Origin of the sequence: Actinomadura sp. NBRC 104412 (assembly GCF_030269515.1) — a bacterium.
GTDB lineage: Bacteria > Actinomycetota > Actinomycetes > Streptosporangiales > Streptosporangiaceae > Spirillospora.
On the sequence record NZ_BSTM01000010.1, the window covers coordinates 1 to 114957 of the forward strand.

Consider the following 114957-nt stretch of genomic DNA (forward strand, 5'->3'; position numbering starts at 1 on the left):
CCCCCGACTGGCTGTCGTTCTTCATGTTCACCTACTTCACCGACCGGGACGGCAAGTACCAGCTCGGCACGCTCAAGGAGTCGGCGTTCGACCCGCTGTCACGCACGTGCGAGTTCATGCTCAAGGAGGAGTCGCATCACATGTTCGTCGGCACCACCGGCGTCGACAGGGTGGTGCAGCGGACGGTCGAGCTGATGCGCGAGCACGACACCGACGACGTCATCGGGCACGGCGGCATCCCCCTCGACGTGATCCAGAAGTACCTCAACTTCCACTACTCGGTGTCGCTGGACCTGTTCGGCGGCGAGACCTCCACCAACGTGGCCAACTACTACACCGCGGGCCTGAAGGGGCGGTGGGCCGAGGAGCGGCGCAAGGACGACCACCGGCTCACCGACGACTCGATCATGGTCGACGCGATCGTGGACGGAAAGGTCGGGCAGGCCGAGGTCCCCGCGCTGGTCGGGCTGAACACCGACCTGCGCCGTGAGTACATCGGCGACTGCCAGAACGGCGTGAACCGGTGGAACCGGATCCTGGAGGAGGCGGGCCTGCCGCAGCGGTTCCGGCTGCCCAGCGTCGCGTTCAACCGGAAGGTGGGCGCGTTCGCCGGGATCGAGGCCACGCCCGACGGCGAGATCCTCTCGTCCGAGGAGTGGGAGCGGCGCAAGGGCGCATGGCTGCCCACCGAGGTCGACAAGACGCACGTCCGATCCCTGATGCAGCCGGTGTACGAGCGCGGCAAGATCGCCGCCTGGATCGCGCCGCCGCGCCAGGGAATCAACGGCAAGCCGTTCGACTACGACTACGTCCACCTCGCCTGAAGCGGAACCGCCTCCAGATGATCGAAACCTTCAATGCCAGCACCTACCTGCTCGACCGCCACATCGACGGTGGCGACGGCGACCGCTTGGCACTGACCGGCCCGTCCGGGGACCTCACCTACGCACAACTGCACGACGATGTCCGGAGGACCGCGACCGGACTGCGCGACATCGGCCTGCTGCCCGAGCAGCGCCTGCTGATGTTCATGGCCGACTCGCCGGAGTTCGTCACGGTGTTCCTGGCGGCGTTGCGGATCGGCGCCATCCCGGTGCCGGTGTCGACGATGCTGCGCGCCGACGGGCTGGCCGAGTTGCTGCGCGACTCGGGCGCGCGGCTGCTGGCGGTGTCGGCGGACTTCGCCGACGTCGCGCTGCGGGCCATCGCCGACGCGCCGGATCTGACCGGCGTGCTCACCGCCGAGGGGGCGGACGTCCCGGCGGCGATCCCGGTGCATCGGCTCGCGGACCTGGCCCGTGCCGAGCCGGACGGCGGACCGCGGCCCACCACCGCGGACACGCCGGCGTTCTGGCTCTACACCTCCGGGACGACCGGCACCCCCAAGGCGGCCATGCACCGGCACGGCTCGATCCGTGTGGTCTGTGAGACCTACGGCAGGCAGGTCCTGGGCATTCGCCCCGACGACCGGTGCCTGTCGGCGGCCAAGGCGTTCTTCGCCTACGGACTGGGCAACACGGTGCTGTTCCCGCTGGCGGTGGGCGCGGCGGCGATCCTGGAACCGGCGCCGTCGCGACCCGAGGTGCTGGCCGAGCGGGCCCGGACCCACCGGGCGACCCTCTTCTTCGCCGGTCCGACGTTCTTCGCGAACATGCTGCGGGCCGGGCTGCCCCCGGACGCGCTCGGCGGGGTGCGGCTGTCGGCGTCGGCGGGAGAGCCGCTGCCCGCGTCCCTGTACCACCGCTGGACCGAGCACTTCGGGGTGGACATCCTCGACGGCATCGGGATGACCGAGATGCTGCACATCTTCCTGTCCAACCGGGAGGGGGACGTGCGGCCCGGGACGACCGGTGTGGTCGTTCCCGGCTATGAACTGCGCATCCTTGATGAGGAGGGCAATCCGGTCGCCCCCGGTACGCCCGGAACGCTGTACGTGCGGGGCGAGTCGACGGCGACCGGCTACTGGTCGAGGTACGCCGCGTCCCGGCAGGTGTTCCAGGGAGAGTGGCTGTGCACCGGCGACACCTATGTCCAGGACGCCGACGGCTACTACACCTGCTTGGGACGTACCGGCGACATGCTCAAGGCCGGCGGCATCTGGGTCTCGCCCGCCGAGGTGGAGGCCCGGTTGCTGGCGCATCCGGGCGTCGAGGAGGCGGTCGTGGTGGGAGCGGCCGACGCCGACGGGCTGGAGAAGCCGGTCGCCTACGTGGTGACGGCCACCGGAGCGGCACCGACCGAGGCGGAGCTGATCGAGTTCTGCCGTGAGGGGCTTCCGTCCTTCAAACGGCCACGGCGGGTGGTGTTCGTGGACGCCATGCCCACCACCGCCACCGGGAAGGTCCGCCGGGTGGAGCTGCGCGCTCATGCGGCGGGCGTCCTGTCCGACCGGCACGGGGAGGTCGTCGCGTCGTGACCGTCATCGAACGCGATCTGCTCATCGTCGGCGCGGGCCCGGTCGGGTTGTACGCGGCCTACTACGCCGGGTTCCGGGGACTGTCGACCACGATCGTCGATTCGCTGCCGGAGCCCGGCGGTCAGGTGACGGCGATGTACCCGGAGAAGCCGATCTACGACATCGCGGGCTTTCCCGCCGTCAAGGGCCGTGACCTGGTCGCCGGTCTGATGGAGCAGGCCGCCCGCTTCGATCCCACCTTCGTCCTGGGCGAGGCGGCCCGGACCCTGCGACGCGACGACGACGGCGCCATCTCCGTCACCACGTCGGCCGGGACGCGGATCGGCTGCCGCGCCGTGGTGATCAGCGGCGGCATCGGCACCTTCACCCCGCGCCCGCTGCCGGTGGGCGGCGAGTGGCTGGGCCGCGGCCTGTCCTATTTCGTCCCGTCCCTGGAGGCGCACGCGGGACAGGACGTGGTCGTGGTCGGCGGCGGCGACAGCGCCTGCGACTGGGCGCTGAGCCTGGAACCCATCGCCCGGTCGGTCACGCTGGTGCACCGCCGTTCCGCGTTCCGCGCGCACGCCCACAGCGTGGCCCGGCTCATGGCGTCCACCGTCGAGGTCGTCACCGAGGCGCAGGTGACGGGCGTCCACGGCGGCGAGCGGGTCGAGCGGGTGGAGATCACGGGGCCGGAGGGCAGCGCCGTCCGGCCCGCGCAGGCGGTCATCGCGGCCCTCGGGTTCACCGCCAACCTCGGCCCGATCCGCCAATGGGGGATCGACGTGGCCGGCAACCGGTACCTGCCGGTCGACACCACCATGGCCACCAACCTGCCCGGCGTGTTCGCCGCCGGGGACATCACCGACTACCCGGGCAAGGTCCGGCTGATCTCGGTCGGCTTCGGCGAGGCGGCCACCGCCGTCAACAACGCCGCCGTCCTGATCGACCCGCAGGAGCAGCTGTTCCCCGGCCACTCCTCGGACGCCATGCCCGCCCTGGCCTGACCGCTCGTCCACCGCGACGTCCCGGCGCCCGGCCTAGTGAATTGTGAGGAGGACGACTTCATGCCGTACGTCATCGCCGCGGCATGCATCGATGTGATGGACCGCTCCTGCGTCGAGGAGTGCCCTGTCGACTGCATCTACGAGGGCGAACGCAAGCTCTACATCAACCCCGGCGAATGCATCGACTGCGGCGCCTGCGAGCCGGCGTGCCCGGTGTCGGCGATCGTTCAGGACCGGCGGGTGCCCCCCGACCAGAGCGACTTCGTCGCCGACAACGCCCGCTTCTTCGACATGCCGTTGCCCGGCCGGGACGCGCCGCTCGGCATGGCCGGGGGAGCGGGAGCCGTCGGCCCGCTCGGTGTCGACACCGAACTCGTCGCCTCCTACCAGGCCGGCTGATGCTGGACGGCATGCCGCTGATCGACGTGCACCTGCACGCCCCCCGGCTCACCACTCTCAAACCGGCGTGCAGACAGTGGGCGCACGACTTCGGTGACAACGCGGTGCTGGAGCGCGTCTACGACGACTCCGGCGCCATCGTCCCGGAGCGGTTCGATGAGTACCTGGCCGGCGAGGGCGTGGACGTGGCGTTGCTGCTGTCGGGCGTCCCCGGCATCGCCCGCAACGCCCGCGCCGTCGCCGCCCTGTGCCCGGACGAGCGGGCCGCCACGCTGGTGCCGGCGGGTAACGCCACCCACGTCCACAACCCGAAGCCGGAGGTCTGATGGCGATCTACGCGCTCGGCGACCTGGTGCCGCGGATCCATCCGGACGCGTTCGTCCATCCGGACGCCACGGTGATCGGCTCGGTGAGGATCGGAGCCCGATCGTCGGTGTGGCCGGCGGCGGTGCTGCGCGGCGACTACGGCCGCATCGAGATCGGCGAGGCGACATCCGTCCAGGACGGCACCGTGCTGCACACCACCGAGGAATGGCCGACGCTCATCGGCGACCGCTGCGTGATCGGCCACAACGCCCATCTCGAAGGCTGTGTGATCGGCGACGACTGCCTCATCGGCTCCGGTTCCATCGTGCTGAACCGCGCCGTCGTCGCCTCCGGTGGCGCGGTCGGCGCCGCCGCCCTGGTCCCCGAGGACGGCCGTGTCCCGGCCGGGCATGTCGCCCTGGGCGTCCCCGCCAAGCCGAGACCGGCGCCCGACCTGGCCGAATGGACCGCCGAAGCGGTCGGCCTGTATGTGGACATGGCCGCCCGCCACCGCACCGGACTGCGCCGCATCGGCTGAAAGGACACCATGCACCAGACCGTCGCCATCGTCGGCGCGGGCACCATGGGAGCCGGCATCGCCCAGGTCGCCGCGCTCGCCGGACACCCCGTCCTGCTTCTGGACGCGGAACCCGGCGCCGCCGGCCGCGCGGCCGCCGGTATCCGCGACCGGGTCAAGGCACTGGTGGCGCGCGGGAAGACCGACGCCGATCCCGACGCCCTGGACCTGACCACGGCACCGTCCCTGGAATCGCTCGCGCCCGCGCGGATCGTCATCGAGGCGATCGTGGAGGACCTGACCGCCAAGCGCGCCCTGTTCAACGACCTGGAGCGCGTCGTCGCTCCCGACTGCATCCTGGCCAGCAACACCTCCTCGCTGTCGCCCACCGCGATCGCGGCCGGCGCCGCCCATCCCGAGCGCATCCTCGGCTTGCACTTCTTCAACCCCGTGCCGCGCATGCGCCTGGTCGAGGTGATCTCCGGCACCGGCACCGCGGCCGACGTCGCGGACCGGGCCGCGGACCTGGTCACCGGATGGGGCAAGACCGTTGTCCGCGCCGCGCCCACCCCGGGATTCATCGTCAACCGCGTCGCCCGGCCCTTCTACGCCGAGGCGTGGCGGCTGCTGACGGAACGGGCCGCCCCACCTGAGACCATCGACGCCGTTCTGACCGGCGCGGCCGGCTTTCCGATGGGCCCGTTCGCGCTCATGGACCTGATCGGCCACGATGTGAACGAGGCGGTCACGCGCTCGGTGTGGACGGCCTTCGCCCAGGACCCGCGCTTCGAGCCCTCCCGGGCGCAACGCGACCTGGTGGAGGCGGGACGCCTTGGACGCAAGACCGGACACGGCGTCTACCGCTACGGTGCCGACGCCGGCCCCTCGGCCGCCGCCACCGCACCACCGTGCTCCGCACCGCCGAAGGTGATCGACCACAGCGCAGCCGACCTCCGTGCCCTCATGGCGCGCACAGGCGTCCCCGTTCTGGAGGGATGCCGCGACACGGGTGTGATGGAGTTGCCCGGCGGCGCGCTCCTGGTTCGCAGCACCGGCGTCACCGCGACCGAACTGGCCGCCCGGCACGACGCCCCGGTGATCGTCGTGGACCGGACCCTGGACGACACCACCGCCACCGCGATCGCCATCGCCGCCAGTGACGGCTGCCCCGGCGACGCCCTCCGCGAGGCGACCGGCCTGCTCCAAGCAGCGGGCCTGGCCGTCCACGTCATCGACGACGCGCCCGGCCTCATCGTCACCCGCACGGTCGCCATGCTCGTCAACCTCGCCGCCGACGCTCTGCACCAGGGCGTCGCCGACGCGGCGGACATCGACACCGCGATGCGCCTGGGGGCGGGCCACCCACTCGGCCCGCTCACTTGGGGCGACCGCTGGGGCGCCGACACCGTCCACGCCATCGTCACCAACCTTCACCACGGCTACGGCGATCCGCGCTACCGCCCGAGCCCGCTGCTGCGCCGCCGCGCCCTGTCCGGAGGACGACTCGCATGACGCTGACCCGGGTGCGCCGCGAGGACCACATCTGGTGGATCGGCCTGGACCGGCCGTCCAAACACAACGCCCTGGACCAGGCCATGGTCGACGAACTGGACGCGGTGCTGGCCGAAGCCCGCCACCACCCGTGCGTCCTGATCGTCCACTCGACCACCCCCGGTGTCTTCGCCGCCGGGGCCGACATCACCGAACTGCGCGACCGCGACGCCGACGCGGCGCTGCTGGCCATCAACGCCGGGCTCTTCGAACGGCTGGAAGCCCACCGCTGGCCCACCATCGCGCTGATCGACGGGCCCGCTCTCGGCGGCGGCTGTGAACTCGCCCTGGCCTGCGACTTCCGCATCGCCTCACAGAACGCGGTGTTCGCGCAGCCGGAACTGTCCCTCGGCATCATCGCCGGTGCCGGAGCGAACTGGCGCCTGCCGCAACTGGCCGGCCTGGCCACCGCCCGCCGCATGCTCTACGCCGGAGCCCGGATCGACGCTCGCGAAGCGCTCGCCGCCGGCCTGGTCGACGAGGTCGTCGACCAAGCCGGGCTTCTGCCCGAACGCGGCAAGGCCCTGGCCGGCACCATCGCCAAGCGCTCATGGCGAGCCCTGGAGCTGACCAAGCTCGCCCTGCGCAGCAGACGCCCCGCCACCACGACCTTCGACATCGCCGCACAAGCCCTGCTGTTCGACAGCGAGGACAAGCACACCCGCATGACGGCCTTCCTGGAGCGGAGAAACCGATGACGCCCGTACTGCGCAGCTACACCCAGGACACCTGGCAGGACGGCGGCGGCCCGGCCAAACCCCTGCTGGACGCCGCCACCGGCGAGACCGTCGCCCTCCTGCCGGCCACCGGCCCCGACCCGGCCGCCATGCTGGCGTACGCACGCCGGGTCGGCGGCCCGGCCCTGCGCGCCCTCACCTTCCGCCGGCGCGCGGCCGTCCTCAAGGACCTGGCCAAGCACCTGCGCGGTCACCTGGAGGAGTTCGCCGAGCTCAGCACCCGTACCGGCGCCACCCGCCGCGATACCGCCGTCGACGTCGACGGCGGTATCGGCACCCTCGCCGTCTACGCCGGCAAGGGCGTCCGCGAGCTCCCGGACGCGACCGTCCTGCCCGACGGGGACACCGAACCGCTCGGCCGCGGCGGCACCTTCGCCGGACGCCATGTCCTCGGCCCCCGCCTGGGCGCGGCGGTGCAGATCAACGCGTTCAACTTCCCCGTCTGGGGCATGCTGGAGAAGTTCGCACCGGCGTTCCTGGCCGGGATGCCCTCGGTCGTCAAACCCGCCGGGCAGACCGCCTACCTCACCGAACTCGTCGTCCGGCGCATCATCGAGTCCGGAATCCTTCCCGAAGGCGCGCTCTCGCTGCTGTGCGCCGGGCCCGCCGGGCTCCTCGACGCCCTCACCGCCCAGGACACCCTCGGCTTCACCGGCTCGGCCGCCACCGCCCTCGCCCTGCGCACCCACCCCGTCGTCGCGGGCCGGTCCGTGCCGTTCAACGCCGAGGCCGACTCGCTCAACTGCTCCGTCCTCGGACCCGACGTCACCCCCGACGACCCGGAGTTCGCGCTGTTCGTCGACCAGCTCGTCACCGAGATGACCGTCAAGGCCGGCCAGAAGTGCACGGCGATCCGCCGCGCCCTCGTTCCCTCCGCCTCCGCGGACGCCGTCGCCGACGCGGTCATGGAACGCCTGCGCGGAACGGTCGTCGGCCATCCGGCCGGCGAGGACGTGGACATGGGGCCGGTGGTCAGCCTCGCCCAGCGCGACGAGGTGCGCGACGCCGTCGCCCGCCTCTCGGCCGATGCCAAGGTCGTCTTCGGTGATCCGGCGCGCGTCGACGTCACCGGCGCCGACGCCGAACGCGGCGCCTTCCTCTCACCGATCCTGCTGCGCTGCGACGACCCCGCCGCCCCCGCCCCGCACGAGGTCGAGGCGTTCGGCCCCGTCAGCACGCTGCTGCCGTACAGCGGGCTCGACGAGGCCGCCGAGATCGCCGCCCGGGGAGGAGGCAGCCTCGCGGGATCGATCGTCACCGCCGACGACCAGGTCGCACGGACGCTCATCACGGCACTCGCCCCCTGGCACGGCCGGTTGCTCGTCCTCAACCGGCACGACGCCGCCGAATCGACGGGCCACGGCGTCGCCATGCCCCAGCTGATCCACGGCGGGCCAGGCCGGGCCGGTGGGGGAGAGGAACTGGGCGGTCTGCGAGCGCTCCGCCCCTACCTGCGCCGCACCGCGGTCCAGGCGCACCCCGGTCTCCTGGCGGACCTCGCATGACCGGCTCCGACGGTCCCCGCCGCCGAGGACGCGGCGGGGACCGTCTGCCCCTGCGGTGTGTTACACCCAACTGGGCGCCCTGCCGGGCCCTTGTAATCTAGACAGCGGCCCTGTCCATGCCGTCCATAGCTGCCGTCCATAGCTGCCGTCCATAGCTCAGGGGTAACTCGCCGACCGTGTCACATGATGAAGAGGACACCCGCGTCCCACCCGTAAGCCTCCGCCGGCAGAGGGGTGCGGGGGGCGCCAAGGCCCTGCTGCTGACGGTGTTCGGCGAGTTCGTGCTGCCGCACAGCGCGCCGGTGTGGACCTCGACACTGCTGCACGTCCTGGCAGGGCTCGACGTGGAGGAGAAGTCGGCCCGCCAGGCCCTGACCCGGCTGGCGGCCGACCGATGGATCGTGTCCGAGCGCGTGGGGCGTCGGGTCCGCTGGGCCTTGACCGATCACGGCCGCGCGCTGCTGACCGAGGGCGCCGAGCGGATCTATTCCTTCGGCCGGGATCGCGAGTCCTGGGACGGACGCTGGCTGGTGCTCCTGGCCAGCGTCCCCGAGACCAAGCGCGACCTGCGTCACCGCCTGCGCAACGGCCTGACCTGGGCGGGGATGGGCAGCCCGGCGCCAGGAGTATGGATCAGCCCGCACGTCTCCCGCGAGCCCGAGGCCAAGCAGGTGGTGGAGAGCCTGGGACTGGACGCCGAGGTGCTGTCGTTCTGCGGCCCGTTCGGCGGGATCGGCTCGGAGTCGGAGATGGTCGAACAGGCTTGGCATCTGGGCGAGCTCGCCGCCTCCTACGAGGACTTCGTACGGGAGTTCGCGGGCATGCGGCCGGCGCCCGGTGATGAAGTGCTGCTCGACCAGACCCGTCTCGTCCACGCCTGGCGGCGGTTCCCCAGGCTGGATCCGCAGCTGCCCTTGGACCTGCTGCCGCCGCACTGGATCGGCGTGCGTGCCGCGAACGTCTTCAAGGACCTGCATCGGCAGTGGCACGACTCCGCCCAAGCACGCTGGGCGGAGCTGGCCGCGAACGGGTGACCCTGGGAGTTCGCGAGACTGCGGGGCTCGTCCGGAGCCCGGCGCCGCCGGCAGCCCGTCGGTGAGGTGAACGGCATCGCGCGCCTCGTCCGCGAGTCGTAGGTGCGAACGCAAACCTTCATGGTGACGTGTCTCTCAGAGATTCGTCAACATTGGCATGCCGATACGGAGCACTTGTGTCGCGTGTTCCGCCCGTTGTTCGAGGTTGAGGCGGTGATGCTGCGGCCTCCGATTGATTACAGAGTCTTGACGTGACGTGCGAAATCTGTAGATTTTGAGCGCACCAGTGGGGCGTGTCACACCACCCCATGATTTGGAGGAGCTGCCATGGGCGTCCTATCCGCCATTGCCCGCACGTTGCGTCCGGCCCCAGCGGTCGCCGCGCTGACGGCGGGCGCCCTCGCGCTGTCCGCATGTGGAGGCTCAAGCCTCGACCAGTCTGGAGGTGGAGAGTCCGGCGGCCCGGTGAAGATCGGTCTGCTCATCCCGTTGTCCGGCGTCTACGCGCCCCTGGGGCAGGACATGCGCGACGGCTTCACGCTCTACCTCGACCAGCACGGCGGCAAGCTCGGCGGCCGCGAGGCCGAGGTGGTCAGCGCCGACGAGGGGGAGGGGCCGCAGACGGGCGTGCCCGCCGCGCAGAAGCTGGTGTCCCAGGACCGGACGACCGCCGTGGTCGGAGTGGTCAACTCCGCCACCGCGCTCGGCCTGCGGGACTTCTTCACCGAGTCCAAGCAGCCGCTGCTGGTGGCCAACGCGGGCGCCGACGCCATCACGGCCGGCCGCAAGTCCGACTACGTGTGGCGCACCAGCTTCGCCAACGGCAAGGTCGGAGCCGCGCTCGGCCCGGCCGTCGCCAAGGAGGCCGAGGGCGGCGTCTACCTCATCGCCGCCGACTACGCCGCCGGACGCGAGATGGTGGCCGGGTTCCGCAAGGCGTTCGAGGCGGCGGGCGGCAAGGTCGCCGGGGAGAAGTACACCCCGTTCGGCAAGACCCAGGACTACCAGCCGTACCTGTCGGCGATCCGTAGCTCCGGCGCCAAGGCCGTGTACGCCTTCTACGCCGGCGCGGAGGCGGTGAGCTTCGTCAAGCAGTACAAGCAGTTCGGCCTGTCCGGCGAGATCCCCCTGTACGGAACCGGCTTCCTGACCGAGGGCGACGTGCTCAAGGCCCAGGGGCAGGCCGCGGTCGGGACCAAGACGTCCCTGCACTACTCGGCCGAGCTGGACACCCCCCGCAACAAGGAGTTCGTGGCGGCCTACCAGAAGGCGTTCAACGAGCCGCCCACCGTCTACAGCGTGCAGGCGTACGACGCGGCGGCGGCCCTCGACAAGGCGTTGGCCAAGACCAAGGGCGCCGGTGGGCAGAAACTCGCCGAGGCGCTACGCGAGGTCGGTCCCATCGACAGCCCCCGCGGGCCGTGGAGCTTCGACGCCGCCCACGACGCCCAGCAGAAGTACTACCTGCGCGAGGTCCGCTCCAGCGGCGGTGCCATGGTCAACGCGGTCGTCGGCGAGCTGAGCTGAGCCCGGCTGTCATGGACACCTATCTGGTGAGCGTTCTGAACGGGCTGTCGATGGGGTCGCTGCTGTTCGCGATCGCCCTTGGCCTGTCGCTGGTGTTCGGGATGATGGACGTGCTCAACCTCGCCCACGGCGCGGTCTACCTGGCGGGCGCGTACGTCGCCGTCGCGCTCGCCGGGGACGGGACCGGCCTGATGGCCTTCGTCCTGGCCGTGCTGGCGGCCGCCGTGGTCGGGGCGCTGCTCGGCGGCGCCCTGGCCGGGCTGACCCGCACCACCAGGCGGCACCTCGACCAGGCGTTGCTGACCCTCGGTGTGGCCCTGGTGGTGGCCGAACTGCTGTCGCTGGCCTTCGGCGACGACGTGCGCTCCATCGCCGCGCCCGCGCCCGTGGACGACGGCGTGAAGATCTTCGGCGCGACCTACCCCGTCTACCGGCTGCTGGTGATCGGGTTCGGGATCGCGCTGGCCGTCGCGGTCTACGTGCTGATCGAGCGCAGCGCGCTCGGCTCGGTCATCCGCGCCACGGTCAGCGACCGCGCGATGGTGGCGGCGCTGGGCATCGACACCGGCCGCGTCCTGGTCGGGGTGTTCGCCGCCGGTGCCGCGCTGGCGGCGGCCGGCGGCGTGCTGGCCGGTCCGATCCTCGGTGCCCAGCCGGGACTGGACGAGAAGGTGCTGCTGCTCGCGCTCGTCGTGGTGGTGATCGGGGGCCTGGGCTCGGTACGCGGCGCCCTGCTCGGCGCCGTCCTGATCGGTCAGGTGCAGGCGGTGGGCACCACGCTGCTGCCCGAGTTCGCCTCGTTCCTGATCTTCGCGGCGATGGCCCTGGTACTCCTGCTGCGCCCCTCCGGCCTGCTGCCGGCCCGATCGGCGGTGCACGCATGAAGGCGGTCGACGCTCCGGCCGAACCGGACACCTCACGCGGGACCGCGACGGGACCGGGCGAGCCCGCCGGTATCCGCCCGCACCGCGCGCGGATACCGGTCGTCCTCGCGGTCCTGGCCGTACTGGCCGCCGCCCCGCTCGTGCTCGGCCCCTTCCCGATCACGACGATGACCCGGATCCTGGCGTTCGCCGTCCTCGTGCTCGCCGTGGACCTGCTGACCGGCATCACCGGGCTGCCCACGCTTGGCCAGGCCGCCTACTTCGGCGTCGGCGCGTACACGGCCGTGCTGGTGGGCCTGCACATCACCTCCGACGCGCTGGTCCAGGTCGTGGCCGGGCTGGCGATGGGACTGGCCGCCGCCGGGCTGACCGGATGGGTGGCCGTGCGTGCCCGCGGCATCGTCTTCCTGATGCTCACGCTCGCGATCGGCGAGTCGGTGCACCAGCTCGCCGACACCTGGTCGGCGGTCGGCGGCAGCAACGGGCTGAGCGGGATGCCACCGATCACCCTCTTCGGAGGCTCCCCGCTGCTGGCGCCGGGGCTCGTCTACTGGTGGGTCCTGGCGGTCGCGGTCGCCGTGTTCGCGGGCGTCGCGCTGATCGCCAGGTCCCCGTACGGCCGCACGCTGCGTGGCGTGCGGGACAACGAATCCCGGATGCGCGCGCTGGGCTACCGTCCCGCGCTCGCCCGCTACGGCGTGTTCTGCCTGGCGGGCGCCGTCGCGGGCACCGGGGGCGCGCTGTGGGCGGCGCAGGCCAGGTTCGTCTCGCCCGGTGACATGGGGTTCGACGTGGCGGCGCTCGCCTTGCTCAGCGTGGTCATCGGCGGGGCGGGCAGCCTGTGGGGCCCGTGCCTGGGGGCCGCGCTGGTCCTGCTCGTCCGCGACAACCTCTCCGGCTACATCGGGGGACACGGACCCCTGGTGCTCGGCCTGCTGTTCGTGATCGTCGTCTTCGTGCTGCCCCGCGGTGTCGCCGGTGTCACCGGCCTCCGGAGGGCGGGCGTCCGCAGCGAGAAGGGTGACCGATGACCGCCGTTCTGGCACTGCGGGGACTGACCCGCTCCTACAGTTCGCTCACGGCCGTGGACCAGGTGGATCTGACGGTCCGGGCCGGTGAACGTCATGCGCTCATCGGCCCCAACGGAGCGGGCAAGTCGACGCTGTTCGCGACGGTGGCCGGAACTCTCCGGGCCACTTCGGGCAGCGTGCTGTTCGCCGGCGAGGACGTCACGTCCCTGTCCGAGTCCGACCGGGCGCGGCGCGGCCTGCTGCGCACCTTCCAGCACTCCAGCCTGTTCCTGGACTGTTCCGTCCAAGACAACGTGGCCCTCGCGGTCCAGCGCGTGCATGGCGTCGCACACCGTTTCCACCGAGCGGCGTGGCGCTTCAGGCGCACAGAGGCCGAGGCGCGCCATCGGCTGGAAACGGTCGGGCTGGCCGGACGCGCGCACCACAAGGTCGCCGCCCTGTCCCATGGCGAACGGCGGCAGCTCGAAGTGGCGATGGTGCTCGCCGCCCAGCCCTCTCTGGTCATGTTCGACGAGCCCACCGCGGGCATGTCCGCCGCCGAGACGGAGCGGTTCGTGGAACTGCTCCAGCGGCTGCCCCGGAACCTCACCGTCCTGATCGTCGAACACGACCTGGACGTGGTGTTCCGCCTGGCCGACCGCGTCACCGTCCTGCATCTGGGCAAGGTGCTCGCCACCGGCACCCCCGAACGGATCCGCGCGGACGAGGACGTCCAGCGGGCCTACCTCGGCGCGGCGAGGACCGATGATCTGTTCACCGATTCCGGAGCGTCGCGATGACGGACCTGCTCACCGTACGTGGACTGAGCGCGGGCTATGACGGCACCACCGTGCTCGACGGCGTCGACCTCACGGTGCCCGCCGGGGGAGTGGTGGCGTTGCTCGGCCGCAACGGCGTCGGCAAGACCACCTTCGTCCACACGGTCATGGGCATGATCAAGCCGTACTCGGGCAGCATCCTCATCGGCGACCGTGAACTGGCCGGAGCCTCCGCCCACGTCGTCGCGCGCAACGGCGTCGCCATCGTCCCTCAGGGACGCCGCGTGTTCGCGCCGCTCACCGTGGAGGAGAACCTTCGCATCGCCGCGGGCAGGAAACCGGGTCCGTGGACGCCTGAGCGGATCTACGACCTGATGCCCCGCCTGGCCGAGCGCCGCACCAATCGGGGTGACCAGTTGTCGGGAGGCGAGCAGCAGATGCTGGCGATCGGCCGCGCGCTCCTGCGCAACCCGCGCCTGCTCCTGCTGGACGAGCCCTCGGACGGTCTGGCACCGGCGATCATCGACCAGGTCGCCGAACTACTGGAAGGGCTGCGCGGCGAGGGCATCTCCGCGGTCCTGGTGGAGCAGGACCTGCACCTGGCCTTCTGCCTCGCCGACGACGTGGCGGTGATGCAGAAGGGACGCATCGTCCACCGAGGCCCCCTCGCCGAGTTCCGAGCCGACCGCGACCGAGCCCACAAGCTCCTCGGCGTGGGCTGATGGAACAACGGTCCGGACGGCACTACCGAACGAGAACCCCAGCCCGTCGTCCATGGCCTGGGGTTCGGGGGGTGGGCGATACTGGGATTGAACCAGTGACCTCTACCGTGTCAAGGTAGCGCTCTCCCACTGAGCTAATCGCCCTGGGTGGATGAGGTGGAGACGGGATTTGAACCCGTGTACACGGCTTTGCAGGCCGTTGCCTCGCCTCTCGGCCACTCCACCGAGCGAGGCCCTCGGCTTCGCCTGGTGTCAAGGCCCCCTCAGAGCGGACGACGGGATTCGAACCCGCGACCCTCACCTTGGCAAGGTGATGCTCTACCAACTGAGCCACGTCCGCGCGCCTTGGGGGTCGCCCCCCTCGGCCGTTGGGTCAACTCTAGCGGAAGGACGGCGTGGATGCGTACTCGTCGTGGGTGCCGGACAGGGCGGCCTCGGCGTGCAGGGAGTTCCAGAAGGCCAGTTCCTCGTCCTCTTCGAGGTGGGCGATGCGGCCCCAGAACTCGCGGTCTTCGGCTTGGTGGGCGGCGGCCAGGGAGAGGGCGGGCATCACGGTGGTGCCGGCGTCGGCGGCGTCGAGGTCGGCGGGTGTGAGGTCGGCGGGGAGCTGGACGGGGGTGCGGTGGTGCTTGCCGCGCTTGCGGACGCGGATGGGGGAGTGGGTGGGCGCCATGGAGGCGGCGGCGCGCCCTACGGCGAGGGCGACGGTGCCGCAGAGGACGATGGCCAGGGCGCCGGAGAGCAGGATCTCCTGGGTGGGGCCGTCGGGGAGCGGGGTCCCCGGCGAGCCGTGGGTCGTTTCGGCGATCTTGGCGTCGGAGGCGGGGCCGGTGAGGGCCTCGACCTTGGGCGCGGGGGCGGCGTGCTTGGGGACGTACTTGTCGACCTTGACCTTGCCGGGGTAGCCGAAGCCGACGACGGAGTCCATGTCGCGCGTCTTGCGCATGAGCTTGTAGCCGTCGGCGTTGGCCTCGATCGTGTGCAGGGTCCTGCCGTCGACCTTCTCGACGAGCCCGACGTGGTCGATCCGGTCGATGTCGCGGGAGCCGCTCCAGTCGTAGAAGACGAGGGCGCCGGGGACGGGCTTGGTGCCCCACGCGTCGTGTTTCCTGAACCATTTGGCGTGCTGGACGGTGGCGGCGAACTGCCCGGCCTGGTCGGCGACCCCGGCCTTCTCGGCGGCCCAGGCGAGGAACATGTCGCACCAGGGCGCGGTCTTGAAGTACGGGTTGTGGTCGGAGTCCATCTTCTTGGCCCACCAGTCGCCGAACTTGGTGTAGCCGTCGCTCTTCTCGGTGTAGCCGAGGTTGTCCTTGGCGATGTCGAGCAGCTTCTTGCCGACGGGGTCCATGACGCCTCCCTCCGTGGTGCGGGCGGCGCCCGACCCGGCCGGATGCCCTGTCGTATCAAGGTCACGTTCCGGTATCGAAGGAATGTAGCGAGGATAAAGACGGGTCGGCAACCCGTTCCATGAATTCGGTCAATGAGGACTATTCAGGAGTAGCCACGCGGGAGAACGGTGACCGGGCAGGGGGTGGCACGCAGCACTTTCAGGGCTACTTCGCCCAGAAAGACCCGGTGCGCGGTGGCGTCCTCGCTGCTGGCGCAGACCAGGATCTCCCCGTCGAGCCAGGCGGTGCGCTCGACGGCGTCGGCGATGTCGTCGCCCTGGGCCAGCGTGGTCTCGGTCTCCACCTTGCCGTCCCCGGCGAGGCGGGTCGCGAGGGCCAGGTCGTCGCGCAGCCCCTCGGTGGGCTCGTCGCCGATGGCGAACGTGAGCAGGCGCAGGCCGGCTCCCAGCCGCGCGGCGGCGTCGGCGGCACGGGTGACGGCCTCGTCGCACTGGGGGCGGCGCACGTACGCGACGGTGATGCGGCTCAGGCCCTCGGGCGGGACATGGCCGGACGGGACGATCATCACCGCCTCCGGAGCGGAGTGCAGCAGGTTGTCGGCGGTGGAGCCGAGCGCGAGCCGGCCGCGCGCGCCGCCCTCGGAGGAGCCGACCACGATGAGGTCCGCGCCGATCCTGCTGGCCAGCACGGACAGGCCGCGTCCCACGCCCCGGCCCTCCTGGACGGCGAGCTCGGCCTCGGGCGCCAGCTCGGCCGCCTGGTCGAGGAGGGTCCGCGCCTCGCCCGCGGCGGCGGGACGTCCGGGCGGGTGGACGTGGGCGACGGTGAGCCGCCCGCCGGTCAGGGAGGCGATCCCGCGGCCCAGGGCGACGGCCTCCCGGGCGCCCTGGGCGCCGGTGTACCCGGCCAGGACATGCTCTCCGATCATGTACCGATCGTTCCCCATGGCGGACCGCGCGACGTCCGCTTTGGAGTTGTTCGGGTACATTCTGGACGGCCTGAGCGATTCAACTGGGGGGAGAAGCGCATTGGACACCGCGGTGCCGGGCCTGGTCCCCGGTCGCTGGACGATCGACACGGCGCACTCGGAGATCGCCTTCACGATCCGGCATCTGATGACCACGGTCCGCGGCTCGTTCACCGAGTTCGAGGGCGAGCTGCACATCGCGGACGACCCGCTGGGGTCCTGGGCCCGCGCCGAGATCGCGATGGCCTCGATCGACACGCGCAACGAGGAGCGGGACGCGCACGTGCGGTCGCCGGAGATCCTGGACGTGGCGCGCTTCCCGACGATGACCTTCCTCGGGACGCATGTGGAACGTGCCACGATCGGCCGGAGGGCGCGCACCCCCCGGTACCACCTGGACGGCGACCTCACGATCTGGGACGTGACCCGGCCGGTGCGGCTCCTGGTGGAGTTCCACGGCGTGGACGGCGATCCCGCCCTCGGCACCCGCGCGGGCTTCACCGCGACGACCTCGCTGAGCCGCGCGGACTTCGGGATCGAGTTCAACATCCCGATGCAGGGCGACAAGCTGCTGCTGGGCGACACGATCGCGATCGAGCTGGAGATCCAGGCGGTGCTGGACGAGCCCACCGGCGCCCTCGGCCGCCCCGCCGCCGACCGGTCCGCCGGCGACGACTCCTGACCGCGAGGCTCAGGGCGCCGGTCGCGAACGTGACCGGCGGATCAGCGCCAGCAGGTCCCGGGCGGGTCCGCTGGGACGGCGGCCCGCGGGCCACACGGCGCGCAGCGGACGGCTCAGGTCGAGGTCATCGACGGGAACCGTGACCAGCCGCCCGCCGGAAAGCTCCCCGAAGACCGCGAGTTCGCTCACCACAGCCGGACCCGTGCCCGACACCGCCGCCGCCTTGAGTTCTGCGGTGGACGCCGGCTCGACCAACGGCCGCGCCGTCCCTCCGAAAGAGGCGAGAGCCCGATCGAGCACCGCACGCGTCCCGTCCGCGCGCAAGATAAGGGAGACCGCGGCCAGTTCCTCGGCGCTCACTCCGCTGCGGCGCCGCGCCCAGGGGTGCCCGGAGGCGACCACCACGACCAGCCGGTCCGAGCCCACGACCGTACCGCTGAGCCCCGCCAGATTGCGGGCGCCCTCCACGAACCCCAGATCCGCCTTGCCGAGCCTCACCTGTTCCGCCACGGTCGTGGAACCGGCGGTACGCAGCGTGATGGACGCATCGGGATACGTCGTGTCCAACGCGACCAGCCATCCGGGCAGCAGGTGTTCGGCCACGGTAGGGCTGGCCATGATGCGCAGCCCGCGCCTCTGGGGCAGGGCCGCGAGTCCCGCGTCCATCTCATGGGCCGCGTCCAGAACGCGCTGAGCCCACGTGGCCACCAGCGCGCCGGCCTCGGTGGGACGTGAACCGCGTGGCGACCGTTCGAGCAGCTCCACGCCCATCTGCCGTTCCATCGAGCGGATCCGGGCGCTGGCGGCGGGCTGGCTGACGCCGAGCTCGGCCGCCGCCCGGCCGACGCTGCCCAGCCGGATCACGGCGAGCAGCAACTCCAGGGCGCCGAGGTCGGGCACGCGGTGCGGGACGGCCACCGCTCCATCCTAAGCAGCACTCATAAGCCCGTCTTATGTCTCGCCGGTTTCAGGGGCCTGCCCCGCCTACGCGCCCGTGCGGCCGTCGATGAGCTCCCGCGCGGCGTCCAGATGGCCCAGGTGCCGCGCGTACTCCTGGAGCAGGTGGAACAGGATCCAGATCAGCGAGGTCGGGCGGTCGTCGGAGAAGCGGGGGCCGGGCGGCGCGACGCTGTCCAGCGGGGCGCCGGCGACGATCTCCCTGGACCGCTCGCAGGTCGCCAGGAACTCGGCCCGGATGTCCTCGAAGCCTTCGTCCTCGGGCACGTGCCAGGGCTCGTCCCGGGTGCGCTCTCCGGGTCCGCGATCGCCCCACGGCCGCTCCACCGGCTCGCCTGCGAATCCCCACTGGAGCCAGCGGATCTCCACATAGGTCAGGTGCTTGAACAGCTCCAGTGGCGTCCAGCCGGACGGCAGGGTCGCGGTGCGGAGCTGCTCGTCCGAGAGGCCGTCGAGTTTGCGCAGCAGGGCCTTCCGGTAGTAGTCGAGATAGCCGTTCAGCAGGTCGCGCGGGTCGGTGAGGTGGCCCGGAGGCTCGGCGGCCGGGGTCGCGTCGGTCATGGCGCAGGAGCCTATCCCGTCAGGAATAGGCGACCGCGTCTCCCGGTTCCTGTAGTCTAGTTGAAACTTCTACTATTCGAGGGGGTCCGGCGTGCAGTTCGGAGTCTTCACCGTCGGCGACGTGACCACCGACCCGACGAACGGCCGCACGCCGACCGAGGCGGAGCGGATCAAGGCGATGGTGGCCATCGCGCTCAAGGCCGAGGAGGTCGGCCTGGACGTCTTCGCCACCGGAGAGCACCACAACCCGCCGTTCGTGCCGTCGTCCCCGACCACCATGCTCGGCTACGTCGCGGCCCGTACCGAGCGGCTGATCCTGTCCACGGCGACCACGCTGATCACCACCAACGACCCGGTCAAGATCGCCGAGGACTACGCGATGCTCCAGCACCTGGCCGACGGCCGGGTCGACCTGATGATGGGACGCGGCAACACCGGGCCGGTCTACCCCTGGTTCGGCAAGGACATCCGCGACGGCATCCCGCTGGCCATCGAGAACTACCACCTGCTGCACCGGTTGTGGCGGGAGGACGTGGTCGACTGGGAGGGCAGGTACCGCACGCCGCTCCAGTCCTTCACCTCCACCCCGCGCCCGCTGGACGGCGTCCCGCCGTTCGTGTGGCACGGCTCGATCCGCAGCCCGCAGATCGCCGAGCAGGCCGCCTACTACGGCGACGGCTTCTTCGCCAACAACATCTTCTGGCCCAAGGAGCACTTCCAGCGGCTGATCGAGCTGTACCGGCGGCGGTTCGAGCACTACGGGCACGGCCGGGCCGACCAGGCGTACGTGGGCCTGGGCGGGCAGGTGTTCATGCGGAAGAACTCCCAGGACGCGGTCAGGGAGTTTCGGCCCTACTTCGACAACGCCCCGGTCTACGGCCACGGACCCTCCCTTGAGGAGTTCACCGCGGAGACCCCGCTGACCGTGGGCAGCCCGCAGCAGGTGATCGACCGGACGCTGGGCTTCCGTGAAGCGTTCGGCGACTACCAGCGGCAGCTGTTCCTGATGGACCACGCCGGGCTGCCGCTGAAGACCGTCCTGGAACAGCTCGACATCTTGGGCGAGGAGGTCGTGCCGGTGCTGCGCCGCGAGTTCGAGTCGCTGCGTCCCGCGCACGTCCCGGCCCATGCGCCCACCCACGCCGAACTGGCCGCGGCGATGGCCGGCCGGGCGCCCGTGGTCCGCGCGGACCCGTACGCCGACGTGGCGCCGTCCGAGGAGCTGCTGAACGGCGGTGCGTGAGCCCACGGCGACCCCGCGCCGCCGTTCCGGCAACCCCTTGGATGAAATGGTGTCCATGGACGAACGATCGCCGGAGATCGCCGACGTGCTCGCCGGGGTCGGCCCGCGGTTGCGCGACCTGCGGACCAGGCGGGGGGTCACTCTGGCCGACCTCTCCGAGAGCACCGGCATCTCCAAGAGCACGCTGTCCCGCCTGGAGTCCGGGCGCCGGCGCGCCACGCTGGAGCTGCTGCTGCCGATCGCCCGGGCGCACCGCGTACCGCTGGACGAGCTGGTCGGCGCGCCCGAGACCGGCGATCCGCGGGTGCGGATCCCGCCGCGCGTGCTGCCCGGCCGGACCGTGATCCCGCTGACCCGGCAGCCCGGCGCCCTCCAGGCGTACAAGATGGTGATCGAGCCGAGCCACGGTACGCCCGACCCGCAGACGCACGAGGGCTACGAGTGGATGTACGTGCTGGCGGGACGGCTCCGGCTGGTCCTGGCCGAGCACGACCTGGTGCTGAAGGCGGGCGAGGCGGCCGAGTTCGACACCCGTGTCCCGCACTGGTTCGGCGCCGCGGGGGACGAGCCCGTGGAGATCCTGAGCCTGTTCGGCCGCCAGGGCGAGCGCATGCACGTCCGGGCCAGGCCACGGCGCGCGGCCGGGAAGGGCTGAGCCCGGGGCGCGGCGATCAGGCGTTGGTGGCGTCGAGGCGCTCGGTCAGCTTGAGCAGCATGCCGCGCAGGTCGCGCAGCTCGTCCGTGCCGAGGCCCGACGCCTCCATGACGCGGGGCGGCACGGCGGCGGCCCTCTCCCTGAGCGCGGCGCCCTCGGCGGTCAGGTGCACCGACACCGAGCGCTCGTCCTGGCGGCCGCGCCGCCGCTCCACCAGGCCCGCCGACTCCAGCCGTTTGACCAGCGGTGACAGCGTGCCCGAATCGAGGCGCAGGCGGGCGCCCAGATCCTTGACGGTGAGCCCGTCCGACTCCCAGAGCGTGAGCATCACCAGGTACTGCGGATAGGTCAGGCCCAGGTCGCGCAGCAGCGACCGGTACAGGGCGTCGAAGGCCCGCGAGGTGGCGTGCAGCGCGAAGCACACCTGGTTGTCGAGCCTCAGCATCTCCTCCGCCGGGAGTGCCGGGAGGTCGGGTGCGCGGGCGTTCATGCCAGCGAGTCTACGGCCTCCGGGCGGTTACCTGGACGTCCATTCAATTGCCCGCAACCGGGATGTCCGGGTCTGCGGCGGGACAGGGCAATCTGACTGTCCGTCATCGATCGACTGCCGTACGTTGCACGGGAGACGTCGAGTGAGAGGCGGGTCAAACGATGCGGCCGTTCGAGCTTCCGGACTTCTACCTCGTCCACCCCGCGCGCCTCAACCCGCACGTGGAGGGCGCCCGCGCGCACAGCACGCTGTGGGCCCGGCAGATGGGCATGCTGGACGACACCCGCGACCCGAGCACCCCGGAGATCTGGGACGCGGACGAGCTTGCCGCGATGGACTACGCGCTGCTGTGCGCCTACACCCACCCCGACTGCGTCCCTGCGGAACTCGACCTGATCACCGACTGGTACGTCTGGGTGTTCTATTTCGACGACCACTTCCTCGAGGTCTACAAAAAGCCCCGTGACCGGGAGGGGGCCGGGGCCTACCTCGACCGCCTCTGCTCGTTCATGGGGCCCGAGCCGCCCGAGCCCGAGAACGCGGCCGAGCGCGGCCTCGCCGATCTGTGGGCGCGCACCGTCCCGGCGATGTCGGAGCATTGGCGGGCGCGGTTCGTGGAGAGTACGCAGAACCTTCTGCGCGAATCGCTGTGGGAACTGGCCAACATCTCCGAGGCCCGGGTGCCCAACCCCGTCGAGTACATCGAGAAGCGGCGCGCGGTCGGCGGTGCCCCCTGGTCCGCCTGCCTGGTCGAGCACACCGTGGGCGCCGAGGTACCGCCCGGCATGGCGGGCAGCCGCCCGCTGCGCGTGCTGAGGGACGCCTTCTCCGACGGCGTGCACCTGCGCAACGACATCTTCTCCTACCAGCGCGAGACCGAGACCGAAGGCGAGGTCAACAACGCCGTGCTGGTGGTCGAGCGGTTCCTCGGCGTCGGGCCGCGCCGCGCCGCGGAGATCGTCAACGACCTGCTGACCTCGCGGCTGCGCCAGTTCGAGAACACCGCGCTGACCGAGGTCCCGCCGCTGTTCGAGGACCACGCGGCGACTCCGGCCGAGCGGGCCGCGGTGGCGGCCTATGTGAAGGGGCTCCAGGACTGGCAGTCCGGCGGGCACGAGTGGCATCTGCGCTCCAGCCGCTACATGAACGAGGGCGCGGGCGGCGGCGCGCCGCTCGGGCTGGGCATGGCCCTGTCGCGCGCCGCCGCGGTGCTGGAGGCCGCCACGCCGAGCCCGCTGATCGTTCCGTACCGGAAGGTCGGGCCGGTGCGGATGCCCGAGTTCACGATGCCGTACCGGGCGCGGGTCAACCCGCACATCGAACGTGCCTGCCGCAACGTGATCGACTGGTGCGGGGCGATGGGGATGTACGGGCCGGTCGCGCGGCACCCCGAGCCGCTGTGGACGCCCGCCCTGCTGTCCGGCTTCGACCTCGCGACCTGTGCCGCCTCGCTCGCCCCGGACGCCACCGCCGACCACCTGGACCTGGGCACCCAGTGGCTGGCCTGGGGCACCTATGGCGACGACTACTTCCCCAAGACGTTCCTCCGCGACCGCGACCTGCCCGGCGCCCGGATGTTCGTGGCCCGGATCCCGTTGTTCATGCCGCCGGACCTCGGCCCCACGCCGCCGCCGCTGTCACCCGTCGAGACCGGGCTGGCCGACCTGTGGCGCCGTACCGCCGCCTCGATGCCGCCGGGCGGCCGGGAGCGGTTCCGCTCCGCCGTCGAGCGGATGGTCCGGAGCTGGCTGTGGGAGCTTCACCACCACCTCCAGGACCGCGTCCCCGACCCTGTCGACCACCTGGAGATGCGGCGGTTCACCTTCGGCCCCGACCTGACCCTGGGCCTGGCCCGGATCGGCACGGAGGACCGCCTTCCGCCCGAGATCTCCGGCGCCGCGGCCATGCGGGCCGTCGAGAACGCGGCGATGGACTACGGCACGCTGGTCAACGACGTGTTCTCCTACCAGAAGGAGATCGAGTTCGAGGGGGAGCGGACCAACGCGGTCCTCGCCGTCGAGCATCTGCTCGGCTGCGGACGGGACGAGGCCGTCGCCATCGTCGCCGACCTGACGACCTCGCGGCTGCGCCAGTTCGAGCGCGCGGTCGCGGGCGACCTTCCGGCGCTCGCCGAGGAGTACCGGCTGGACGGGGAGGCGCGCCAGGCCCTCGACGGCTACGTGACCAGGCTGTGGGACTGGATGGCGGGCATCCTGAAGTGGCACCGCGAGACGCGGCGCTACCCCGAACCCGACCTTCTGGCGCGCTACCCGCATCACCACGGGGAACGGCTCGTCCTGCCCGGCCCCAACGGGCTGGGGACGTCCGCCACCCGGGTCCGCCTGACGCATCCCGTGTGAGGCGGCGCGCCCGGCGCCGCCCGGCACCCGCTCCCGCGATTCTGGAATGCCGTTCAGTAACCTGGAGGCGGAAGCGACCCGGGGAGCGGCGGGTGGCGCGGGGAGAGACGGGCATGGGCAGCTGATGGCACGCAAGGCGAGCGGCCGGGCGGGGGAGGGCTCCTGGCGGTGGGGCCGCACGGCCGAGACCCGCCGGGGGATGCTGGAGGCGGCCTGCGAGGTCTTCGTCGAGCAGGGCTTCGCCGAGGCGAGCGTGGCCGAGATCGTGGAACGCGCCGGGTCCAGCGTCGGCAGCCTCTACCACCACTTCGGCGGCAAGAGCGAGCTGTTCCTGGCGCTGTTCGAGGACCACCAGGACGAGCAGGACGCGCTGGCGTCGGGGGCCGTGGCCAAGGCGCGGGCGGCCGGCGAGGAGGACCCGCTGGAGCTGTTCGTCCACGGCGCGCGGGCGTACCTGCGCGGCTGCTGGGAGCGGCGCGACCTCGTCCGGCTGTTCATGGACGGCGACGCGCCGCCCGGGTTCGAGCTGGTCCGCCGCACCAGGACGCGGGAGTGGGTCCGGCGGAACGCCATCCTCCTGCGCGCCGGGACGGAGCCCGAGGACCGCGTCGTCGTGGCCGTCCTCACCACCGTGATCGGCGAGGCGGGCCGGGAGGTCGCCGGGTGCGAGTCGCCGGCCGAGGCGTCCAGGGTCATCGGTACCGCGCTGGAGCTGATCCGCCGCCTCGACCCTCTCGCCGCGCCCCGCGTCCCCGACGCCTGACGCGACCCCCCGGCTCCGGCTCACCGGTACGGGCGGCGGCAGGTTTCGCGCGCCCCCGCAGGGTAGGGCGGCGGACGGTCAGTCCTCTGGTCCGCCGGGCGCGGGCCCGACCGCGGGAGGTCCGAGCATGAAGGCGCTCACCTGGCACGGCAGGCGCGACGTGCGCGTGGAGTCGGTGCCGGATCCGGAGCTCAAGGAGCCCACCGACGCGATCATCCGTGTCACCAGCACCGCGATCTGCGGGTCCGACCTGCATCTGTACGAGGTGCTGGGGCCGTTCATGGGCGAGGGCGACATCCTCGGCCACGAGCCGATGGGGATCGTGGAGGAGGTCGGCTCGGCGGTCGCGGACCTCCGACCGGGGGACCGGGTGGTGATCCCCTTCAACATCGCCTGCGGCCACTGCCACATGTGCGATCGGAAGCTGTACGCGCAGTGCGAGACCACGCAGGTGCGCGAGCACGGGATGGGCGCGGCCCTGTTCGGCTACACCAAGCTTTACGGCCAGGTCCCGGGCGGGCAGGCCGAGTACCTGCGGGTGCCGCAGGCCCAGTTCGGGCCGATCAAGGTGCCCGAGGGGCCGCCCGACGACCGGTTCCTGTACCTGTCGGACGTGCTTCCCACGGCCTGGCAGGGCGTGGAGTTCGCGGACGTCCCGGACGGCGGCAGCGTCGCGGTGCTGGGGCTGGGACCGGTAGGCCAGATGTGCGCGCGTATCGCCCGGCACCGCGGCCACACCGTGATCGGCGTGGACCGGGTGCCCGAGCGGCTCGACCTGGCCGGCGCGCACGGCATCGAGGTGATCGACGAGTCCGACGCCGACGACCTGGGGGACGCGGTGCGGGAGCTCACCGGGGGCCGCGGCACCGACGCGGTGGTCGAGGCGGTCGGCATGGAGGCGCACGGCTCCCCCGCCGCCAAGGCCGCGCACACCCTCATCGGGCTGATGCCGGACCGGGCGGCGGCGCCGATGATGACACGGGTCGGCATGGACCGGAGGGCCGCGCTGCTCCAGGCGATCGAGGTCGTCCGCCGCGGCGGCACGGTCTCGATCCTCGGCGTGTACGGCGGGATGACCGATCCGCTGCCCATGATGCGGATCTTCGACAAGGGCGTCACGCTGCGGATGGGGCAGGCCCATGTCAGGCGGTGGGTGGACGACCTGATGCCGCTGGTGGCCGACGACTCCGACCCGCTGGGCGTGGAGGGGCTGGCCACCCACCACCTGCCGTTGGACGAGGGACCGCACGGATACGAGATCTTCCAGAAGAAGCAGGACGGCGCCGTGAAGGTCGTCCTGAACCCCTGACCGTTCCCGGCGGTGGAAACCCGGCCCGGATGAAACGGTGCCCATGGGGTACCGGTGGTCCATGCGTTCCGCGATCCTGGACATCGGCTCCAACTCCGCCCATCTGAAGACCGTCGACCTGGAACCGGGAGAGCCTGTCCGGACGGTGCGCTCGGCCAAGCGGCCGACCAGGCTGGCCGAGTCGATCACGCCGGACGGCCGGATCGGTGTCGAGGCGGTCGGCCGGCTGGGCTGGGCGGTGGCGGCCGCGCTCGACCTGGCCCGCTGGGACGGCGCGGACGAGCTGATCGCCTTCGCCACCTCGGCGCTGCGGGACGCGACCGACCGCGAGGAGATCATGGCCCTGCTGGAGGACCGCACCGGGCTGGCGCCGGCGTTCCTCTCCGGGGAGGACGAGGCGCGGCTGACGTTCCTGGCGGTCCGCTCCTGGTACGGCTGGTCGGCGGGCCCGCTGCTGCTGGCCGACATCGGGGGCGGCTCGCTGGAGATCGCCGCCGGGGACGGCGCCGAGCCCGGGTACGCGGTCTCGCTGCCGCTGGGCGCCGGGCGGCTCACCCGCGAGCACCTGCCCGGAGACCCGCCGTGCCGCGAGGACGTCGAGCGGCTGCGCCTGCTCGTGCGCGAACGGCTGGCGGCCTTCCTGCCGCCCGACCCCGGCGACCTGTGGACGGGGCGTTCCGGCAAGGGCCGGGGCGGAGGACGGGCGATCGCCACGTCCAGGACCTTCACGCAGCTCGCGAAGCTGACCGGCGGCCGTGACGCGGAGGGCCGCCGCGTCCTGCGGCTCAAGGCGGTCCGGGACCAGATCCCGCGCCTCGCCGCGCTGGACGCCGCCGGCCGGGCGAGGCTGAAGGGCGTGTCGGCGTCCCGCGCCCGGCAGATCCTCGCGGGCGCCGTGATCGCCGAGGCGACCATGCGGCACCTGGGCGTGCGCCGCCTGGAGATCTGCCCGTGGGCGCTGCGCGAGGGCATCGCCATCCGCCGCCTCCAGCAGCTCGGCGGCCGGGGTCCGTGCCGTGACGACATCGCCCATCTGCTGTTTCCGCTGCCCGAGGAACGCGCCCGGCTGGAGGCCGTGGGCAGCGCCCGCTAGCGCGCCGGGAACGGGACGCGGCTTTACAGCCGGGGCGTTCGCGCGCTAACGTACAACCAAATGGTTGTACGAGAACCGGACGGCGAGGTCGTGGACCGGTGGTTCCACGCGCTCGCCGACGCCACCCGCCGCGACATCCTGCGCCGGTGCATCGAGGACCGGCCGTCGGTGTCACGGCTGGCCGAGCTCTACCCGATGAGCTTCGCCGCCGTGCAGAAGCACGTCGCGGTCCTGGAGCGAGCCGGTCTGGTCACCAAGGAGCGCCGCGGAAGGGAGCAGCTCGTGCGCACCGACCCTGATGCGGTACGCCGGGCGCGGCAGGTCCTCGACGGGCTGGAGGCGACCTGGCGTGCGCGGGTGGACCAGATGTCCGGCCTGCTCGCCCAGGACCCCGACGCACCGGAGCACGACACGGAGAGAGGAACGGATAGATGAGCATCACGAGCCTGGACAAGGACCTCGATGCGCTGACCCTGAGGCTGACCGCCGAGTTCGACGCACCCGTCGAGCGGGTGTGGCGGCTGTGGTCGGATCCGCGGCGGCTCGAGCGCTGGTGGGGGCCGCCGACCTACCCCGCCACCGTGGAGGAGCACGACCTGACGCCCGGCGGCGAGGTCACCTACTACATGACCGGACCGGACGGCGATAAGGCCCATGGCTACTGGCGGATCACCGCGGTCGAGCCGCCCCGCTCCCTGGAGTTCGTCGACGGCTTCGCCGACCAGGACGGCAGGCCCGCCGAGGACATGCCCACCAACACGACCCGGGTGCGGCTCACCGGCCGCGGCGACGGCGGCACCCGGATGGAGCTCCAGTCGGTGTTCGACTCCCGTGACCATATGGAACAGCTGATGAAGATGGGCATGGCCGAGGGCCTGCGGGCGGCGGTCGGCCAGATCGACGGCCTGCTCGCCGCCTGAGGATCCGCCGCCCTCACACGTGGGTGTCGCAGGCCGCCAGGTAGCCGGCCAGGTACGCCTCGGCGACCCGGCCGATGAGGAAGTCGCCGGGCAGGAACCGGCTGTCGTGCAACCCGGGCGCGTCGGGCGCGGTGGTGGACGCCGTGCCGACGAACAGCATCAGGCTGCGCGTGACCCCGCCGTAGTAGGAGAAGTCGTCGGCGCCGAACGACCGGAACACGGTGTCGACGGGGATGCCCATCCCGCCCAGCCGCCGCGCGGCCTGCGCGGCCAGCGGCGGATCGTTGACGAGCGGCGGCTCGACCTCCTCCACCTTCACCCGCCCGATACAGCCGTGCGCGGAGGCGGTGTGCTCGACGATCTCCTGGAGGAGCCGCGCCATGACCGGCCGGTCCGCGTTGCCCATCACCCGGACGGTGCCGCGCGCCGAGGCGGTCCGCGGGATCACGTTCGGCGCGCTGCCCGCCTTGACCTGGCCGACCGAGCAGACCGCGCCGTGGACGGGATCGAAGCGGCGGCTCACGATCTGCTGGAGCGATACCACGGACTGGCACAGCGCGAGCACCGGGTCCCGGGCGGTGTGCGGGTAGCCCGCGTGCCCGCCCCGCCCCTCGATGGTGATCTCGAACTCGTCCGCCGCCGCGTTGACCGGGCCCGGCGCCGCCGACACCACGCACTCGGGAAGGCGGGGCTGCACATGCGCCCCGATCACGGCGACGGCGCCGTCCAGCGCCCCCTCCCGTACGACGTCGGCGGCGCCTGACGGCGCGGTCTCCTCGCGCGGTTGCAGCAGGGCGGTGATCGGTGTCTCCACACCGATCCTGGACGCGGCCCGGCACACGGCGACCAGGGCGGCCAGGTGGACGTCGTGCCCGCAGGCGTGCATCGCGCTCGTGCGGGAGGCGTAGGGCGCCCCGGTACGCTCGACGATCGGCAGGGCGTCCAGCTCGGCGCGCAGCACGACCGCGGGACCGTCGCCGCCGATCCGCAGGACGCGCCCCGTTCCGGCGACGTGCGCCGCCGGTCCCGCGTCCAGCGCCCGCACCACGTCGTCGGCGGTGTCCGACTCGTCGCCGGAGACGCGCGGATCGGCGTGCAGGCGGTGACGCAGGGTCGTCGCGGCGGGCAGCTCGTCGGCGATGGCGGTACGGAACTTCTCCACCATCTCCACCATGGAGACCTCCCCCCGAGGGGCTTCATGATCACGTGCCGGCGAAGGTACCCGCCGCGAAGGCGGTCATCCCTGCGTCGAGCCGCATGCCCGGATCGCCGTGCTGGTGAGCACTGTCCGTTGACATGCGGGAACCGCCAGGTTCTCCGGGCGGAGCGGACTTGTGCGTTCCCGCAGCTCACGCCGCCGCATCGAGGCTAATTCCGCGTTGAGGAATTTGCATGGTGAGGTGTTGCACAGGGTGGAAGCCGCGCATAGGTTCACAGCACCCGGTTCACGCGGTCGTAACACGGCCGCGGGGGCCGTCCATTCCGAGGAGCACCAGGTTACGAGGGGAGGCTCCGTGTCCCATGTCGCCTGGCGCCGGCTACCGGCCGGCCGTGGCACCGATCTGGGCCTGAAGGCGGCGGGCGTGGTGGCCGTGCTCGTGCTGGCCGAACTGTGCACACGCGGCGGGATGCTGCCGCAACGCTGGTTCCCGCCCGCGAGCGAGATCTACGCCGAGTTCTTCAAACTGGCCGGCGGCCGCCCGCTGTGGGTGGAGATCGGCCGGACCCTGCTCGGCTGGGCCGCCGGGCTCGGCCTGGGCGCGGTGCTCGCCGTGCCCGCGGGTCTGGCCCTGGGGTCCAGCCGCACCGCGTTCCGGCTGGCCCGGGTGGTCATCGAGTTCTGCCGCCCGGTGCCGCCGGTCGCGCTGATCCCGCTGGCCGTGCTGGTGTACGGCACCGGCACGCAGACCAAGGTCTTCCTGGTCGCGTTCGCGGTGTTCTGGCCGCTGCTGTTCCAGACCATCTACGGCGTCCAGGACGTCGATCCGGTCGCCAAGGACACCGCCCGCTCGTACGGGCTGGGCACGGCGGCCGGGTTCCGGACGGTGGTGCTGCCCAGCGCCACCCCGTACATCGCCACCGGCCTGCGCATCGCGTCGTCGATCGCGCTGATCCTCACCGTCACCGAGGAGCTGGTCGTGGGCACGCCCGGCCTGGGACGGGCGATCATCGTGGCGCAGTCGGCGGACAACGCCACCCGGATGTACGCGCTGATCATCGTGACCGGGCTGCTCGGCTGGGCGCTGAACTCGGCGTTCCACGCGGGCGAGCGGCGGGTCCTGCGGTGGCATCCGTCGCAGAGAAGAGAGGTGGCGTCGTGACCGAGCGAAGCGAGGGCACGAGTGCGGCCCTTGCCGGCGGGCGCGGGGGACCGGCCCCCCGCGAGCAGCGGGTGACCGCGACCGCGACCAGGCGGGGCGGCGGGCCGGCCGTCGCGCGGCGGCTGCTGGGGATCGCGCTGCAATTGGTGGTCCCCGCCGCGATCCTGCTGGGCTTCTGGGCCTGGTCGGAACGGGCGGAGAGCTTCTTCTTCCCGCCCGCGTCCGAGATCGCCGGATTCTTCGGCGAGCTGTGGCTGTTCGACCGGGTGCCCACGGACGTCCTGCCCAGCCTGGGGCGGATGTTCGCCGGGTACGCCATCGCGGCGGCGCTGGGCATCGCCGTGGGCACGGCCCTGGGCATGTCCAGGATGCTGCGCACCGCGGTCGACCCGATCGTGCAGTTCCTGCGGGCGCTGCCGCCGCCCGCGCTGATCCCCTTCGCGCTGCTGCTGTTCGGCGCGGGGGACGCCTCCAAGGTGTTCATCATCGCGCTCGGGACGCTGTGGCCGATCCTGCTGAACACCATCGACGGCGTCCGCGGGGTGGAGTCGCAGCAGCTTGAGGCGGCACGCTCGTACCAGATCCCGGCGCGCGCCCGGCTCACCCGGATCGTGCTGCCGGCCGCGTCCCCGCGGATCTTCGCGGGGCTGCGCACCAGTCTGTCCATCGGGATCATCCTCATGGTGGTCTCGGAGATGGTCGCCAGCGACAACGGCGTCGGCTACTTCGTGCTGGAGTCGCAGCGATCCTTCGCCATCCCGGAGATGTGGACCGGGATCGTCCTGCTCGGGGTGCTCGGCTTCGTGCTCAACTGGCTGTTCCTGCTGGTGGAGTCGCGGATGCTGTTCTGGCACCGAGGTTTGAAGGGGAACGACGATGCTTGAGGTGTCCGGCCTGCGCAAGGTCTACGGACCCGATCCGGCCTCCCGGCCGGCGGTGGCGGACCTGTCGTTCGAGGTCGGGGAGCGCGAGTTCGTGTGCATCCTGGGCTCGTCCGGATGCGGCAAGACGACCATGCTGCGGATGCTGGCGGGCCTGGAGCCGTCCACCGCGGGTCAGGTGCGGCTGCGCGACGCGACGGTGACCGGGCCGCCCCGCGAGATGGCGTTCGTGTTCCAGGACTACAGCCGGTCGCTGTTCCCATGGATGACGGTGGAGAAGAACGTGTCCTTCCCCCTGCGCTACAAGGGCGTGGGGAAGAAGGAGGCGCGGGACGCCACCGAGGAGGCCCTGGAGGCGGTCGGCCTGGGCGGCAGGGGCAGGCAGTACCCCTGGCAGATGTCGGGCGGCATGCAGCAGCGGGTGGCGATCGCGCGTGCGCTGGCGTACCGGCCGAAGATCCTGCTGATGGACGAGCCGTTCGCCTCGGTCGACGCGCAGACCCGCGCCGAGCTGGAGGACCTGTTGCTGTCCATCTGGCAGCGGTACGAGACGACGGTGCTGTTCGTGACGCACGACATCGACGAGGCGGTGTACCTGGCCGACCGGGTCCTGGTGCTGAGGGCGCCCGCCCATGTCGGGCTGACCGTGGACGTGGACCTGCCCCGTCCCCGCGACCAGCTCACCACCAAGGCCCACCCCGATTTCGCCAAGCTGCGCAGCGAGCTGTTCGCCGCTCTGCAAGGGGCATCATGACCGAGCGGAACAAGGGCATGACGGCGAGCCTTATGAGAAGGCTGAGCGCGCTGCTGCTCGCGCTGGTGGTGCTGGTGGGCGCCGCGGCGTGCAGCGACTACCCGGGCGACCTGTCGGGCGGCTCGGGCTCCGGCGGCTCCGGCGCCGCCGGGGAGGGCGGGCTCCGCAAGGTCAGGGCGTCCGACACGGCGGGCATGCCGTCGGCGTTCCTGAAGTACGGCGTGCAGCGCGGCTTCTTCCGGGCGCAGGGCCTGGACGTGGAGGTGCAGACCTCGGCGGGCGGCGCGGCGGTGATCCCCGCGCTGATCAACGGGGGCCTGGACGTGGCCGGCTCCAACGTGGTGTCGGCGGTGACCGCCATGAACCGCGGCCTGCCGCTCGCGATGGTCGGGTCGGGCACCAGCACCTCCACCGATCCCGGGCAGGACTTCTCCGGGATCCTCGTGCCGGCGGACAGCCCGATCCGCTCGGCCCGCGATCTGGCGGGCAAGCGGATCGCGGTGAACACGCTGCGGAACATCAACGAGATCGTGATCGACGCGTCCACCCGCAAGGTGGGCGGCTCGCTGTCGGGCGCGAAGCTGGTGGAGATGGGCTTCCCCGACATGGGCCCGGCCGTGGAGCGCGGCGACGTGGACGCGGCCCTGATGATCGAGCCGTTCCTGTCGTCGGGCAAGGCCGCGGGGATGCGGGAGATCGCGCGCCCGTACACCGACACCAGGCCGGGGCTCCAGATCGGCACCTACCTGATGGCGATGAAGAAGGCGCGGGAGGACCGCGAGCTGGTCACCGCCTTCCAGGCGGGGGTGCGGCGGACGGCCGAGGAGATCGAGCGCGACCCGGCCGCGTTCCGGGCCGCGCTGCCGAAGATCGCCGGCTTCTCGCCCAAGGTGGCCTCCGGCATCCACCTGCCGAGCTGGAAGGGCACCACCGACAGGGCGTCGATCCAGTTGATCGCGGGGTCGATGCGGCGGCTCGGTTTGACCGACAAGCCGTTCGACTACGAGAAGCACGTCCTCAAGTAGCGGGGACCTTCTCGGAGGGGGTGCCGGATGAGGTGTGGGAGGCGGGCTGGAGCCGGGCCCGCAGCAACCCCTGGACGGTCTTGACGGCCCGCTCCAGCAGCGGGACGAGATCGGTGCGCACGTCGGCCTTCGCAGTGCGGGCGGCGGGCAGCACCACCGCGATCGAGGCGAGGGGGGCGTCGGTCAGGTCGCGCACGGCCACCGCGACCGCGCAGATGCCCTCCTCGCCTTCCTCCTCGTTCAGCGCGTACCCGTGCCGCCTGATCAGGCGCAGCTCGGCCTCCAGCCGCTCCCAGGCGGTGATGGAGTGGGGGGTGCGCCCGGTCAGGCTGTGGTCGCGGTAGCGGCGCTCCAGCTCGAACGGCGGCAGCGCGGCCAGGATCGCCTTGCCCGCGGCGGTGCAGTGCGCGGGCATGACCACCCCCGTGCGGTCGCCGACCCGCACGCTGCGGGGGCTCTCCACACAGTCGACGAACCGGACGTCGCGTCCCTCCAGCAGCGTGAGGCTGACCGTCTCCTGCGTCTGCTCGCTGAGCTCCCGCAGGACGGGATGGGCCACGGACCTGAGGTCGATGCGCCCGATGGCGGCCAGACCTATCTCGTTGAGCACCGGGCCGGGCCGGTAGACGCCGTTGGGCTTGTCCTGGAGCACGAATCCGCGCCCGCGCAGGGCGCTGAGCAGGCGGTGCGCGGTGGACGGCGCGACGCCGAGCAGCGCCGCCGCCTCGGAGACCCGCAGGGTCTGCTGCTCGCCGATCAGTTCCAGCAGGCGCAGCGCGTTGTCGACCGAGCTGGGGACGCTCCCCGCTCCCGGCTGCCGCCTCCATGCTGAGTTCGACATAGCGGAACTTTAGCACCAAATCTTTCGTCCAGGCGGAATACATGTCAGCGTTGGCCTCATGACGCGTAGCGAGACTTCCAACCTCCGGGGGACCGACCGGCCGGTGATCGTGGTCGGTGCCGGTCCGGTCGGCATGACGGCGGCGGCGCGGCTGGCCGCCGCCGGCACCCCCGTGGTGCTGGTGGAGGCCAACGCGGTCCCGCTCACCGACTGGCGGGCCTCGACCTTCCACGCCGCCACCCTGGAACTGCTGGACGGCATCGACATCACGTCCCGGATGCACGCCGAGGGCCTGGTCGTGCCGCTGTACCACTTCAGGGACAGACGGGACGGGCTGATCGCCGAGTTCGACTTCCGGCTGCTGGCCGACGAGACGCCCTACCCGTACCGGCTCCAGCTCAACCAGCAGCACCTGGTGCGGTTCCTCTACGAGCGGCTGCGCGAGGACGACAACGTCGAGTTGCTCTTCGGCTCCCGGGTCGTCGACACCGCCACCACCGCGGACGGGGTGGCGGCCGTCGTCGAGACCCCGGACGGCACCCGCACCGTCACCGGCACCCATCTGATCGGCGCGGACGGCCCGCGCAGCACGGTGCGCCGCACCCAGGGCATCGGCTTCCCCGGCTTCACCTACCCCGAGCGGTTCCTGATCGTCAGCACCACTGTGGAACTGCGCGACCTCATCCCGGACCTGGCCCACGTCAACTACATCGCCGACCCCGTGCAGTGGCTCTTCGTCCTGCGCACGCCCGAGTCGTGGCGCGTGGTGCTGCCGGTCTCCCCGGACGAGCCGATCGAGAAGGCCACCGCCCCCGACCGGCTCCAGGAGACGCTGCAGGGCGTGGCGCCCTACCCGGACGGGTACCCGATCGTGGACCACCAGGCGTACAACGTGCACCAGCGGGTCGCCTCGACCTTCCGCAGCGGCAACATCGTGATCGCCGGGGACGCCGCGCACATCAACAGCCCCATCGGCGGCGTCGGCCTCAACAGCGGCATCCACGACGTGATGGACGCGACCGAGCGCATTCTGCGGATCCGCGCCGGCGACGCCGACCCCGACGCCGAGCTCGACGCCTACGACGCGGTACGGCGGCGCATCGCGATCGAGTACGTCCAGGCCGACACCCAGCGCAACACCGAGCGGCTCAAGGAGACCGACGAGTCCGCGCGCCGCGCCACCCACGAGGAGATGCGCGCGACCGCGGCGGACCCCGAACGGGCACGCGCCTACATGCGGCGGGTGTCGCTGCTGGAGAGCGTGCGCCGGTTCGGCGTCGGCCGTCCTCCCGAGGCGATCGAGGATCTGGACCTCGCTCGCCGGCAGAACGAAGAGTGGAACCAGACGCACACCGAGTCGCAGAACGAGGAGGCACGGACATGACGGTCGAACGTCAGGACGCTCCGGCCGCGGCGCTCGACACCCTGTACGCCCGGCTGGACGAGGCGGCCCTGCGGCCCCTCTGGACGATCACCGAGCAGTTGCTCACGCCCGAGCCGCGTCCCAAGGCCGTCCCGTGGCTGTGGCCCGCGGAGACGATGCGGCCGCTCGCGGAGGAGGCGATCCGTCTCGTCCCGGTGGAGCGGGGCGGCGAGCGCCGCGTGCTGTCGCTGGCCAACCCCGGTCTCGGCGGACGTCCGTACGCGGTGGGGACGCTGTGGGGTGCGCTCCAGGCCCTCGGCCCGCGCGAGTCGGCGCCCGCCCACCGGCACTCGCCCGGCGCCATCCGCTTCGTCCTCGAAGGCGAGGGCGTGTGGACGACCGTGGACGGGGACGCCTGCGACATGGGCCCGGGGGACCTGATCCTCACCCCCGGCTGGGCCTGGCACGACCACACCAACGCCGGCGACGCCCCCATGTTCTGGTTCGACGGCCTCGACCTGCCGATGATCGAGGCCCTGGACGGCGTCTTCTTCGAGCCCTATCCCGACGACCGGCAGCCGGTGGACGGCCCGCACAACGCCTCCGAGCGCGGCGCCCCGGCCGGCGCGCGGTTCGTCGAGGGCCGGGTCACCGACGCGCTCGACCCGAGGCCGTCCCCGCTGCTGGCCTACCGGTGGGCCGACACCGACGCCGAGCTGTCGCGTCTGGCCGCCGCGAGCGACGACGGCGTGGTCAGCCTGGAGTTCACCAACCCGGTGAACGGCGCCAGCGTCCTGCCCACGCTGAGCTGCGGCATGCACAGGGTCGTCCCGGGACGGGCCACCCTCCCGGTGCGGCGCACCGGCAACACCATCTACGTCGTGTACCAGGGCGAGGGCCACAGCGTGATGGGCGGCCGGCGCTTCGACTGGCGCGCCGGTGACATGTTCGTGGCGCCGTCGTGGGTGCCGGTCGAGCACCACGCCGACGCCCAGGCCGACCTGTTCAGCCTCGGCGACGCCCCCGTCCTGCGCGCCCTGGGCGTCTACCGGGAGGAGACGCTGGCCGCCCCGCAGGACGTGACCTCCACGTTCCAACCGAAGAATGGGAAGAACCCGCGATGAAGCTGGCGCTGTTCGACGACCACCGGCTCGGCGTGGTCACCGATGAGGGTCTGGTGGACGTCACCGCCGCGCTGCCCTGGCCGCACGACCCCGACCCGCTGACCGCGGGCTGGTGGCGCGCGCTGTGCCGGGACCTCGCCGACCTGGCCGACGGCCTGGCGCGCGCCGCCGAGAAGGGGCCGGTGCTGCCCCTGGACTCGGTACGGCTGCGCGCCCCCGCCCTCAACCCGTCCAAGATCATCGCGGCGGCCAGCAACTACGCCGACCACGTGGCGGAGATGCACGGCGTGCAGGAGCGCACGCTGGGCAAGGTCGAGTCCTGGATGATGAACTTCGACGTCTTCCTCAAGGCCCCGTCGTCGATCAGCGGCCCCGCGGACGACATCGTGCTGCCGGAAAAGATCGTCGCGGCCGGCCAGGAGATCCACCACGAGTCCGAGCTGGTCGTGGTCATCGGCGCCGGAGGCAGGGACATCCCGGAGGGGTCGGCGCTCGACCATGTCGCCGGCTACACCCTCGGCCTGGACATCACCGTGCGCAGCCCCGCCGACCGGTCCCGCCGCAAGAGCTACGACACCTTCAGCCCGCTGGGGCCGTGGCTGGTCACGGCGGACGAGGTGGGCGACCCGTCCGACCTGGACATCCGGCTGGAGTGCAACGGGGAGGTGCGGCAGTCCGTGCACACCTCCACCATGATCACCAAGGTGCCGGCCATCGTGTCCTACGCCTCGTCGGTGATGACGCTGCTGCCCGGCGACGTGCTGTTCACCGGCGCCCCGCCCGGGGTCGGGCCGATCTCCCGCGGTGATCGCCTCGACACCGAGATCGGGCGGATCGGAAGGATGTCGCTCCGCGTCACATAAAGCGGAGTGGATACGGTCTGTTTCACTGCACAATGCCGTGAATGGTGACAGCGCCGTAGAACGTGGCTTCCGCGGGGGGCAGCATGGTGGGACAGGGGCGTCTTCTGGCCGGCGACACCGCGGAGGCCGCCGCGGAGATCGAGCGCCTGCGCCGCGCCAACGACGCGCTGGTGGCCCGGGTGGCCGCGGCGGGTGAGCTGCCTCCGGGCGCCGAGGACGCCCGCCGCGCCCTGCTCGACCGGGCCGAGCTGGTCCGCCGCTGCGCCGACGAGCCGGTCACGATCGGCGTGCTCGGCGTGCACAGCACCGGCAAGACGCTGCTGCTCAACATGCTGCTCGGCCGTCCTGACCTGCTGCCCAGCGGGTACGCGCCGACGACCGGCAACGTCACCGTCCTGCACCTGCGGCCCTCGCGCGAGGACACCGAGTCGCGCCTCACCGGCGCGCGGGTCGAGTTCCTCAACGAGACCGACCTCGCCGGATGCCTGGCGGCCCTGTTCGACGCCGTCCGCGACACCGCGCGCGGCTCCGGCAAGCTCGACGACCGCGCCCTCGCCGAACTGGACGGCCTGCCGCCCGAAGGCCCGGCCCGCTTCACCGCCGAGGGCTGGAACGGGCTGGTGCGCTGGTTCACCGAGCGCGGCTGGCCCACGGGGAGCACCGCGCTGCGGCTGCGGATCCTGGAGCTGCTCGCGTTCCGCACCGCCTGCCTGGCCGGACGGGACGTGCTCGGCCGCGAGGAGCAGGTCGACTTCGCCACGCTCAGCGCCGGCGCCATCCGCCTCGACACCGACGTCCTGGAGACGGCGCGCGGCGAGATGCCGCCCCGTCCCGGCCCCGGCCTGCCGATCCGTCCCGGCGCCCGGCTGACCGAGGAGGCGCTGGCCGCGGGGTTCGCGTTCATCCGCCGGATCCATCTGGACGTGCTCGTCCCCACGGCGGTGTGGCCGCTGGAGGAGCTGGGCGCCGAGTCGGTGAGCCTGGTCGACTTCCCCGGCCTGGGCAGCCTGGCGTCCAAGGAGCGGGACGCCTACCTGGCCGACCAGGAGATCGACCGGCTCACCTCGATCGTCATCATGCTGGACGCCGAGTCCCCGTACGACGAGGCGCCGCTGGGTCTCATCACCAGGTTCGAGCGCACCCGGTCGGCCAAGCTGGCGCCGTCCTGCCTGGTCGTCGCCAACCGGCTGGACCGCCTGCCCGGCGGCCTGCACGGCGCGGAGACGGCGCCCGGCCCGCTGCACACCGAGGCCGTGCTGGGCCACTCCGACGCGCTGCGGACCCTGCTGGGGATCGCCGAGCAGGCGGTGACCCACGGCCACACCGACCGCATCACGCTCGCCTCCGCCCTCTACGCGCGGCTGCTGGCGGAGGGCGAGGCGTCGCCGGTCGAGGTCGGCAGCGCGGACGCGGTGCGGGCGTGCGCGGACGGCTGGCGCAGGCTGGCCCAGCGGCTCAACGCCGACGACCCGGGGCGCCCGCTCGGCGCCCTGCTGGAGGCGGCCGCCGTGGACGGCGGGATCGGACGGCTGCGCGACACCATCGCCCGGCACGTGGGCGAGCACGGGATGCCGCTACGGCTCGACCGGATGACCCGGCTGATCGACGACCGCGTCCAGGCGCAGCGCGACCTGGCCCGCGCGCTGCGTCCCGACGACGGGCGCCGCCCCGCCGCACGTCCCACCCCCGAGCAGCGGGAGCTGCGGCGGTTGCTCATCCAGGTGGCCAGGAACGCGCGCGGCCTGCTGCAGAACGTCCGTCCGCAGATGGACCAGGCCGAGGGCGACTCCGGGCTGCGCGCCGCCGTGGAGGAACGGGTCGTCGACGACGTGTTCCGCTGGCCCGAATGGCGGCGGCTGCTGGAGGCCGTGGAGCGCGGCGTCGTCCCGATCAGGCAGCTCGACCGCAGCGAGCTGCGTCCCAACGACACCGGCGAGCTGGAGAAGAGTTTCAACGCGGCGCTGGAGCGGCTGGAGTCGCAGATCGTCGACCTCGACCAGACCCTCCTCGACCGCTGGATCCGCGCCCGCGACGAGGAGGCCGAGGAGCCGCGGAGGAGGATAGCGTCCCTCCTGGAGGGGACGGAGGGCGACAGGGACGCGGTGGCCTGGGCCGACCAGTTCCTCACGTTCGGCTGGGTGCGGCAGGAGGTCGAACGGGCGCGCAAGTCCGCCCCGGACGAACCGCCGCCCACAGACCCGCCTCCACCCGAGGAGAGCGCGCAGGTCCAGGACTTCCCCCTGCGCCGCGAGCACGGTCTGCCCTGGCATCCGGACTACCCCGTCCCGCACGGCTGGCCCGCCGACGAGCTGGAGAAGCGGCGCCATCAGATCCAGGTGATGGCGGTGCGCAGGGAGCTGGTCAACGCCCTGACCCGCAAGGTGATGCTCCAGGCCGAGCGGCGGCGCCGCGCCCTGGTCGACGACGTGCGCGCGGCGCTGGCCCGCAGGCTGGACGCGCTGCCGCAGGGCGACTACGGGCGGCTGGCCGCGCGGGCGCTCGGCCAGGAGCGCCGGTCGGACGACGCGGCGCTCGCCCTGCTCGCCGACGCCCTGCTCCAGGACACCGGACGGGGGGACCTCTGATGCCGCTGATCGTACGGATCGCACCCAACCGGGCCGTGCCCCGGTGGGGGGGCGACCCCCCACACCCCCCGGAAGAGCAAGCCGGCCCGGTTCCCTCCACTCCGCTGGCGCTCCGCTCCGGGAACCGGGCCGGCTGGGGTGGCGGGCCCATCGAACTGGTCGAGCAGGGCGGCCGGTACCGGCTCCCCGACATCGAGGTCACCCCGACCCACCCGCCCGTGTGGCTCACCACCATCGCCGCCGACCTCGAACCGGCCGTTTCCCCTGTGGGGGGACGACCCCCCACATCCCCCGGAAAAGCGGAACGGGCCGACTCCTTCCGCTCCGCTGGCGCTCCGCTTCCGGAGCCGGCCCGTTCTTCCCCGGTGCTGCGCGAGGTCGTCCGCAACGCGTTCCGGGCGGCGCGGCTCACCACCGAGCCGCTGCACGGGCAGATCACCGTTCCCGGCCCGTCCATCCCCGCCATCGACGTCGAGGGGGCGGGGCGGGTGCGGCTGGTCCTGGACGTCATCTACCGGGGGGTGCCCGCGGCGGGCTCGGGCGGACCCGGCATCGAGATGTCGCAGCGCGTGGCCTGCGACCTGATCTTCCGGCCGCGTGCGGGCACGCCGTACGTGCCGCCGCCGCAGGCGCAGACGCAGGCTCAGGCACCGCCGCCACCGCCCCCGCCCCAGTACGGGCCGCCGCCGGTACGGGAGTCCGCCGCGCCCGAACAGCCGGCACCACAGGCCCCGGAGGAAAGGAAGGTCGTGACGGACGGCCACCACGGCTTCGCGGCCGTCGACCTCGGCACGACCAACTCCACGGTCACGCTGCTCGACAGCGAGCTGGTCCAGCGCGTGTCGATGTCGGTCAACCAGCAGGAGGAGCTGCGCGACCAGTTGGTGGCGCTGCTGGAGTCGGTCCCCGGCGAGCGGCACGACCCGTACGGGGACGCGGCCGAGGAATGGCGGGAACTGCTCGCCGAGATCGCCGAGTCCCTGATCCCGGACGTCACCGACCCGGTGCGCGAACTGGTCGCGGCGTTGCGGGCGCGGAGGTCGAGCAGCGACGAGCTGATGCACGAGGTGCTGCGCAGGCTCGACCTCGACCTCCAGTACGCGGGCGACGCGCTGCGCCGCTGGCTGGCGGTGCGGCTGCACCGCTGCTACGACACCGCGTTCGCCGTCCCGGCGCTGGACACCCGGTCGCTGCACCAGATCGTGCTGGACCCGAACGAGGGCGACACCGTCCTGTCCAGCCGGGCGGAGGTGACCTCGGTGGACCCGCTGAAGGTGCGGCTGGGCCCGGCCACCGTGGACGTCGCCGAGCCCGACGCGCCCGACGACGGCCCCCGCGTGTTCTACGGCCTCAAGGCGCGCTTCGACCGGCTCGACCAGGTCGAGACGACGCTGGACGGCCGGGAGCTGACCGTCCGCGACCTGATCGGCGCCTCGTACGCGGATCTGATCGACCGCACCAACCGGCATCTCACCGACCGCCGTGAGCACCGCCGCCTGATGGACCGGCGCCCGGTCGCCCGGGTCGTCGTCACCTACCCCGCGATGGCCTCGCTGAAGGTGCGCGGCGAGCTGCGTCCCATCGTGCGCAAGGCGCTGGGCGTCACCACCGTCTACACCAGCTACGACGAGGCCGTGGGCGCCGCGTTCTTCTTCCTGATGAAGGACGTGGGGGCGCGCTCGGGCAACGGCATCGAGGCGCTGCGGGCCCGGTGCCGCCCGCTGCCCGGCCGTCCCGGGCACTGGCAGCGCAACGTGCTGGTCGTCGACATCGGGGGCGGCACCACCGACATCGCGCTCATCACGTTCGTGCTCAGCGACGAGACGCCGCCGCTCGCGGGCAGCGACCCGCGGTTCACCGGCCGCTTCTACCGGATCGTCCCGACGCTGCGGGGGTCCAGCGGCCACGCCAACCTCGGCGGCAACCTGATCACGCTGCGCGTGTTCCACTGGCTGAAGCTGCTGCTGGCGGACGCGCTGCTGGCGCACGACTCGCAGCGGCTGGCCGCCTCGCTGCCCGACTCCCTGCGCGACTCCGACGGCCGCTACCTGGCCGGCAGCCTGCCCATGCACGTCGCGGACGAGCTGCCGCTGCCCGGTGAGATCACCGAGCTGGTCGAGGACATCGTCCCCACGCACTGGAAGCGGGACCCGCGCCGCCGCCGCGCCTTCGAGCTGCTGTGGGACGAGGCCGAGAAGGCCAAGCGCGAGCTGGGCGCCGCGCGCGGCAACGGTTCCTACAGCGTCTCCAAGGCGGTGCTCGGCCGGATCCTGCGGGCCCTGCACGACTCCCGGGCCGTGATCCCCGAGCGGGGGGTGGACGGGCTGGTGCTACAGAGCGCCCAGTTCGAGGACCTGGCCCGTCCCTCGGTGCGCCGCGTCGTCGAGCTGGCGAACGCGCTGGTCGAGGAGCGCCTGCGGGACCGCGACGAGCGGCTGGACGAGCTGATCCTCACCGGCAACGCCAGCGCGCTGCCGCTGGTGGAGGAGGAGTTCGCGGCGGGCTTCGGGGCGCGTCCCGGCGGGCACGAGACCTTCGCCTGGTCGGCGCACGACATCAAGGTGGAGCGGACGCTGCCCAAGAACGCCGCGTCCATCGGGGCCTGCTGGGCGGAGAGCCTGCGGCAGTTCGGGCACGACCAGCCCGCCAACGCCGCCGCCCGGCTGCGCGAGGACGACTCGGTCATCGACGTCGAGGTGGAGAACCTGTTCCGCGGGCTGCCCAGCTCGTTCGCGCTGGCCGGGCAGGACGGCCAGGAGCTGGTGGTGCTGTCGGCCGGGGACTCGCTGGACATCGTGGACGCCGACCATGGCACCCGCGTCCGCACCGACGCGACGGGACCGCTGCTGCGCAGCTTCCAGATCATGCGGAAGGTGGAGGGCTCGGCGTCGCTGCGCTGGGGCTCGTTCAGCTACGAGAGCCGCCCGGACGCCGAGGAGCTGTCCCCGTCGGTGTGGCCCGGCGAGATCCGCACGATGCTCGACATGAGCCACGAGCTGACCCCGACCCTGCACCTGTGGCGCGGGGAACGGCCGCACTACGTCCTCGGGGGCGAGACGTTCGGCAACATCCACGACGTGCTCGCAAACATGGGCCGCGCGGTGGGCGGGGACCCGGGGCCGCGCTTCCAGCTCGTGGTGGACACCCCGCCCGAGGACCCGGCCGGCGGATCGGTCGTGTTCGGCGACCTGGCCATCGGGCCGGACGGCCGCATCTACCCGGCCGTCCTGCCCGACCGTTTCCGCGGGCGGGACGGCCAGGTGCGGGCGGGGCTGCTGTCCCCTCTTCCGCTGCGCCGTCCGCCTCGCAACGGGACGTGGACCTTCCATCTGCGCTTCAGCGACAGCGACGACGTCGTCCGCGTGGGAGAGGGCAAGCCGCCGCCCGAGGCGCCGTACGTGGCGTGCTGGGTGTCGGTCGACGAGGACGGCGTGCTGCGCCTGCACCCGGGCGGCCCGCCGTTCGTTCGCGCGGAAGGGCTACCGGACGTCGAACGGGACCCGGGCGCGGTGTTCAGCACCGAGCTGGCCGAGCCCGACCTGCAACTGGACGAGGCGCGCGACCCGTTCAGCGGTGAGCAATGAGCGGGGGAGAGGCCGAGCCGTTCCGGCGGCTCCTCGTCGTCGCGGACTCCGAGCTGGCGAGCACTTTGCACGACGGGCTCAGGCTGCTGTCCCGTGCCCTCGACCAGACGGCCCTGCTGCACCCCGGCGACCCCGGCGGCGAGGCGTTCACCGGCGTGCGGGCCGTCCTGGACGATCTGCTGGGCGAGCCGGAGCGGCCGCGGCCGGCCGCTCCGCGCAACGATGAGGTCGGCACGCTCCTCGACGCCTTCTACGCCGACCGCGCCGTCCGGGAGCACGTGGGCGACGTCCGCCGCCAGGACGACCCGGCACGGCAGTGGATCGCCTTCAACTGCGCGCTGCTGCGGCTGCCGCGCAAGCTCGCCGAGATCTGGCGCGGGCGGGCCGCGCGGGCGGTCCCCGCCTCGGCCACGTCCGACGCGGTGGCGCTGCCCGCGCTCGACTCCGAGGAAGACCTCGTCCTGCCATGGCCCGAACGTGGCGTGCGCGGCGTCCGGACGGTCATGGGCGCGGACGCGCCGCCGGAGGTCGCGCAAGCCCTGGGCGCGCTCCCCGCCGATGACGCGACCGGGAAAGCCTTCGCCGCGCTCGCCTCGCAGGCGCTCACCGTCGCCGGGCTCGATCCCGAAGCGCTCTACTTCGAGAGCCTGACGCCCAGACCCCGCCCCTTGGCCGAGGCGTCCGCCCTGGCCGACTACACGCGGGAACTGCTCACCCGCCTCACCGCCTATCCCGCCGCCGTCCGGGAGGGCCCGGACCGCGCCCTTGAGGCGGCCGTCGCGGTCGACGAGGCGGTGTGCTCGGTCGCCTACCTGCCGCCCGCCGCCGACCCTGCCTCCTGGTGGAACGCGCTGGCCGCCCGCTCGCACGACCTGGTGTTCTCGCTGGCCGGGGGACTGGGCGGACGGGCGCGGGTGCGGGAGCCGGCCCGCCGCTTCCGGGACGTGCGGGACCTGACCGAGGACGACGTCCCGGTGCTCAGCCAGACCCACCCCGGGCGGGTGATCTGGTGCCTGCGGCTGTACGCGGAGATCGACGGCACCGCCCGCCGCGGCCGTGTCATCTACGGCGTCGACCGCTGACGGGCCGGCCCGCCGGGCGCCCTCGCTCTCACGAGTGAGGACACCGGTGCGTCCAGGCCCGATACTGGGCGAATGTCGTCTCTGACCGCCCGAGCGGAGCGCATCGCCGAGCGGGCCCGCTCCCTGCCGCCCATCGCGGTGGACGCGGTCCTCACGGCCGCGTGCATGGGCAACGCCGTGGCACAGATGCTCGGGGAGGGGACGTTCACCTGGTATCTGGTGGGCGTGGCGCTGTGCGGCTGCCTCCCCCTGCTGTGGCGGCGGCGGTACCCGTTCGAAGTGACGATGATCTGCGGGATCTGCACGGTGTGGCTCTCCCTCGCGCACGCGATAGGCGACCTGCCGGCGGCGCAACTGGTCGCCACCTACACCTTCGCCGCGCTGTGCCCGCCCGCCGAACGGCTGATCGCGGCGGTCGGCACGCTGGCCGGCATCACGATCTCGCTCGGCCCGAAGATCACCGATGTCCAGGAGATCGGGATCGACTTCGCCCTGACCATGGTCTGCTTCACCGTCGCCTACGCGCTCGGCACCGGCGGGCGGGCGCGGCGCGACCGGATCGCGATGCTGGAGGAGCGGGCCGCCCGGCTCTCCGAGGAGCGGGCCGCCGCCGCCACCCGCGAGCGCGAGCGCATCGCGCGGGAGATGCACGACATCCTCGCGCACTCCATGAGCATGATCGCGATCCAGGCGGAGGCCGGGCCGCTCGCCGTCCGCACCGACCCCGACAGGGCGGAGCGGATGTTCGACACCATTTCGGAGACGGCGCGCGACGCCTTGGCACAGCTCCGGCGGGCGCTGGGGGTGTTGCGGTCCGAGCCAGACGGCGCTCCCCGGCGTCCCGCGCCGGGGCTGACGGCGCTGGAGGCGCTCGTCGAGGACGTCCGGCACGCCGGGCTCGAGGCCACCCTGGAGCGCGACGGCCGACCGCGCCCCATCTCGTCCGACCTGGAGGTCACCGCGTACCGGATCGTCCAGGAGGCGCTGACCAACACCGTCAAGCACGCGGAAGCGCGCGCCGTGCGGGTCCGCCTGATCTGGCGGGACGACGCGCTGGCCGTGGAGGTGAGCGACGACGGGCGCGGCCCGTCCACGGCCGTCGCCACGGCCAACGGGCGCAAGGGCGGGCACGGGCTGGTCGGCATGCGCGAGCGCGTCACCGCGGCCGGCGGCGACCTGGTCACGGGACCGGGCCCGGACGGCACCGGATACCGCGTCCGGGCGGAGCTGCCTCTGAGCGGCGACTGAGCGGCGACGCCCCCTAGAATCGGACGCGTGCCACCCGCGCAACCCATCCGTGTCCTCATCGCCGACGACCAGGCCCTCGTCCGTGACGGCTTCGGGATGATCCTCTCCGCGCAGCCCGACCTGGAGGTGGTCGGTGAGGCGGCCGACGGGGCCGAGGCGATCCGGCTGGCCCGCGAGCTGCGTCCCGACGTGGTGCTGATGGACGTGCGCATGCCCAACGTCGACGGCATCGAGGCGACCACCGCGATCTGCCGTGACACCTCCGCGCGGGTGCTCGTGCTCACCACGTTCGACCTCGACGAGTACGTGTACGACGCGCTGCGCGCCGGGGCGAGCGGCTTCCTCTTGAAGGACATGCGGCGCGACGAGCTGGTCGACGCGGTACGGGTCGTCGCCGCGGGCGAGGCGCTGCTGGCGCCGACCGTGACCCGCCGCCTCATCGCCGAGGTGGTGAACCGGGGAGACCGTCGTGCCCCCTCGTCATCCGGCCGCCCGGCCGCGCCCCGCCCCGACGGGCGCCTGGACGCGCTCACCGCCCGCGAGACCGACACACTGCGGCAGGTGGCCAGGGGACTGTCCAACGCCGAGATCGCCCGCGAGCTGTACGTCACCGAGCACACGGTGAAGACGCATGTCAGCAGCCTGCTGAGCAAGCTCGGCCTGCGCGACCGGGTGCAGGCGGTCGTGCTGGCGTACGAGTCCGGCCTCGTCCAGCCGGGTGAGAACGCACCCCCTCAGCACGCCTGAACCACTCTTGAGAGTGAGGTGGCCCGCTCCCGAGAGCGGGCCGCTGTTCCGCTCTTGGCGGCGATCCGCCGCGCGCCCGGCCGTACGAACATCGGGGCAGCTCACAAAACTTGGAGGCTGACATGATCCGCGCACTCACGGGGGTGTCCGCACGGCGGCCCTGGGCCGTCGTCGCGCTCTGGCTCGTGGTGGTCGGGGCCGGGTTCGGCATCGGCACCGGCGTGTTCGGCCGGCTGGTCCCGGACGTCGGGACGGTGCCCGGCAGCGAGTCGTACAAGGCGGCGCAGAGGCTGGAGGAGGCCGCGCCGCGTCCCGAGACCCTGAACGCCGTCATCACCGGCAGGCCCGCGAACGATCCGGAGCTGAGGCGGCAGGTGGCCGCCGCGGTCGCCGCCACGCGGACCGTGCCGGGCGTGACCGCGGTGTCCGAGCCGCTGCCCTCCGCGGCGACGGGCAGGGCGCTGCTGGTCCAGGTCCGGCTCGCCCCCGGGGACGGCGAGGAGGCCGCGGCCGAGGCGGCGGCCGCACGCCTGCGCGCGGTCGACGCCCAGGTCACCGTCGCGGGCGGGCCGCTGTCCGACGCCGAGTTCGACGAGCAGGCGGGCGAGGACGTCGCGCGGGCCGAGATGCTCAGCACGCCCGTCGTGCTGGTCCTCCTGCTGATCGTCTTCGGCGGGCTGCTGGCCGCCGGCCTGCCGCTGCTGGTCGCCGTCGTCGGCACCGGCGGGGCGTTCGGCATCCTGTTCGCGTTCAGCGCCGTCACCGATATCTCGGTCTACGCCGTCCAGATCGTTACCATGCTGGCGCTCGGCCTGGCCGTCGACTACGCGCTGCTCATGGTCAGCCGCTTCCGCGAGGAGCGGCGCACCGCCCCGGACGTGGCGACCGCCGTGGCGCGTACCAGCGCCACCGCCGGGCGCACCGTCGCGTTCTCCGGGCTGACCGTCATGGTCGCGCTGGCCGGGCTGGTGGTGTTCCCCGACCCGTTCCTGCGTTCCATGGGCCTGGCGGGCGCCGCGGTCGTCGCCGTGGACATGCTGGTCGCGCTCACCTTGCTGCCCGCGCTCCTCAGCCGCTTCGGCCACCGGATCCGCCCGCGCCGCCGCGAGGGCCGCGGCCAGGTGTTCGCCCGGGTCGCCCGCGGCGTCCAGCGCCGCCCGGTCGCCGTCCTGGTCGCCATCGCCGCCGTCATGGTCACCCTGGCGGTTCCGGTGTTCGGGATGCGCATCGCCATGGGCGACCCGCGCATGCTGCCGGACTCCACCGACACCCGCCAGATGTGGGACGGCCTCAACGAGCACTTCCCCGACCAGGTGCAGTGGGCCGGTGACATCCAGGTCGTCACCAGGATCCCCGCGAACGACCCCCGTATCGCGCAACTGCGCCAGACCGTGTCCGCCATGCCGGGCGTCACCGACGTCGAGGCCGGACAACTGGCCCCCGGCCTGACCGTCATCACCGCCACCCCGACCGGCCAGGCCGAGGGCGCCGACGCCCGTAACGCCGTGGCCGCCATCCGCGACCTCCCGCTCGACGTGCAGGTCACCGGCGACACCGCCCGCCTCGTGGACTACCGCGCGATGCTGGCCGACCGCCTCCCCTGGGCGATCGCCCTGGTCGCCGTCGGCACCCTCCTCCTGTTGTTCGCCTTCACCGGCTCGGTCGTCCTGCCCGTCAAGGCCGTCCTGACCAACCTCCTCAGCATCGGCGCCGCCCTGGGCGCCGTGGTCTGGGTCTTCCAGGACGGCAACCTGGCCGGCCTGATGGGCACCGAGGGCATGGGCTACGTCCACCTGACCGTCCCCGTCCTGGTCGGCGCCATCGCGTTCGGCCTCTCGGTCGACTACGAGGTGTTCCTGCTGTCCCGCATCCGCGAACGCGCGCTGGCCGGCGACGACCCGCAGGTCTCGGTCGCCGCGGGCATCCAGAGCACCGGCGGCATCGTCACCGCCGCGGCCCTCCTGATCGGCGTGGTCTTCGCCGGCTTCGCCGCCGGCGGCTTCGCCCCCATCAAGGCCATCGGCCTGGGTCTGGTCCTGGCCATCGCCCTGGACGCCACCCTGGTCCGCATGCTGCTCGTCCCGGCCACCATGACCCTCATGGGCCGCCTCAACTGGTGGCTCCCCGCCTTCCTCCGCCCCGTCCACAAGCGCCTGGCCATCTCCGAAGAACCCCCACCCGAACCCACCCCCTCGACCACCCAGGAACCCGTCCCGGCCACCCGCTGACCGAATCATCGAGAACGCCCCCCACCTGGTGGTATGGGGGGCGTTCCCCTATATCGGGGATCGCGTACGGATTTAGCTTTGGCTAACCTAATTGGGTGCTGACGTCCGTGCGGGAAGCGTCCGCAGGTGAGGGGGTGCCTGCGACGGGAAGTGTTCGGACCGGGCGGTGGGGCGGGCTGGCGCTGCTCCTGGGGTTGCTGGCGCTGGCCGTGGCGGCGAGTTTCGCGGTGGGAGCGCAGCGGGTTCCGCTGGGCGATGTGGTCGGGGCGCTGGTCGCGCCGGACGGGTCCGAGCATGCGCTGATCGTGCGGGAACTGCGGCTGCCGCGGACGCTGCTCGGCGTCGCGGTGGGCGCGGCGCTGGGCCTGGCCGGGGCGTTGATGCAGGCGCTGACGCGGAACCCGCTCGCCGAACCCGGGTTGCTGGGGGTCAACGGCGGGGCGGCGCTCGCGGTCGTGATCGTCATGAGCGCGTTCCGGACGGACCAGGTGCTGGTGTACGTGTGGGCCGCGTTCGCCGGGGCCACCGGGTCGATGGCGCTCGTGTACCTGATCGGCGCGCAGGGACGGGGCGGGGCCTCGCCGGGACGGCTGGTGTTGGCGGGCGCCGCGATGAACGCCGTGTTCACGGCGTTGACGGCCGGGCTGATGCTGCTGAACCCCCGTACGTTCAACGGCTTCCGGTTCTGGCAGGTCGGGTCGCTGTCGGGGCGGCCCCTGGAGGTCTTCTTCGAGGTGCTGCCGTTCCTGGTGGCGGGGACGGTCCTCGGGCTGGCGCTGGCACGTTCCCTCAACGCGCTGGGCCTGGGGGAGGAGGCCGCGCAGGCCCTGGGCGTGCGTCCCGGGCGCACGCGGGCGCTCGGGGCGTCGGCGATCGTGGTGCTGTGCGGCTCGGCGACGGCGGCGGTCGGGCCGATCGCGTTCCTCGGGCTGGCGGTGCCGTTCATGGTGCGTGCGTGGGTGGGGCCCGACCAGCGCTGGGTGCTGCCGTACTCGCTGCTGCTCGCGCCGGTGCTGATGCTGTTCGCGGACGTGCTCGGCCGCGTCGTGACCCCGGGTGAGCTTGAGACCGGGCTGGTGACCGCGTTCCTCGGGGCGCCGGTCTTCATGCTGATGGTGCGGCGCGGGGGGATGCGGAAACTATGAGGGTTCTGCGCGGCGGGACCGTCTCGGTGCGGTGGGAGCCGCGGATCGTCCTGGTCGGTGCCGCGTTGCTCGTCGTGGCGTGCGGCGCCGCCGTTCTCGTGGTCGGGACGGGTGACTTCCCCATCTCGCCGGCCGAGGTCGTGCGGGCACTGGTGGGGCAGGGGGACCAGGCCACCGGGTTCATCGTCACGACGTTGCGGTTGCCGCGGGCTCTGGTCGGGTTACTGGCGGGCCTGGCGCTGGGGATGAGCGGAGCGATCTTCCAGAGCATCTCGCGCAACCCGCTGGGCAGCCCGGACCTCATCGGGTTCACGACGGGGTCGGCGACCGGCGCGCTGGTGCAGATCCTCCTCTTCGGCGGCGGGGCCGTGGCGATCGCCACGAGCTCGGTGCTGGGCGCGGTGGCGACGGCGCTCGTGGTGTACGCGATGTCGTACAAGGGCGGCGGCGTCCACGGCATGCGGCTGGTGCTGATCGGGGTCGGCGCGGCGGCGATGCTGGAGGCGTTCAACGCCTACCTGATCACGCGGGCGGAGCTGCGGGACGCGTACGAGGCGGCGTTCTGGCTGTCGGGGAGCCTGAACGGGCGGGGCTGGGAACAGGCCAGGCCGCTCGCGCTGGCCATGGTGGTGCTGGTCCCGCTGGCGCTGGCGTTCTCGCGCCAGTTGGGCATGGGGGAGCTGGGGGACGAGGCCGCGCAGGCGCTCGGCGTGCCGGTGCAGCGGTCGCGGGCGATGCTCGTCGTCGCGGGCGTGGGGCTGTGCGCGGCGGCGACGGCGGCGGTGGGTCCCGTCCTGTTCGTCGCGCTGGCCGCGCCGCAACTGGTGCGCAGGCTGACCCGGCGTACGGGCCCGCATGTGCTGTCTGCCGGGCTCATGGGCGCGGCCCTTCTGGTGTGCGGCGACCTGATCTCGCTGCGGCTGCCCGTGGCGATGCCGGTCGGCGTGGTGACCGGCGTGCTGGGCGGCCTGTACCTGGTCTGGTTGCTGGCGAGCAAGGGACGGAGGGTCATCGCGTGAGCGAGGAGACGTGCCGGAGACGAGCGGGGAGCGCACCTTGAGCAGGTTGAGGGCGGACGGGCTGACGTTGGCGTACGACCAGCGGGTGGTGGCCGAGGGGCTCGGGGTGGAGATCCCGGACGGGTCGTTCACGGTCATCGTGGGGCCCAACGCGTGCGGGAAGTCGACGCTGCTGCGTGCCCTGGCCCGGCTGTTGAGGCCGAAGGAGGGCACGGTCTTCCTGGACGGTGAGCCGATCCTGTCGCTGCACGGCAAGGAGGTGGCGCGGCGGCTGGGCATGCTGCCGCAGTCGCCGATCACGCCGGAGGGGATCACCGTGGCCGATCTGGTGGCTCGGGGCCGGTATCCGTACCAGGGGCTGCTGAAGCAGTGGTCGCGCGACGACGAGCGCGCGGTGGCCGGGGCGATGGACGCGGTCGGTGTCACGGATCTGGCGGGACGGGTGGTGGACGAGCTGTCGGGCGGGCAGCGGCAGCGGGTGTGGCTGGCGCTGGTGCTGGCGCAGCGGACCCCCATCATGCTGCTGGACGAGCCGACGACGTTCCTGGACATCGCGCACCAGATCGAGGTTCTGGACCTGTGCTCGCGGCTGCACGAGGAGGGCCGCACGCTGGTGGCGGTGCTGCACGACCTGAACCACGCGTGCCGGTACGCGACGCATCTGGTCGCGATGCGCGGCGGCGAGGTGATCGCGCAGGGCCGTCCCGAAGAGGTGGTGACGGCGGAGCTGGTGGAGCGGGTGTTCGGGCTTCCGTGCCAGGTCATCGAGGATCCGGAGTCCGGCACCCCGCTGGTCGTGCCGGTGGACAGACGGCGTTCCTACGCGGTGGCCGGGGGACCGGGCTCCCAGGGGTGACGTTGACGCCCCCGAGTCGTGTTGATTAGGTTAGCCTTACCTAAATCGACAGGGGGTGCTGTGCTCACCAGGGACGAACTGCACGCCATGCTGACCCAGGGGCTGGCCGAGGTGCTGGGCGAGGAGGCGAGTCCCGACGACAACCTCATCGAGCTGGGCATGGACTCCATCAGGCTGATGGGTCTGACCGGCCGGCTGCGCAAGCGGGGCATCGAGGTGCGCTTCGCCGAACTGGCCGAACGTCCCACCCTCCGCGAATGGTGGGAGCTGCTGGAGGAACGGGGCGTCGTCGAACCCGCCCCCGCTCACGACCAGCCGCAGGACGAACCCGAGTCGTTCCCGCTGGCCCTGATGCAGCACGCGTACTGGATCGGCCGGGACGACGACCAGGCGCTCGGTTCGGTCGCCGCGCACCTGTACGTCGAGCTGGACGGGCGCCGCATCGACCCGGCCCGGTTCGAACAGGCCGTGCGCGGGCTTGCCGAACGCCACCCGATGCTGCGCGTCGCGGTGTCGGACGACGGCACGCAGCGCATCCTGCCCGTGCGCCCCGAACCCGCCATCACCGTCCATGACCTCCGGGCGGCCGACGATCCGGACGCCGAGCTCGAGCGCGTCCGCGAGGAGATGTCGGTGCAGCGCCTTCCCATTGAGGAGGGCCGGGTCTTCGACGCTCGGCTGAGCCTGCTCCCGGACGGCGCGACGCGGCTCCATCTCGACGTGGACATGGTCGCGGCCGACGCGATGAGCTACCGCACGCTCCTGGACGACCTGGCCGCGCTCTACGAGGGCGAGTCCCTGGAGCCGATCACCTACACCTACGCCCGCTACCTCGCCGCCGATCCGCGCGCCGAGGCCCGTGCGCGCGACCGCGAGTGGTGGGCGGAACGGCTGGGCGACCTGCCGGGCCCGCCCGAGCTGCCGGTGGTGCCCGAGCCGGGCGACCGGGTGGTGCGCCTGCACCACTGGCTGGCGCCGGACGACAAGGACCGCCTCCTCTCCCGCGCGCACCGCGAGGGCGTCACCCCGGCGATGGCGCTGGCCGCCGTGTTCGCCGAGGTCATCGGCGCGTGGTCGGCCACGCCCCGGTTCCTGCTGAACCTGCCGCTGTTCCACCGCGAGCCCGTCCACCCCGACGTGGACAAGGTGGTGGGCGACTTCACCGGCTCCATCATGCTGGAGATCGACCTCGGCGAGGAGCTGCCGTTCGTGGAACGGGCGCGGGCCGTCCAGGCCCGCCTGCACACCTCCGGCGCGCACAGCGACTACTCCGGCCTGGAGGTGCTGCGCGACCTGTCCAGGCAGCGGGGCGAACAGGTGCTCGCCCCGATCGTCTACACCAGCGCGCTCAACCTGGGCGAGCTGTTCGGCGAACGGGTGCGGCGCAGCTTCGGCGAGCCGGAGTGGATCGTCTCGCAGGGCCCGCAGGTGCTGCTGGACGCGCAGGTCACCGAGATCTCCGGCGGGCTGCTGCTGAACTGGGACGTGCGGCGTCCCGCGTTCCCCGACGGCGTGGCGGAGGCGATGTTCGCCGCCTACACCGGTGCCGTCACACGGCTGGGCGCGGAGGGCGCGGACTGGACCGAGCCGCTGCGCATCACCGCGACGCCCGACCAGTTGCGCGTCCGGCACAAGCTGAACGCGACCGAGGCCCCGCCCGCCCGTACCCTCACGGAGGGCTTCTTCCGCCACGCCCGGGAGACGCCGGACGCGCCCGCGCTGCGCTGGGGCACCGACGGCACCCTCACCTACGGCGAACTCGCCCGCCGCGCGCTCGGCGTCGCCGCCCGCCTCGTCGAGGAGGAGGGCGTGCGTCCTGGCGACCGCGTCTCGATCGAGCTGCCCAAGGGCCCGGACCAGGCCGTCGCCGTGCTCGGCGTGCTGGCGGCGGGCGCCGCGTACGTGCCGATCGGCCCGGAGCAGCCGGAGGCGCGGCGCGCCAGGATCCGCGTGAGCGCGGCGGTGGCGGCCCGTCTGACCTCGGTCGCCCCCGGGAACGCGGCCCCGCTGGACGCGCCGGTCCCGGTGCCGCCCGAGCAGGTCGCCTACGTCCTGTTCACCTCGGGATCGACCGGCGAGCCCAAGGGCGTGGAGGTCTCGCACCGCGCCGCGATGAACACCATCGGCGACCTGGTCGACCGTTTCGGCCTCGGCCCGTCGGACGCGACGCTCGGGGTGTCCGCGCTGGACTTCGACCTGTCGGTGTTCGACCTGTTCGCGCCCTGGTCGTCCGGTGGCGCGGTCGTGCTGCCGGAGCAGGACGAGCGCCGCGACGCCGCCGCTTGGGCCGCGCTCGCGGGACGCTGGTCGGTGACCGTCCTCAACTGCGTGCCGTCCGTGCTGGAGATGCTGCTGGCCACCGGTCCCGTGCCGAGCCTGCGGCTGGTGCTGCTGGGCGGCGACTGGGTCGGCGCGCACCTGCCCGGCCTGTTGCGCGAGCGCGCGCCCGGCGCCCGGTTCGTGGCCCTCGGCGGGACGACCGAGACCGCGATCCACTCCACGGTGCAGGAGGTCGGCGAGGTCCCCGAGGGCTGGCGCGCGATCCCGTACGGGGTGCCGCTGCGCGGTGTCGCCTGCCGGGTCGTGGACGAGCTCGGCCGGGACCGTCCCGACTGGGTGACCGGCGAGCTGTGGATCGGCGGCGCCGGCGTCGCCGACGGCTACACCGGCGACCCGGAGCGCACCGCGGACAGGTTCGTCGAGCACGAGGGCACCCGCTGGTACCGCACCGGTGACCTGGCCCGCTACTGGCCGGACGGGACGATCGAGTTCCTCGGCCGCCGCGACCACCAGGTGAAGGTGCGGGGTTTCAGGATCGAGCTGGGCGAGGTCGAGGCGGCGCTGGAGAGCCACCCGAAGGTGGGCCGCGCGGTCGGCCTGCTCGCCTCCGGCCGCCTGGCCGCCGCCGTCACCGGAGTGGACGACGGAGACGACGTGCTCGCCCACGTACGCGAGCTGCTGCCGCCGCACATGGTGCCCGAACTGCTCGTTCCCCTGGACGAGCTGCCGCTCACCGCCAACGGCAAGGTGGACCGCAAGGCGCTCGCCGCCCTCGCCGCCGAGGCGGGCGGCGAGGCAGGCCCGGCGTACGTGGCGCCCCGCACCAACGTGGAAAAGGTCCTCGCCCGCATCATCGCCGACGTGCTCGGCATCGACCCGGCGCCCTCCGCTGCGCTGGCGCTCGGCTCCAGGCGCCGGGTCGTTTCATTGTGGGGGGACGACCCCCCACACCCCCCGGAAGAGCAGACCGACCCGGTGCCCTCCGCTCCGCTGGCGCTCGGCTCCGGGCGCCGGGTCGATTCATTGTGGGGGGACGACCCCCCACACCCCCCGGAAGAGCAGACCGACCCGACGCCCTCCGCTCCGCTGGCGCTCCGCTCCGGGCGCCGGGTCGGTGTCAACGACGACTTCTTCGCGCTCGGTGGTGACTCCGTGTTGGCCACGTCCGTCATTGCCCGTGCGCGCGAGGCGCTGGACACCACGGACCTTCCGGTGCGGGTCCTGTTCGCCCAGCGCACCATCGCGCGGATCGCGCGGCGCTTCACCGAACTGGAGGCCGAGCCCGGGCGCCTGGAGGCCGTGGCCGGGATCTGGCTCATGGTTCAGGACATGTCCGAGGAAGAGCTGGCCGAGCGCCTCTCCCAGTGAGCGGGCGCACGGTCGTCAGGCGCGCCCCGGATCCGGCGCGGGATCCGGGGCGCGCGCGGGCTCGGGGGCGAGCGTGGCGCCGCGCAACCCGGTCAGGGACAGCGCGAGCCCGAGGGCGAGGACGGCGCTGACCGTCCCGTAGACGACGATGGCGGCGCCGGGCGCGAGGTAGCGGCCCAGCGCCCCGGCGCCCAGCGCCCCGACGGCCTCGCCGCCCGTCTCCTGCGCGGACCACAGCGCGTTCACCCGTCCCAGGTAGGCGTCGGGCGTGTGGCTCTGGATGAGGCCGTACCGCAGGATCTCCTCGATGGACGCGACGAACCCGTACCCGAAGAGGATCGCGACGGCGAGCGCGGGATGCCGGGACAGGCCGAGCACGGCGAGGGTCGCGAAGCCCGCCACGGACGCGACGAGCAGCGCGCGGCCAGGCGCGCGTACGGTCGCCGCCCAGCCGCTCGTCACGGACGCGAGGACGGCGCCGCAGGCGGGCGCCGCGTACAGCAGGCCGACCGTGGTGGGCCCGCCGCCGAGGCTGAGGGCGGCGAACGCGGGCATCAGCACGGGGATCCCGCCCGCCACCATGAACAGCGTCCCGAGCAGCATCAGCGAGCCCACGACGCGGTGGGATGCCACGAAGCGCAGCCCGGAGCCCAGCGCCTTCAGCGGGGCCTCGTGCGTCTCCGCGGCGGGCTTGAGCGGCGGCAGGGCGGTCAGCAGGAGCAGCGTCCCCAGCGTCCCCGCCGCGGCGGCGGCGTAGTTCCACCCGACCCCGAACGCCGACACCACCAGCCCGCCGAGCGCGGGGGAGAGCATCGACCCGAGCCGCACGGTGAGCGCGTTGAGCGCGCCCGCCGCCACGAGCTTGTCGGGGCCGACCAGCGCGGGCGTGGCGGCCAGCAGCGCGGTGACGCTGACGCCGGTCGCGAGCCCGTCCCACGCGGCCAGCACGTACAGCGCGGCCAGGAACGGGGACGGCAGGAACGCGTTGAGCGTGAGCAGCAGGAAGCCGATCCCGGCGGCGGTGCGCGCGTGCAGCATCAGGCGGCGCCGGTCGTACCGGTCGGCGAGGACGCCGCCCCACATGAACCCGGCCAGCAGCGCGAAACCGCTGGACGCGGACACGGCGCCGACGTGCACGGTGGAGCCGGTCATCTCGTACACCTGCACCGGCAGCGCGACCATCAGCATGCCGATGCCGAAGACCGACACCGTGCGGGCGACGAAGGTATTGCGGAACGGCCTGGACTCCCGAAGGGGGCTGACGTCCATCGCGAGCCGGCGGGTGAGACTGCGCACCATCCTGGGGACTTCTCCTCGACACCGGGCTGAATTAAGGTAAGGCTCACCTTAGTTGATCGAGCCTATCCGGACGAAAGAGGCCGAACCGGTGCTGCGCATGCTGATGAACGGGAAGATCCACCGTGCCACCGTCACCCAGGCGGACCTGCACTATGTGGGCTCGCTGACGATCGACGCCGACCTGATGGCGGCGGCCGACATCGTGGAGGGCGAGCAGGTGCAGGTCGTCGACATCACCAACGGCGCCAGGCTGTTCACCTACGCCATCACCGGCGAGGCCGGCAGCGGCGTGATCGGGATCAACGGCGCCGCGGCCCGGATCGTGCAGCCCGGCGACCTGGTCATCATCATCACCTACACCGCCGTGGACGAGTCGAAGCGGCACGAGCACACGCCGAAGGTGGTGCACGTGGACGGCGCCAACCGCGTCGTCGCGGTCGGCGCGGACCCGGCCGAGCCCGTGCCCGGGGCCGAGGCGCAGCTGGCGGGAAGGTGACCATGCCGGGGCAGAGCCGTACGGCGAGCCTCGAAGACCGTCCCCAAAAGGAGGGCGCGATGGACGGGTTCGTTCCCTGGCCTCCGGAGTTCGAGGCGCGGTACAAGGCCGAGGGCTACTGGAGCGACCGGCTGCTCGGCGGCGTCCTGCGCGGCGAGCCGGACCGGGTCGCGCTGGTGGCGGGCGACGAGCGGCTCACCTACGCGGAGCTGGACCGGCGCGCCGACCGGGTCGCCGCCGGTTTCCGGGGCCTGGGCGTGGTGCGTAGCGACCGCGTGGTCGTGCAACTGCCCAACACCGCCTCGTTCGTCGTGGTGTTCCTGGCGCTCGCCCGGATCGGCGCCGCGCCCGTGCTGGCGCTGCCCGCGCACCGCGAGAGCGAGATCGGCTACCTGTGCGAGCTGTCGCAGGCCAAGGCGTATGTCATTCCGGAGACGGGCGACGGCGGCTTCGACCACCGCACCCTGGCGCGCGCCGTCCGAGTCGAGCACGTGGTCGTGGACGGTGACGCGCAGGAGTTCACCGCGCTCGCCGACCTCGACGTGGATCCCGCGTCGGTGCCCGCCGCGGCCGATGGCCCCGACCCCGCGGACGTCGGCGTCTTCCTGCTCTCCGGCGGGACGACCGGCCTGCCGAAGCTGATCCCGCGGACCCACCGCGACTACGTCTACAACCTGGAGGCCAGCGCCGAGCTGTGCGGCTTCTCCGACACCACCGTCTACCTGGTCGTGCTGCCGGCGGCGCACAACTTCGCGCTCGCCTGCCCCGGCATCCTCGGCGTGTTCGCCACCGGCGGGACGGTCGTGCTGGCGCCGTCCGGGTCGCCGGACGAGGCGTTCCCGCTCATCGAGCGCGAGAAGGTCACGGTGTGCGCCATGGTGCCGCCGATCGCGCTGCTGTGGCTGGACGCGGTGTCGTGGTCGGACGAGGACCTGTCGTCCCTGGAACTGCTCCAGGTGGGCGGCGCCAAGTTCGCCGCCGAGCGCGCGGCGCAGGTGCCCGAGGTGCTGGGCTGCGCCGTCCAGCAGGTGTTCGGGATGGCCGAGGGCCTGCTCAACTACACCCGGCTGGACGATCCGCCCGAACTGGTCGAGCGGACCCAGGGACGGCCCATGTCGCCCGCCGACGAGGTCCGCGTGGTCGACGAGGACGGGAACGACGTCGCGCCGGGGGAGGTGGGCGAGCTGCTCACCCGCGGCCCGTACACGCTGCGCGGCTACTACCGGGCGCCCGAGCACAACGCGCGCTCGTTCACGCCCGACGGCTTCTACCGCACGGGCGACCTGGTACGGCGCCTCCCGTCCGGGCACCTGGTCGTCGAGGGACGGGCGAAGGACCAGATCAACCGGGGCGGCGACAAGATCTCGGCGGAGGAGCTGGAGAACCACCTGCTGGCGCATCCGTCCGTCCACGACGCCGCCGTCGTGGGCATGCCCGACCCGGTGATGGGGGAGCGCACCTGCGCGTTCCTCGTCGTCCGCGAGGGGGCCACGGCGCCGTCGCTGCGCGAGACCAAGGACTTCCTCCGCGACCGCGGCGTGGCCGCCTACAAGTTCCCCGACCGCGTCGAGATCGTGGCGGAGTTCCCCCGCACCCCGGTCGGGAAGATCGCGAAAAAGGCGCTGGCCGCCCGGCTGGGCTGAACCCGCCGGGCGGCCAGGCCGCCGTCACCAGGCGTCACCGTCACCAGGCGTCAGGGGAGCGGGACGACGTACGGGGCGATGCTGGAGAGCTTCTCGCAGGTCTCCTCGTACTCCCGCTCCGGGGTGGAGCCGGTGACGATCCCGGCGCCCGCGCGCAGCCACGCGCCGCGCTCGTCGCTGTAGAGGGCGCGGAGGACGAGCGCGGCGTCCATCGCGCCGTCGTGCGCGATGGTGAGGACCGTGCCGGCGTAGAGGCCGCGCGGTTCCTCCAGCCGCGCGATGGCGTCCATGGCCTCCGGCTTGGGGATGCCGGACGCGGTCACGCCGGGGAACAGCACGTCCAGCACGTCCCAGCTCGTGCGTCCCTGGGCGAGCAGTCCGCTGACGCTCGATCCGAGGTGCTGCACGCTGCCGCGTTCCTTCACCGACATGAACCCGGTGACCTGGACGGTGTCGGGCTCGCACACCCGGTTCAGCTCCTCCTGGGAGGTGCGCACCGACACGGCGTGCTCGAAGATCTCCTTGGGGTCGGTCTCCAGCTCGCGCCGGGTGGCCGCGTCCAGTTCCGCGCCGCGGCCGAACGCCCGGGTGCCGGCCAGCGGCTGCGTCATCACGGTGCCGGTGGCGTCGACGCAGGCCAGCACCTCGGGGCTGAACCCGGTGGCCTGGAAGGAGCCGAGGCGGAACAGGAACGAGCGTGCCGGGGTGTTGGCGGACCGCCCGCGCACGTACGTCGAGACCACATCGACGGGGAAAGAGATCGGTAGCCGCCGGGAGACGATGACCTTCTGGTAGCGGCCCGCGCCGATCTCCTCGACGGCGCGGGCGACGCGCGTCCGGTAGGTGTCGCCGCCGACCCGGACCCCGACCGGCTCGGGCGTGCCGAGACGGGGTTCGGCGGGCTCGGCGAGCAGCGCGGCCACCCGTTCGGCCTCCGCGGCGTCCACGCTGGTCACGACGGCCTCCCCGGCGCCGACGCGGACCTCCGTGCGCGGGACGATGAGGTGCGCGAGCCGCTCGCCGCGGTTCCGCGGGCCCGCGAACTCGAACGCGATCCAGCCGTAGGCGTTCCACCGCGGGAAGGGGCACGAACGGAACGCCTCGTCCAGCGCGTCGGCGGGACGTCCCGACCAGGCGTGCTCCTGCCGCTCACCGCCGTCCCACCAGGTGCGCAGCATGCCGTTCCTCGTGGGCGGACGACCGTCCGCGATGCCTTCCGTGCCGCCGGCCGGTGGTGCGTCCAGGACGACCTCTCCCAGCACCCCGCCCGCGAACGTCCACGAGCCGGGACGCTCGTAGACGACGTGGTCGTCGAACAGCCCGCAGCGCGCGAGGCGCGCCATGAGAAAAAGCGGGTTCGCGCCGGCCACCCTCACCGTGACGGCCGTGCGGCCGGATTCTGTACGCGCACTCACTGGTGTCCACGGCAAGGACAAGGCACCCAACTCCCTCTGCGACCGAGTTGTTCGACAAAACTTAGGTAAGGCTAACCTTGTGTCAATTTAGTAGGCAAGGCTAACCTAACCAACTGCGATGGCCGACGACGAAAGGCGGAATGTGCGCGAGCAGACGGCGGCGCGGCGACGTGAGCTGATGCGGCGGATGATGGCGGAGGCCGGGCTCGGCCCCGACGTCTCCCGGATCGAACCTCGCGGAACGGACGGACCCGCACCGCTGTCGTACGCGCAGCAGAGCATGTGGCTGCACCACCGGACCTTCCCGGACAGCCCCGCCTACAACGTGTGCCTGCTCGTGCGCATGTCGGGCGACCTCGACACCGGCGCGCTGCGCGAGTCGCTGCGCGCGCTGATCCGGCGGCACGCCATCCTGCGCACCGTCTACGCGGACGACGGCGACGGCGCCGTGCAGATCGTCACCGGCGACGACACCCTCGACCTGCCGCCGGTCGACTGCGCGCCCGAGCACGCGCGGGCGCGCGCCGGGGAGCTCGCCGCGCGGCCCTTCGACCTGCGCCGCGAACGTCCCGTCCGGCTGGAGCTGCTGCGTCTCGGCGACCGCGAGCACGCGCTGGTCCTCGTCGTCCACCACATCGCGTGGGACGGCATGACCTGGGGTTCGCTGTCGGGCGACCTGTCGGCCCTCTACCGCGCGGCGCTTGCGGGCGACCCCGATCCCCTGGCGCCGCCCGCCGTCCAGTACGCCGACTTCGCGGTGTGGGAGCAGAGGCGTCCCGTCCAGGAGGACGACCTCGCGTACTGGCGGGCGCGGCTCGACCCGCCGCCCCCGCCGCTCGACCTGCCCGCCGACCGCCCGCGCGGCGCGACCGTGTCCGAGCGGGGCGCGCGGGTCGCGCGGCGCTTCGACGACGCCGTCACCGACGGGATGCGGCGGCTCGCGGCCGAGGAGAACCTGACCCCGTACATGGTGATGCTGGCCGCGTACGCGGTCCTGCTGCACCGCTACACGGGCGCCACCGACATCTCGATCGGGTCCTCGGTGATGAACCGCGAGCACGCCGAGGTGCAGCGGCTCGTCGGGAACTTCGGCAACACGCTGCCGCTGCGCACCGATCTGTCCGGCGCGCCCACGTTCCGCGAGGCGCTGCGCCGCGTCGGCCGCACCGTCGAGGAGGGCTTCGCGCACCAGGCGCTGCCCTACGACGCGATGGTGCGGGAGCTGCGCCCGTCCCGGACCGGCGGACGGTCGCCGTTCTTCGACACGATGCTGCTGTTCCTCGTCCAGGAGATCGGCGAGCTGGACCTGCCCGGCGTCACGACGAGCTGGACGCACATCCACAACGGCACGACGCACTTCGACCTGTCGCTGGAGGCGTTCGTACGGCCGCGGGGGATGACGGTCGAGGCCACCTTCCGGCGCGAGCTGTTCGACGACGCGCGCATGGAGTCCCTGCTCGCCCACCTTGAGACGCTGCTCGGCGCCGCCGCCTCCGACCCCGACCGCCCGATCGGCGCCTACGACCTGCTGACCGCCGGTGACCGCGCCGTGCTGGACAAGGCGAACGACACCGGACGCGACGTGCCCGCGACCACCGTGACGGAGCTGTTCGCCGAACAGGCCGCCCGCACGCCGCACGCCGTGGCCGTCGAGGGCGACGGCGGCTCCCTCACGTACTCCGAGCTGGACGAACGCGCCGCCGCGATCGCGACCCACCTGCGGCGCCGCGGTGCCGGGCCCGGCACGGTCGTCGCCCTCGCGATGCCGCGCACGCCCGACCTGGTGGCGGCGCTGCTGGCCGTGCTGCGCTCGGGCGCCGCGTACCTGCCGCTCGACCCCGACCATCCCGCCGAACGGCTCGCCTACATGCTCGACGACGCGGCCCCGATCTGCGTCGTCGCGACCGCGGAGACGGTCGGCAAGCTGCCGGACGACACCGACGTCCTGCTGCTCGACGGCCTGCCCGGCGCGGCGCGCCCCGATGAGCCGTGGCCCGTGCCGTCACCGGACGACCTGGCCTACGTCATCTACACCTCCGGATCGACCGGCAGGCCCAAGGGGGTGGCCATCCCGCACGGCGCGCTCACCAACTTCCTGCTGATGCAGCGCGAGGAGCTGGCGCTCACCCCGGCCGACCGGCTGGTGGCTGTGACCACCGTCGCGTTCGACATCGCGGCGCTGGAACTGTACGTGCCGCTGCTCAGCGGCGCCACGGTCGTCCTGGCGGGACGCGCCGCCGTCCGCGACCCGGCCGCGCTCGCCCGGCTGCTGAAGGACGCGACGATCGTCCAGGGCACGCCCTCGCTGCTCGGATCGCTTGACCCGGCGGCGCTCACGGGGCTGCGGGTGCTGGTCGGCGGCGAGGCGCTTCCGCCCGCGCTGGCCGAGACGCTCGGCCGGGTCGCGGCGCGCGCCACCAACGTCTACGGCCCGACCGAGGCGACCATCTGGGCGACGTCCACGGACCTTCCTGCCGAAGGGATCGGGCGTCCGTTCTGGAACACGCGGGCGCACGTCCTCGACGCCTCGCTGCGTCCCGTCCCCGTGGGGATCCCGGGCGAGCTGTACCTGTCGGGGGCGCAGCTCGCTCGCGGCTACGTGGGGCGGCCGGACCTGACCGCCGAGCGTTTCGTGGCCGACCCGTACGGCCCGCCCGGCACCCGCATGTACCGCACGGGGGACCTGGCCCGCTGGAACCGCGACGGATCCCTGGAGTACCTGGGACGCACCGACGACCAGGTGAAGATCCGCGGGTTCCGGATCGAGCCCGCCGAGGTGCAGGCGGCGCTGGCCGCGTGCCCGGGTGTCGCGCAGGCGGCCGTGGTCGTGCGGGAGGACCGGCCGGGCGACCCGAGCCTGGTCGGCTACTACGTCCCCGGGAGCCCGGTGGAGGAGAGCGCGCTGCGCGACGCGCTCTCCGCGACCCTGCCCGACCACATGCTGCCGAGCGCCCTGGTGGAGCTGGACGCGCTGCCCCGCACCGTCAACGGCAAGCTCGACCGCGCCGCGCTGCCCGCCCCGTCCGTCGAGGCCGGGGTGGGCGGACGGGAGCCCCGGGACGAGCGTGAGGCGTCGCTGTGCGCGCTGTTCGCCGAGACGCTCGGGGCCGAGCGGGTCGGCATCGACGACGACTTCTTCGCGCTCGGAGGGCATTCGCTGCTGGCGACCAAGCTGGCCGCCCGCGTCCGCGCGGTGATGCGGGCCGACCTCACCATCGCCGACGTCTTCGAGGCCCCGACCGTGGCGGCGCTGGCGCCCCGTCTGGTACGGGCGGAGGGCACCCGCGTCCGGGACGTCGTCCGCCCCGGGATCGTCCCCGCGTCGGCGGCGCAGCGCGGCCTGTGGTTCGAGGAGCGGCTGCGCGGACCGTCGCCCGCCTACGCGCTGCCGCTCGGGCTGCGGCTGCGCGGAAAGGTCGACCCCGACGCGTTGCGCGCCGCTTTCGGCGACGTGGTCGACCGGCACGAGGCGCTGCGCACGCTGCTGGTCGAGGACGCCGACGGCCTGCCCGTCCAGAAGATCCTCGACCCGGGAACGGCCGCGCCCTTCGAGGTCGTGGACGCCCGCGGCCGGACGCCCCACCGGCCGGCCCAGGCCGGGGCCGAGGCCACGGGGCACGTCTTCGACCTGGGCGCCGACCTGCCCATCCGCGCCACCCTGATCCGGACGGGCGACGAGGACTGGGTGCTGGTCCTGCTCCAGCACCACGCCGCGGCGGACGAGTGGTCGTTCACCCCGCTGCTGGCCGACCTGTCCCGCGCCTACACCGCGCGGCTGGCCGGGAACGCCCCCGGCTGGGAGCCGCTGCCCGTCCAGTACGCCGACTACGCGACCTGGCAGCGCCAGGCCCCCGAGCCGCGGGAGGACCTGGAGTTCTGGGAACGGACCCTGGCCGGGCTGCCGGAGGAGGTCACGTTCCCGCCCGACCGTCCCCGTCCCGCCGAGGCGAGCCACAAGGGCGGGCTGGTGGAGTTCCGGCTGCCGCTCGACGGGGTGCACGACCTGGCACGCCGGACCGGCACCAGCGTGTTCATGGTGCTGCACGCCGCCGTGGCCGCGCTGCTCCACCGCTCGGGCGCGGGCGACGACATCGCGCTCGGCTCGCCCATCGCGGGACGCGCGGACGACGACCTCACCGACCTGGTCGGCGTGTTCGTCAACCTGCTGGTGCTGCGCACCGACCTGTCCGGCGACCCGACCTTCGCCGAACTGCTCGACCGGGTGCGCCGCGCCGACCTGGACGCCTTCGCGCACGCGGCGGCGCCGTTCGAGCGCGTGGTGGAGCGGCTGGCGCCGGAGCGCTCGCTGGCCCGCAGCCCGCTGTTCCAGGTGATGATCGTGCATCAGCGGCTGGACGACGTGCGGCTCGCGCTGCCGGGCGTGCGCGCCGAGCCGTTCCTGCCCGAGACCGGCGGGGTCAAGTTCGACCTGGACCTGTACTTCGCCGAGGGCGAGGACGAGGTGGAGGGCTTCGCCGCCTACGCCACCGACCTGTTCGACCGCGAGACGGTTGAGGAGCTGCCCGCCCGGCTCGCCGAGCTGCTGGCCCAGGTGACCGCCGACCCCGGACGCCGGCTGTCCACGCTGGGCGGGGAGACGGCGCACCCGGACACCTCCCGCGAGTTCCCCGTCCGGACGGCGGCCGGACTGGTGGAGGCCCAGGCCGCCCGCACCCCGGACGCGACGGCCGTGGTCTTCGGCGACACGTCGCTGACCTACGCCGAGCTCGACGAGCGGGCCGAGATCCTGGCCGACCGGCTCGCCGCCGCGGGCGCCGGACCCGAGCAGATCGTCGGGCTGGCGCTGCCGCGCTCACTCGACCTGGCCGTGGGGCTGCTGGCCGTGCTCAAGACCGGCGCCGCTTACCTGCCCATCGACGTGACCTACCCGAAGGCCCGGATCGAGTTCATGATCGACACGGCCCGGCCGCTGCTGGTGCTGGGGCTGAGCGATCCGCTCCCGGACGCGATGCCGCGCACCAGGCCGGACGTCCGCCCGGACCACCCCGCGTACGTCGTCTTCACGTCCGGTTCCACCGGCACGCCCAAGGCCGTCGTCGGCACGCAGCGGGCCCTGGCCAACCGGCTCGCGTGGGGCATGGAGCTCACCGAGCCGGGCGGCGTGCGGGCCGCCAAGAGCTCGCCCGCGTTCATCGACGGCACCACCGAGCTGCTCGGCGGCCTGGTCAACGGCGACACCGTGGTCATCGCCGACGACGCCACCGCCACCGACCCGCTCGCCCTCACCGCGTTCCTCGACCGGCACGGGATCGGCACGGTCACGCTCGTCCCGAGCCTGCTGTCCGCGCTGCTGGAGACCGGGCCGCCCGCCACGGTGCGCACCTGGATCAGCAGCGGTGAGGCGCTGCCCGCGGCGCTGGCCGGGCGTGCCCCGGGCCGCCTGGTCAACCTCTACGGCTGCTCCGAGGCGGCGGGCGACAGCCTGGTCGCCGAGGGCGCGGGCGGGCTGGTCCCCATCGCCAACACCAGGGCGTACGTGCTGGACTCCGCGCTCCGCGAGGTCCCGGTCGGCGAGCTGTACCTGGCGGGGGACGGCCTGGCCCGCGGCTACCTCGGGGATCCGGCGCGCACCGCCGAGCGGTTCGTCGCCGACCCGTTCGGGCCGCCGGGTTCGCGGCTCTACCGGACGGGCGACCGGGTGCGGCGCCGCCGCGACGGCTCGCTGGAGTTCCTGGGACGCGCCGACGACCAGCTCACGCTGCGCGGCTTCCGGATCGAGCCGGGGGAGATCGAGGCCGTCCTCGCCGCGCAGCCCGGCGTCCGCCAGGCCGCCGTCGGGCTCGCCGGGGGATCCGGGGGGTCCGGGCCGCGGCTCGTCGGCTACGTCACCGGTGAGGCCGGTGACCCGGACGGGCTGCTCGACCGGCTGCGGGCGCTGCTGCCCGGCTATCTCGTCCCGTCCGAGCTGGTCGTGCTGGACGCGCTGCCGCTCAACCCGAACGGCAAGGTGGACCGGCGCGCCCTGCCCGAGCCCGGACGGCGGCCCGGCGCGGGCCGTCCGCCGCGCACCGGGCGCGAGCTGGTCCTGGCCGGGCTCGCCGGCCGCCTGCTGGGCCGCGGCGACCTGGCCGCCGACGACGACTTCTTCCGCGCCGGGGGCGACAGCATCAGCGCGGCCCTGCTGGTGGCCCGTGCCCGCCGCGCCGGGCTGGAGTTCACCCTCCGGGACGTCTTCCGCCTGCGCACGATCGAGGCCCTGGCCGCCGCCACGACCGCGGCCACCGCCGGACCGGTCTCCGTGCAGGAGGAGGAGCCGGCGGAGCTGCCGCTGTCGCCGCTCCAGGAGGGCCTGCTCTTCCACCTGATGATGGCGGGCGAGGGCCGCGACATCTACGTGCAGCAGGCCGTGGTGGAGCTGGCCGGTCCGGTGGACCCGGAACGGATGGCCGCCGCCGCGCGGGGCGTCCTGGAGAAGTACCCGAACCTGCGGGCCGGATTCCGTGTGGACGGTGCCCGCACCGTCCAGTTCGTCCCGGACGAGGTCGAGCCGCATTGGACGTTCGCGGAGGTCGGCAGTGAGAACGAGCTGGAGGCGTTCATCGAGGCGCAGCGCGCCCGGCCGTTCGACCCCGGGAAGCCACCGCTGATCCGGTTCGGGCTGGCCCGGCTCGGGGAGCGCGACCACCGGCTGGTGCTGACCTCGGAGCTGATCCTGCTGGACGGATGGTCGGGCGGGCTCCTGGTCACCTCGCTCCTCGACTTCTACACCGACGCCGCCGCGGAGGCCGCCCGCCCGGTGCCGTCCTTCCGCGCCTACCTGGACTGGGTGAACGGCCGCGACCGGCGGGAGTCGATCGACGCCTGGCGCCGCGAGCTGGACGGGTTCGACGAGCCCGCGCTGCTGCGTCCCGGCCTGCTGGACCGGGCCGCCGACCTGTCCACGGCGGGCGAGGTGCGCCGCGACCTGCCCGCCGGGCTCGCGGAACGGCTGGACGCGGTGGCGCGCGAGACCGGTGTCACCCCGGGCACGCTGTTCGAGACCGCGTGGGGCCTGGTGCTGATGGGCCTGACCGGGCGTGACGACGTGGTGTTCGGCGTCTCGGTGTCGGGCCGCAACCCCGGGGTCGAGGGCGTCGAGTCGATCGTCGGCCTGCTGTTCAACACGATCCCGGTCCGCGTGCGCGCGGGCGCCGCCGACCCGCTCGCCGCGGTGCTGGCACGCGTCCAGGCGTCCCGGTCGGAGCTGTTCGACCACGACCATGTGGCGCTCGCCGACGTCCAGCGCGCCACCGGCCTGGGGACGCTGTTCGACACGCTGTTCGTCTTCCAGAACTTCCCGGGCATGCCCACCGGCCGCGGCTTCGGCCCGGACGGCGACCTGCGGGTGCTGGGCCGCGAGGTCCGGGACGCCACGCACTACCCGATCACGATGGTGGTCGAGCCGGGCGCCGGGCTGCGCGTCATGTACCGGGGCGACGCCTTCACCGAGGCCGAGACCCGGCGGATCACCGACCGGTACGTGCGCGTCCTCGAGCAGCTCGCCGCCGACCCGGCGACGCCGTGCCACCGGCTGGACATGCTCGTCCCCGAGGAGCACGACCGGCTGCGCCGCGACTGGGCCGAGGCGGAGAAGCCCGTGCCGGAACTGACCGTCGCGGAACTGCTGGCCGAGCAGGCGGCCCGCGCCCCGGACCGGACGGCCCTGGTGTCGCCGCCCGACGTCTCCCTCACCTACGGCGAGCTGAACGCGCAGGTCAACCGGCTGGCGCGGCTGCTGCGGCGGCATGGCGCCGGTCCCGAACGGGTCGTCGCGCTCGCCCTGCCCCGCTCGGCCGAGATGGTCGTCGCCCTGTTCGCGGTGCTGCGCACCGGCGCCGCGTACCTGCCGCTGGAGCTGGACTACCCCGCCGACCGGCTCGGCTACATGCTCGCCGACGCCGGCCCCGTCTGCATGGTGTCGCACGCGCCGATCGCCGCCGGGCTCCCCTTCGACGGCCCGGTGATCGAACTGGACGAGCCCGCCGTCCGGGACGCCCTGCGCGACCTGCCCGGCCACGACCTGGAACCCGGCGAGCTGCCCGGCTTCGCCCCCGGCACGCCCGGACGCATGGACCGTCCCGCGTACGTCATCTACACCTCCGGCTCGACCGGACGGCCCAAGGGCGTGGTCACCCCGTACCGGGGCCTGACCAACATGCAGTACAACCACCGCGCCAACATCTTCGACCCGGTGGTGGCCTCGGCGGGCGGGCGCGGGCTGCGCATCGCGCACACCGTGTCGTTCTCCTTCGACATGTCGTGGGAGGAGCTGCTGTGGCTGATCGAGGGCCACGAGGTGCACGTCTGCGACGAGGATCTGCGCCGCGACGCCGAGGCGCTGACCGCGTACCTGCGGCGGCACCGCATCGACGTCATCAACGTGACCCCGACCTACGCGCAGCACCTCCTCGACGAGGGCCTGCTGGACGGCACCGCGCACCGGCCGCCCCTGGTGCTGCTCGGCGGCGAGGCCGTCCCGCCCTCGGTGTGGGAGCGGCTGGCCGAGGCGGACGGCGTGCTCGGATACAACCTGTACGGGCCGACCGAGTACACCATCAACACGCTGGGCGGCGGCACCGAGGACAGCGCCACTCCCACGGTCGGCAAGCCGATCTGGAACACCCGCGGCTACGTGCTGGACCGCTGGCTGCGTCCCGTCCCGCAGGGCGCGCCCGGCGAGCTGTACATCGCGGGCGCCGGGCTGGCCCGCGGCTACCTCGGCCGCCCCGACCTGACCGCCGAGCGCTTCGTCGCCGACCCGTTCGACACGTCCGGCGGGGGCCGCATGTACCGGACGGGCGACCTGGTCAGGGTGCGCGAGGACGGCAACATCGACTTCCTGGGCCGCACCGACGACCAGGTGAAGATCCGCGGCTACCGGGTGGAGCTCGCGGAGGTCGAGGCCGCGCTGGCCGCCGAGCCGGGCGTGGCACAGGCCGCCGTCGTGGTCGCCGGAGGGACCGGCGAGGCGGACGCCGGGCGGCTGATCGGGTACGTGGTGCCGGACGGCTCCCGCGAGGGGATCGCCGAGGAGCAGGTCGCCGAGTGGCGGCAGATCTACGACGCCGAGTACACCGAGGTGGGCACGGCCGTCCACGCGGAGGAGTTCGCCGGCTGGGACTCCAGCTACGACGGCGCCCCGATCCCGCTGGACGACATGCGCGAATGGCGGGAGACGACCGTCGAGCGGATCCGCGCGCTGAACCCGCGCCGCGTCCTGGAGATCGGCGTCGGGACGGGCCTGCTGCTGACCCGGCTCGCGCCCGACTGCGAGGAGTACCACGGCACCGACTTCTCCGCGCCGGTCATCGCCAAGCTGGAGGCCGACCTCGGCCCGGACACCAACGTCCGGCTGAGCCGCCGTCCCGCGCACGACCTGGCCGGCCTGCCGGAGGAGCACTTCGACACGGTCGTCATCAACTCGGTCGTCCAGTACTTCCCCGGACCCGGCTACCTGGCCGACGTGATCGAGAAGGCGATGCGGCTGCTGGCGCCGGGCGGCGCACTGTTCATCGGCGACGTGCGCGACCTGCGCTCGGTCCGCGCCTTCCACGCCGCGATCCAGCTCGGACGGGGCGGCGAGGTGGACCTGGCCGCGGTCGACAGGGCCGTCCGGATGGAGAAGGAACTGCTGCTCGACCCGGCGTTCTTCGCCTCGTTGGAGGGACCGGCCCGGGTCGAGGCGCGCACCAAGCGCGGCGTCCACCATAACGAGCTGACCCGCCACCGGTACGACGTCGTGCTGTGGAAGGCGCCGTCGCCGCACGACCCGCCGGAGACGCCGGTCGTCGACTACACCGGGCCGGACGACCTGTCCGCCGAAGGGCCGCTGCGCGTGCGCGGGATCCCCGACCCGCGGCTGTCCGGTGAGCTCGCCGCGCTCCGGGCGCTGGAGGCCGGCGCGGGCCCCGACGAGGCGCGCGAGCTGCTACGGGCCGAACCCGAAGGCGTCGAGCCCGAGACCCTGTACGCCATCGACCCGGGTGTCGTGACGACCCCGTCGGACCAGGTCGGCCGGTACGACGCCGTCTTCGGCGGCGGCGACGCGTCCCTGCCCGGGACCGGCCCCAGCGCCTCGCACGCCAACAACCCGGCCGCCGCCCGGGACCACGGCGTGCTGGCCGCCCGCGTCCGGGAAGGGCTCAAGCGGACGCTCCCCGGCTACATGGTGCCCAGCGCGATCGTCACCCTCGACGCCCTGCCGCTGACGGTCAACGGCAAGCTCGACCGGCGCGCCCTGCCGGACCCGGCGGGGGCGTCCGGCGGCGGGCCGCGCACCTCGGGACGGCCGCCCCGCACCCCGGTCGAACGGCTGCTGTGCAGGCTGTTCGGCGAGGTCCTGGACGTCACGAACGTCGGTATCGACGACGACTTCTTCGACCTGGGCGGGCACTCGCTGCTGGCGACCCGCCTCGTCGGGCGGGCCCGCGCCGTGCTGCGCACCGAGCTGGCCATCCGCGACCTGTTCGAGACGCCGACGGTGGCCGGCCTGGCGGAACGCGTCCACCAGAAGGCGGAGAACGAGCTGCGTCCCGCCCTGACGCCCCGGGAACGGCCCGAGCGTGTCCCGCTGTCGTTCGCGCAGCGCCGTCTGTGGATGCTCGACCAGCTCCTGCGCGAGGACGACGGGCCGCGCGACGCCTACCACCTGCCGCTGGCCGTCCGCCTGCGCGGAGACCTGGACAGGGCGGCGCTGGAGGCGGCGATCGGCGACGTGGTCGCGCGGCACGAAAGCCTGCGGACGGTGTTCGCCGAGCACGACGGCGTCCCGTACCAGCGGATCCTCCCGCCGGACGAGGCACGGCCCGCGCTGGAGATCGCGACCTGCCCGCCCGAGGAGGTGATCGCGCGGCCGTTCGACCTGTCCCGCGACCTCCCGCTGCGGGTGACCGTCTTCCCCGAGGGCGAGGACGAGCATCTGCTGCTGGCCGTCTTCCACCACATCGCGTTCGACGAGTGGTCGTTCGGGCCGTTCGCGAGGGACGTGGCGGAGGCGTACACGGCACGGCTCGGCGGCACGGCGCCCGCCTGGGAGCCTCCGCCCGTCCAGTACGCCGACTACACGCTGTGGCAGCGCGAGCTGCTCGGCGACCCCCTCGACCCGGGCTCGCCGCACGCCCGTCAGCTCGCGTACTGGACGCGGGCGCTGGCCGGCCTGCCCGAGGAGATCCCGCTGCCGGTGGACCGGCCGCGTCCCCCCACGGTCGGGCAGCGCGGCGCCACGCTCACGACCGACCTGCCGCCCGCGCTCGTCGACGGGCTGCGCAAGGTCGCGCGGGCGCACGGCGCCACGATGTTCATGGTGTGCCAGGCCGCGGTCGCCGCGCTGCTGCACGGCACCGGAGCGGGCGACGACATCCCGCTCGGCAGCCCCGTCGCGGGCCGCACCGACGACGCGGCGGGCGACCTGGTCGGGTTCTTCGTCAACACGCTGGTGCTGCGCGCCGACCTGTCCGGCGAGCCGACGTTCGCGGACCTGCTCGGACGGGTCAGGCAGGCCGTGGTCACCGGGCTGGCCAACCAGGACCTGCCGTTCGAGGCGGTGGTGGAGGCGCTGCGCCCGCCCCGCGTCCCCGGCCGCAACCCGCTGTTCCAGGTGATGGTCGGGTACGAGAACCAGGGCGTCGGCGATGTCGGGTTCCCGGGGCTGGAGCAGCGGGAGGCGCTGTTCGGTCCCGGGGCCGCCAAGTTCGACCTCGACTTCATCTTCCGCGAAGGCCCCGGATCCTCGCTCCGGCTGATCGTGGACTACTCGGCCGACCTGTTCGACGCGCCCACCATCGGCACGCTCGCCGACGGGCTGCTCGGCCTCATGGACACCGTCGCCACCGACCCCGGCGTCGCCGTGCGCTCACTGCCGTCCGTCCTGCGCGCGCGGAGCGTCACCTCGGCGGAGGCCGCGGTCACGGGCCCGCGGGACGGCGACCGCGAGGCCGCGTTCTGCCGGATCTTCGCCGAGGAGCTGGGCGTGGACGAGGTGGGCCCCGACGACGACTTCTTCGACCTGGGCGGCCACTCGCTGCTGGCGATGCGGCTGGTGCGCAGGCTGCGGCGGGAGCCCGGCTGCGCCGACCTCAAGATCGCCACGCTGCTGGCGGCGCCCACCGTCGCCCGGCTGCTGGACCGGCTCGCATGAGCCCGGCGAGCCGGCCCGGGCGCGACAGACCACCCCGGAACCGGTCCGGGACCGATCACCCCGTGTCAGGAAGGACGACCCATATGCGCGGAACCATTGTGGAGGGGCGACCCACCACGCCCCCCACGCCAACCGCGAGAGAAGGCGCCTCATGGATGCGCCGATTGACCGCCGCCTGTGCTCTTCTCCTGAGCCTCGGACTGGTGGCGGCGTGCGGTGACGACGAGCCCGCCGAGACCTCCTCCGGAGGCCAGGGCGCCGGAAACTACCCGGTCACGATCACCCACAAGCTCGGCACCACGACCATCAAGGAGGCGCCCACGCGCATCGTGGCGCTCGGGGAGGTCGACCAGGACGCCCTGCTCGCCCTCGGCGTCCAGCCGGTCGGGATGACCGAGCTGACCGGCGTCCAGAAGGACGGGCTCGCGCCCTGGTCCGCGCCCAAGATCACCGGCACGCGGCCCAAGCTGCTGAAGATCGGCGACTCCGGCTTCAACCTGGAGGAGATCGCCGCGCTCAAGCCCGATCTGATCCTCGCCGCCGGCGACTTCACCATCGACAAGGAGTACGCCAAGCTCTCCAAGCTGGCGCCGACCACCGCGTACCAGACCGGCCCCGCCGAGGACACCTGGCAGCAGATCACCCGGCAGGTCGCGCAGGCGGTCGGGCGGAAGGCGGACGGCGACCGGCTGGTCGCCGACGTGGAGGCCAAGATCGCCTCGGTGCGGACGACGCATCCGCAGCTCGTCGGGAAGGGCTTCGCGCTCACCAGCATCATGCCGAACGGGAACATCGGCGTGATGAAGTCCAAGGACGACATCTCCGTCAAGCTGCTGGAGCAGTTCGGGATGACGCTGCCCGACACCCTCGCCAAGCTGCCCGGCGAGGGCTTCGCCGCGGAGCTGAGCATGGAGAAGGTCTCGACCCTGGACGTCGACGTCCTGCTCAGCCACTACAACGACGACCCCGCCACACAGCGGAAGGTCGAGGGCAACAAGCTCTTCTCCGGCCTGGACGTGGTGAAGCGCGGCTCGTACGTGCCGCTGGACCTCAGGTCGTTCTGGCCGCTGCGCACCCCCACCGCCCTGGCCGCACCGTACGTGGTCGACCAGGTCGTACCGAAGATCGCCGCGGCCGCCGGCAAGGCGTGACCGGCGGGCGCACCCGATCTCCCCTCCGCGGCCGACCGGGGCTGGACGGCCGCGGAGGGGTTCCGCAGGACTACCAAGAGAGGCGCAAATGGCGACACCCGTCCATGACGTCGTGGGCATCGGATTCGGACCCTCCAACCTGGCGCTCGCGGTCGCGCTCGAGGAGGAGTTCGGCACCGGCGTGGACGCGGTCTTCTTCGAGAAGCAGCCGGCCTTCGGCTGGCACCGCGGCATGCTCCTCGAGGGCGCCACGATGCAGGTCAACTTCCTCAAGGACCTGGTCACGCTGCGCGACCCGACCAGCAGGTACTCGTTCATCTCCTATCTGCACGCGCACGGCCGCCTGGCCGACTTCATCAACCACAAGACCATGTTCCCGAGCCGGCTGGAGTTCCACGACTACCTGGAGTGGGTGGCCGCCGCGTTCTCCGGGGCGGTCCGGTACGGGTCGGAGGTCGTCGCGGTCCGCCCGCGGGACGCCCGCGCCCTGGAGGTGGTGGTGCGGCGCGACGACGAGCTGCACACCTGCCTGACCCGGAACCTGGTCATCGGCGCCGGTCTCGAACCCGTCCTGCCCGACGGCGTCCGGCAGGGGGAGCGGGTCTGGCACACCGAGGACCTGCTGCCCCGCCTGGAGACCCTGCCGCCCGAGCCGCGGCGGCTCGTGGTCGTCGGTGCCGGGCAGAGCGCCGCCGAGGCCGTCGCTCATCTGCACGGCCGCTACCCGTCCACCGAGGTCTGCGCGCTGTTCGCCCGGTACGGGTACTCGCCCGCCGACGACAGCTCCTTCGCCAACCGCATCTTCGACCCGGAGGCGGTCGACCACTACTTCCAGGCGCCGGACGAGGTCAAGCGGATGCTGTTCGGCTACTCCCGCAACACCAACTACTCGGTCGTCGACCTCGACCTGATCGACGAGCTGTACCGCCGGGCGTACGCGGAGAAGGTCGCGGGCGCCGAACGCCTGCGCATCCTCAACGTCTCCCGCCTGGTGGACGTGGACGCCGGTCGCGACGGCGTCCGGCTGAAGGTCGAGTTCATGCCCACCGGCGAGGTCACGGACCTGGAGGCCGACGCCCTGATCTGCGCCACCGGGTACCGCGAGCGCAACCCGCTCGACCTGCTCGGCGAGGCGGGCGAGCACTGCCGCACCGGCCCGGACGGCCGCCTCCTCGTGGACCGTGACTACCGCCTGGTCACGGGCCCCGACTGCTCCTGGTCGGTCTACCTCCAGGGAGCCACCGAGCACACCCACGGCATCACCTCCTCGCTGCTGTCGATGGTCGCCGTCCGCACGGGCGAGATCGTCGCGTCCATCGCCGCCCACACCACCGGCCCCGCCACCCGCGTCGCCCAGGAGGCCTAGTCATGACCAACCCCTTCGACGACACCGAAGGCCGCTTCCTCATCCTGGTCAACGACGAGGACCAGCACTCCCTGTGGCCCGAGTTCGCCGACGTCCCCGCCGGGTGGACGACGGTCTTCGGCCCCGAGGAACGCGAGAGGTGCCTGGAGTACGTCCGCGTCCACTGGACGGATCTGCGTCCCAAGAGCCTGACATGAGCTACGGCCACTACACCGCCCACGTCACCCGGGTGACGGACCTGACACCGCAAATGAGGCGCGTCACCCTCGGGGGGCTCGCCGGCTTTCCGGGCGCCGGACTGGACCACCGCGTCAAGGTCTTCTTCCCGCTGCCCGGTGAACCGCGTCCCATCTACCCCAAGGGCGACGACTGGTGGGAACGCTGGCAGGCCGAGCCGGTACGGGCCGTCTTCCGCACCTACACCATCCGCAAGCACCGCCCAGCCCGAGGCGAGGTCGACATCGACTTCGTCCTGCACGGGGACGGCGGCCCCGCCTCCCAGTGGGCGCTCCAGGCGGCCCCGGGAAACGAGGTGGGCCTTTGGGGTCCACGCGCCGAATACGCCCCACCCCCCGACACGGACTGGGTGCTCCTGGCAGGTGACGAGACCGCGCTCCCCGCCATAGGCGCCGTCGTCGAATCGATGCCCGCCCACACCCGGGGCCGGGTCATGGTGGAGGTCGCGAACGCCGCCGAGGAACAGCCGCTCGACACACCGGAAGGCGTCCACCTCGAATGGCTTCACCGCGACACAGGCGGCTCCCTGACCACCGCCCTCCCCGGCGCGGCCCTGCCCTCGGGAACCCCGTACGCCTGGATCGCGGGGGAGTCCAGTACGGTCAGGCACCTCCGCCGGCATCTGGTCGACGACAGGAAGGTCCCGCGCGAGAACGTCTATTTCTCGGGATACTGGCGTCGCGGAGTCGCGTCGGTGGCGTGACGAGAGTCACGAAAGCCGCACGGTGCTGAACGTGCCCTAGCGGCCGTGGCCGGCACCGGTGAGGTAGGCGACGACCATCTCGCCGACCATGGCGCGGTGGCGGGCGCGGTGCTCGGGGGCGGTCAGGTCGCGTCCGAACAGGGCGCCGAAGGTGTGCTGGTTGGCGATGCGGAAGAAGCAGAACGCGCTGATCATCATGTGCACGTCCACCGCGTCGGCCTCGGCGACGAACTCGCCGGTGGAGCGTCCCGCGTCCAGGATCCGCGAGATCAGCCCGGTCACCGGGCCGCCCAGGTTGGTCAGCGCCTCGGACTTGCGCAGGTGCTCGGCCTGGTGGATGTTCTCGATGCTGACCAGCTTGATGAAGTCCTGGTGCGCCTCGTGGTGGTCGAAGGTCAGCTCGGCCAGCGTGCGGATCGCGTCCACCGGCGCCAGATGCGCCACGTCGATGCCGGCCTCGGCCGCCCTGACCTCGGCGTAGACCTTCTCCAGGACGGCGATGTAAAGCTTCTCCTTGTTGCCGAAGTAGTAGTAGATCATGCGCTTGGTGGTGCGCATGAGCTCGGCCATGTCGTCCACCCTGGCCCCGGCGTACCCGTGCCGCGCGAACTCCCGCTGGGCCACCTCCAGGATCTCCGCCCGGGTCCGTTCGGCGTCGCGCCGCCGCTCGCCTGCGGGCGTCATGGGCTGTGTCGGCATGGGACTCCACGGGACGGGGGAGCGGTCGGCTCTCATCCTAGGAGCTGTGCGCGTGCTGGGCGGCGAGGCGGATGGGGGCGTTGGGCGCGCCGTAGCCCCGGTACCCGCCGATGCGCTGGACGATCTCGAAGAAGACCCGTCCGGTGGTGACGGTGTAGCAGTGCAGGAACTCGCCGTGCTCGTCCCGGTCGTACAGCAGTCCCAGCTCGCGCAGCAGGCGGAGTCGTTCGGGACCGAGGTCGTGCCGCGCCTTCAGGTCGTCGTAGTAGTTGCCGGGCACGGGCAGTGGCGCGGCGCCGCCGGAGGTGCGGAGCCGGCGGGCCGTGGCGACGATGTCGCGGCTGGCCAGCGCGACGTGCTGCCAGGCCACGTCCCGGTCGTGGCTCCCGACGTGGGCGACGTTGAGGGCCATGCGGACGCGCCCGTCGTCGGTGGAGACCGCGCGGCTCCGCAGCAGCCCGTACGGGTCGGGCAGCTCCAGGCTCTCGTGCGGGCGAAGGCCCAGGACGCTGCGGTAGAAGAGGGAGGCCTCGTCGAAGTGGTGCCAGGGCTGGGTGAGCGCCACATGGTCGATGTGGGTGATCTCGCCGGACGGCTCCGGCGGTGAGGAGGGGGCGCAGCCGCCCGTCCGGAAGTCGTCCGTCCAGCTCGAGTGGTCGGGACGCGCGGTGCGGCAGAAGAACAGCTCCGTGCCGTCGGGCGCGGCGACGGAGTCCAGCGGCGCGTCCCGGGGTCCGCGCCGCCGGGGCAGGACGGGTGACAGCAGCGCCTCGGCGCGCCTGACCGAGCCGGCCGGGTCGGGCGACTCCAGCCCGATCGCGGCCAGCGCCGGGCCGTCCTCGCTCTCGGCGCTTCCCGTGTTGAGCAGGATGCGCGCCTCCCCCTGCTCCCACAGCTCGACGGGCTTGCCGGAGTGCGTCCCGGTGCGCGCGAAGCCCAGCGCGGTGAGCTGGTCGCCGAGCGGCCCCGTCTCCGGGACGGCGAGTTCGGCGAAGGCGAACCCGGTCGGGACGACGGGCGGCGGCGGAGGGGTGAGGCGCGACGCGCCGCCGAGCCGCCGCCCGGCAGCCTCCTCCAGGAAGATGAGGGAGCGCATGGCGTCCTGCGCGGTGCGCATGGCGGCGGCCTGCCGGAAGATGTCGTTGAACACCTCCAGGGACAGCGGCCCCTCGTAGCCGGTGCGCAGCACGTGCGCCAGCAGGCCCGTCACGTCGAGGTCGCCCTGCCCCGGGAAGCAGCGGTAGTGACGGCTCCAGTACAGGACGTCCATGGGCAGCGCCGGGGCGTCGGCGAGCTGGAGGAAGACGATCTTCTCGGCGGGGATGGTCTCGATCGCGTACGGGTCGGCGTCCCGCGCCAGGATGTGGAAGCTGTCCAGGCACAGCCCCAGGTTCGGATGGTCGGCCGCCCGGACGATCCGCCAGGCGTGCCGGTAGTCGCTGACGTGCCGCCCCCAGGCCAGGGCCTCGTAGGCGATCGTGATGCCGTGGCGGGCGGCGCGGTCGGCCAGCGCGCGCAGTTGCTCGGCGGCGAGCGCGTCGTCGTCGACCGCGGCGGGCGAGACGCTGGAGCAGACCAGCAGCCGGGTGGCGCCGAGCCGTTCCATCACCGCGAAGGTGTGCTCGGCGCGGCGCAGGTTCTCGGCGAGCAGCCGCGGCGGCACCGCCTCGAAGTCGCGGAACGGCTGGTAGAGCTCGACGGCCAGGCCGAGGTCGGCGGCGCGCGCCCGGACCTCCTCCGGGCTCATCGAGGAGACGACCAGGTCGTTGTGGAAGATCTCCACGCCCTGGAAGCCGGCGGCGGCGACGGCGGTGAGCTTGTCGGCCAGCGTGCCGCTGAGCGACACCGTCGCGATGGATCTGCGCATCTCTCCTCCATGCCCGTCCGGATCACACCCTTGAGTGTACGTACTAGTTCGTACATCATGTGGAAGTGACGTACCAGACGCGTGCGTCGGTGGTGGCCTTCGAAGGAGCGGCATGGTGGACAACCGGGCGGACGGGCGTCGCGGCGGGAACGTCCCGGCGCGCGTCCCCTGCCGGTACGGCCTGATCGGCTCGGGCATCGGAGCGTCGCTGTCGCCGGCGCTGCACGAGGGCGAGGGCCCCCACCACGGCCTCGACCTGACCTACGAGCTGATCGACGTCCAGGACCCGGACACCCCGGACGACCTGGACCGGCTGCTGCGCGAGGCCGAGGAGGCGGGCTTCGCCGGGCTCAACGTCACCCACCCCTTCAAGCAGCGGGTGATCCCGCGGCTGGACGGGCTGTCCCGCCAGGCGGAGGACATCGGCGCCGTCAACACCATCGTGTTCTCCGGCGGACGCAGGGTCGGCCACAACACCGACGCGGCCGGGTTCGCCGAGTCGTTCGCGCGGGAACTCCCCGGGGCCGCGACCGGGCATGTCGTGCAGCTCGGCGCCGGGGGAGCCGGTGCCGCCTGCGCCCACGCCCAGCTCACCGCGGGCACCGGACGGCTGACCATCGCCGACCCCGACCCGGCCCGCCGCGCCGCCCTGGTCGGCCGCCTGACCGCCAGGTTCGGCGCCGGCCGCATCGCCGGCATCCCGCCGTCCGGGCTGGAGACGGCGCTCGCCTCCGCCGACGGGGTCGTGAACGCCAGCCCCGTCGGCATGCGCTCCCACCCCGGCACCCCCATGCCCGTCGACCTGCTGCGCCCCGGGCTGTGGCTGGTCGACATCGTCTACATGCCCCTGACCACCCGCCTGCTCCAGGCGGCGCGCTCCCGCGGCGTGCGCGCCATCGGGGGAGCCGGCATGTGCGTGTTCCAGGCCGCCGCGTCCTTCGAGCTGATCACCGGCCGGGTCCCCGACACCGGCCGGATGCTCCGCCACCTGCGCGCCCTGCTCGCCGAGCGCCGGTCGCGCCCGTGCCCCGCCCCCGCAACCCCCCGGAGGACCCCATGACCCGCCCCGTCAAGCCGCCCCGCCCGCCCGTGCCCCCGGCCGCCGTCCGCGACCTGCCCGACCCCATGCCGCTGCGGCGGATGGTGGGTCCGGGCGTCGTGGCCGTCGGCATCGGCATGGCCGCCGGCGAGATCATCCTGTGGCCGTACCTGACCTCGATCGGCGGCCTCGGCCTGCTGTGGCTGGCCCTGGCCACGCTGGCGATCCAGTACGTCATCAACATGGAGATCGAGCGCTACACCCTGGCGACCGGGCAGACCGCCGTCGCCGGATTCTCCTCGTGGTGGACCGGCTGGGGCGTGGTCATCTGCCTGGCCGGTGCCTTCCAGTACGTCTGGCCCGGCTGGGCGACCAGCGGCTCGACCGTGTTCACCTACCTTGTCGGCGGCGGTGACGCGGTGTGGATCACCGTCGCGGCGCTGGTGGTCATCGGCGTGCTGCTCACCTTCTCCAAGGTGATCTACAAGACGGTGGAGCGGGTCGAGGCGGTCAAGGTCGCGCTCACCCTGTTCTTCCTGGCCGTCGCGGTGGTGTTCGTGATCTCGCTGTCCACCTGGGGGGAGGGCGCGGAGCGGACCGTGACCGGGTTCGGGCGCATCCCGGACGGCATCACCTTCACCATGATCCTCAGCGCGCTGGGCGCCGCGGGCGCGGGCGGCGTCCACAACCTGGTGCTGAGCAACTGGATCCGCGACAAGCGGTACGGCATGGGCGCCCACGTCCCGCGCCTGATCTCGCCCATCACCGGGAAGGAGGAGGCGTCCGGCGGCGACCGCTACACCTTCCCCGACACGCCGGAGAACCTCACCCGCTGGCAGGTCTGGTGGAAGCGCGCCAACATCGAGCACTTCACCACGTTCTTCCTGGTCTGCCTGGCCACGATCGGCATCATGTCGCTGCTGGCCTACGAGACCCTGTTCGGACGCGACGACTTGAAGAGCGATCCGTCCTTCCTGCGCGTGCAGGGCGAGGTCATGGCCGGTGAGGTCGGCGACTGGCTCAAGCCGCTGTTCTTCGCGATCGCCGCGGTGTCCCTGTGGGCCGCCGCCATGGGCCTGCTAGACGTCATCGGCCGTGTCGCGGGCGACTTCCTCAGGCGCACCTACCTGTCGGGATCGTCCCGCTGGACCGAGGCCCGCCTCTACCTGGCGGTGGTCTGGGCCGAGATCGTGCTCGGCTCCATCATCCTGCTGGCGGGCTTCGACCAGCCGATCGCCCTCCTGGTCGTCTCCACGTGCGCCGCCTCGGTGGTGACCCTGCTCTACTCGATCCTGCTGGTCAGGCTGAACACCAGGGACCTCCCGCCCGCCATCAGGCTTCGCGGCGCCCGCCTGGCCGGCATGCTGATCGCCATCGCCTTCTACGGCTTCTTCGCCCTGGCCATGGTGGTCACCCAGATCCAGGACCTCTAGCGCCGATGTGAATGCCCCACCCGAGTGCCCTTGCGGGGGGCTCGGGTGGGAATTCACCTTACGTTTACCGGTGCTGTGCCTTACCCGCGCCTGATTGCTGGCACGTTGTCGGCGTGATCGCCAGTCTCCGAGAGGCTCCCGACCGGAAACGGAACGGCACCGCGTCGGCACGCGGCAGGGGCATCCCGTGGGGGCGGCTGATACCCGCCGCGCTGCTCCTGGCCTGGCTCGCCGTGCTGCTGGCCCACCTGCGCACGCCGCAGCCCTCGGACCAGCTCCACTACCTGACCGCCGCCGACCTGTTCCCGGAACCCGTCGACGGGGCCCTCCTGACCCACCAGATGACCAGGTTCGGGCTGATCGTCCCGGCGAGCGTGGCGGTGGAGGCGTTCGGGTACTCGCAGGCCGCGTACGCCGTCGTGCCTCTCCTGGCCACGCTGTCGCTGATGCTCGGCACCTACGCGCTGGGCACGCTGCTGTTCGCCCGCGTGGTCGGCGCGGCCGCCGGGGTCGCCGTGGTCGCGGCCACGCCCGTGTTCGCCGACAGCACCGACCTGATGCCCGACGTGCTCGCCGTGGGCCTGTTCACCTGCGCGCTCGCGCTGACGGTCGCGATCGCGGGACGGGACGGGCCCCCCGGCCGGTGGCGGCTCGCCGGGCTGGGGGCGCTGCTCGGCTGGTCGTACCTGACCCGTGAGTTCATCGTCTTCCTGTGGCCGCTGGTCCCGATCCTGCTGTACCGGAAGGCGGGCCGGCGCGGGCTCGCGTGGATCGCGGTGCCGATCGTGGCCATGGTCGCCGCCGAGATGCTGCTGTGCTGGCGCCTGTACGGCGACCCGCTGGCCCGGCTGAAGGCCGCCGCCGGCCACGGCGGCGCCCCGTCCCCTCCGGAGATCGCCTCCACCTATCGGGACAAGCCACGGTCGCTCTACCTGCTGCGGCTCCCGCGGACGCTGATCGACGAGTACCCGGACGGGCGCCTGCTGGTCGGGCTGATCGGCCTGACGCTGGCGGGAGCGCTGGTCTGGCCCCGCCGGCTGGCCCTGCTCGCGGGGGCGTTCCTGCTGACCTGGGTGCCGCTCACGCTGCTGGGAGGCGTGATCGACCCGTCGGCGCCCAAGCTGCGGCTGCAACTGATCCGGTACTGGTTCCCGATCTTCCCCGCGTTCGTCCTCGGCGGCCTGGCCGCGCTGTGGCTGGCGGCGACCGTGCTGAGCGGACGACTGCCCGGAGGGTCGCGCGCGCGGGCGGTCGTGCCCGCCGTGGTCGTGCTGGCCGCCGCCATGGTCGTCACCGGCGTCGCCGCACGGTCGTGGTGGGCGTCCGAGACCACACGGCTGGGCGGCGCCACCCAGATGGAGGCGTTCCGGTCCTGGATGCGCGACCACGACCGCGCGTACGGCCGGGTGTGGGCGGACCCCCGGACCGGGTCCGTCCTGATGGTCTACCGTTCGGGCCCGTTCGGCGGCCGGAGCTGGGACGCCCCCGTCCTCAAGCTCCGGGAAGGCGCGCCGTTCACGCCCCGCCGAGGCGACCTCGTCGTGTTCTTCGACACCGACGGGGGGAAGCTGTGCCCGCGGTGCCAGGACGCGGCGCGCCGCGTCTGGGGTGACGTCTCCGGGGACCGGCCGGGCTGGAGCCGGGTCTACGCCACGGGGGACGGCGTCCTGCGGGTGTACGCGATCGGATAGCGTCGGTGGTGTGCGCGCACGACAGCTCGCCGAGGAGTTCCCGACCGTCACCCCGGACAGCGCGGCGATGGAGGCCGCCAGGCTGCTGGCCGAGCACCGGCTGCCCGGCCTGATCGTCGTCGATGAGCGGCGGCACCCCAAGGCGGTGCTGCCGGGCTCGCAACTGCTGCGCGCCGTCATTCCCGGGTACGTCCAGGACGACCTCGCGCTCGCCCGCGTCTACGACGAGGGCCACGCCGACAAGCTGACCGAGAGCCTGCGCGGGAAAACGGTCGCGGACGTGCTGCCCAGGACCGCCGACCGGACCCCGCCGCCGGTCGTGGACGCCGACGCCACCGCCATGGAGATCGCCAGCGTGATGGCGGCGGCGCGCAGCCCCGTGGTCGTCGTGACCGGCGACGCCCACCGTACCGACGCGCCGATGATCGGCGTCATCACCGTCTCGCGCCTGCTGACCCGCCTCCTGGCCACCGGTTCCGGCCCTTCACCATGAACCACGCGAGCGTCGCGATCCGCCTATGATCGCCTCACGGGACGGACGGACGCTCGCGGGGGGCGAGGCATGACGGGGAAGCACGACGCACCGGTGGTCATCGACGGCGGCGACAAGTCCTGCGTGCGGCTGCTGCTGGAGCTGCGCGGACGCCTGGCCGAGCTGCCCGCCGGGACGATCGTGCATCTGATCGCGTCCGACCCGGCGGCGCCCCTGGACCTGGCCGCCTGGTGCCACCTGACCGGCCACGGCTACCTGGGCACCGTTCCGCCGCCCTACGGCGACACCCCGACCTACGCCCTCAGCGTCGCCGCCGCCCCCCGCCCCACCGAGGCGGCCAGCCCCTGGCGGCCCCGGGACTGAGCCGCCCCGGGGACCGCGGTTCCGCGGCCGTCCCGGGGCCGCCGCTCAGCCGACGGTCAGAATGATCTTGCCGGTGGCGCGGTTGGTCTCCCCGCGCTCATGCGCCCTGGCCGCCTCCTCCAGGGGAACGACGGTGTCGAGCTCGGCCCGCAGCCTTCCCGCCTCGGCCAGCGCCGCGAGCTCCTTCATGCCCTGCTGGTCCGGCTCCACCAGCAGCACCTCGCTCCGGATGCCGGGCGTGTCGGGGACCCGGACGTCGCGGGGCGTGAGGGTGACGATGACGCCGCCGGGGCGCAGCGTCCGCACCGAACGCGGCCCGTACTCGCCGCCGATCGTGTCGAGCACCACGTCCACGTCCCGCACCGCCTCGGCGAAGTCGGTGGTGCGGTAGTCGATCAGCTCGTCCGCGCCCAGCCGCCGCAGCAGCGCGTGCTTCGGCTCGCTGGCGGTGCCGATGACGTACGCGCCGCGCGCCTTGGCGATCTGCACCGCCAGATGCCCCACCCCGCCGGCCGCGGCGTGGATCAGGACCCGCTGCCCCGGCCCGACACCGGCCGTGTCCACCAGGGCCTGCCAGGCGGTCAGCCCCGCCAGGGGGATTCCCGCGGCCTGCACATGGTCCAGATTGTCGGGCTTGCGCACGAAGTACCGGGACGGGGCCGACACGTACTCGGCGTAGGCACCGGCGCCCTGCGGGTACTTCAGCATCCCGAACACCGCGTCGCCCGGCTTGTGCAACGTCACGCCGACACCGGTGGCCTCCACCACCCCCGACAGCTCCCACCCCAGCACGAACGGAGGCTGGAGGTACAGCCCGAACGCCCGGTGCTTCCAGTCGGTCGGGTTGACCCCCGCCGCGTGCACCCGTACCAGTACCTCGGTCGGACCCGGCTCGGGCTTGGGCAGGTCGACCTCCTTGAGCACGTCGACGCCCCCGAGCACGTCCTGGCTGATCGCCCTCATGCCAGGTGGGGTGGGAAGCCGCCGGTGGCCACCGGGCCCCATCGCTCGGGAGTGACGCGGATGATCGACTTGCCCTGGTCGATCATGGCCGCGCGGTACTCGTCCCAGTCGGGGTGCTCGCCGGAGATGTTCCGGTAGTACTCGACCAGCGGCTCGACCGAGCCGGGCGCGTCGATCACCTCGGCGGTGCCGTCGATCTGCACCCAGGGGCCGTTCCACTCGTCGGAGACGACGATGACGCTGACCCTGGGGTCGCGCCTGGCGTTGCGGGTCTTGGCACGTTCCGGGTACGTCGAGACCACCACCCGGCCCGCGTCGTCGACCCCGCAGGTCACCGGGGAGCCCTGCGGCCCGCCGTCGGCACGGGTGGTGATCAGCAGGGCGCGGTGCCTGGGGCGTACGAAGTCCAGCAGTTCCGGCAGCGCCACCGTGGTGTTGGTCGCGATCGGCCTGGCCATCAGCGGCCCTCGGAGAGTGAGTCCATGGCGCGATTATCCCGGGCCAGCATGCGCCGCTTGCCATGGGGGACGTCCTCCTGGAAGAGAACGGTGAACGTGCCCGGCAGCAGGGACGCGGGCTCGTCCTCGCCCAGGCACCACTCGGCGGCCAGGTGAGGCCGGGCGCGCAGCGCTTCCCGGGTGAACGCCTCCCACGCGAGGACTCCGCCGGGTGCCACCGCCTCCACGGCGGGGCCGAAGACGGCGCGGTCCCAGAAGCCGGTGCACAGCACGAGCGCGAAGGCGGACGGGGGCGGCGTCCACGTGCCCAGGTCGGCATGGACGAGGGTGATCAGGTGACGCAGGCCGCGGGCCTCGGCCTCCCGGGCGAGCAGGTCGAGGGCCACCTCGGAAATGTCCACCGCCGTCACGCGGCGCCCGGACGCGGCGGCCAGCAGGGCGCCGCCGGACGGGCCGGACGCGAGGTCGAGCATCGGTCCGTCCGGGGGCGGCAGGGCCAGTGCCCGCTCCGCCAGCGGGTGGGCGGTGAACGAGGCGCCCGCCTCGTACTTGGCGTTCCACCTCAGCCGGTCGGGATGGCGTGCCGGGACATGGCTCATGTGCGGCGCTCCAGCGGTAGGGCGAGCGGGCGGCGGACGACCGCGACCCGGGCGGCCGGCGGCTCGCCGATCCGCATGCCCCAATTCCAGGCATCGACGTCGGGCCGGTGTCAAGCGTGCTCCCGGGTGTGGCGTGCGAGAATCTCCGCCAGGTGCTCGCGGCGGCGGCAGGCGGCGAAGGCGAACGAGTTCGCCAGGGCGTCCAGCTCCCCGTCGTCCAGGCCCCGGAACAGCTCGGCGTACTCGACCGTCAGCGGCTGCGCGAACAGGATGTGCCGCACCAGGTCGTCGGTGAACTTGCGGCGCCCGAGCGGGTAGGGGTCGAAGCCGGGGAACTCCTCGTCCATGAACGCGCGGATCGGCTCGATCAGATGCCGCACGCCCTCGTCCGTCGAGCCCCAGTGGTCGGCCCCCAGCCGCGCCTTCTTGGCCTGGAAGTCACCGAACCGCCTGATGTACGGGCTGTCCGCGCTGGTGTGGACCAGGCCCTGCACCCCGATGTCCTTGTACGTCCAGATCGACCATCCGGCGTCGTAGGCGTCGTAGATGGCCAGTTGGTCGCGGAGGATCTGGTAGCGCTGCACGTCCCGGTCCGGGTCGCCGGTGTAGACCGGGCCGAACTCGCCCACCCAGATGGGCGTGCCGGTCCGCCGCATGTAGTCGCTGCGTTCGAGGAACGTCTCCTCAAGGCTGTCGCGGTCGACCCATTCCCCTTCGGTGTACCCGGGGTACGGGCCACCGTAGACGAAGCCCGCCGGCGCGTAGTCGTGGCAGGTGTAGACGGTGTTGTCCGGCGGGTCCCCGAACATGTCGAACCGGGTGGAGTAGGTGTTGCCGTCCAGGAAGATCGTGTGGCGCGGGTCCACCTCGCGGACCGCGCTCACCAGCCGCTCGTAGAACGGGCCGATGACCTCCCCGGAGACGTCGGCGGGCTCGTTCAGCAGGTTGTATCCGGCGACCCACGGATGCCCCGCGTACCGGTCCGCGATCACCTGCCACAGGTGGACGAGCCGGTCCTGGAAGTGGGCATGCTGCCAGAACGACGGCAGATGCGTGGGGTTGTCGCTGTGCCAGTGGTGGTTCTGCGCGCCGGGAGCCGCGTGCAGGTCCAGGACGGTGTAGAGGCCGTGCCGGGCACAGATGTCGATCACCCGGTCGAGGTGGCGGAACCCCGACTCGATGATGGTGAACGGGGCGCGGTCGTCCTCGAAGTGCCGGTAGTTCAGCGGCAGGCGGACGCAGTTCAGCCCGAGCGAGGCCAGGTAGGCGGCGTCGTCCTCGCCGAAGAAGACGGTCAGCAGCCGGTCGAAGAACCGGTGCGCCCGGTCCTCGCCGAGCACGCGGTTCACCTCCCGCCGCATCAGGCTCTCGGTGGACGGGTAGCCGGTGATGAAGTTCTCCATGTTCATCCAGCCCCCGAGCCCGACGCCGCGCAGCCGCACCTTCGCCCCGGTCCCGTCGGTCAGCGAGGTCCCGCTGACGCGGAGGAACCGCGCGTCGTCCTTGAACACCATCGCTCCTTCCGAGGCGTGCCCCCGGATCCGCCGTCCCTCGAAACTTTGTCGATACATTTCGGAAACTAGGGAGCGACGGTCTTGGGTGTCAATAGCCGAGGGACCCGTGGTGGGAGACGGGAAGGCCCCGAAACATTTCGGAGTAGGATGCCCTTAATCAGAAGGCGAGGTCTGTGTTGGCGAATCGGATCCAGCGGCGAGTCACGATCACGACGATCGCCCGCGAGGCGGGGGTGTCGGTCTCCACGGTGTCGAAGGTTCTCAACGGGCGTGCCGACGTGGCCGACGGCACGCGCACGCGGGTGGAGGAGCTGCTCGAGAAGCACTCCTATCCCCGGGCTCGGCGGCGTGGCTCCGATCCCGCGGGGCTGATCGACCTCGTCTTCGACGAGCTCGACAGCCCCTGGGCCGTGGAGATCATCCGTGGCGCCGAGGAGGTGGCGCACGCCGCGGGCGTCGGCACCGTCGTCTCGGCCATCCACGCGGCCGTCGAGCCGAGCCGTTCCGAGCCCGCCCGGCAGTGGCTGGACAACGTGGAACGGCGCCGCTCCGAAGGCGTCATCCTGGTGCTGGAGGAGCTGACCCCCGAGCAGCGCACCCGGCTTGAGGCGCTGAACGTCCCGTACGTGCTGATCGACCCGCGCGGCGAGCCCGACCCGGAGGTGCCCTCGATCGGCGCCGCCAACTGGGCCGGGGGACTCGCCGCCACCCAGCACCTCATCGACCTGGGCCACCGCCGGATCGGCCTCATCGGCGGCCCCGCCGGGGTGCTGTGCAGCCGCGCCCGGCTGGACGGCTACCGGGGCGCCCTGGACACCGCCGGGCTGGCGCTGGACCCGGCGTTGATCCTGTACGGCGACTTCCACCACGAGAGCGGCTACATCCAGGGCGGCCGGCTGCTGGAGCTGCCCGACCCGCCGACCGCGATCTTCGCCGCGTCCGACCAGATGGCCTACGGCGCCTGCGAGGCCGCCCGCGAACGCGGCCTGCGCATCCCGCAGGACCTCAGCATCGTGGGCTTCGACGACCTGTCGGTGTCCCGCTGGTTCTCCCCGCCCCTGACCACCGTCCGCCAGCCCCTGGCCGAGATGGGCACCCTGGCCGCCCGCATGCTCTTCCGCCTCTCCCGCGGCGAGACCCTGGAGACCACCCGCGTCGAGTTGGCCACCCAACTGGTGAAGCGGGAGTCGACCGCCCCGCCGCCGGTGGCCTAGCCGTACACCTAGGCGAGGGCGGCGACCAGGTCCGTGAGAGTCCGGCCCAGCGGGGCGTCCAGGCGCAGGAGCGCTTCCCCGTCGCCCCGGGTGGGGCCCTGGTTGACGATGGCGACGGGGATGTTCAGGGCGGCGGCGTGGCGGACGAAGCGGTAGCCCGACATGACGGTCAGGGACGAGCCGAGGACCAGAAGGGTGGCGGCCCGCCCGGTCAGGTCGAAGCAGGCCCGGACGCGCGGGGCGGGAACGTTCTCACCGAAGAAGATCACGTCGGGTTTGAGGACGCCGCCGCAGGACGCGCAGCCGACCACCCGGAAGCCGGCGACCCGGTCATCGTCGAGGGCGACGTCGCCGTCGGGGTTGATCGCGGCGCTCTCGGCGTGCCAGCCGAGGTTGGCTGCGGTCAGGCGTTCGTGCAGGTCCTGACGGGGGCTGCGCCGGCCGCAGCCGAGGCAGAGGACGCGGTCGAGGGAGCCGTGCAGCTCGATCACGTCGCGGGCGCCGGCGGCCTGGTGGAGCCCGTCGACGTTCTGGGTGATGATCCCGGTCACCAGGCCGCGCCGCTGGAGCTCGGCGACGGCGCGGTGGCCGGCGTTCGGTTCGGCCCGCGCGATGTGCCGCCAGCCCAGATGGCTGCGCGCCCAGTAGCGGCGGCGGGCCTCGGCGCCGCCCACGAACCGCTGGTACGTCATCGGCTCGGCCCGCCGCCTGCGCCCGGTCTCCCCCCGGTAGTCGGGGATGCCGGACTCGGTGGACAGGCCCGCGCCGCTCAGCACCACCACGTCGCCGTCGGCGACCAGGTCGGCCAGCAGTTCCCCCGGGGCCGCCTCAACCTGCGTTGTCACCCCTCCATGGTGCACGATCAGGGGCGGACGTCGATCCAGACCAGGCGGTGGTCGGAGCCGGGGAACGGGAAGGTGCCGGTCAGCCTCGACAGCGGATCGGAGGAGAGCGGCCAGAACACCGCGCCCCGTACCGGCCTCAGCCCCTTGGACGGCAGGACGTAGTCGGCCCGCAGGTTGCCCGGCGCCCCGTCGGCGAAGTCGGCCGTGTCGAACCTGGCCGCCGGCCTGACTCCTTCCATATATCAGGCAGATTATTGACGGCCGTAATAGGGATGACTAGCGTCATGGGCAGGCCGGATTCTCAGGAGGGGCGCATGCTGGAGGGCAAGGTCGCCGTCGTCACCGGCGCCGGGCGCGGGCTCGGCCGCGCCTACGCGCGGGCGATGGCGGCCGCGGGGGCCGCGGTGGTCGTCAACGACATCGACGCCGACGTGGCCGACGAGACCGTCGCGCTCATCGAGAGGGCGGGCGGGAAGGCCGTCGCCGAGGCCGGGGCCATCGGCGCGGCCGAGACGGCGGACGCGCTGGTCGAGCGGGCGGTGGAGGAGTTCGGCAGGCTGGACGTCATGTGCGCCAACGCGGGCGTCCTGCGCGACCGGACGCTGCGCAACACCTCCGACGAGGACTTCGACATCGTGATCCGCACCCACCTGCGCGGCACGTTCACCTGCGGGCGCGCGGCGGTCCGGCGGTTCCGCGAGCAGGGCGGCGGCGGGCGGCTCATCCTGGTCGGCTCGCCCGCCGGGCAGCGCGCCAGCTTCGGCCAGACCGCCTACTCGGCCGCCAAGGCTGCCATCGTGGGCCTGGTACGGACGTGGGCGCTGGAATGCGAGCGGATGGGCGTCACCGTCAACGCCGTCATCCCCACCGCCCTGACCCGCATGGTCGCGACGATCCCGGGCTTGGGCGAGCTGACCGAGCGCGCGGAGCGGGGCGAGCCCGTCCCCGAGGCGATGCGCCGCCGCGGGCTCGGCACGGCCGACGACGCCGCGCCCGCGGTCGTGTTCCTGGCCTCCGACGCCGCGGCGGGCATCACCGGGCAGTGCCTGGCCGCCGGCGGCGACCGCCTGGCACTGTGGTCCCACCCGCAGGAGGTGGCCGTCGCGGTACGGGACGGCGGGTGGACGCCGGAGACCGTCGCGGCGATCTTCCCGTCGGTGTTCGAGCCGCGCCTCCAGGACTACAAGCAGGCACCCCCGCCGGGAGCGGCCACGCCACCCGGCACCAGCACCCCCGAGAAGAAGGGCGCCCAGTGACCATGGCGATCGACCCAGGCGCCGTCACCGCCATCGATGTCCATGTCCACGTCCACGCCTCCGTCCGTTCCGGCGGTGAGGAGGACGGCGGCGGGACCCTGAAGGACATGGCCGCGTACTTCAAGGCCGGTGACGTCAGGGCCAACACCACCCGTGACATCGCCGCCTACTACCGCGAACGGGACATGGGCGCGGTGGTGTTCGGCGTGGACGTCAAGGGGCGGCCGAACGAGCACGCGGCGAGCAACGCGGAGATCGCGGAGCTGGCCGCCGAGAACGCCGACGTGCTGATCCCGTTCGCCAGCATCGACCCCTCACGCGGGGCGGACGGCGTACGGGAGGCCAAGGAGCTACTCGCGTCGCACCCCGGCATCCGCGGGTTCAAGTTCCACCCCAACTCGCAGGGCTTCTTCCCCAATGACCGCGAGGTCTACCCGCTGTACGAGGTGATCGCCGAGCACGGCCGGATCGCGCTGTTCCACAGCGGGCACACCGGGGTCGGCGCGGGCACCAGAGGCGGCGGCGGGATCCGGCTGAAGTACTCCAACCCGATGCACGTCGACGATGTCGCGGTCGACTTCCCGGACATGCCGATCATCCTCGCGCATCCCTCGTTCCCCTGGCAGGACGAGGCGCTGTCGGTGGCGTTGCACAAGCCGACGGTGCACATCGACCTGTCGGGATGGTCGCCCAAGTACTTCCCGCCCCAGCTGATCCAGTACGCCAACACGCTGCTCAAGGACAAGATGATGTTCGGGTCCGACTATCCCGTGATCACGCCGGAGCGCTGGCTGGCCGATTTCGAGAAGCTGCCGATCAAGCCGGAGGTCCGGCCGCTCATCCTCAAGGACAACGCCGCCCGCCTCTTCGGGCTCGGAGGCGGATGATGAACGAGAACTTCGCCACCGTGCTGGAGACGGTCGCCGACGAGGCCGGCGACCGCGTCGCGATCATCCACGGGGACACCCGCAGGACGTGGGCCGAGCTCGACGAGCGCGCGTCGCGCCTGGCGGGGTTCCTGTCGGGCCGGGGCGTCGGGCACGGCGACCGGGTGGCCATCGCCATGTACAACGGCCCCGAGTACGTGGAGGCCCTGCTCGCCACGATGAAGGTGCGGGCGATGCCGGTGAACGTCAACCACCGGTACCGGGCACGCGAGCTGACCGAGATCTTCGGTGACTCGTCCGCCTCCGCGCTGTTCGTGGACGCCTCCCTCACCGGGGAGCTGGCCCGCGCCGAGGCGCCCCTGCTCAAGACGATCGTCCGGGTCGGGGAGCACGGGGACGGCGAGGACCCGCTCGGCGGGCGGGCCGTCCCGTTCGCCGAGGCGCTGGGCGGCGAGCCGATGCCGCGCATCCCGCGGTCCGGCGACGACCACTGGCTGATGTTCACCGGCGGCACGACCGGGCGGCCCAAGGGCGTCCTGTCGCGGCACACCACGCTGTTCTCGATCGCCATCTCCAACGGCTACCGCGTCATGGAGGCCGAGACGCCCTCGGACCTGGAGGGGCTGCGCGCCTCGACCCGGCGGCTGCTGGAGCACCCGCGCCGCATGATCTCGCTGGTGCCGCCGCCGCTGATGCACGCCACCGGCGTCTACACCTCGTTCGGGGCGCTGCTGACCGGCGGGACGGTCGTCTACCCCACCTCCCGCTCCTACGACCCCGAGGAGCTGGCGGAGCTGGCCGTCCGGCACCGGGCGACCGACCTGTGCCTGGTCGGGGACGTGTTCGCCCGCCCGCTCGTCGCCACCCTGGGCCGCGCGGCGCGGGAGGGACGCCCCTACGACCTGTCCTCGCTGCGCCGCGTGTTCAGCGTCGGGGTCACCTGGAGCGCGGAGGTCAAGGAACGGCTGCTGGCGTACTGCGACGCCATCCTGGAGGACGTGATCGCCGCGTCCGAGGGCGGCCCGTTCGCCCGCTCGGTGACCACCCGGCGCACCGGCCGGGTCCGCTCCACCTTCGAGCTGATGCCGGGCGCGCGGGTCCTGGACGACGAGGGCCGCGACGTCGAGCCGGGCTCCGGCACGGTCGGGAAGCTGGCCGCGCCCTCCTCGACCGAGGTCGAGTACCTGGACGACCCGGAGAAGAGCGCCGCGACGTTCGTCGACATCGACGGGACGCGGTACGTCGTCCCCGGCGACATGGCGACCCTCCAGAAGGACGGCTCGCTCGTCCTGCTCGGCCGCGGCAGCCGGGTGATCAACACGGGGGGCGAGAAGGTGTTCGCCGAGGAGGTGGAGCAGGTGATCGCCCGCTGTCCCGGCGTGGCCGACGTGATCGTGGTGGGCGTGCCGGACGAGCACTGGGGTCACCGCATCGCCGCCGTCGTCGCCCGGGAGCCGGGCGCCGGCGAGGATCCGGACGCCGAGACGATCAGGAACGCCGTGGCGGCCGAGCTCGCCGGCTACAAGAAGCCGCGGGACGTGGTGTTCGTCGAGCAGGTGCGCCGCAGCCCGTCCGGCAAGGCGGATCTGACCTGGGCGCGTGACGCCGCGGCGCGGGCGCCGCAGGCGGGTTGAGAGAGGAGAGCGCAATGGCGACCACCGCGGTCGGAGTCGAGGGCCTGAAGGCCCTGGAGGGGCAGCACCTCGGTCACAGCGACTGGCTGGAGATCACCCAGGAGCGGGTGAACCTGTTCGCCGAGGCGACGGGCGACCACCAGTGGATCCACGTCGACGCCGAGCGCGCCGCCGCCGGGCCGTTCGGCGGGACGATCGCGCACGGCTACCTGACGCTGTCGCTGATCCCCGTGCTGATGCCGCAGATCCTGAAGATCGAGGGTTTCGCGATGGGGGTCAACATGGGCACCAACAAGGTGCGCTTCCCCTCGCCCGTGCCGGTCGGCGCCAAGCTGCGCGCCGGCGCCTCCCTGGACCGGGTGACCCCGCTCGAGGGCGGCGTGCAGAACACGGTCACGGTGACGTGCGAGGTCGAGGGGGCCGACAAGCCCGCCTGCGTGGCCGAGGTCGTCCTGCGCTACTACACCTGATGGATGAGCCGGCCCGCTAGGACGCCTCCAGCCGCGGCGCCCATTCCAGGACCCGCTCGGCGATGCGCTGCGCCGGGGCCTGGTACCGCCGCCGCAGCCGGAGCGTGACGTGCTCGGCGCGCACCGCGGGCCAGTCCGCGGGCAGGTGCTCGACGGGCAGCCGCGGGTCCTCCCTGACCAGCATCAGCCACTCGGTGAGCAGCAGCAACTGGCGGGCCAGGTCGTCGCGCGCCTCGGGCAGCGGGTCGGGACGGTCCCAGCGGTCGAGGAACGCGCGGTAGCGGGCGGCCAGCGCGTCCAGGTCCCAGGCGTCGGCGATCATCTGGTCGACGTCGGTGGGGGCGAGCATGGTGGCGCGGAACGCCTTGACGTGCTCGACCACGTCCAGCCCGTCCAGCAGCCGGTCGACGTCCACGGCGGCGGGGGTCAGCCACAGCCCGTTCTGCAGCAGCCCGAACCCGGCCCACGACAGCCGGGAGCGCAGCAGGTGCCGATCGCCCCGCTGGCGTTCGGGGAGGGAGAAGCCCAGCAGCGTCCAGTGGCCGTCCCAGTCGCGGTTGACCGCGGGCTGCCGCCAGATCCGGTCCTCGCCCTCGCGCAGCACCTCCTGGGCGCGGCCGGTGAGCCCGTAGTAGACGCGCTTGCCGTACCGGTAGCGGACCAGCAGGCCCCGGCGGGTCATCCGGGCCAGGGTGGAGCGCGCGGCGTGCTCCTTGACCCCGACCCGGTCGAGCACGTCGACCAGCGCGCCGGAGAACACCGCGTCGTCCGGCCGCTCGTACAGGTGGGCGCCGCAGAAGGTGAGCAGCAGCGACTGCGGGCGCATCCAGGGCGCGTCGGGGGAGCCGCGGCCCGGAACGCCGCCGGGTGCCGCCTCGCGGAGGTCGTCGCCGCTCGTCACGGTTCCCCATTGTCGCGGTCGCGCGTGCCGCCGCGCGCCCCGCGACGATCAATCGGCAAAGTCTTGACGCCCGTCATCACAATTTCAGTGTAATGCCCGGGCGCCGGGGAAGGCTCCATGGTCATTGACGTGCACGTCCCTCTTCGAGGGCAACGCCCGCGCCGTCTTCTCCCGGTGGAGGCCCGCCGCCGCGGCGGCGGGCCGGCCTCTCCCGGCGTTACGCGAAGCGCGCTGCGAGCCGTTCGAACACGTCGAGGAGGGCCGGGTCGCTGACAGCGCCGTCGCTGACCACCTTCGCCCGCGGGAGGCCCTGCAGCAGCCGCTTGACCGGGATCTCCAGCTTCTTGCCCGTGATGTTGTACGGGATCCCCGGCACCTCGATGATCTCGTCGGGGACATGCCGGGGCGAGCACCGGGCGCGCAGCTCGGCGGCGATGTGCTCGCGCAGGCCCTCGTCCAGCTCCGCGCCCTCGGCCGGCGCGACGAACAGCACCAGCCGTCCCGGGCCGCCCTCCGGATCCTCCAGGTGCACCACCATGCTGTCGGCGATCTGCGGCACGTCGTCCAGGACGGCGTAGAACTCGGAGGTGCCCAGCCGGACCCCGCCGCGGTTGAGGGTGCCGTCGGACCGTCCGGTGATCCGGCACGAGCCGTGCTCGTCGAAGATCACCCAGTCGCCGTGCCGCCACAGCCCCGGGTACGTGGAGAAGTAGGTCTCCCGGTACCGCACGTCCCCCGGGTCCTTCCAGAAGTAGATCGGCATCGACGGCATCGGCTTGGAGATCACCAGCTCGCCGGGCTCGCCGATCACCGGGCGCCCGTCGGCGTCCAGGGCCTCGGCCAGCACGCCGAGGTTGCGGCAGGCGATCTCGCCCGCGCGGACGGGCAGCATCGGCGACCCGCCGACGAACCCCGTGCACACGTCCGTGCCGCCGCTGCCCGACTGCATGTAGAGGTCGGGGCCGACGTGCGTGTAGACCCAGCGGAAGCCCTCGGCGGGCAGCGGCGAGCCGGTGGACAGCATGCCGCGCAGCCGCGACAGGTCGAACATCCTGCCCGGTTCGTGCCCCTTGCGGCGTGCCCGCATCAGCATCGCCGCGCCGCAGCCGAACGTGGTCACCCCGGTGTCGGCGATGACCCGCCACAGCTCCAGGTCGTCGGGATGGGTGGAGCTGCCGTCCATCAGCACGATCCCCGCCCCGACCAGCAGCGCGGCGATCACGTTGTTCCACATCACCCAGCTCGTCGTGCAGTAGACGAAGTAGCGGTCGCCCGGGCGGATGTCGGCCTGGAAGCTCTGGTTCTTCAGCTTCTCGATGACGATGCCGCCGTGCGAGTGGACGATCGCCTTGGGCAGCCCCGTGGTCCCGGAGGAGAACAGGATCCACAACGGGTGGTCGAACGGCACGGCCGCGTACGCAGGCGGCGCCGGCTCGGCGAGCAGCGCGTCCCAGGTGAGGTCGCCGACCGCGCCGCCCTCCTCCGGGTCGAGGTACGGGACGGCGACCGTGGTGCGCACGGTCGGCAGGCCCGCCCGGATCGTCGCGACCTCGCCGCGCCGGTCGATCTCCTTGGTCCCGTACCGGTAGCCGTCCACGACCAGCAGCACGACCGGCTCGATCTGCTGGAAGCGGTCCAGCACGCTGCGCGTCCCGAACTCCGGCGCGCAGGCCGCCCAGATCGCGCCGAGGCTCGCGGTGGCCAGCATCGCGATCACCGCCTCGGGGATGTTGGGCAGGTACGCCGCCACCCGGTCGCCCTCGCGCACGCCCAGCTTGCGCAGGCCCTCGGCGGCCCGTGCGACCGCGTCGCGCAGCTCTCCGCGCGTCAGCTCGCTCGGCCCGCGGGTCTGCGACCGGGCGATGACCACGGTCTCCTCGTCCGATCCGCGCAGGCAGTTCTCGGCGAAGTTGAGGGTGGCGCCGGGGAACCAGCGGGCGCCGGGCATCGACGCGTCGGCCAGCACCCGTTCGGGCGCCGAGTGCGCGATCGGCTCGAAGAAGTCCCAGACCGCGCCCCAGAAGCCGGTGAGGTCCTGCACCGACCAACGCCACAGCTCGTCGTAGCCGTCGAAGGTCAGGCCGCGCTCGCGGGCGGCCCACTCCAGAAACCGGCCGAGACCGCTGGCCGCGATCGATTCGGGCGTCGGTGTCCACAGGATCTCGCCTCGGGTCTCACCGGACGCGGATTGCTGCACATCGATGCTCATGAACGTCCTTCTCGGGACGGGAAATTCACGCGTTCACCATGCGTTACCGGCGTACCGTCCCGGAAGTCGCCTTCCGCCCTCCGGTAGGGTCGGGCTCCTCATGTCGACACCACCAGCCGATTCCCCGTCCGCGGTGGCCGCGCGGCTGCGCGCCGCGGGCTGCGTGTTCGCCGAGGACGAGGCGGACCTGCTGATCTCGGCGGCCCGCACGCCCGGCGAACTGGAGGGGATGGTCGCGCGGCGTGCCGCGGGGCTGCCGCTCGAACACGTCCTGGGATGGGCGGAGTTCCACGGCCTGCGGATCGCCGTGGACCCCGGCGTCTTCGTCCCGCGCCGACGCACCGAGTTCCTGGTGGACCAGGCCCTCGGGCTCGCCGCGTCACCGCGCGTCGTGGTCGATCTGTGCTGCGGCTCGGGCGCGGTCGGCGCGGCGCTGGCCGCCTCCCTGGGCCCGGTGGAACTGCACGCCGCCGACATCGACCCCGCCGCCGTCCGCTGCGCGCGCCGCAACCTTGCCGGTGTGGGACGCGTGTACGAGGGCGACCTCTACGGGCCCCTTCCGGACGGCCTGCGCGGCCGGGTGGACATCCTCGCGTCCAATGTGCCCTACGTCCCGACCGGCGACGTCGCCCTGCTGCCCGCCGAGGCACGGCTGCACGAGCCGAGGACGGCCCTGGACGGCGGCGCGGACGGTCTGGAGGTCATGAGGCGGGTGACCGAGGGCGCGCCGGAGTGGCTGGCGCCCGGCGGGATCCTGCTGTTCGAGACCAGCGAACGGCAGGCGCCCGCGGCCCTCGACGCCGTCGCGGACGGCGGCCTGGAGGCGCGGCTCGCGTCCTCCGGCGACCTTCACGCCACCGTCGTCATCGGGATCCGCGCTCCCTAGACGTCGCCGCGCCAGGGCGGGTCCGCGCCGGGGACCAGGCAGGTCCGCGCCGCGTTCTTCACGGCGAACTCCACGGCACGCTCCACCTCGTCCAGGGTCAGGTCGGGCAGGCGCCCGCCCAGCCTGCCGTGCTCGTCCAGCCAGTGCAGGAGCCCGGCGTTGAACGCGTCCCCGGCCCCCACCGTGTCCACCGGGTCGATCGCGGGCGCGGGGACGGTGACGCGGGCGCCGTCCAGCGAGACCAGGGCGCCCCGCGCGCCGAGGGTGACGACGACGAGCCGGACGCCGTCGCGGTGGAAGGCGTCGCAGGCCCGCTCCGGCGCGGCGCCGGGCCACAGGTGCTCCAGGTCCTCGTCGCTGAGCCGGAAGAGGTCGGCGAGCGTCGTCCACCGCCCGAGCCGCTCGCGGTACAGGTCCGGCGCGACGAACGACGGCCGGACGTTCGGGTCGATCGAGACGGTCGCCCCGGCCTCCCGGGCCGCGCCGAGCAGGGTCTCGATGAGCGGGCCTCCGGGGTCGCGGGCGAGGGCCATCGACCCGGCGTGCACGCACCTCACCCCGCCCGGGTCGAGGCGGGCGAGCTCGTCCGGCGTCCACTGCCAGTCGGCGGTTCCGTCGGCATAGAACGCGTAGGCGGCGCGCCCGCCCGGGTCGAGCGAGGCGATGGCGAGGGTGGCGGGCTCGGCGGCGGTCACGGCGGCGGACAGATCGACCTTGGATCCGGCCAGGTGGTCCCGGATCAGGTCGCCGAGCGGCCCGGTGGCCAGCCGTCCCAGGAACGTGGTGGGCGTGCCGAGCCGGCTCAGGCCCACGGCCGTGTTGACGGGGCTGCCGCCGGGGCGCACCCGCAGGTCGAGGACGCCCGTCCCGGCCTGGCCCGACGGAAGGAAGGCGTCGGCCACCGCCTCGCCGATCACCGCGATGTGGTTCATGGCCCAAGCCTCCCCCGGGAGGCTTCCGGCGGGAAAGGCCGGGTCGTCCGTCGTCGCGGGCGGCCGCCTCCCGTACGGTGCTGGCATGGGGGAGACTCGCACGATCGGACTGGTGCTGCATCCCGAGCGCAACCCGCGGACCGCCGTCAACACGATCGTCGGATGGGCCACCGGCCGGGACGCCACCGTGCTCGGCCTGCCCGACGAGGTCGACAGGATCGACTGCGCCGCCGTCCCGGTGGACGCGTCGGAGCTGGTGGACCGCGCCGACCTGGTGGTCAGCCTGGGCGGGGACGGCACGATGCTGCGGAGCATGCGGCTGGTCTGCGGACGTCCCACGCCGGTGCTCGGCGTCAACCTGGGCCGCCTGGGCTTTCTCGCCGAGATCGACGTCGACCAGCTACCCGACGCGCTGACCTCCATCGACCGGAACCACTACACGGCCGAGCCGCGGATGGCGGTGATCGCCACGCTGCCGGACGGGCGGTCCGTCTCCGCGTTCAACGACATCGCCATGGTCCGCTTCCCCGGCGACGGGCTGACCGCCGTGGAGGTGTCGGTGGAGGGCCACTCGTTCGTCCGGTACTCCGGTGACGCGGTGATCGTGGCGACGGCGGCCGGGTCCACGGCCTACAGCTTCGCCGCCGGAGGGCCGATCGTCTCGCCCGCCGTGGAGGGCTTCCTGGTGATCCCGGCCTCGGCGCACTCGGCGTTCAACCGGGCGATCATGCTGTCGGCGGAGGAGCGGGTCACCCTGGAGCTGCTGCCGTCCTCGGGGACGCTGGCCCTGGAGGTGGACGGCCAGGTCCATGCCCATCTGGAGGTGGGAGACCGGGTGACCGTCGCCGCCGTCCCCGCCGCGGCCCGGGTCGTACGGCTCGGCGCCACCACCTTCTACGAGCGGGCACGCCGCAAGCTCCGGGTCAGCGGGAGCGTGGAGGCCGACATCCTCTAGGGGTCCCTCCGGCCGCGCGGGGCCAGGGTCCCGTCCCAAGATCCTTTTACCTGATCGGGTGGGAATTTTTCGGATCTTCTCCGACTTCAGATGGGTTGTCCTGACGGCACGCTCTCTCGTTCAAGGAGGTCAGCGACCCGATGAGCGCGTCTCTCGCCAACCCCCGCCGCACGCGCCTTGATCACTGGCCCGTGCGCGTTCCGGCGCCCGAGCGCGACGAGGAACGCGACCGCGAGCGCGAGCGCGACGCCGCGCCTCGCGAGGAGGACCGGCGGCCCGAGGCGGCCTGACGGTCCGTTGCGCCGCCGCCCCCCGGCCCCGCCGCCCATGGCGGGCGGCGGATCGCGCGCCCAGTATGGAGGGCATGGCCTTCCCCGCGTACATCGGCACCGGCACCACCGATCCCGCTCGCCGCGGCAAAGACTTCGGCGAGCGCGCCCGTGACGGGATCCGCCGGACGTTCCACTCCTACCTCGACCTGTTCGCCCTGGTGGGCGGCGACGACCGGGCCGCGATCCGCGGCTGGGGCGAGCAGGCCCTGCACCGCACCGCCCTGTGGGCGCCCGCGCTGGCGGACGAGATCGGCGCGATCGCCGCCGGGGCGGACCTGCCCGCCTGGCAGATCGGCGCCCTCAACGCCCGCACCGAGATCCTCGCCGCCCTCCGCGCCGGGAACCGGGGCGAGTGCTCCACGGCGGTCGCGCTCCCCGGACGTGGCCTGCCTCCCCGCACCATCCAGACCTGGGACTGGCACGTCCGCATGCGGCACGTGGGCGTGCTCCGCGCCTACCGGCCGCGGGAGGGGCGTGAGGTCCGCACCTTCACCGAGTTCGGCGTGCTCGCCAAGATCGGGGTGAACTCGGCCGGGCTCGGCGTCCACTTCAACATCCTCGAGCACACGGCCGACGGCGACGGGATCGGCGTGCCCGTCCACCTGGTCGCCCGCCGCATCCTGGACGAGGCGTCCACGTTGGACGAGGCGATCGGCATCGCCGCCGACGCGCCCGTCTCGGCGTCCAGCGCCATCACCGTCGCCACGTACGACGGCCGCGAGGGCGACGCCCGCGTGCTGGAGCTGTCACCCGCCGGGCTCGGCGTCGTCCCGCCGGGCGGGGACGGTTTCCTCCCGCACACCAACCACTTCCTCGACCCGGCGCTCGCGCCGGGGGAGCGGCGCACCGACGACCGTCCCGGCAGCCACGACCGCTTGGCGCTGCTCCGGAAGCGGTCGTACGCGCTGGCGAGCCGCGATCCCGGACTGCGGGCCGGGGCCCTGCTCAGCCACGCCCCCGGCCCTCCCGTGTGCGCGCACGCCGACCCGTCCCGGCCGCCGGACGAGCACTGGGAGACGCTCGCCACGATCATCCTCGACCTGAAGGGCCACCGCCTGCGCGTCCACGAGGGCGGTCCGTGCGGAGCGACCCCCGCCACCTGGCAGACGTTCTAGCAAGCCGTTCTGGCCGGCCGTTCTAGCGAGCAGCGTTCGGGGGAGCGGTGGAGTCGCGGACGATCAGGCTCACCGGAAGCAACAGCGAGCGAGGCGGGCGCTCGGGGTTGTCCAGGCAGTCGAGCAGCATGCGGGCGGCCTCGGCGCCGAGCTCGTGGTGCGGTACGCCGATGGTGGTGAGCGGCGGGCGCAGCTTGTCCAGGAACGGCATCCCGTTGTAGCCGACCACGCTGATGTCGCGGGGGCAGGCGATGTCCCGCTCGGCGAACACGTCGTAGCAGCCCAGCGCGATCAGGTCGTTGCCGGCGACGACGGCGGTGAACTCCGCGCCGCCGTCCAGGAGCAGGCGCATCGCGGCGGCGCCGTCGTCCTCGCTCCAGTGCGCGCATTCGACGATGAGCTGCGGGTCGTCGTCGAGCCCGTGGTCGCGGACGGCGTGCCGGAACGCGCGGGCGCGCGTCACGCCCGTGGACGTGTTGAGCGGCCCCGCCAGATGCGCGATGCGGGTGTGGCCGAGACCGGCGAGATGGGAGACGGCCAGCGCGACGCCGGCCGCGTCGTCCCCGGCCACGAACGGCAGCGCCGGATCCTGGACGCGGCGGTTGACCAGCACCATCCGCACGTCCTGCTCGCGCAGCCTGCGCAGCAGCGGGTGGTCCAGCACCGCGGTGGCGACGATCAGTCCCTCCACCTGCCGGGACCGCAGCGACTCGATCAGCGACCGCTCGCGCTCCGGGTCGTTGTCGGTGTTGACGATCAGCGCGCTGTAGCCCGCGTCCTCCAGCACCGCCTCGATGCCGCGCACGATCGGCGGGAACAGCGGGTTGGTCAGGTCGGGCAGGACCAGGCCGACCGTGGCCGACCGCGCGGTCTTCAGGCTGCGCGCGATCGGGTTGGGCTGGTAGCCGAGCGCGTGCGCGGCCCGCGTCACGCGCCGCACCGTCTCGGGGCTCACCAGGTCGCGCGCCTTGGGGTTGAGCGCGCGGGACGCGGTGGCGGGGTGGACGCCCGCGGCCTCGGCGACGGTGCGGAGGGTGGGCTGCCTCGGCTCGCCGGCCCCGCCCGGCTCCTCCTGGGTCTGGTCCGGCTTCATCGTCCGTGCTCCCCCTCCGGCCGTGTCCAGCGGGTGCGCCCCACGGTCGCGGCCAGGCCGAGCGGCACCGCCAGCGCCGCGGCCATACCGAAGATCTCGGCGTACCGTCCCGCCTCGGCGTACCCCCCGGCCAGGACGGCGGCCAGGGCGCTGCCCAGGAACAGGGCCATGGCGAAACCGGCGATGACGGTGGCACGCGCGCAGGGCAGCACCTCGGTCGCCCAGGTCTGGAGGGACGAGTGCATCGACACCCACGCCAGGCCCAGCAGCGCCGCCGCGGGCAGCGCCAGCTCGGGAGCGCGCGACAGCGCGGTCAGCGCGCAGGCCGCCGTGGCCGACACGGCGCCGAACGCGATGAGCCTGGACGTATGGACGCGCTGCGCCGCCTTCCCCGCGAGGCGCGCGCCCCCGAGCACGGCGATCCCGTACGCGGCGGTGACCGCGCCCGCGACCGACCCGCTCGCGCCCGTCGCCTCCACGGCCGCGGGCAGCAGGGTCAGCGCGCCGAGCACCACCATCCCCTCCACGAACGCCAGCCCGAGCACCATCAGGGTGGGACGGGAACGGGCGACGGCCGCTACGGGGGCGAGCACGCTGGCGTTGGCGCGCAGCAGCGGCGGCTCCGGGACGCGCCCCAGCGTGACGGCGAGCAGCAGCGCCGCGGTGCAGGTGATGACGAACGCCAGCCGCCAGCTCGTGAACTGCGCGAGCGCGCCCGCGCCCGCCGAGGCCAGTGCGGTGCCCAGCGCCGCCCCCGTCATCAGGTTGGTGATCTGTGGCTGGCGGCGCGGCGCCGGGATCGTGTCGCCGACGTACACCAGGCACGCCGGGATCGCCGCGCTGAAGCAGGCACCGGCGAGCCCCCGCGCGATCCCCAAGCCCAGCGCCGACCCGAGCGTCGCCGCGACGGCCGTCGCCGTGGCGGCCAGGACGAGCGCGGTGCGCATGGTGCGCACCAGCCCGAACCGGTCGGCGATCATGCCCCACAGCGGCTGCGTCAGCCCGTACGCCAGGAAGTAGGCGCTGGCCGCGTGCACCATCGCCGACAGCGGCGTGCCCAGGTCGCGGGCCATCGCGACCAGCATCGGCGCCATCGCGAACCGGTCCAGCGTGCTGACGAAGGTGACCAGGAGGAGCTGCCGGGGCGCCCGTTCGGGGCGGTCGCCGGGGGCCTGGCCGCGCCGGCGGGTTCGCCTCATCGGGCGTTCGCGGCGGGCAGGTCGAACAGCCCGCGGGACGGGTCGAGCGCGCCCGTGAGCGCGTCGCCGCCGCCCCGCCCGCCGGGCAGGTGACGGCGGCGCAGGGCGATGGCGGCCTCCAGCGCGGGCAGGTCGACGGATCCGTCCGCGATCAGCCCCTCGTGCGGGTCCTTCAGCCGGTCGAGGTAGCGGACGGCCAGCGTGCCGTCCAGGCCGAGCGCCACGGCCGCCTCCTTGGTGACGACGTCGTCGGCGGCGCCCGCGGCGATCCGCCCGGCGGTGTCGCGGAGCGCGGCGGCGAGGGCGTGCACGGCCTCGCGGTCGCGGTCGCCCGCCATCGCCAGCACCGTCCCGAGGTACGGGCGGGGGACGCCCGCGATGCGGATGGCTCCGGCGTCCTCCGCGCGCAGCTCGTTGCCCGCGTTCAGCATTGTGGCGTCGCAGCGTCCGGACAGCAGCGCCTGGAGCCTGCGGGGCGTGGAGCCGAGCGGCAGCACGCGGTAGGCGTCGCGGTCCAGGCCGAACGACTCCAGCAGCGCGTACATCGCGAGCGCGAACCCGGAGGCGGACACGTCCACCCCGATGGTCGCGCCGCGCAGGGCGTGCGCGGAGACGACGCCGGGACGCCCGTACAGAGCGAGCCCGAGACCGCGGTCGACGCCCGCGACGATCCGCACGTCGGCGGTGCCTCCCAGCGGGTTGTCCGGGACGAAGCGGTAGGCGATGACGTTGTCGGGGCTGGTGAGCGCCGCGTCGAGCTCGCCGTCCAGCAGCGAGCGGAACTGGGCCGGCGAGGACGGAACCGGGCGTTCCTCCACCTCCAGGCCGTACCGGGCCAGCACCCCCAGCCGCGCCGCCGCGCGCAGCGGCACCGACGGGCTGAACGTGCCGACCACCAGACGCCGCGTCACGAGAGGCCCTCCCTTGCACACCCGGCCACCACACTCGATTGCATCCGCCGCGCGAAAGACGCGCGGCACCCTTGACAGTAGCAGGAACACACAACATGCTCGGGCCCATCGCAATCGATTGCGGTGATCGATCAGGCGTCACAAGGCTCACCGAGGAGGGCTCATGACCGCCTCATCCCCCCGGCCAACCACCGTGCGGCGCGCGACGGCCCTCGCGGCGGCACTCACCCTCCTTCTCCCGCTCACCGCGTGCGGCGAGCGGCCGTCGGAGCAGTCGAGGGACACCGACAAACCGCTGGTCATCGGCACCTCGCTGCCGCTGACCGGCGACTTCTCCCAGCCCGGCAGCGAGGCCAAACGCGGTTACGAGATCTGGCGCAACATGGTCAACGCCAAGGGCGGCGTGCTCGGCCGCCAGGTCCAGCTCAAGATCGCCGACGATGCCAGCAGCCAGGACACGGTGGTCGCCGACTACACCAGGCTCATCACCCAGGACCGGGTCGACCTGCTGCTCGGCACGTTCTCCTCGCTGCTCAACCACCCCGCGTCGGCGGTGGCCGAGAAGAACCGGATGGTCTTCGTCGAACCCGCGGGCGGCGCGCCCAACATGTTCGACCGCGGCTTCAAGTACCTGTTCTTCGCCCAGCCCGCCACCGCGCCGCGGCAGGCCGACGTGTTCGTCGACTACATCAAGTCGCTGCCCGCCGACCAGCGGCCCAAGACCGCCGCCTACCCCAGCCAGGACGACCCGTTCGCCGCGCCGGTCATCGAGTCGATGCGGCAGCAGCTCGAACCGCTGGGCGTGCGCACCGTCTACAGGTCCACGTACCCCGCCGACACCACCAACTTCCAGAGCGTCGCCAGCACCCTGGCCGACCGCAAGCCCGACCTCATCGCGCAGGGCGCGGTGTTCGAGGACGGTGTCGGGCTGGTGCGCTCGCTCAAGCAGCTCAACTACTCGCCGAAGATGCTGTTCCAGACCTCGGCGCCCAGCAACTCCAGCCAGTACGCCAACGGCGTCGGCGTGGCCAACACCGAGGGCGTCTTCTACACCGTGAGCTGGAACCAGGCGGCCAAGACCCCGCTGAACGCCGAGTTCGTCGCCGCGTACAAGAAGGCGTACAACAACGCCGACCCGGCCGAGGACGCCGCCGACGCCTTCGCCGCCGCGCAGGTGCTCCAGGCCGCCGTCGAGGCGGTCGGCGAGGTGAACCAGGACAAGATCCGCGACTGGCTGCACGCCAACACCGTCCAGACCATCCTCGGCCCGCTGAGCTGGAAGCCCACCGGCGAGCCCAACGGCAAGTTCCTGCTCGCCCAGTGGCAGTCCGGGCGCGTCCAGGTCGTCGGCCCGCCCAACCTGGCCACCTCGCGCGTCATCATCAACCCCAAGCCGGGCTGGAAGTAGCCGATGACACAGCTCACTCAGGCGATCGTGCTGGGGCTGCTGATCGGCGGGGTGTACGCGCTGATGGCCTCGGGACTCACCCTGATCTTCGGGGTGATGAACATCATCAACATCGCGCATGGCGCGTTCCTGGTCCTGATCGCCATGGTCACGTGGTGGATGTGGCGGGAGACCGGGATCGACCCGATCCTCGCCTCGGTGGTCACCACCCCGCTGATGTTCGCCTTCGGCTGGGTGGTCTACAAGCTGGTGATCTCCCGGGTGCGGAACGCGCCGCCGTCCATGTCCGTCCTGCTGACCTTCGGCTTCGCGATGGTCATCGAGGGCGTGCTGAACGTCACGGCGGGCAACAAGTTCAAGTCGGCCGCCCCGTCCTACTTCGAGGAGTCGTTCAGGGTCGGCGGGATCTCGCTGCCCAAGGCGCAGCTGTTCGGGTTCCTGGCGGCGATGGCGGTGCTGGCCGTCCTGTACTTCGTGCTCACCCGCACCTGGACGGGACGTGCGATCCGCGCCGCGACGCAGAACCCCTCGGGCGCCGCGCTGGTCGGCGTCGGCGCGTCCGGCACCGCCGCCCTGGCGTTCGCGATCGGCGCCGCCACCACCGGCGTCGGCGGGTCCATCCTGTCGGTGCTGTACCCGTTCTTCCCGGCGTCCCACTACGACTGGATCTCGCGGCTGTTGGGCATCGTGGTGCTCGGCGGCATGGGCAGCCTGCCCGGCGCGCTGATCGGCGCGGCCATCCTCGGCCTGGCCGAGACGCTGACCGCCACCTACGGCTCGCTGGCCTGGTCGACCCTGGTCTTCTACGTCGTCATCATGGCCGTCCTGCTCTTCCGCCCGCACGGCCTGTTCGGCGCGCGGCTGCGGGAGGACGCGCCATGACGGAACGGGAGAGCGCGCCGAAGACCACCGGGCCGCTGCGGCGGATCCCCCGGATCCATTTGGTCGCCCTGGCGTGCCTGCTCGTGCTGCTGCTGTACCCGGTGGTCAACCCGTGGGAGCCGTACCCGCAGGGCGTCCTGCTGCTCGGGTTCCTGCTGGCGGTGCAGGCGTCCGCCTGGAACATCATCTCCGGGTACGCCGGCTACGTCTCCATCGGCCACAGCATGTTCCTCGGGCTCGGCGCGTACACCGCGGGGATCATGGCCGTGCGGTGGGACGTCAACCCGCTGCTGTCGGCTCCCGTGGGCGGGGTCGTGGCGACGGTCATCGCGGTGGCGATCGGGTCGGTGGTGCTGCGCACCCGCGGCCACGCCTTCGTCATCATCACGATCGCGATGCTGCTGGCCGCGCAGATCATCGCGGTGAACGCCCGGGGCCTGACGCTGGGCTCGGACGGCATCACGCTGCCCCTGCCGTTCTGGGGGCGCGACTACCAGAACATCCCCTTCTACTACATCTTCCTGGTCATGGTCGTGCTGACCGTGGCGTTCAGCGCGTGGCTGCGCCGCACCAAGTTCGGCGCCGGGCTGGTCGCGATCCGCGAGGACGAGGGCAAGGCCGCCTCGATCGGCGTCAACACGACCCGCTTCAAGGTCGTGGCCTATGCGGCGAGCGCGTTCCCGATCGGGGTGGCGGGCTCCGTCTACGCCTACTACCTAACCTTCATCAACCCGGTCGGGTCGTTCGCGATCCTGGGCAGCGTCACGATCGTCCTGGCCTGCCTGGCCGGTGGGCGCGGGACCCTGTACGGCCCCGTCCTCGGCGCGTTCGCGGTCAACCTGATCGCCGAGGCCGCCAACCGCCCCCAGGACGGCGGCTCGACGCGGGTGCTGATGTTCGGGCTGGCGCTGATGGCGGTGGTGCTGTTCCTGCCCAGGGGGGTGCTGCCGACCGTCGAGTCGTGGTGGCGCCGCCGGCACCCCGCCGACGTCGAGTTCATCGACCAGAAGGGCGCGCTGGAGGCACGGGCCGCGCGGTCCCGGCCCGCGCCCACCGGCGAGACGGCGGCGGCGACCGCCTGGCCGGAGGACGCGGCCGGCTCCGGACCACCGGCGCGGGCCATCGCACGCGCCGCGCGAAACTCCGACGAGGCCGACGCGGGACGGGTGCTGCTGGAGGTGCGCGGCGCGTCCAAGCGGTTCGGCGGGCTGAAGGCGGTGGACGGCGCCGACCTGACCGTGCGGCAGGGCACCATCACCGGGCTGATCGGGCCCAACGGGTCCGGCAAGACCACGCTGTTCAACCTGGTCACCGGCGGCATGACGGCCGATGCCGGGGAGATCTGGTTCGACGGGCGGCGGATCGACCGGCTGCGGCCCTGGGTGCGGGGCCACCTCGGGCTCGGCCGCACCTACCAGGTGACCCGGCTGTTCAAGGACATGACCGTCCAGGAGAACGTGGTGGCGCCGCAGCCCGACGCGCGCTGGCGGACGATGGTGGCCGGCGCCGTGCGCGGCCACGAGGCCGAACGCGCGCGCGAGCTGCTCGACATCGTCGGCCTGGCGCGGTTCGCGGACGAGCCCGCGGGCTCGCTGTCCTTCGGGCAGCAGAAGCTGGTCGAACTGGCGCAGGTGCTGATGCTGGAGCCGAAGCTGATCCTGCTGGACGAGCCCGCGGGCGGCGTGAACCCCAGCATGCTGGGCGTGCTGACCGGGGTGATCCGGGAGCTGAACGCGGCCGGGATGACCTTCCTGATCGTCGAGCACAACATCCCGCTGGTGCTGGAGCTGTGCGACCCGATCGTGGTGTTCTCGCGGGGCAGGCCGATCGCCGAGGGCCCGCCGGGAACGATCCGCGAGGACCCCGCGGTGATGGACGCCTACCTGGGCGAGGACTTCCGCCTGGAGCCGGCCGGGCCCGCCGGGCCTCCGGCCGGTGAGGGGGTGCGCTGAGATGCTGACGCTGACCTCGGTGGTCGCCGGCTACGGCGGCGGCATGGTGCTCCGCGGCGTGGACCTGCACTGCGCGGAGGGGACGATCACCTGTGTGGTCGGCCCGAACGGCGCCGGCAAGTCCACCGTCCTGCGCGTGATCAGCGGGCTGCTGCGGTGCGGCGAGGGCGAGATCACGATGAACGGCGAGCCGATCGGCGACCGCGCGCCCGACGAGATCCTGCGCCGCGGGATCGCCCAGGTGCCGCAGTCGCAGGCGCTGTTCCCCGCCATGTCGGTGCACGAGAACGTGCTGATGGGCGGGTACCTGATCCGCAAGGACCGGGCGCTGCTGCGCGAGCGCCTCGACATGGTGCGCGAGCGCGTCCCGATCGTGGCGGAGCGGGCCCGCGACCACGCCGGCAACCTCAGCGGCGGGCAGCGCCGGATGGTGGAGATCGCCCGCTGCCTGATGCTGGACCCCAAGATCATCCTGCTGGACGAGCCGTCGCTGGGCCTGGACCCGCACAGCCTCGCCGGGGTGGCCGGGCTCATCGGCGACCTGCACCGGTCCGGCACCACGGTGCTGCTGGTGGAGCAGAACGTCCGGCTCGGGCTCGGGCTGGCCACGCACGGCGTGGTGATGGAGGGCGGCAAGGTCAGGATGGCCGGGCCCGCCGCGTCCATCAGGGACGACCCGGAGATCGCCGCGCTGTACCTGGGCGGCGCTCCCGGCACGGCGCCGCCGCCGCTCCCGGGCGGCACGGCGGCGTCCTCCGATTCGCAGAAAGGCGGAGCATGGACGATCGGGTCGCGTCGGCCATCGCACACTGGGGACCGCGCTTCACCACCAATGGGGTGACCGTCGCCGACTTCGGCCGGGTCACCCAAGGGCTTGAGCACTGGCGGGACTGGTGCGCGGCCTGGTCGGCGGTCGCCGCCGAGCACGAGGCGCTGGGACGGGACGCCCTGGCCGAGGGCCGCACGCTGTCGGCGGGACACCATCTGGAACGCGCCGCGATCTACTACCACTTCGCCAAGTTCGTGTTCGTCGAGGACCTGGACCAGATGCGCGAGGCGCACGCGAACGCGGTGCGGTGCCTGAACGACGCCCTCCCGCACCTGTCCCCGCCGGGGCACCGCGTCGAGATCCCGTTCGAGGGATCGCGGCTGGTCGGCGTCCTGCGCTTCCCCTCGGGCGGCGCCGCTCCGTACCCGGCCGTGCTGCTGATCTCCGGGCTCGACTCCACGAAGGAGGAGCAGCGCACCGTCGAGCAGACCTTCCTCGAACGCGGGATCGCCACGTTCAGCGTGGACGGCCCCGGGCAGGGCGAGGCCGAGTACGACCTGCCCATCCGCGGCGACTGGTCGGGCCCCGGCGAGGCGTTCCTGGACGCGCTCGGCGCGCGGCCGGAGATCGACGCGGACCGGATCGCCGTGTGGGGCGTCAGCCTCGGCGGCTACTACGCGCCGCGCGTCGCCGCCGCCGTGGGCGACCGCGTCAAGGCGTGCGTCGCCCTCGCCGGCCCGTACGACTTCGGCGACTGCTGGGACGGGCTCCCCGCGCTCACCCGCGACACCTTCCGCGTCCGGTCGTACGCCGGGACCGACGAGGAGGCGCACCGCATCGCCTCGACGCTCACCCTGGACGGTCACGCGAAACGGATCACCGCGCCGCTGCTGATCGTGTTCGGCCGCAAGGACCGCCTCATCCCCTGGCGGCACGCGGAGCGCCTGGCCGGGTCGGCGGGCGGCGAGGTGGAGCTGCTGATGCTGGAGGAGGCCAACCACGGGTGCGCGGACCGCGCGCCCTGGCACCGCCCGTACACGGCCGACTGGGTCGCGGACCGGCTCGGAACGGCGGAAAACCCATGAAGATCGCAAACGATTGTGGAGGCAGGGGCAGATGACACACGACGATTCCCGGTGGGGGGACGACCCCCCACACCCCCCGCAAAAACCTGTTGATGCCCGGTGGGGGGACGACCCCCCACACCCCTCGCAAGAACGAGCCGACCGCCCTCCGGGCACCCCCACGGTCGGCTGGATCGGAACCGGCCGGATGGGCGCCGCGATGGCGGAGCGGCTGGCGCGGGCGGGCGTGGACCTCACCGCCTGGAACCGCACCCTCGCCAAGGCCGAACCGCTGAAGGAGCACGGCGCGTCCGTGTGCGCCTCGCTCACCGATCTGCGTGACAGGGACGTGGTCTTCACCACGGTCGGCACCTCCGAGGACCTGGAGGACGTGCTGCTGGCCGAGGGCGGGCTGCTGGGCGGGGACACCGTGCCCGGCATCGTCGTCGACTGCTCCACGGTGTCGCCGGAGGCGTCCGCCCGGGTCCGGGCGGCCTGTGAGGAACGCGGCGCCGCGTTCCTCGCCGCGCCCGTCAGCGGCAACGCCAAGGTCGTCAGGTCCGGGAAGCTCAGCCTGGTGGTGTCCGGGCCCCGCGAGACCTACGACAAGGTCGCGCCGCTGCTGGACCATCTCGGCAGCGGCTCGACCTACGTCGGCGAGGGGGAGAAGGCGCGGCTGGTGAAGATCGCGCACAACCTGATGCTGGGCGTGGTCACCCAGACGCTGGCCGAGATCACCGTCCTGGCCGAGAAGGGCGGCGTCCCGCGCCACGCCTTCCTGGAGTTCTTCAACAACAGCGTGATGGGCTCGGGCTTCACCCGCTACAAGTCGCCCGCGTTCGTGAACCTCGACTACCGGCCCACGTTCACGCCCGTCCTGCTGCGCAAGGACTTCGACCTCGGCCTGGACGCGGCACGGCGGCTCGGCGTCCCGCTGCCCGTCACCGCGCTCACCGCGCAGCTCATCCAGGCCAGCGTCGCGACCGGGCGGGTGGACGAGGACTTCGCGATCCTGCTGGACCTTCAGGCCGCCGCGGCCGGGCTCGACCTCGTCCCGGAGAACGTGGAGGTCGACGACGGCCTCGGCACCGGCCCCGAGGAAGGAGACTGAGATGACGGCGGAGGCCGCCCCGCTGCCCGCTCCAGGGCACATGGGCGTCGACTACGAGCAGCGCGTCGACTTCGACCGGCTCCGCGAGTACCGGCTGGGCCGCGCCAAGGCGTCCCTTGAGGCCAGCGAGTGCGGCGCGTTCCTCCTCTTCGACTTCTACAACATCCGGTACGTCACGCAGACCTGGATCGGCGGCGCGCTCGGCGACAAGATGACCCGCTACGCCCTGCTGACCCGCGGCGGCGAGCCGAAACTGTGGGACTTCGGCTCCGCCGCCCGCCACCACCGCCTCTACAGCCCGTGGCTGGACCCCGCCGACTGCCACGCCGGGATGCTGGGCCTGCGCGGCGCCATCGCCCCCAGCGCCGGGCTCATGGAGGACGCCGTCCGCCAGATCAAGGGCCTCCTGGAGGACGCGGGCGTGGCGGACGCGCCCGTCGGCGTCGACATCGTCGAACCCCCGTTCCTGTTCGAGATGCAGCGCCAGGGCCTCACCGTCGTGGACGCCCAGCAGCTCATGCTGGACGCCCGGCAGCTCAAGTCCCAGGACGAGATCACCCTGCTCACCCAGGCGGCCGCGATGGTCGACGGCGTCTACCAGGACATCGTCGAGGCGCTGAAACCCGGGATCCGCGAGAACGAGATCGTCGCCCTGGCCAACCAGCGCCTCTACGCGATGGGCTCCGACCAGGTCGAGGCGATCAACGCGGTCAGCGGGGAACGCTGCAATCCGCACCCGCACAACTTCTCCGACCGCCTGATCCGGCCGGGCGACCAGGCGTTCTTCGACATCATCCACTCCTTCAACGGCTACCGGACCTGCTACTACCGCACGTTCAGCGTCGGCAGCGCCACCCCGAGCCAGCGCGACGCCTACACCAGGGCGCGGGAGTGGATGGACGCCGCCATCGCCATGATCAAACCGGGTGTCACCACCGACCAGGTCGCCTCCGTCTGGCCCCGCGCCACCGAGTTCGGCTTCGAGGACGAGATGGCGGCCTTCGGCCTCCAGTTCGGCCACGGCCTGGGCCTGGGCCTGCACGAACGCCCCATCATCTCACGCCTCAACAGCATGCGCGAACCGATCGAGCTGCAACCCGGCATGGTCTTCGCCCTGGAGACCTACTGCCCGGCCGACGACGGCTTCTCGGCGGCCCGCATCGAGGAGGAGGTCGTCGTCACCGAGGCCGGCTCCCGGATCCTCACCCTGTTCCCCGCCCAGGACCTGGTCGTGGCCAACCCGTACTGACCCGCCACCGGCCCCGGCCCGGCCGCTCGACCGCCCCCCGGTCAGGACGCCGGGCCGGGAACCGCAAGCGGGTCCTCGAGCAGGACGTCGCGGAAGCCCTCACGCCAGGAGGGGTGGCTCGGCGCCCAGCCGAGCTCCCGCTTGGCCTTGGCGTTGGAGAAGGCGCGTCCCTCGGTCATCACCGACACCGCCACCGTCCCGCCGAGCGGGCGGGCCAGCCACGCGGGGACGCGCAGCGGCGGCTTCGCTCCCGCGCACGCGGCCAGGTGCGGCACCCACTCGCGGGCGGGAGCCGGGTCGTCGTCGACGATGTTGAACACGCCCCGGGCTTGCGACTCCACCGCCAGCACGGTCGCGGACGCGGCGTCGTCCAGGTGGATCCACGAGCAGTGCCCCGCGCCGCCGCCGATGACGGGGGAGCTGCCGCTTGCGCACCGGCTCGACGATGGCGTCCATGGCGCCCGGCCCGTAGAACCAGCCGTAGCGCAGGACGGCGCCTCCGGCCCGGCCGACCGCGTCCTCGACGTGGCGGATCGCCGCCATCCCGGGCTCGGCAGGCGTTCCCGTCATCGGGTCCAGCGGGTCCTCCTCGGTCTTCACCCAGCCGCCCTCGCGGATGCCGTTCCAGGCGCCGTAGCTCTGCGCGACGACATGGGGGACACCGGCCGCCTCGGCGGCGGCCAGCAGGTGGTCCGTCCCCTCGGTGCGCAGCCGGTTGGTGCCGGCGAACCACCGGTCCATGTGCTTCATGTCGGCCTTGCCGGCGTGCGCCGTGCCGATGGCCGTCATCTGGTGCACGATCACGTTCGGACGGGCCGCCGCCACCGCCTCGCGGACCGACGCAGCGTCCAGGCCGTCCATCACGACGCCCTCCGCGCCCAGCCGTGCCAGCAGGCCCAGCCTGGCCGCTCCCGTCGTCGTGGCCGTCACCTGGTGACCCCGCTCCACCAGCCGCGGCACCAGCCTGCGGCCCAGCACCCCGGACCCGCCTGCCAGGAACACCCGCATGATCGTCCCCTCCCCAGCCCCGCTTATGGGACTTGTCTCCAGAACCCGAGACGAGACACTTCGCCCGTCCGTGACATGCGGCGGGGCGGGGCGGGTGGCGCGACGGCCGATCCGTCAGGCCGGGCGGCGGGTGTCCTCGGTGAGGTCATCGGTGAGGAAGCCGCCGGACTGGTGATGCCAGAGGCGGGCGTAGGGCCCCTTGGACTGGAGGAGCTCCCGGTGCGAGCCCTGTTCCACGACCCGGCCGCGGTCCAGGACGACCAGTCGGTCCATGCGGACGACCGTGCTCAGCCGGTGCGCGACGACCAGCGCGGTGCGGTCGCGCATCAGGCGCCACAGGGCCTCCTGGACGAGGAGTTCGCTCTCGGAGTCCAGGGCGCTGGTGGCCTCGTCCAGCAGCAGGATCGGCGCGTCCCGCAGGATGGCGCGGGCGAGCGCCACGCGCTGCCGCTGGCCGCCGGAGAGCTTGACGCCCCGCTCGCCGACCAGGGTGTCGAAGCCGTGCGGCAGCCCCTCGGCGAACTCGGTGACGTGCGCCGCCCGCGCGGCCCGCATGATCTCGGCCTCGGTGGCGCCGGGCCGGGCGAAGGCGATGTTGTCGCGCACCGACCGGTGGAACATCGCGGGTTCCTGCGGGACGTACGCGATCAGCTCGCGCAGGTCGGCCTGGCGCAGCCGCGCGATGTCCTGGCCGCCGACCAGGATCCGGCCGCCGTCGACGTCCATGAGGCGCAGCAGCAGCCGGGTCAGGCTGGTCTTGCCGCCGCCGGACCGGCCCACCAGGCCGACCCTGGCACCGCTGGGGATCTCCAGGTCCAGCTTCTCGAACAGGGGCGGGCCGGCACCGTACGCGAAGCGCACCTGCTCGAAGCGGACCGCCGCGTCGGCCGGGCGCAGCGGCAGCGGGTCGGGCGGGTCAACGACCGTCGGCGGCACCAGGAGCAGCTCGGTGAACTGGGCGGACTCGGTGAGGGTGCTCTCCAGCCGCCGGTAGACCTGGTTGAACTCGAACATGATCCGGGTGGCGTGGGTGTAGTAGGAGAACGTCACCACGACGGCCTCCACCCCCAGCCCGCCGCGCAGCGCCACCGCGGCGAGCAGGCCGAGGGTGGCGGTCAGGATCGACATCGGAGCGACGATCGTGTCCACCCGGAGGTTGCCGTAGTCCCAGGACCGCAGCGTCAGGCGGTGCTGCTCGGCGACCCGGCCGCGGAACTCGGCGGCCTCCCGCCGCTCGGCGGCGAACGCGCGGACCGTCTCCATGTTGGTCATCACGTCGGCGACGTGGCCCGACACGCGCACCTTGGCGGCCTCGCGCCCGTCCACCAGCACCTGCCGGCGGCGGATGAACGGGAGGACGAGGAAACCGGTGACGGTGATCAGCCCGACCAGCACGAGGACAAGGACCGGGTGGTACCGCCACAGCACCACCGAGGCGAAGGACAGCGGCACCACATTCGCCATGATGGAGAAAACGAGGGTGTCGGTGAACTGCTCGAAGCCGCCGGAATAGCCCAGTATCCGTTTGGTGAGCGAACCGGCGAAATTATTCTGGAAAAAGGCGGCGTCCTTGGCCAGCAGCTCGTCCATGCCGTCGATGGCGAGCCGCTCGATGCCCCGGGCCTCCGTCCGGTTGACGAAGTGCAGCCCCGCCCGCCACAGCGACTCGCCCGCCAGCATCAGCCCGGCGAAGCTCAGGAGGTAGGGCAGGAGCGCCGCGAGACCACTGTCGCCGCCGCCGGCCAGATGCCCCACCAGGGCGGCCACCACCAGCGGCGTCAGATAGAACAGAAAGGTGTTCCCGAGCGCGGGCAGCGCCATCGCCGGCAGCGAGACCCGCCATTGACGGCGCAGAACGCGGCCGTAATGACGCACGGCCAGCAGAACCGCCCGCCGCCGTGACGACCCGCCGTCCCCAAAGCCGCCTCGTACCCCCAGCACGGCCCACCATCCTCCCCAAGCCGGTGCCCGTCCATGCTGCCGTGGGCCACCGGAAATGGCGAACGCTTTTCGCGCGGAACGTTTTCGGCGCAGGGTTTATCGCGTGCCGGTCTTGGATCGGGCCCGTACG

93 protein-coding genes, 3 tRNA genes and 1 pseudogene are annotated in these 114957 nt (G+C 72.8%); 69 read left to right on the forward strand and 28 right to left on the reverse strand.

The features are described from left to right. The 15 genes from QSK21_RS14710 to QSK21_RS14780 form a co-directional block, all read left to right on the forward strand. Window positions 1-824: hypothetical protein (locus QSK21_RS14710; protein WP_285696281.1), on the forward strand; the 824-nt coding region annotated here is incomplete at its 5' end. A 17-nt stretch (window positions 825-841) separates the two neighbouring features. Continuing rightward, window positions 842-2416, forward strand: a complete 1575-nt coding sequence (locus tag QSK21_RS14715) for a benzoate-CoA ligase family protein (RefSeq protein WP_285696282.1) — start codon at window positions 842-844, stop codon at window positions 2414-2416. Then, window positions 2413-3402, forward strand: coding sequence for an NAD(P)/FAD-dependent oxidoreductase (locus QSK21_RS14720; protein WP_285696283.1), 990 nt, complete (start codon window positions 2413-2415; stop codon window positions 3400-3402). Before QSK21_RS14715 ends, QSK21_RS14720 begins: the two co-directional genes overlap by 4 nt. 60 nt (window positions 3403-3462) lie before the next feature. Next, complete coding sequence (gene fdxA, locus QSK21_RS14725; RefSeq protein ID WP_285696284.1) at window positions 3463-3801, forward strand: ferredoxin; 339 nt, start codon at window positions 3463-3465, stop codon at window positions 3799-3801. After that, window positions 3801-4127: a hypothetical protein gene (locus tag QSK21_RS14730; RefSeq protein ID WP_285696285.1), complete on the forward strand. Its 327-nt coding sequence runs from the start codon at window positions 3801-3803 to the stop codon at window positions 4125-4127. The genes fdxA and QSK21_RS14730 overlap by 1 nt, the downstream gene beginning before the upstream one ends. Then, window positions 4127-4645, forward strand: coding sequence for a gamma carbonic anhydrase family protein (locus QSK21_RS14735; RefSeq protein WP_285696286.1), 519 nt, complete (start codon window positions 4127-4129; stop codon window positions 4643-4645). Before QSK21_RS14730 ends, QSK21_RS14735 begins: the two co-directional genes overlap by 1 nt. 9 nt (window positions 4646-4654) lie before the next feature. Next, window positions 4655-6136: a 3-hydroxyacyl-CoA dehydrogenase gene (locus tag QSK21_RS14740; RefSeq protein WP_285696287.1), complete on the forward strand. Its 1482-nt coding sequence runs from the start codon at window positions 4655-4657 to the stop codon at window positions 6134-6136. Continuing rightward, window positions 6133-6873: an enoyl-CoA hydratase/isomerase family protein gene (locus tag QSK21_RS14745; protein WP_285696288.1), complete on the forward strand. Its 741-nt coding sequence runs from the start codon at window positions 6133-6135 to the stop codon at window positions 6871-6873. The genes QSK21_RS14740 and QSK21_RS14745 overlap by 4 nt, the downstream gene beginning before the upstream one ends. Next, the gene (paaZ, locus tag QSK21_RS14750; protein ID WP_352231284.1) at window positions 6870-8417 is read left to right on the forward strand and encodes a phenylacetic acid degradation bifunctional protein PaaZ; all 1548 of its coding nucleotides are present in this window, start codon (window positions 6870-6872) and stop codon (window positions 8415-8417) included. Before QSK21_RS14745 ends, paaZ begins: the two co-directional genes overlap by 4 nt. 176 nt (window positions 8418-8593) lie before the next feature. Beyond that, window positions 8594-9451, forward strand: coding sequence for a PaaX family transcriptional regulator (locus QSK21_RS14755; RefSeq protein WP_285696289.1), 858 nt, complete (start codon window positions 8594-8596; stop codon window positions 9449-9451). A 327-nt stretch (window positions 9452-9778) separates the two neighbouring features. Continuing rightward, window positions 9779-10978 carry an ABC transporter substrate-binding protein gene (locus QSK21_RS14760; RefSeq protein WP_285696290.1) on the forward strand — a complete coding sequence of 400 codons (1200 nt, stop codon included), beginning with the start codon at window positions 9779-9781 and terminating at the stop codon, window positions 10976-10978. A gap of 11 nt (window positions 10979-10989) precedes the next feature. Beyond that, window positions 10990-11862 carry a branched-chain amino acid ABC transporter permease gene (locus QSK21_RS14765; protein WP_285696291.1) on the forward strand — a complete coding sequence of 291 codons (873 nt, stop codon included), beginning with the start codon at window positions 10990-10992 and terminating at the stop codon, window positions 11860-11862. Continuing rightward, window positions 11859-12893 (forward strand): branched-chain amino acid ABC transporter permease, encoded by a 1035-nt coding sequence (locus QSK21_RS14770; protein WP_285696292.1) that lies wholly within the window; start codon window positions 11859-11861, stop codon window positions 12891-12893. The genes QSK21_RS14765 and QSK21_RS14770 overlap by 4 nt, the downstream gene beginning before the upstream one ends. Further along, window positions 12890-13672: an ABC transporter ATP-binding protein gene (locus QSK21_RS14775; protein WP_285696293.1), complete on the forward strand. Its 783-nt coding sequence runs from the start codon at window positions 12890-12892 to the stop codon at window positions 13670-13672. The genes QSK21_RS14770 and QSK21_RS14775 overlap by 4 nt, the downstream gene beginning before the upstream one ends. Then, window positions 13669-14373, forward strand: coding sequence for an ABC transporter ATP-binding protein (locus tag QSK21_RS14780; protein ID WP_285696294.1), 705 nt, complete (start codon window positions 13669-13671; stop codon window positions 14371-14373). The genes QSK21_RS14775 and QSK21_RS14780 overlap by 4 nt, the downstream gene beginning before the upstream one ends. Before the next feature lie 72 nt (window positions 14374-14445). On the opposite strand, the gene QSK21_RS14785 is transcribed toward QSK21_RS14780, so the two are convergent. From QSK21_RS14785 to QSK21_RS14805, 5 genes are all read right to left on the reverse strand, one after another. Continuing rightward, a tRNA-Val gene (locus tag QSK21_RS14785) sits at window positions 14446-14517 on the reverse strand. A 10-nt stretch (window positions 14518-14527) separates the two neighbouring features. Beyond that, window positions 14528-14598, reverse strand: a tRNA-Cys gene (locus tag QSK21_RS14790). A 42-nt stretch (window positions 14599-14640) separates the two neighbouring features. Next, window positions 14641-14713 (reverse strand) — tRNA-Gly (locus QSK21_RS14795). A gap of 39 nt (window positions 14714-14752) precedes the next feature. Further along, window positions 14753-15724 (reverse strand): CHAP domain-containing protein, encoded by a 972-nt coding sequence (locus tag QSK21_RS14800; RefSeq protein WP_285696295.1) that lies wholly within the window; start codon window positions 15722-15724, stop codon window positions 14753-14755. 143 nt (window positions 15725-15867) lie between these two features. After that, window positions 15868-16653, reverse strand: a complete 786-nt coding sequence (locus QSK21_RS14805) for a universal stress protein (RefSeq protein WP_285696296.1) — start codon at window positions 16651-16653, stop codon at window positions 15868-15870. 100 nt (window positions 16654-16753) lie between these two features. Here QSK21_RS14805 and QSK21_RS14810 point away from each other — a divergent pair, with 100 nt between their 5' ends. Further along, window positions 16754-17374 carry a YceI family protein gene (locus QSK21_RS14810; protein ID WP_285696297.1) on the forward strand — a complete coding sequence of 207 codons (621 nt, stop codon included), beginning with the start codon at window positions 16754-16756 and terminating at the stop codon, window positions 17372-17374. Between the two features lie 9 nt (window positions 17375-17383). On the opposite strand, the gene QSK21_RS14815 is transcribed toward QSK21_RS14810, so the two are convergent. Together QSK21_RS14815 and QSK21_RS14820 are read right to left on the reverse strand one after the other, a co-directional pair. Beyond that, the gene (locus QSK21_RS14815) at window positions 17384-18292 is read right to left on the reverse strand and encodes a LysR family transcriptional regulator (protein ID WP_285696298.1); all 909 of its coding nucleotides are present in this window, start codon (window positions 18290-18292) and stop codon (window positions 17384-17386) included. Window positions 18293-18358: 66 nt separating this feature from the next. Next, window positions 18359-18892: a DinB family protein gene (locus QSK21_RS14820; protein WP_285696299.1), complete on the reverse strand. Its 534-nt coding sequence runs from the start codon at window positions 18890-18892 to the stop codon at window positions 18359-18361. A gap of 91 nt (window positions 18893-18983) precedes the next feature. Between QSK21_RS14820 and QSK21_RS14825 the strand changes: the two genes are divergently transcribed. Further along, window positions 18984-20135, forward strand: coding sequence for an LLM class flavin-dependent oxidoreductase (locus tag QSK21_RS14825; protein ID WP_285696300.1), 1152 nt, complete (start codon window positions 18984-18986; stop codon window positions 20133-20135). Between the two features lie 55 nt (window positions 20136-20190). Next, window positions 20191-20790, forward strand: a complete 600-nt coding sequence (locus QSK21_RS14830; protein ID WP_285696301.1) for a helix-turn-helix domain-containing protein — start codon at window positions 20191-20193, stop codon at window positions 20788-20790. Between the two features lie 16 nt (window positions 20791-20806). On the opposite strand, the gene QSK21_RS14835 is transcribed toward QSK21_RS14830, so the two are convergent. After that, window positions 20807-21280, reverse strand: a complete 474-nt coding sequence (locus tag QSK21_RS14835; protein WP_285696302.1) for a MarR family winged helix-turn-helix transcriptional regulator — start codon at window positions 21278-21280, stop codon at window positions 20807-20809. Window positions 21281-21441: 161 nt separating this feature from the next. Between QSK21_RS14835 and QSK21_RS14840 the strand changes: the two genes are divergently transcribed. The 6 genes from QSK21_RS14840 to QSK21_RS14865 all read left to right on the forward strand — a co-directional run bounded on the left by QSK21_RS14840 (window position 21442) and on the right by QSK21_RS14865 (window position 27725). Next, a complete protein-coding gene (locus QSK21_RS14840; RefSeq protein ID WP_285696303.1) occupies window positions 21442-23640 on the forward strand; it encodes a terpene synthase family protein in 2199 nt (732 codons plus the stop codon). A 124-nt stretch (window positions 23641-23764) separates the two neighbouring features. Continuing rightward, complete coding sequence (locus QSK21_RS14845; protein ID WP_285696304.1) at window positions 23765-24403, forward strand: TetR/AcrR family transcriptional regulator; 639 nt, start codon at window positions 23765-23767, stop codon at window positions 24401-24403. 127 nt (window positions 24404-24530) lie between these two features. Next, complete coding sequence (locus QSK21_RS14850; protein ID WP_285696305.1) at window positions 24531-25712, forward strand: zinc-dependent alcohol dehydrogenase; 1182 nt, start codon at window positions 24531-24533, stop codon at window positions 25710-25712. A gap of 61 nt (window positions 25713-25773) precedes the next feature. After that, window positions 25774-26805, forward strand: a complete 1032-nt coding sequence (locus tag QSK21_RS14855; protein ID WP_285696306.1) for a Ppx/GppA family phosphatase — start codon at window positions 25774-25776, stop codon at window positions 26803-26805. 60 nt (window positions 26806-26865) lie between these two features. Further along, on the forward strand, window positions 26866-27240 hold the full coding sequence (locus tag QSK21_RS14860) for an ArsR/SmtB family transcription factor (RefSeq protein ID WP_285696307.1): 375 nt from the start codon (window positions 26866-26868) through the stop codon (window positions 27238-27240). Further along, a complete protein-coding gene (locus QSK21_RS14865; protein WP_285696308.1) occupies window positions 27237-27725 on the forward strand; it encodes an SRPBCC family protein in 489 nt (162 codons plus the stop codon). Before QSK21_RS14860 ends, QSK21_RS14865 begins: the two co-directional genes overlap by 4 nt. A 13-nt stretch (window positions 27726-27738) precedes the next feature. Here QSK21_RS14865 and QSK21_RS14870 read toward each other — a convergent pair whose 3' ends face one another. Further along, window positions 27739-28899, reverse strand: coding sequence for a M20 metallopeptidase family protein (locus tag QSK21_RS14870; RefSeq protein ID WP_285696309.1), 1161 nt, complete (start codon window positions 28897-28899; stop codon window positions 27739-27741). Window positions 28900-29239: 340 nt separating this feature from the next. On the opposite strand from QSK21_RS14870, the gene QSK21_RS14875 reads away from it, so the two are divergent. The 4 genes from QSK21_RS14875 to QSK21_RS14890 are packed head-to-tail and all read left to right on the forward strand — an operon-like array spanning window position 29240 to window position 32706. Then, the gene (locus tag QSK21_RS14875) at window positions 29240-30046 is read left to right on the forward strand and encodes an ABC transporter permease (protein ID WP_285696310.1); all 807 of its coding nucleotides are present in this window, start codon (window positions 29240-29242) and stop codon (window positions 30044-30046) included. Beyond that, a complete protein-coding gene (locus QSK21_RS14880) occupies window positions 30043-30930 on the forward strand; it encodes an ABC transporter permease (RefSeq protein WP_285696311.1) in 888 nt (295 codons plus the stop codon). The genes QSK21_RS14875 and QSK21_RS14880 overlap by 4 nt, the downstream gene beginning before the upstream one ends. Continuing rightward, window positions 30923-31681 (forward strand): ABC transporter ATP-binding protein, encoded by a 759-nt coding sequence (locus QSK21_RS14885; protein ID WP_285696312.1) that lies wholly within the window; start codon window positions 30923-30925, stop codon window positions 31679-31681. Before QSK21_RS14880 ends, QSK21_RS14885 begins: the two co-directional genes overlap by 8 nt. Further along, the gene (locus QSK21_RS14890; protein WP_285696313.1) at window positions 31678-32706 is read left to right on the forward strand and encodes an ABC transporter substrate-binding protein; all 1029 of its coding nucleotides are present in this window, start codon (window positions 31678-31680) and stop codon (window positions 32704-32706) included. Before QSK21_RS14885 ends, QSK21_RS14890 begins: the two co-directional genes overlap by 4 nt. Here QSK21_RS14890 and QSK21_RS14895 read toward each other — a convergent pair. Further along, window positions 32699-33547: an IclR family transcriptional regulator gene (locus tag QSK21_RS14895; RefSeq protein ID WP_285696314.1), complete on the reverse strand. Its 849-nt coding sequence runs from the start codon at window positions 33545-33547 to the stop codon at window positions 32699-32701. The genes QSK21_RS14890 and QSK21_RS14895 overlap by 8 nt on opposite strands. 58 nt (window positions 33548-33605) lie before the next feature. Between QSK21_RS14895 and QSK21_RS14900 the strand changes: the two genes are divergently transcribed. From QSK21_RS14900 to QSK21_RS14960, 13 genes are all read left to right on the forward strand, one after another. Next, entirely contained in the window at window positions 33606-34931 is a 1326-nt protein-coding gene (locus QSK21_RS14900) for an FAD-dependent oxidoreductase (protein WP_285696315.1), read from the forward strand. After that, a complete protein-coding gene (locus QSK21_RS14905; protein WP_285696316.1) occupies window positions 34928-36034 on the forward strand; it encodes a cupin domain-containing protein in 1107 nt (368 codons plus the stop codon). Before QSK21_RS14900 ends, QSK21_RS14905 begins: the two co-directional genes overlap by 4 nt. Next, a complete protein-coding gene (locus QSK21_RS14910) occupies window positions 36031-36897 on the forward strand; it encodes a fumarylacetoacetate hydrolase family protein (RefSeq protein WP_285696317.1) in 867 nt (288 codons plus the stop codon). Before QSK21_RS14905 ends, QSK21_RS14910 begins: the two co-directional genes overlap by 4 nt. Window positions 36898-36980: 83 nt before the next feature. Further along, on the forward strand, window positions 36981-39482 hold the full coding sequence (locus tag QSK21_RS14915) for a dynamin family protein (RefSeq protein WP_285696318.1): 2502 nt from the start codon (window positions 36981-36983) through the stop codon (window positions 39480-39482). Then, window positions 39482-43066 (forward strand): Hsp70 family protein, encoded by a 3585-nt coding sequence (locus QSK21_RS14920; protein WP_285696319.1) that lies wholly within the window; start codon window positions 39482-39484, stop codon window positions 43064-43066. The genes QSK21_RS14915 and QSK21_RS14920 overlap by 1 nt, the downstream gene beginning before the upstream one ends. After that, window positions 43063-44148 carry a hypothetical protein gene (locus QSK21_RS14925; RefSeq protein ID WP_285696320.1) on the forward strand — a complete coding sequence of 362 codons (1086 nt, stop codon included), beginning with the start codon at window positions 43063-43065 and terminating at the stop codon, window positions 44146-44148. The genes QSK21_RS14920 and QSK21_RS14925 overlap by 4 nt, the downstream gene beginning before the upstream one ends. A 72-nt stretch (window positions 44149-44220) precedes the next feature. Continuing rightward, the gene (locus QSK21_RS14930) at window positions 44221-45396 is read left to right on the forward strand and encodes a sensor histidine kinase (protein WP_285696321.1); all 1176 of its coding nucleotides are present in this window, start codon (window positions 44221-44223) and stop codon (window positions 45394-45396) included. A 27-nt stretch (window positions 45397-45423) separates the two neighbouring features. Beyond that, window positions 45424-46143, forward strand: a complete 720-nt coding sequence (locus QSK21_RS14935; protein ID WP_285696322.1) for a response regulator — start codon at window positions 45424-45426, stop codon at window positions 46141-46143. A gap of 122 nt (window positions 46144-46265) precedes the next feature. Continuing rightward, window positions 46266-48371: an MMPL family transporter gene (locus QSK21_RS14940; RefSeq protein ID WP_285696323.1), complete on the forward strand. Its 2106-nt coding sequence runs from the start codon at window positions 46266-46268 to the stop codon at window positions 48369-48371. 134 nt (window positions 48372-48505) lie between these two features. Next, window positions 48506-49516 carry a FecCD family ABC transporter permease gene (locus QSK21_RS14945; protein ID WP_285696324.1) on the forward strand — a complete coding sequence of 337 codons (1011 nt, stop codon included), beginning with the start codon at window positions 48506-48508 and terminating at the stop codon, window positions 49514-49516. Next, window positions 49513-50535 (forward strand): FecCD family ABC transporter permease, encoded by a 1023-nt coding sequence (locus tag QSK21_RS14950; RefSeq protein WP_285696325.1) that lies wholly within the window; start codon window positions 49513-49515, stop codon window positions 50533-50535. The genes QSK21_RS14945 and QSK21_RS14950 overlap by 4 nt, the downstream gene beginning before the upstream one ends. Window positions 50536-50572: 37 nt before the next feature. After that, on the forward strand, window positions 50573-51391 hold the full coding sequence (locus QSK21_RS14955) for an ABC transporter ATP-binding protein (RefSeq protein ID WP_285696326.1): 819 nt from the start codon (window positions 50573-50575) through the stop codon (window positions 51389-51391). Window positions 51392-51451: 60 nt separating this feature from the next. Then, complete coding sequence (locus tag QSK21_RS14960; RefSeq protein WP_285696327.1) at window positions 51452-55039, forward strand: non-ribosomal peptide synthetase; 3588 nt, start codon at window positions 51452-51454, stop codon at window positions 55037-55039. Between the two features lie 15 nt (window positions 55040-55054). On the opposite strand, the gene entS is transcribed toward QSK21_RS14960, so the two are convergent. Next, entirely contained in the window at window positions 55055-56338 is a 1284-nt protein-coding gene (gene entS, locus QSK21_RS14965) for an enterobactin transporter EntS (protein WP_285696328.1), read from the reverse strand. 88 nt (window positions 56339-56426) lie between these two features. Between entS and panD the strand changes: the two genes are divergently transcribed. Together panD and QSK21_RS14975 are read left to right on the forward strand one after the other, a co-directional pair. Continuing rightward, entirely contained in the window at window positions 56427-56834 is a 408-nt protein-coding gene (gene panD, locus QSK21_RS14970) for an aspartate 1-decarboxylase (protein ID WP_285696552.1), read from the forward strand. Window positions 56835-56836: 2 nt separating this feature from the next. Further along, window positions 56837-58477: a (2,3-dihydroxybenzoyl)adenylate synthase gene (locus tag QSK21_RS14975; protein ID WP_502871565.1), complete on the forward strand. Its 1641-nt coding sequence runs from the start codon at window positions 56837-56839 to the stop codon at window positions 58475-58477. Between the two features lie 50 nt (window positions 58478-58527). On the opposite strand, the gene QSK21_RS14980 is transcribed toward QSK21_RS14975, so the two are convergent. After that, complete coding sequence (locus QSK21_RS14980) at window positions 58528-59820, reverse strand: salicylate synthase (RefSeq protein ID WP_285696329.1); 1293 nt, start codon at window positions 59818-59820, stop codon at window positions 58528-58530. 190 nt (window positions 59821-60010) lie between these two features. Here QSK21_RS14980 and QSK21_RS14985 point away from each other — a divergent pair, with 190 nt between their 5' ends. From QSK21_RS14985 to QSK21_RS15005, 5 genes are all read left to right on the forward strand, one after another. Next, on the forward strand, window positions 60011-72028 hold the full coding sequence (locus QSK21_RS14985; RefSeq protein WP_285696330.1) for a non-ribosomal peptide synthetase: 12018 nt from the start codon (window positions 60011-60013) through the stop codon (window positions 72026-72028). 155 nt (window positions 72029-72183) lie between these two features. After that, window positions 72184-73179, forward strand: a complete 996-nt coding sequence (locus QSK21_RS14990; protein WP_285696331.1) for an ABC transporter substrate-binding protein — start codon at window positions 72184-72186, stop codon at window positions 73177-73179. An 88-nt stretch (window positions 73180-73267) separates the two neighbouring features. Beyond that, window positions 73268-74545 carry a lysine N(6)-hydroxylase/L-ornithine N(5)-oxygenase family protein gene (locus tag QSK21_RS14995; protein ID WP_285696333.1) on the forward strand — a complete coding sequence of 426 codons (1278 nt, stop codon included), beginning with the start codon at window positions 73268-73270 and terminating at the stop codon, window positions 74543-74545. Window positions 74546-74547: 2 nt separating this feature from the next. After that, entirely contained in the window at window positions 74548-74742 is a 195-nt protein-coding gene (locus tag QSK21_RS15000; RefSeq protein ID WP_285696334.1) for an MbtH family protein, read from the forward strand. Next, window positions 74739-75485: a siderophore-interacting protein gene (locus QSK21_RS15005; protein WP_285696335.1), complete on the forward strand. Its 747-nt coding sequence runs from the start codon at window positions 74739-74741 to the stop codon at window positions 75483-75485. Before QSK21_RS15000 ends, QSK21_RS15005 begins: the two co-directional genes overlap by 4 nt. Window positions 75486-75521: 36 nt before the next feature. Here QSK21_RS15005 and QSK21_RS15010 read toward each other — a convergent pair whose 3' ends face one another. Beyond that, window positions 75522-76184 (reverse strand): TetR family transcriptional regulator, encoded by a 663-nt coding sequence (locus QSK21_RS15010; protein WP_285696336.1) that lies wholly within the window; start codon window positions 76182-76184, stop codon window positions 75522-75524. Between the two features lie 37 nt (window positions 76185-76221). Continuing rightward, the gene (locus tag QSK21_RS15015) at window positions 76222-78051 is read right to left on the reverse strand and encodes a bifunctional sugar phosphate isomerase/epimerase/4-hydroxyphenylpyruvate dioxygenase family protein (protein WP_285696337.1); all 1830 of its coding nucleotides are present in this window, start codon (window positions 78049-78051) and stop codon (window positions 76222-76224) included. Between the two features lie 112 nt (window positions 78052-78163). Here QSK21_RS15015 and QSK21_RS15020 point away from each other — a divergent pair, with 112 nt between their 5' ends. The 5 genes from QSK21_RS15020 (at window position 78164) to QSK21_RS15040 (ending at window position 83070) form a co-directional block, all read left to right on the forward strand. Then, on the forward strand, window positions 78164-79111 hold the full coding sequence (locus tag QSK21_RS15020) for a shikimate dehydrogenase (protein WP_285696338.1): 948 nt from the start codon (window positions 78164-78166) through the stop codon (window positions 79109-79111). Continuing rightward, entirely contained in the window at window positions 79108-80523 is a 1416-nt protein-coding gene (locus QSK21_RS15025) for an Nramp family divalent metal transporter (protein WP_285696339.1), read from the forward strand. The genes QSK21_RS15020 and QSK21_RS15025 overlap by 4 nt, the downstream gene beginning before the upstream one ends. Window positions 80524-80636: 113 nt before the next feature. Further along, window positions 80637-82214, forward strand: coding sequence for a hypothetical protein (locus QSK21_RS15030; RefSeq protein ID WP_285696340.1), 1578 nt, complete (start codon window positions 80637-80639; stop codon window positions 82212-82214). Between the two features lie 10 nt (window positions 82215-82224). After that, the gene (locus QSK21_RS15035; RefSeq protein WP_285696341.1) at window positions 82225-82707 is read left to right on the forward strand and encodes a CBS domain-containing protein; all 483 of its coding nucleotides are present in this window, start codon (window positions 82225-82227) and stop codon (window positions 82705-82707) included. Window positions 82708-82776: 69 nt separating this feature from the next. Then, window positions 82777-83070, forward strand: coding sequence for a sulfurtransferase TusA family protein (locus tag QSK21_RS15040; protein WP_285696342.1), 294 nt, complete (start codon window positions 82777-82779; stop codon window positions 83068-83070). Between the two features lie 45 nt (window positions 83071-83115). Here the strand turns inward: QSK21_RS15040 and QSK21_RS15045 are convergent, their stop codons facing one another. The 4 genes from QSK21_RS15045 to QSK21_RS15060 all read right to left on the reverse strand — a co-directional run bounded on the left by QSK21_RS15045 (window position 83116) and on the right by QSK21_RS15060 (window position 86604). Beyond that, complete coding sequence (locus QSK21_RS15045; protein WP_285696343.1) at window positions 83116-84033, reverse strand: NADP-dependent oxidoreductase; 918 nt, start codon at window positions 84031-84033, stop codon at window positions 83116-83118. Continuing rightward, window positions 84030-84491 carry a PPOX class F420-dependent oxidoreductase gene (locus QSK21_RS15050; RefSeq protein WP_285696345.1) on the reverse strand — a complete coding sequence of 154 codons (462 nt, stop codon included), beginning with the start codon at window positions 84489-84491 and terminating at the stop codon, window positions 84030-84032. Before QSK21_RS15050 ends, QSK21_RS15045 begins: the two co-directional genes overlap by 4 nt. After that, a complete protein-coding gene (locus QSK21_RS15055) occupies window positions 84491-85090 on the reverse strand; it encodes a methyltransferase domain-containing protein (RefSeq protein WP_285696346.1) in 600 nt (199 codons plus the stop codon). The genes QSK21_RS15050 and QSK21_RS15055 overlap by 1 nt, the downstream gene beginning before the upstream one ends. A gap of 110 nt (window positions 85091-85200) precedes the next feature. Continuing rightward, the gene (locus tag QSK21_RS15060; protein ID WP_285696347.1) at window positions 85201-86604 is read right to left on the reverse strand and encodes a glycoside hydrolase family 5 protein; all 1404 of its coding nucleotides are present in this window, start codon (window positions 86602-86604) and stop codon (window positions 85201-85203) included. 176 nt (window positions 86605-86780) lie between these two features. Here QSK21_RS15060 and QSK21_RS15065 point away from each other — a divergent pair, with 176 nt between their 5' ends. Continuing rightward, window positions 86781-87818 (forward strand): LacI family DNA-binding transcriptional regulator, encoded by a 1038-nt coding sequence (locus QSK21_RS15065; RefSeq protein WP_502871566.1) that lies wholly within the window; start codon window positions 86781-86783, stop codon window positions 87816-87818. Between the two features lie 8 nt (window positions 87819-87826). Here the strand turns inward: QSK21_RS15065 and QSK21_RS15070 are convergent, their stop codons facing one another. Beyond that, entirely contained in the window at window positions 87827-88663 is an 837-nt protein-coding gene (locus QSK21_RS15070) for an NAD-dependent protein deacetylase (protein WP_285696350.1), read from the reverse strand. Between the two features lie 17 nt (window positions 88664-88680). Beyond that, window positions 88681-88872, reverse strand: a pseudogene (locus QSK21_RS15075) (endonuclease/exonuclease/phosphatase family protein); the annotation flags it as partial. 105 nt (window positions 88873-88977) lie between these two features. On the opposite strand from QSK21_RS15075, the gene QSK21_RS15080 reads away from it, so the two are divergent. Genes QSK21_RS15080 through QSK21_RS15095 form a run of 4 tightly spaced genes read left to right on the forward strand, consistent with a single transcriptional unit; the run spans window position 88978 to window position 92910 of the window. Then, window positions 88978-89919: an SDR family NAD(P)-dependent oxidoreductase gene (locus QSK21_RS15080; RefSeq protein ID WP_285696352.1), complete on the forward strand. Its 942-nt coding sequence runs from the start codon at window positions 88978-88980 to the stop codon at window positions 89917-89919. Between the two features lie 2 nt (window positions 89920-89921). After that, window positions 89922-90806: an amidohydrolase family protein gene (locus tag QSK21_RS15085; protein WP_285696353.1), complete on the forward strand. Its 885-nt coding sequence runs from the start codon at window positions 89922-89924 to the stop codon at window positions 90804-90806. After that, window positions 90803-92440: an AMP-binding protein gene (locus tag QSK21_RS15090; protein WP_285696354.1), complete on the forward strand. Its 1638-nt coding sequence runs from the start codon at window positions 90803-90805 to the stop codon at window positions 92438-92440. The genes QSK21_RS15085 and QSK21_RS15090 overlap by 4 nt, the downstream gene beginning before the upstream one ends. A gap of 14 nt (window positions 92441-92454) precedes the next feature. After that, window positions 92455-92910, forward strand: coding sequence for a MaoC family dehydratase (locus tag QSK21_RS15095; protein ID WP_285696355.1), 456 nt, complete (start codon window positions 92455-92457; stop codon window positions 92908-92910). Between the two features lie 16 nt (window positions 92911-92926). Here the strand turns inward: QSK21_RS15095 and QSK21_RS15100 are convergent, their stop codons facing one another. Together QSK21_RS15100 and QSK21_RS15105 are read right to left on the reverse strand one after the other, a co-directional pair. Further along, window positions 92927-93811, reverse strand: coding sequence for a PaaX family transcriptional regulator (locus tag QSK21_RS15100; protein WP_285696356.1), 885 nt, complete (start codon window positions 93809-93811; stop codon window positions 92927-92929). Between the two features lie 217 nt (window positions 93812-94028). Next, entirely contained in the window at window positions 94029-96020 is a 1992-nt protein-coding gene (locus QSK21_RS15105; RefSeq protein WP_285696357.1) for an acetoacetate--CoA ligase, read from the reverse strand. Between the two features lie 100 nt (window positions 96021-96120). Here QSK21_RS15105 and QSK21_RS15110 point away from each other — a divergent pair, with 100 nt between their 5' ends. Next, window positions 96121-96906 carry a putative protein N(5)-glutamine methyltransferase gene (locus QSK21_RS15110; RefSeq protein ID WP_285696359.1) on the forward strand — a complete coding sequence of 262 codons (786 nt, stop codon included), beginning with the start codon at window positions 96121-96123 and terminating at the stop codon, window positions 96904-96906. Here the strand turns inward: QSK21_RS15110 and QSK21_RS15115 are convergent. Further along, entirely contained in the window at window positions 96903-97838 is a 936-nt protein-coding gene (locus tag QSK21_RS15115; RefSeq protein ID WP_285696360.1) for a carbohydrate kinase family protein, read from the reverse strand. The genes QSK21_RS15110 and QSK21_RS15115 overlap by 4 nt on opposite strands. A gap of 85 nt (window positions 97839-97923) precedes the next feature. On the opposite strand from QSK21_RS15115, the gene QSK21_RS15120 reads away from it, so the two are divergent. The 3 genes from QSK21_RS15120 (at window position 97924) to QSK21_RS15130 (ending at window position 100240) form a co-directional block, all read left to right on the forward strand. Next, window positions 97924-98793 (forward strand): NAD(+)/NADH kinase, encoded by an 870-nt coding sequence (locus QSK21_RS15120; RefSeq protein ID WP_285696374.1) that lies wholly within the window; start codon window positions 97924-97926, stop codon window positions 98791-98793. Window positions 98794-98933: 140 nt separating this feature from the next. Continuing rightward, complete coding sequence (locus tag QSK21_RS15125; protein ID WP_285696377.1) at window positions 98934-99083, forward strand: hypothetical protein; 150 nt, start codon at window positions 98934-98936, stop codon at window positions 99081-99083. 74 nt (window positions 99084-99157) lie between these two features. Next, entirely contained in the window at window positions 99158-100240 is a 1083-nt protein-coding gene (locus tag QSK21_RS15130) for a C45 family autoproteolytic acyltransferase/hydrolase (protein WP_285696379.1), read from the forward strand. 22 nt (window positions 100241-100262) lie between these two features. Here QSK21_RS15130 and QSK21_RS15135 read toward each other — a convergent pair whose 3' ends face one another. From QSK21_RS15135 to QSK21_RS15145, 3 genes are read right to left on the reverse strand one after another with little or no spacing between them, the layout of a single operon-like run. Then, window positions 100263-101333: a LacI family DNA-binding transcriptional regulator gene (locus QSK21_RS15135; protein ID WP_285696380.1), complete on the reverse strand. Its 1071-nt coding sequence runs from the start codon at window positions 101331-101333 to the stop codon at window positions 100263-100265. Further along, window positions 101330-102532 carry an MFS transporter gene (locus QSK21_RS15140; RefSeq protein WP_285696383.1) on the reverse strand — a complete coding sequence of 401 codons (1203 nt, stop codon included), beginning with the start codon at window positions 102530-102532 and terminating at the stop codon, window positions 101330-101332. Before QSK21_RS15140 ends, QSK21_RS15135 begins: the two co-directional genes overlap by 4 nt. After that, the gene (locus QSK21_RS15145; protein WP_285696385.1) at window positions 102529-103443 is read right to left on the reverse strand and encodes an ABC transporter substrate-binding protein; all 915 of its coding nucleotides are present in this window, start codon (window positions 103441-103443) and stop codon (window positions 102529-102531) included. Before QSK21_RS15145 ends, QSK21_RS15140 begins: the two co-directional genes overlap by 4 nt. A 163-nt stretch (window positions 103444-103606) precedes the next feature. Between QSK21_RS15145 and QSK21_RS15150 the strand changes: the two genes are divergently transcribed. The 7 genes from QSK21_RS15150 to QSK21_RS15180 are packed head-to-tail and all read left to right on the forward strand — an operon-like array spanning window position 103607 to window position 111878. Beyond that, complete coding sequence (locus tag QSK21_RS15150; protein ID WP_285696387.1) at window positions 103607-104851, forward strand: amino acid ABC transporter substrate-binding protein; 1245 nt, start codon at window positions 103607-103609, stop codon at window positions 104849-104851. A gap of 3 nt (window positions 104852-104854) precedes the next feature. Continuing rightward, complete coding sequence (locus QSK21_RS15155) at window positions 104855-105733, forward strand: branched-chain amino acid ABC transporter permease (protein WP_285696388.1); 879 nt, start codon at window positions 104855-104857, stop codon at window positions 105731-105733. Further along, on the forward strand, window positions 105730-107685 hold the full coding sequence (locus tag QSK21_RS15160) for a branched-chain amino acid ABC transporter ATP-binding protein/permease (RefSeq protein WP_285696390.1): 1956 nt from the start codon (window positions 105730-105732) through the stop codon (window positions 107683-107685). The genes QSK21_RS15155 and QSK21_RS15160 overlap by 4 nt, the downstream gene beginning before the upstream one ends. A 1-nt stretch (window position 107686) precedes the next feature. Next, window positions 107687-108526, forward strand: coding sequence for an ABC transporter ATP-binding protein (locus QSK21_RS15165; protein WP_285696393.1), 840 nt, complete (start codon window positions 107687-107689; stop codon window positions 108524-108526). Beyond that, window positions 108463-109539 (forward strand): alpha/beta hydrolase family protein, encoded by a 1077-nt coding sequence (locus QSK21_RS15170; RefSeq protein WP_285696394.1) that lies wholly within the window; start codon window positions 108463-108465, stop codon window positions 109537-109539. The genes QSK21_RS15165 and QSK21_RS15170 overlap by 64 nt, the downstream gene beginning before the upstream one ends. A 31-nt stretch (window positions 109540-109570) precedes the next feature. Continuing rightward, a complete protein-coding gene (locus QSK21_RS15175) occupies window positions 109571-110629 on the forward strand; it encodes an NAD(P)-dependent oxidoreductase (protein WP_285696396.1) in 1059 nt (352 codons plus the stop codon). A 1-nt stretch (window position 110630) separates the two neighbouring features. Next, complete coding sequence (locus QSK21_RS15180) at window positions 110631-111878, forward strand: M24 family metallopeptidase (protein ID WP_285696397.1); 1248 nt, start codon at window positions 110631-110633, stop codon at window positions 111876-111878. A 99-nt stretch (window positions 111879-111977) separates the two neighbouring features. Here QSK21_RS15180 and QSK21_RS15185 read toward each other — a convergent pair whose 3' ends face one another. Together QSK21_RS15185 and QSK21_RS15190 are read right to left on the reverse strand one after the other, a co-directional pair. Beyond that, entirely contained in the window at window positions 111978-112886 is a 909-nt protein-coding gene (locus tag QSK21_RS15185; protein ID WP_285696399.1) for an NAD-dependent epimerase/dehydratase family protein, read from the reverse strand. Window positions 112887-113000: 114 nt separating this feature from the next. Continuing rightward, entirely contained in the window at window positions 113001-114827 is a 1827-nt protein-coding gene (locus QSK21_RS15190; RefSeq protein WP_285696401.1) for an ABC transporter ATP-binding protein, read from the reverse strand. Window positions 114828-114957: the final 130 nt, after the last annotated feature.

What these genes read in the sequence shown, in the direction of transcription:
- QSK21_RS14715 (WP_285696282.1), top strand. Translation starts at nt 842, where the DNA reads ATGATCGAAACCTTCAATGCCAGCACCTACCTGCTCGACCGCCACATC.
- fdxA (WP_285696284.1), top strand. Translation starts at nt 3,463, where the DNA reads ATGCCGTACGTCATCGCCGCGGCATGCATCGATGTGATGGACCGCTCC.
- QSK21_RS14730 (WP_285696285.1), top strand. Translation starts at nt 3,801, where the DNA reads ATGCTGGACGGCATGCCGCTGATCGACGTGCACCTGCACGCCCCCCGG.
- QSK21_RS14735 (WP_285696286.1), top strand. Translation starts at nt 4,127, where the DNA reads ATGGCGATCTACGCGCTCGGCGACCTGGTGCCGCGGATCCATCCGGAC.
- QSK21_RS14740 (WP_285696287.1), top strand. Translation starts at nt 4,655, where the DNA reads ATGCACCAGACCGTCGCCATCGTCGGCGCGGGCACCATGGGAGCCGGC.
- QSK21_RS14745 (WP_285696288.1), top strand. Translation starts at nt 6,133, where the DNA reads ATGACGCTGACCCGGGTGCGCCGCGAGGACCACATCTGGTGGATCGGC.
- paaZ (WP_352231284.1), top strand. Translation starts at nt 6,870, where the DNA reads ATGACGCCCGTACTGCGCAGCTACACCCAGGACACCTGGCAGGACGGC.
- QSK21_RS14760 (WP_285696290.1), top strand. Translation starts at nt 9,779, where the DNA reads ATGGGCGTCCTATCCGCCATTGCCCGCACGTTGCGTCCGGCCCCAGCG.
- QSK21_RS14765 (WP_285696291.1), top strand. Translation starts at nt 10,990, where the DNA reads ATGGACACCTATCTGGTGAGCGTTCTGAACGGGCTGTCGATGGGGTCG.
- QSK21_RS14770 (WP_285696292.1), top strand. Translation starts at nt 11,859, where the DNA reads ATGAAGGCGGTCGACGCTCCGGCCGAACCGGACACCTCACGCGGGACC.
- QSK21_RS14775 (WP_285696293.1), top strand. Translation starts at nt 12,890, where the DNA reads ATGACCGCCGTTCTGGCACTGCGGGGACTGACCCGCTCCTACAGTTCG.
- QSK21_RS14780 (WP_285696294.1), top strand. Translation starts at nt 13,669, where the DNA reads ATGACGGACCTGCTCACCGTACGTGGACTGAGCGCGGGCTATGACGGC.
- QSK21_RS14800 (WP_285696295.1), bottom strand. Translation starts at nt 15,724, where the DNA reads ATGGACCCCGTCGGCAAGAAGCTGCTCGACATCGCCAAGGACAACCTC.
- QSK21_RS14805 (WP_285696296.1), bottom strand. Translation starts at nt 16,653, where the DNA reads ATGATCGGAGAGCATGTCCTGGCCGGGTACACCGGCGCCCAGGGCGCC.
- QSK21_RS14820 (WP_285696299.1), bottom strand. Translation starts at nt 18,892, where the DNA reads ATGACCGACGCGACCCCGGCCGCCGAGCCTCCGGGCCACCTCACCGAC.
- QSK21_RS14830 (WP_285696301.1), top strand. Translation starts at nt 20,191, where the DNA reads ATGGACGAACGATCGCCGGAGATCGCCGACGTGCTCGCCGGGGTCGGC.
- QSK21_RS14835 (WP_285696302.1), bottom strand. Translation starts at nt 21,280, where the DNA reads ATGAACGCCCGCGCACCCGACCTCCCGGCACTCCCGGCGGAGGAGATG.
- QSK21_RS14840 (WP_285696303.1), top strand. Translation starts at nt 21,442, where the DNA reads ATGCGGCCGTTCGAGCTTCCGGACTTCTACCTCGTCCACCCCGCGCGC.
- QSK21_RS14845 (WP_285696304.1), top strand. Translation starts at nt 23,765, where the DNA reads ATGGCACGCAAGGCGAGCGGCCGGGCGGGGGAGGGCTCCTGGCGGTGG.
- QSK21_RS14850 (WP_285696305.1), top strand. Translation starts at nt 24,531, where the DNA reads ATGAAGGCGCTCACCTGGCACGGCAGGCGCGACGTGCGCGTGGAGTCG.
- QSK21_RS14855 (WP_285696306.1), top strand. Translation starts at nt 25,774, where the DNA reads ATGCGTTCCGCGATCCTGGACATCGGCTCCAACTCCGCCCATCTGAAG.
- QSK21_RS14860 (WP_285696307.1), top strand. Translation starts at nt 26,866, where the DNA reads ATGGTTGTACGAGAACCGGACGGCGAGGTCGTGGACCGGTGGTTCCAC.
- QSK21_RS14865 (WP_285696308.1), top strand. Translation starts at nt 27,237, where the DNA reads ATGAGCATCACGAGCCTGGACAAGGACCTCGATGCGCTGACCCTGAGG.
- QSK21_RS14870 (WP_285696309.1), bottom strand. Translation starts at nt 28,899, where the DNA reads ATGGTGGAGATGGTGGAGAAGTTCCGTACCGCCATCGCCGACGAGCTG.
- QSK21_RS14885 (WP_285696312.1), top strand. Translation starts at nt 30,923, where the DNA reads ATGCTTGAGGTGTCCGGCCTGCGCAAGGTCTACGGACCCGATCCGGCC.
- QSK21_RS14890 (WP_285696313.1), top strand. Translation starts at nt 31,678, where the DNA reads ATGACCGAGCGGAACAAGGGCATGACGGCGAGCCTTATGAGAAGGCTG.
- QSK21_RS14895 (WP_285696314.1), bottom strand. Translation starts at nt 33,547, where the DNA reads ATGTCGAACTCAGCATGGAGGCGGCAGCCGGGAGCGGGGAGCGTCCCC.
- QSK21_RS14900 (WP_285696315.1), top strand. Translation starts at nt 33,606, where the DNA reads ATGACGCGTAGCGAGACTTCCAACCTCCGGGGGACCGACCGGCCGGTG.
- QSK21_RS14905 (WP_285696316.1), top strand. Translation starts at nt 34,928, where the DNA reads ATGACGGTCGAACGTCAGGACGCTCCGGCCGCGGCGCTCGACACCCTG.
- QSK21_RS14910 (WP_285696317.1), top strand. Translation starts at nt 36,031, where the DNA reads ATGAAGCTGGCGCTGTTCGACGACCACCGGCTCGGCGTGGTCACCGAT.
- QSK21_RS14915 (WP_285696318.1), top strand. Translation starts at nt 36,981, where the DNA reads ATGGTGGGACAGGGGCGTCTTCTGGCCGGCGACACCGCGGAGGCCGCC.
- QSK21_RS14920 (WP_285696319.1), top strand. Translation starts at nt 39,482, where the DNA reads ATGCCGCTGATCGTACGGATCGCACCCAACCGGGCCGTGCCCCGGTGG.
- QSK21_RS14925 (WP_285696320.1), top strand. Translation starts at nt 43,063, where the DNA reads ATGAGCGGGGGAGAGGCCGAGCCGTTCCGGCGGCTCCTCGTCGTCGCG.
- QSK21_RS14930 (WP_285696321.1), top strand. Translation starts at nt 44,221, where the DNA reads ATGTCGTCTCTGACCGCCCGAGCGGAGCGCATCGCCGAGCGGGCCCGC.
- QSK21_RS14940 (WP_285696323.1), top strand. Translation starts at nt 46,266, where the DNA reads ATGATCCGCGCACTCACGGGGGTGTCCGCACGGCGGCCCTGGGCCGTC.
- QSK21_RS14950 (WP_285696325.1), top strand. Translation starts at nt 49,513, where the DNA reads ATGAGGGTTCTGCGCGGCGGGACCGTCTCGGTGCGGTGGGAGCCGCGG.
- entS (WP_285696328.1), bottom strand. Translation starts at nt 56,338, where the DNA reads ATGGTGCGCAGTCTCACCCGCCGGCTCGCGATGGACGTCAGCCCCCTT.
- QSK21_RS14975 (WP_502871565.1), top strand. Translation starts at nt 56,837, where the DNA reads ATGCCGGGGCAGAGCCGTACGGCGAGCCTCGAAGACCGTCCCCAAAAG.
- QSK21_RS14980 (WP_285696329.1), bottom strand. Translation starts at nt 59,820, where the DNA reads ATGGCGCGCCTCGCGCGCTGCGGGCTGTTCGACGACCACGTCGTCTAC.
- QSK21_RS14985 (WP_285696330.1), top strand. Translation starts at nt 60,011, where the DNA reads ATGGCCGACGACGAAAGGCGGAATGTGCGCGAGCAGACGGCGGCGCGG.
- QSK21_RS14990 (WP_285696331.1), top strand. Translation starts at nt 72,184, where the DNA reads ATGCGCCGATTGACCGCCGCCTGTGCTCTTCTCCTGAGCCTCGGACTG.
- QSK21_RS14995 (WP_285696333.1), top strand. Translation starts at nt 73,268, where the DNA reads ATGGCGACACCCGTCCATGACGTCGTGGGCATCGGATTCGGACCCTCC.
- QSK21_RS15000 (WP_285696334.1), top strand. Translation starts at nt 74,548, where the DNA reads ATGACCAACCCCTTCGACGACACCGAAGGCCGCTTCCTCATCCTGGTC.
- QSK21_RS15005 (WP_285696335.1), top strand. Translation starts at nt 74,739, where the DNA reads ATGAGCTACGGCCACTACACCGCCCACGTCACCCGGGTGACGGACCTG.
- QSK21_RS15010 (WP_285696336.1), bottom strand. Translation starts at nt 76,184, where the DNA reads ATGCCGACACAGCCCATGACGCCCGCAGGCGAGCGGCGGCGCGACGCC.
- QSK21_RS15015 (WP_285696337.1), bottom strand. Translation starts at nt 78,051, where the DNA reads ATGCGCAGATCCATCGCGACGGTGTCGCTCAGCGGCACGCTGGCCGAC.
- QSK21_RS15020 (WP_285696338.1), top strand. Translation starts at nt 78,164, where the DNA reads ATGGTGGACAACCGGGCGGACGGGCGTCGCGGCGGGAACGTCCCGGCG.
- QSK21_RS15025 (WP_285696339.1), top strand. Translation starts at nt 79,108, where the DNA reads ATGACCCGCCCCGTCAAGCCGCCCCGCCCGCCCGTGCCCCCGGCCGCC.
- QSK21_RS15040 (WP_285696342.1), top strand. Translation starts at nt 82,777, where the DNA reads ATGACGGGGAAGCACGACGCACCGGTGGTCATCGACGGCGGCGACAAG.
- QSK21_RS15045 (WP_285696343.1), bottom strand. Translation starts at nt 84,033, where the DNA reads ATGAGGGCGATCAGCCAGGACGTGCTCGGGGGCGTCGACGTGCTCAAG.
- QSK21_RS15050 (WP_285696345.1), bottom strand. Translation starts at nt 84,491, where the DNA reads ATGGCCAGGCCGATCGCGACCAACACCACGGTGGCGCTGCCGGAACTG.
- QSK21_RS15055 (WP_285696346.1), bottom strand. Translation starts at nt 85,090, where the DNA reads ATGAGCCATGTCCCGGCACGCCATCCCGACCGGCTGAGGTGGAACGCC.
- QSK21_RS15060 (WP_285696347.1), bottom strand. Translation starts at nt 86,604, where the DNA reads ATGGTGTTCAAGGACGACGCGCGGTTCCTCCGCGTCAGCGGGACCTCG.
- QSK21_RS15080 (WP_285696352.1), top strand. Translation starts at nt 88,978, where the DNA reads ATGCTGGAGGGCAAGGTCGCCGTCGTCACCGGCGCCGGGCGCGGGCTC.
- QSK21_RS15085 (WP_285696353.1), top strand. Translation starts at nt 89,922, where the DNA reads ATGGCGATCGACCCAGGCGCCGTCACCGCCATCGATGTCCATGTCCAC.
- QSK21_RS15090 (WP_285696354.1), top strand. Translation starts at nt 90,803, where the DNA reads ATGATGAACGAGAACTTCGCCACCGTGCTGGAGACGGTCGCCGACGAG.
- QSK21_RS15095 (WP_285696355.1), top strand. Translation starts at nt 92,455, where the DNA reads ATGGCGACCACCGCGGTCGGAGTCGAGGGCCTGAAGGCCCTGGAGGGG.
- QSK21_RS15105 (WP_285696357.1), bottom strand. Translation starts at nt 96,020, where the DNA reads ATGAGCATCGATGTGCAGCAATCCGCGTCCGGTGAGACCCGAGGCGAG.
- QSK21_RS15110 (WP_285696359.1), top strand. Translation starts at nt 96,121, where the DNA reads ATGTCGACACCACCAGCCGATTCCCCGTCCGCGGTGGCCGCGCGGCTG.
- QSK21_RS15115 (WP_285696360.1), bottom strand. Translation starts at nt 97,838, where the DNA reads ATGAACCACATCGCGGTGATCGGCGAGGCGGTGGCCGACGCCTTCCTT.
- QSK21_RS15120 (WP_285696374.1), top strand. Translation starts at nt 97,924, where the DNA reads ATGGGGGAGACTCGCACGATCGGACTGGTGCTGCATCCCGAGCGCAAC.
- QSK21_RS15125 (WP_285696377.1), top strand. Translation starts at nt 98,934, where the DNA reads ATGAGCGCGTCTCTCGCCAACCCCCGCCGCACGCGCCTTGATCACTGG.
- QSK21_RS15130 (WP_285696379.1), top strand. Translation starts at nt 99,158, where the DNA reads ATGGCCTTCCCCGCGTACATCGGCACCGGCACCACCGATCCCGCTCGC.
- QSK21_RS15135 (WP_285696380.1), bottom strand. Translation starts at nt 101,333, where the DNA reads ATGAAGCCGGACCAGACCCAGGAGGAGCCGGGCGGGGCCGGCGAGCCG.
- QSK21_RS15140 (WP_285696383.1), bottom strand. Translation starts at nt 102,532, where the DNA reads ATGAGGCGAACCCGCCGGCGCGGCCAGGCCCCCGGCGACCGCCCCGAA.
- QSK21_RS15150 (WP_285696387.1), top strand. Translation starts at nt 103,607, where the DNA reads ATGACCGCCTCATCCCCCCGGCCAACCACCGTGCGGCGCGCGACGGCC.
- QSK21_RS15155 (WP_285696388.1), top strand. Translation starts at nt 104,855, where the DNA reads ATGACACAGCTCACTCAGGCGATCGTGCTGGGGCTGCTGATCGGCGGG.
- QSK21_RS15160 (WP_285696390.1), top strand. Translation starts at nt 105,730, where the DNA reads ATGACGGAACGGGAGAGCGCGCCGAAGACCACCGGGCCGCTGCGGCGG.
- QSK21_RS15165 (WP_285696393.1), top strand. Translation starts at nt 107,687, where the DNA reads ATGCTGACGCTGACCTCGGTGGTCGCCGGCTACGGCGGCGGCATGGTG.
- QSK21_RS15170 (WP_285696394.1), top strand. Translation starts at nt 108,463, where the DNA reads ATGGACGATCGGGTCGCGTCGGCCATCGCACACTGGGGACCGCGCTTC.
- QSK21_RS15175 (WP_285696396.1), top strand. Translation starts at nt 109,571, where the DNA reads ATGACACACGACGATTCCCGGTGGGGGGACGACCCCCCACACCCCCCG.
- QSK21_RS15180 (WP_285696397.1), top strand. Translation starts at nt 110,631, where the DNA reads ATGACGGCGGAGGCCGCCCCGCTGCCCGCTCCAGGGCACATGGGCGTC.
- QSK21_RS15185 (WP_285696399.1), bottom strand. Translation starts at nt 112,886, where the DNA reads ATGCGGGTGTTCCTGGCAGGCGGGTCCGGGGTGCTGGGCCGCAGGCTG.